Source organism: Streptomyces sp. NPDC050504 (assembly GCF_044458065.1).
In the GTDB taxonomy this organism is placed as follows: domain Bacteria; phylum Actinomycetota; class Actinomycetes; order Streptomycetales; family Streptomycetaceae; genus Streptomyces.
The window spans coordinates 722,618-836,359 of record NZ_JBITHO010000004.1 but is presented as its reverse complement, the minus strand read 5'-3'; the positions used below and the strand labels follow the sequence as shown (position 1 = coordinate 836,359).

Below are 113,742 nucleotides of genomic sequence, written 5' to 3'. Positions count from 1 at the left end.
GTCGTCGGCGACCAGCCGCAGCGCGGACTCGCCGAGCCGCAGCAGCGCGCCGGGGGACAGCCGCACCGCGCGTTCGCCGACCGCGGAGCCGTCCAGCACCGTGCCGTTCGTCGAGCCCAGGTCCTGGACGGTGACCCGGCCGCCCTCCCGTACGGTCACCGCGCAGTGCAGCCGGGAGACGTCCGGGTCGTTCAGCGGGACGTCGGCGTCGGCCGAGCGGCCGATCCTGATCTGTCCGCCGTGCAGCAGGTGGACGCCGCCCGCGTCGGGGCCCGCCACCACGTGCAGCCTGGTCCCCGAGGCGCGCGCGGGCGCCTCCTCGTCGCCGGGCACCTGGAGCGAGAGCACCGCTCCGTCGATCAGCGGGGGCTCGCCGAGCGCGCACCGCTGGGCGTCCAGCCGCTCGCGCCCCGCGTACAGCACCACGGCGCCGGACGAGCCGGTCACCCCCGCCACTCCGGCCGCGCCGCCGATGGAACCGCCGCCCGACGGGCCGCGCCCCTGGCCGGCCGACTGCTCCTGCGCGGCGCCCGTCCCCGCTCCGGCCGCACCCGAGACCGCGGCGGTCAGGCCGGAGGCCACCGCCGCCAGCGCCGTACCGGCAGGCGCGGTGACGAGCACATCACAGGCGCGCGCGGCGGCCTGGCCGCTGCGCGGTGCGAGGACGGTCAGCCGGATCTGCATCGCTGCCAGCGGTCCCTTCTGCGCGGAGTGCCCGGCAGGGAGAGGGGAGGCTCGCCTGCCGTCCCCCCGCCCGCGCACGGACGCGTCACAGCATCCTCGCACCTGCCACTGACAACACGCCCGCGGGTCGCCAATAAATGATCTTGAAGTGATCGTGATTGGTCGGCTGTGGACACAAAAGAGCCGACTTGGCCATCTCGGGAAACATCGGGAACGTGCGTTCGGCGTTGCGGCAACCATCCGTACGACCTGTGCGTCTTCCTGCGGAAGAACCCGCCCGGACCCCCGCGGCGCGCGCGCCGGTGCAACTGCGGAGTAGGTCCGCAAAAGGCCGCGTACGAAGGGATTCGGCGGGGCGGACGACGGGCGGGACGACCGACCGCCGCGGCTCGCGGCGGCACTAGAGTGGGTCGGAAACCCGGGCGAGCCGGGGGACTCGCAAGGACCACGATCAGCAGGGAGCGCATGACGTGCGGCCGGTAGGCAGCAAGTACCTGCTTGAGGAGCCGCTCGGACGCGGCGCCACAGGCACCGTCTGGCGGGCCCGCCAGCGTGAGACCGCGGGCGCCGAGGCGGCCGTCGCGGGTCAGCCGGGAGAGACCGTCGCGATCAAGGTCCTCAAGGAGGAGCTGGCGAACGACGCGGACGTGGTGATGCGCTTCCTCAGGGAGCGCTCCGTCCTCCTGCGGCTCACCCACGAGAACATCGTGCGCACCCGCGACCTCGTCGTCGAGGGCGATCTGCTCGCCCTCGTCATGGACCTGGTCGAGGGCCCTGACCTGCACCACTACATCCGCAGCAACGGCCCGATGACCCCGGTCGCGGCGTCGCTCCTCACCGCCCAGATCGCGGACGCGCTCGCCGCCAGCCACGCCGACGGCGTCGTCCACCGCGACCTCAAGCCCGCCAACGTCCTGTTGGACGAGCGCGACGGCGCGATGAAGCCGATGCTCACCGACTTCGGCATCGCCCGCCTCGCCGACTCCCCGGGCCTGACCCGCACCCACGAGTTCGTCGGCACCCCCGCCTACGTGGCGCCGGAGTCCGCCGAGGGCCGCCCGCAGACCTCCGCCGTCGACATCTACGGCGCGGGCATCCTGCTGTACGAGCTGGTCACGGGCCGTCCGCCGTTCGCGGGCGGCACGGCGCTCGAAGTGCTCCACCGCCACCTCAGCGAGGAGCCCCGCCGCCCCTCCACCGTCCCGGGCCCGCTCTGGACGGTCATCGAGCGCTGCCTGAGCAAGTCCCCCGAGCGCCGCCCCAGCGCGGAGAACCTCGCCCGGGGCCTGCGCGTCGTCGCCGACGGCATCGGCGTGCACTCCACCTCCGCGCAGATCGCCGCGGCCGAGGGCGTCGGCGCGCTGCTGACGCCCGCCCCCTCGCCGGTCCCCGTCCCGGACACCCCGGGCGCCGCCGACCCGACGCAGGTGCTGCCGAGCAACGCGGGCTCCTACGACCCCGCGGCGCCCACCAGCGTCCTGCCGACGAACGCCCCGCGCCCGGACGCCGACCCGACCGCGGTCATGCCGCCCGTACCGCAGGGCCGGCCGGGCCAGCACGGCCAGCAGACCCCCGAGGACCCGCACCCCTGGCAGTCCCAGATGCGCGCCGCCCGGGACCGCAACGAGCAGACCCAGGTCCAGTACCTCGACCCGAGCGAGGACCCGCTGCGCCGCCGCCCCCAGCGCCAGCAGCAGCATCCTCAGCAGCCGCAGCAGCGTCCGCAGCAGCCGCCCCACCAGGGACAGCCACCTCACCAGGGGCAGCAGCCCCACCAGGGACAGCAGCCCCGCCAGGCCCCGCAGCGCCGCCAGCAGCCCCCGCAGCAGCAGTACGCGCCCCAGCAACCGCCGCACATGCAGTACCCCCCGCAGCAGCAGTACGCGCCGCCGCACCAGCAGCAGTACGCACCGCAGCCGCAGGCCCCGCAGCCGCCCGCACCGCAGCCCCCGGCGCCGCGCCAGCCCAGGCAGCGCAGTGCGAACCCGATGCGGATCCCCGGGCTCGGCTGCCTCAAGGGCTGCCTGTTCTCCGTCGTCGTGCTCGTCGTCGCGGCCTGGCTGATCTGGGAGCTGACCCCGCTCCAGGACTGGATCGCCGACGGCAAGAGCTTCTGGCAGGCCATCTCCGACGGCTTCTCGAAGGTGAGCGGCTGGATCTCGGACCTGGGCGGCTCGGACAGCGGCACGGGCGGGGACACGACCGGCAACAAGGGCCAGTAGGCACCGGCCCCGCCACCGCCGGTCCCGCCGCGGCGGGCGCCGGTCCCGCCATTTCCACCTCCGTGCCTCGGATCCCTGCCCGATTACCGGGATCCGAGGCACTGGGGCGCCCGACACCCGGGTAGTTTGAGGGCGCAACGCCAGCCGCTGAGGGAGCAGTCTTGGCACGGAACATCGGCAGCCGGTACACCGCCCACCAGATCCTGGGCCGGGGCAGCGCGGGCACGGTCTGGCTCGGCGAGGGCCCCGAGGGCCCCGTGGCGGTCAAGCTCCTGCGCGAGGACCTGGCGGCGGACCAGGAACTGGTCGGCCGCTTCGTCCAGGAGCGCACCGCCCTGCTCGGCCTGGACCACCCCCGGATCGTCTCCGTCCGCGACCTCGTCGTCGACGGCAACGACCTCGCGCTGGTCATGGACCTCGTCCGGGGCACCGACCTGCGCACCCGCCTGGACCGCGAGCGCCGCCTGGCGCCCGAGGCCGCCGTGGCCATCGCCGCCGACGTGGCTGACGCGCTGTCCGCCGCGCACGCCGCGGGCGTCGTGCACCGCGACGTGAAGCCCGAGAACATCCTCCTGGACATGGAGGGGCCGCTGGGCCCAGGCGGCGCCCACCCCGCGCTCCTCACCGACTTCGGCGTCGCGAAGCTCATCGACACCCCGCGCCGCACCAAGTCGACCCGCATCATCGGGACGCCCGACTACCTCGCGCCCGAGATCGTCGAGGGCCTGCCGCCGCGCGCGTCCGTCGACATCTACGCCCTCGCCACCGTCCTGTACGAGCTTCTGGCGGGCTTCACGCCCTTCGGCGGCGGCCATCCCGGCGCGGTCCTGCGCCGCCACGTCACCGAGACCGTCGTGCCGCTGCCGGGCATCCCCGACGAGCTCTGGCAGCTGATGATCCAGTGCCTGGCGAAGGCGCCCGCGTCCCGACTGCGCGCCTCCGAGCTCTCCGCGCGCCTGCGCGAGCTGCTGCCGATGCTGGCGGGCATGCCGCCGCTCGACGTGGACGAGCCGGACGCCGACGCGGACGCCGACGAAGAGGCGTACGCCGAGCCCACCGCCCCGTACGTCCCCGCCGAGCCCCGGCGCAGCGGCGCGGTGCCGCTGGTCCCGGGCCCCGCCCCGGACTCCAACCGCGAGACGCACACCTCGATGCGCGTACCCGGCCCCGACGAGCTCGCGGGCGGCGCGCGCGGCACGGCACGCGCCCCCCGGTCTCCCGGCAGGCCGCGCCCCGGCTCCGCCCGCAACAAGCCGGGCGCGGTCCGCAAGCGCCGCATCGCGCTGGGCGCCGCCGCTGTGGTGCTGCTCGCGGCGGTGGGCGTGGGCGGCTGGCTCGCGACGAGCGGCGACGGCGAGGACGCGAAGCCGGACGACCCGGGGCACTCGGCACCGGCGGAGCCCTAGCGGAGCCGGGCGGTCCCGGCCGGAGCCCTCTTGGTGACCCCGGCCAGGGAACGCCCGCGGCGCGAGCCGTTACGCTTGTGCTGTGGCAGTCGTCGACGTATCCGAAGAGCTGAAGTCCCTCTCCTCGACCATGGGGTCGATCGAGGCCGTCCTGGACCTCGACAGGCTGAGGGCCGATATCGCCGCGCTTGAGGAGCAGGCGGCGGCGCCGTCCCTCTGGGACGACCCGGAGGCGGCGCAGAAGATCACGAGCCGTCTCTCGCACCTCCAGGCGGAGGTCCGCAAGACCGAGGCCCTGCGCGGCCGGATCGACGACCTCGCGGTGCTCTTCGAGCTCGCCGAGGAGATGGACGACCCGGACACCCGCACCGAGGCGGAGGCCGAGCTGGAGTCCGTCCGCAAGGCGCTGGACGAGATGGAGGTCCGTACGCTCCTCTCCGGCGAGTACGACGAGCGCGAGGCGCTGGTCAACATCCGCGCCGAGGCGGGCGGCGTGGACGCCTCCGACTTCGCCGAGCGGCTCCAGCGCATGTACCTGCGCTGGGCGGAGCGCCACGGCTACCCCTCGGAGGTCTACGAGACCTCGTACGCGGAAGAGGCGGGCATCAAGTCCACCACCTTCGTGATCAAGGCGCCGTACGCCTACGGCACGCTCTCGGTCGAGCAGGGCACGCACCGCCTGGTGCGCATCTCGCCGTTCGACAACCAGGGCCGCCGCCAGACGTCCTTCGCGGGCGTCGAGGTGCTGCCGGTCGTCGAGTCCAGCGACCACGTCGAGATCGACGAGTCCGAGCTGCGCGTGGACGTCTACCGCGCGTCGGGCCCCGGCGGCCAGGGCGTCAACACCACCGACTCGGCGGTGCGCATCACGCACATCCCGACCGGCATCGTGGTCTCCTGCCAGAACGAGCGTTCGCAGATCCAGAACAAGGCGAGCGCGATGAACGTCCTCCAGGCGAAGCTGCTCGAACGCCGCCGCCAGGAGGAGCAGGCCAAGATGGACGCCCTCAAGGGCGACGGCGGCAACTCCTGGGGCAACCAGATGCGCTCGTACGTCCTGCACCCGTACCAGATGGTCAAGGACCTCCGCACGGAGTTCGAGGTCGGCAACCCGCAGTCCGTCCTGGACGGCGAGATCGACGGCTTCCTGGAGGCGGGCATCCGCTGGCGCAAGCAGCAGGAGAAGTAGGCGTTTCCTCGCGCGATCAGCGCGAGAACGACGGGCCCCCACCGGCTTATCGGTGGGGGCCCGTTCGCATGCGGAGCCCCATCGAGATTCCCGACTTTCCGATATCCGAACATAAGCGCCCACGAGGCCATCATTCGCTTTCGCGATGGCTTTCGTTTGCTTCAATATCCATTGACATGCACTCACTGTGATCGACATGATGCGGTGCGCTCGGAGCGAGCGTTCTCTCAGGGGTGGGGGCTGTTTCAGTCATGCTCGAAAAGGTCAGGCGCGGTTCGCGCCGAAGAACCGTGGCAGCTGTCGCGGCGGGGGCGGTCGTCATGGCCGGACTCCCCGTATTCGCGCCTGCACTCGCACACGCGGCGCCGACCGCCGCACCGTCCGCAGGACAGCCCAAGACGGGCGAGTCCGAGGGGCAGCGGGCGATGAAGCGGGCCGCGGAGACGGGCGAGCGGGTCGAGGTCGTGGGGGAGCGGACGGAGTTCGCGACCACGTACGCGAACCCGGACGGCCGCACCATGCGCCTGGAGCAGGCGGTCGCCCCCGTCCGCGTGCGGGACCGCAGCGGCTCGTGGATGAAGCCGGACGCCACGCTGGAGACGCGCCCCGACGGCACGATCGCGCCGAAGGCCGCGGCCGTCGACCTGACCTTCTCGGGCGGGGGCGAAGGGGACGCGCTGGTGAAGGTCGTACGGGAGGGCCGCTCGCTCTCCCTCGGCTGGCCGGACAAGCTGCCCAAGCCCACGCTCGACGGCGACAGCGCCGTGTACGCGAACGTCCTGCCGGACGTCGACCTGCGGATGACCGCCACGGCGGAGGGCTTCAAGGAACTCCTGGTCGTCAAGACGCCCAAGGCCGCGGCGAGCCCCGAGCTGAAGAAGGTCACCTTCTCGCTCAAGGCGGCCCGGCTGAAGGTCGCGCAGACCAAGGGCGGCGGCATGGCCGCGGTCGACGCGAACGCCAACGAGGTGTTCTCCTCGCCTCCGGCGCAGATGTGGGACTCGGCGGGCGACAAGACCCAGGCGGCAGTTGCGGCGAGCCCCGCCGCGCGCTCGGCCGCCTCCCCCTCCGCCTCCGCTTCCGCCGCCGAGGACCCGACCCGAGGCCCCGGCCCCGGCGACGGCTTCGCCGAGCTGCCGATCAAGGTCGGCGCCGACGAGATCAGCGTGGCGCCCGACGCCAAGATGCTGGCGAACACCGACACCAAGGCGTACCCGCTCTACATCGACCCGACGATCGCCTGGGGCGAGTCGGAGCGGACCCTGCTGCGCTCGGACGGCCACCGCGACTACGGTTTCGACAATTCCGACGACGCCGGCGGCACGAACGGCAAGGGCGTCGGCAAGTGCGGCAACTGGAGCGGCTACTACTGCGGCCCCGGCTACGTGCAGCGCCTGTACTACGAGTTCGCCCCGGAAGCGCTGAAGGGCAAGCACGTCCTGGGCGCCACCTTCCGGGTCACCGAGCCGTGGGCCTTCCAGTGCGACCCGCGCTGGGTGGACCTGGTGCGCACGAACAACATCTCGTCCTCCACGTCCTGGTCGACCCGGCCCGCCGAGCTCGACCTGATGGTGGACCGCAACGTCTCCGCAGGCCGGGGCTCGCTCTGCGACCCGGACCAGCCGGACGCGCCGATCGACTTCACCGACAACGCCGCCGAGACGAACGAGAACCTCACGGAGACCGTCCGCGACTTCGCGGTCGGCAAGTTCGCGCGGCTGACGCTCCAGGTCAGGGCCCACGACGAGGGCGACCCGAGTGCGTGGAAGCGGTTCAAGAACGACGCCGAGCTGGTCGTGGACTACGTGGGGATCCCCAACTACCCGAGCCCCTTCGGGCTGACGGCGGGTACGGGGGTCGCCTGTTCTTCCAAGATCGCTGACCCTTCGACCTCCACCAGCCCGACGCCGCAGCTCAAGGCTGTGGCCAGGACGGTTCCCGGAGGGTCCGTCGGGGCGCAGCTGCGGACGCGGTTCGTGGTGGAGGAGCAGACGAGCGAGGGCTGGGTCAAGGTCGCCGACTTCAAGTCCCCGACCTCCGGGTTCGTCACGAACGGCATGACGACGACCGCGTCCGTTCCCGCGACCGCGAAGCTGAAGGAAGGGCCGGTCTACCGGGTCCAGTCGTGGAACTGGGCGTATCCCGGTACCGAGGTGGTCGCCAAGATCTCGACCGGCAGCGTCATGTGCCACTTCAAGGTGGACACGACCGCCCCGAAGCCACCGCAGGTCACTACGAGTACGCCGTACACCCTGTGCACGACCACGTCCTGCCTGCCCGGCGGCGGTCCGGGAAAGAACGGACTGTTCTCGTTCGCACCCTCAGCGGCGGACACGAGCGCCTCCATCGTGAGCTACCAGTACAGGCTGTCCTCGACGGCCCCCTGGACCCCCATGCTCAACGCGGTGGCGGGCAAGCTGAACCAGTACCTCACGCCGGAACAGAGCGGTACGCAGTACCTGGAGGTCCGGGCCTGGGACACGGCCAAGAGGCAGGGTGAGCCCGCCGTGGTGTCCTTCCTCGTCAAGGAGGGCGACGGGCCGGTGGGCCGGTGGCACTTCGACGAGGACAGCGGGGTGGCGGTGGACTCCTCCGCGTCCGATGCGGCGAGCCGGGACGATGCGACGCTGTCGGCCGGTGCGGTGCGGGACGCCCGGGGGCGCCGGGGCGAGATCTGGTTCGACGACGAGGGCAAGGAACTGACTCAGCCGAAGGTCGACAAGGGCCTCAAGCTGAGTGGCGGTCCGCACGCGACCACGGCGGGACCGGTGCTGGAGACACGCTCCGCGTACACCGTCTCGGCCTGGGCGAGGCTGGATTCCAAGGCCGATCACATGGCTCTGGTCTCTCAGGACGGAGTCGTGAGCACCCCCTTCTACTTCGGATACGAAAAAAAGCTGGACCGATGGTATTTCGGGGTGAGGGTCGCCGACGCCGACGACGGCGCGTCGTACTGGGGCAGCAGTTCCAAAGCAGCGCCTCAAATCGGGGTGTGGACGCATGTGGCCGGGACCTACAACCCCAGTTCCAAGGAACTGGCGATCTACGTGAACGGTCAGCTTCAGGCGAAGTCGACACGGACCTCGAACTTGGCATCGCCCGGTCCGATGCGGATCGGGGCCGGAAAGTATCTTGGCTCGCCCAAGAACTTCTTCGACGGCAGCGTCGACGAAGTCGCCGTGTGGCAGCGGGTTCTGACTCCGGCCGAAGTGGCGACCGAGGCACGTACCCTGACGGGTGAGTCCGGACAGCCGAATCTGGAACTCGTGGCCGACTGGAATGCCACCGGTGCCACCGGCACCACCCTCGCGGACGTCCGGTCCGGCTACGGCCGCACGCTGACGCTGGAAGGCGGCGCGGCCCTGGACGGCGATTCCCTCACCCTTGACGGGACGAACGGCGCAGCTTCCGCGTCCAGCCCCATCGTTGACCCGACCGGTTCGTTCACCGTCACCACCAAGGTTCAGTTGGACCGGGCGAAGATCCTCGCCCAGGACATCGGCTACATCGGGCAGATCGCGGGCCAACGCGCGGCCGACGGCTCGTCCTGGGGTCTCTGGTACGAGTTGACGAGCAAGGAGACACGGCACGACGACGACGGCAACGCGTACACCCTTCCCTTGGGCGTATGGCACTTCGGGCGGGTGAACAAGGACGGAACCAAGTCCTGGGTCACCTCCGACGCTGCTGCCGAAACGGGCAGCAGCGTCAGGCTCACCGGAACCTTCGACGCGCTCGCGACGGAAGACGGGTCCACCGTCAGCCTGTACGTGGGCAACGCGATGAACGATGCCGCGACGGCCTACACCGCGGTGAGCGGGGCGGGTGAATTCACCGTCGGCAAGGGCTTCAGCGACGCGGCCTGGAGCCACTTCCTGCCCGGCAAGGTCGAGGAGATCCGGCTCTGGGCAGGAGCGATCTCCGGCTCCGACCAGTTCGAAAAGGTCGTCGGCAACGACTGATGCGGCAGCGTCGGGCCCGCCCGGGAGACCTCGGACGGGCCCGACGGGTCGATCCGGCGGGATCGATCCGCCTGTCCGGTAAGGCAATTCCTCTCTTCTTCTCGTACCGCCCCGACGACCGGGGCGATTTCGCCGCGCGCCCGCGCGGGACCGTGGGGGTCTGAGTCATGAGCACGGGTTCAACAGCACGTACCGGAAAGGGCAGAACGGGCAGAGTGAGAGCCGCCGTGCTCCTCGCGCTCTCCGTCGTCCTCACCGTTCCCGCGACGGGCCTCACGCCCGTGGCGCAGGCGGCCGACGGCGGTCCGGGCCGCCCGACCGTAGCCAAGCCGCGCGTCAGCAAGCTCGCGGCGGCGAACGGCGAGGGCGCGGCCAAGATCCGCGCTCGGCTCCGCACGGCCCAGGCCCGTGACGCGGCGTCCGAGGCACGCGCCGTCCAGGAGCAGCGGACCGCGACCTGGCCGAAGCCCGGCAGGGCCACGGTCCGGCTCACGGCGCCCGGTACCGCCGCCACTGCCGCCGCGCCCATGCGCCGCGCCACGGCGGGCGGCCTCCCCGTCACCGTCGCGCCCGCGAGCGGCAGGGCGCCGGCCCCCGGCAGCATCACGGTCGACGTCCTGGACCGCAGGGCCACCGACGCACTCGGTGTCACGGGCGTGCTGCTCACCGCCGAGCCGGACAAGCCCGGCAGGGCGAAGCTCACCGTCGACTACTCCTCCTTCGCCGCCTCCGTCGGCGGCGGCTGGTCCGGCCGACTGCGCCTCGTCCAGCTCCCCGCCTGCGCGCTGACGACTCCCAAGGCCGCCAAGTGCCAGTCGGCGGTCCCGCTGCCGACCACGAACAACGCCACCGCGCGCACCCTCACCTCGGACGTCTCCCTCGCCGGCGGCGCGACCCTCTTCGCGGTCACCGCCGCGGGCTCCGGCCAGTCCGCCACGGGCACGGGCGACCACTCGGCCACGCCGCTCGCCGCGTCCTCCTCCTGGGAGTCCGGCGGCTCGTCCGGCTCGTTCACCTGGTCGTACCCGATGGATCCGCCGAAGCCCGCCGCGGGCCCTTCCCCTTCGCTCAAGCTGTCGTACGACTCCGGGAGCATCGACGGCCGCACGGCCGCCACGAACAACCAGGGCACGTCCCTTGGCGAGGGCTTCGACTTCTCCGCGGTCTCCTACATCGAGCGGCAGTACGGCTCCTGCGACAAGGACGGCCACGACGACCAGTACGACCTCTGCTGGAAGTACGAGAACGCCTCCCTCGTCCTGAACGGCAGGTCCACCGAGCTGGTCAAGGACGACACGAGCGGCAAGTGGCGCCTCAAGAACGACGACGCCTCCACCGTCACGCTGGAGACCGGTACGGGCAACGGCGACGACAACGGCGAGCGCTGGACCGTCGTCACCGGTGACGGCACGAAGTACGTCTTCGGCATGAACAAGCTGGACGGCGCGCCCGAGGGCGAGCGCACCAACTCCGTCTGGACCGTGCCGGTCTTCGGCGACGACGCGGGCGAGCCGGGGTACGCGAACGGCGACACCTTCGGCGAGCGCGCGGTCGACAAGCAGGCGTGGCGGTGGAACCTCGACTACGTCGAGGACACCCACGACAACGCCATGTCGTACTGGTACATCGCCAACACCAACCACTACCGCAAGAACAAGGCGAGCACCGCCGACACCGCGTACACGAACAGCGGTTACCTGAGCAAGATCCTCTACGGCCAGCGGTCCGGCAGCCTCTTCACCGTCAAGGCCCCGTACCAGGTCACCTTCGGGTACGACGAGCGCTGCACCGTCGGCGGCTGCACCGACCTCACCGAGGACACCGCCAAGAACTGGCCGGACGTGCCCTTCGACGCCATCTGCTCCAAGGACGAGGCCAAGGCCGACTGCCTCGTGGAGAGCCCGGCGTTCTACTCGCGCAAGCGCCTGACCCAGGTCGACACCTACGCCTACAAGGGCGCGGCCTACACCCCGGTCGACTCCTGGGCCCTCACCCAGCGGTTCGACGACGGCCAGGACCGCGACGATCCCTCGGACCAGACGCTCGTCCTGAAGAGCATCCAGCGCACGGGCCGCACGGGCACCCCGATCACGACGGACCCGATCGACTTCACCTACTCCAGGCGCCCCAACCGCGTGGCCGGCGGCACCCAGCCGGGCGGCGGCAACATCGCGCCGCTCACCCGTCCCCGCGTGGAGACGGTCACCTCCGAGACCGGCGCGGTCACCACGGTCACGTACAGCGGCCCCGAGTGCGTCCGCGGCTCGTCGGTGCCGACGGCCGAGGACAACAACGAAACGTCCTGCTACCCGCAGTACTGGCACGTCAACGGCGCCGAGAACGCCACGCTCGACTGGTTCCACAAGTACCGCGTCACCGCCGTGAACGTGGCCGACCCGACCGGTCCCGGCGAGCTGATGGAGTACGCCTACACCTACGAGAACCCCGCCTGGCACTACAACGACAGTCCGCTCGCCCCCGGTGACGAGCGCACCTGGTCGGTCTGGCGCGGCTACCAGAAGGTGACGGTGCGCACCGGCGCGGCCACCGGGCCCCAGTCCCGTACCGTCACCAGCTACTTCCAGGGCATGCACGGCGACAGGCTCAAGTCGGGCGCCGAGCACGACGTGAACGTGCCGGGCATCGACTTCTCCGCGCTCGACGTCCCGGACGCGATCGACTTCGACCACTACGCGGGCTTCACCCGCCAGCAGATCACCTACAACGACACGGTGCCTGTCTCCACCACGGTGAACGACCCCTGGTCCAGGACCACCGCGATCCAGCACAAGTCGTACGCGGACGCCGAGGCCCGCTACGTCCGCACCGCCAGGACCCTCACGCACACCTTCCTCAACGCGTCCAAGAAGTGGCGCACCAACCGCACCGAGACGAAGTACGACGACTACGGGATGGCGTTCAGGGTCGACAACACCGGCGGCACGGAAGAACCGGACGACGACACCTGCACCAGGACCTGGTACGCGCGGAACGACGCCGAGGGCATCAACAGCCTGGTCTCCCGCACCCGGACCGTCGCCCGCCCCTGCGGCACCGCCGAGACGGATCTGAAGCTTCCCGTGTCCACCGGCGACCGGGGCAATGTCCTCGCCGACACCGCCACGGTCTACGACGCGGCCACTGCCTGGTCGGCGGACCAGAAGCCGACCCAGGGCGAGGCGACCTGGACCGGCCGTGCCGCCAAGTACCCGGCTGCGGCGACCGCGGGCGAGCGGCACCCGACCGAGTGGCAGACGACGACGAAGGTGACGTACGACGGCCTGGGCCGTGCCCAGACCGCGACCGACGCGGCGGGCAACACCACCACGACGGCGTACGCGCCGATTGGAGCCGGCGTGCCGAACGGCACGACCGTCACCATGCCCCTGGGAATCAAGACCACCATCACCTTGGACGGCCTGCGCGGCGTCCCGCTGGTGACGCTCGACACCAACTCCAAGAAGACGGAGCAGACGTACGACGGCCTGGGCCGCCTCACGGGCGTGTGGCTGCCCAACCGCGACAAGGCGTTGGGCCAGAGCGCGAGCATGACCTACGCCTACACGCTCGCACGAGGCAAGGCCCCGGCGATCGCGACCTCGACCATCAAGTCGTCCAGCACCGTCGCCACGACGTACGAGATCTTCGACTCCCTCCTGCGCCCCCTCCAGACGCAGAAGCCCACGCCCAACGGCGGCCGTCTGCTCACCGACACCCGCTACGACTCGCGGGGCCTGGCGAAGGAGACGTACGCGGACGCCTTCGACACGACGAAGACCCCGAACGCCGCCTACCAGCGTCTGGAGTACGGCGGCAGCCCCAAGCAGACCAACACGGTGTACGACAGTGCGGGGCGCGCGACGACCAGCACGTTCCTGGCGTACGGCGTCAAGAAGTGGGAGACCGCTTCGAGTTACACCGGTGACTCGACGGCCACCAGCGCCCCGGTCGGCGGTCAGGCGACGCGCGTGATCACGGATGCGCTCGGCAGGACGACTGAGCGTCGGGAGTACGCGGGCCCCAGCCCCGAGGACAAGGAGTACGGCGGCGCGCTCGGCACCTCGTACACCAAGACCTCCCTCTTCTACACGCCGGACGGCAAGCAGTCGAAGATCACCGGCCCGGACGGTTCGAACTGGGAGTACGGATACGACCTCTTCGGCCGCCAGACGTCGGCCAAGGACCCGGACAAGGGCACCACGACCACGGGGTACACGGTGCTCAACCAGGTCGACTGGTCCAAGGACTCCGCAGACAGAAGGCTGGTCTACGGCTACGACGCGCTGGGTCGCAAGACCGACCTGTGGCATACCGAGAGCAAGGACGCCAACAAGCTGGCGTCGTGGACTTTCGACACCCTCGTCAAGGGGCAGCAGACCAGTTCTACCCGGTACGACGGAGGCAAGGCGTACACGAAGAGCGTCACCGAGTTCGACGTCCTTAACCGTGCGACGAAGACGCAGCTATCCATCGACGTGAACGACCCGCTGGTGGTGGCGAAGGCCGCGCAGGCGACGTACGACTTCGCGACGACCTTCAACCTCGACGGCACGGTCAGGACGACCACGGAGCCCGCGGCGGGCGGCCTGTCCGCGGAAACGATCGACTACCGGTACACCGCGACCGGCCAGCCGACGCAGGTCTTCTCGGGAACGTCGGGCTACCTCCAGGCGGCGCGCTACAGCGCCATCGGGCAGCCGCAGATGCTGACCCTGGCGGTCTCGGGTGCGGCGGAGGCGAAGAAGACCGATCTGGTCAACGAGTACGAGGAGGGCACGGACCGGCTGAAGCGCTCGTACGTCACGATGGCGGCGACGGCCCCGTACAAGCCGCAGGACCTCAGCTACACCTATGACGAGGCCGGCAACGTCACCAAGATCGCTGACACTCCGAACCCGGACCCGTCCCTCAAGACGGACGTCCAGTGCTTCACCTACGACGGCCACCGTCGGCTGACCGAGGCGTGGACCCCGTCGGCGAACGACTGCACGAGCAAGACGCTGGGCGGCGCGGCCCCGTACCGCACGCAGTACACGTACACGGCGGGCGGCCAGCGGGCGACGGAGACCGAGACGCCGGTCACCGGCACTCCGACGAAGACGACGTACTGCTATCCCGAGAAGGGCCAGCCCCAGCCCCACACGCTGAAGGCGACGACGAAGGCGGACTGCAAGGTCACCGATCCGGCGCCGACGGCGACCTACACCTACGACGCCACAGGCAACACGACGAGGCGTCCGGGCCCGACGAACGCGGCCCAGACCCTGACGTGGAACGCCGAAGGCAAGCTCGCCACGCTCACGGAGGGCACGAAGGAGACCTCGTACCTCTACGACACCGAGGGCACGCTCCTGATCCGCCGGGCAGCGACGGGCGACGGTGAGAGCGTCCTGTACCTGGGGGCGACGGAGATCCACCACAAGGTCACGGGGACGACGAAGAAGACGTGGGCGACGCGGTCGTACCTGAAGGGGGTGGGCGGCGCCGTCCGCAGCAATGAGTCCGGTGTGTCGCAGTTGTCATTCATCGCTGGCGACAGCCATGGGACCGGGACGTTGAAGATCGACAGCTTGACCCAGGCATTCGCGAAGCGGCAGGTTACGCCGTTTGGTGCCCCACGTGGCCCCAAGCAGACCGCATGGCCCAATGACAAGGCGTTCCTGGGCAAGCCGGCGGACACAACGACAGGCCTGACGCATATCGGCGCACGTGAGTACGATCCAGTGCTGGGCCAGTTCATCAGCGCCGACCCCGCTTTGGTCACGGATCAGCACCAGGCGCTGAACGGATTCGCGTATGCCAACCAGAACCCTGTGACCTACAGTGACCCCACCGGCCTCTGGATTGACGATGGGACCGGGCGGTCTGAGCCGAGAAATGACGGGCATGGGGACCACAACACCTACTCCAAGCCGGACGATTCGGATAAGAGTGACGAGAAGCCGCGTTCATCCGTCGGAGGAGTGGATGATTCGTGCGATGCGGCTTGCCAGCTTTCGCTGAACTCTTGGAAAATGAATCTGAAGGTTGGAGTGGAGGATGTCTCCTCTCAGGCTGTTCTCCATGCATGGGTTCTGGGGGTGGCTCCGAAGCGGTGGATTTTCTCCGAGGGTGATGAATTCACGCAGGAGATCCGGGAGCAGCGATGGCTTGTCAAGGTGAGATCTCTCCTGGGGAAGGACCTGAAGGGAATGAAGGTGGGCAGTTCTCGGCCGTATGACCGAAGGATGAGCGATCTGTCCGAAGTCGGAAAATTGGTTCAGGTGATGGAAGATCTCTTCGGCCTGGCCTCTGGGCAGAGATTCACTCAAGATGAATCCACCTTCAATTTGTCTAGCACTGCGCTCGGTTCCTACTCCCTCTCCGCGCGGCTGGATTCAAGAGACGTGTCGGGCAAGTCGGCGCGAGTCTCTTTTACTTTGAAGGACACGATGACCCGGGAATCCATGATGAGGATGCCAACCGCAAAGGGATACAGCGAGGGTGATTCGTTCCTCCCCATGAAGGTGATCGCGGATGGGCTTAAGAAAATGCATCCGGCAGGGCAGAAGCCGGTTGAGCTCTATGTCTCTTGGAGTGAAACCATTGAGATCAAGTAGACCCAAGAGGGTGATTCTCGCCTTCGCTGCCCTCGCCAGTCTCGTCTCTTGTGAAGGATCAGGAGACGAGTCGGGCGTGGATGAATCTATGATCGTTGGAAGCTGGGTTGCAACTGACCGTCGGAAAGTAGATTTCCTCTCCGATGGGAAAGCGGTTTTCTCCGGGGTTCCTTGCGCGGAAATGTTCGGCAGCGGAGGCGGGTCGGTCTCGGCGTCGGCTGATTGGAAAATCGACACCCCTAGAGCAGGGGGTGACGATTGGGTTTCGCTGGGGTTTCCCGTGAGCGTGTGCGGCCTTTCGGGTGATTCGGAGAGCGGCTTCTATATCTCCCGGCATTCCGGAGATGTTTCCCTGCACCTTCGGGACCCGGATGCCGTGAACCCGGATCTCGCTTTCCGTAAAAGTGTCCGGTGAGGGGCGTGCCCGGCGGGGTGGAGTGGCGGGACGCCGGGGCGCGGTCGAGGGCGTCGGGCGCGGCGAGTTGCCGGGGTGGACGCGAGTGATTCGGTTCCGTCACAGTCGTATTCACATACTCCTGCCAGAGCATAACCAAACGGGGCAATCCTCACTGAACGGGCTTGACGGCAATCTTGGGAGTGGGGAATGGTGGCGCGCGGCATGCGTGTTTCTGGGGCGCGTGTGAACGGGGACTGAGGTGAACCAGTGGCCCCGGTGCCTGTTCGCCCCGAGCGCTGCTCCACTGACGAGAACAGCTACTGGGGGTAGCAGCAGATGACGAAGAAGACGCGGATCCGCGTTGCTCGAATAGCGGCCGGTGCGGTGATCGCCGCGGGTGCGTCGCTGACTGTCGCGGGTGTGGCGTCCGCCGCTGGCGCCGACGTGCAGATCGCCGGCATCGGGGCGAAGGTCACCGCAGACGAGAGCGGCATCGACGCGGGCCTCGGGCTCGACGGCGACGACCCCACGTCTGGTGGGGGCAGCGGGGACAACGTGGGCGCGAGCGGTGTGGACTCGGGGCAGAGCACCGGCACGCCGGGTACGACGGGTGAGACCGGTACCACGGGTGAGACTGGGACTACAGGTACGACCGGTGAGACCGGTACCACGGGTGAGACTGGGACTACGGGTACGACCGGTGAGTCCGGTACGACGGGTGAGACCGGTACCACGGGTGAGACCGGTACCACGGGTACGACGGGTGAGACTGGTACGACGGGTACCACTGGGACTACGGGTACGACCGGTGAGACCGGTACCACGGGTGAGACCAGTACGACTGGGACCACTGGTACCACGGGTGAGACTGGTACGACGGGTACCACTGGGACCACGGGCACGTCCGGTACCACCGGCACGTCTGGCACGTCCGGTAGCTCCAGCTCGTCCAGCAGCTCCGCCGAGGGCCAGCAGACCGGTGGTACCGAGGGCTCCGACGGCGGCAGCTCCGAGGGCTCCGACGGTGGCAGCTCCGAGGGTTCCGACGGCGGTTCCAGCGCCGGCTCCGCCACCACCGGTGGCAACAGCAACACCGACACCGACAGCGTCGGCTCCCAGCCCGTCCAGCAGGGCGAGGCCAAGGACGAGCTCGCCGAGACCGGCGCGGCCGGGACCACGTTCCTCGTGCTCGGTGCCGCGACGATGATCGCGGGCGGCGTCGGCTTCCGCATCCTCCCGCGCCTCGTCGCGAGCCGCGGCGCAGCCGCCTGAGCGGTCGTACGGCCGTGAGCGGCCAGTAGACGGCACGTAGACGGAAGAGGGGCCCGGAGCGGCGCACTGAGCGCCCCCGGGCCCCTCTTCTACGTACTACAGCTGCGTACGGCCCGCGCGCCGTCTCGGCTCACGCGGTCTGGTGCGCCAGCAGGGCCATCGCGGCGATGAGCAGCACCAGCAGCGTCACGAGCGCCACCGGGTTCAGCCCGCCGAAGGGACCCTCCTGCTGGAGCCGCTCCCGGTTCGCCCGGCAGACCGGGCAGCGCCCCTCACTGACGGGCGACGCGCAGTTGGCGCACACCAGTCGGTCATAGGTCATGCGCTCTCCTCCTCCCGCGCGGCGGAGCCGCTACACAGTTCTCTCCGCACAACGCTCCGGGAAACGCAACCGTTCCCCCTACCACTGTGCCAGCTCCGCGGAAATTCGGCGCGGCCCGCCCGTCAAGACCCCATTCGCACCCCTGCGGTTCCCGGACAATCCACCCATCACGGGACCATCCGCGGAGGGCGACTGCGCGGGTCAGTCCGCTTCGCGTATGGTCACGCACACCCATACCCCCGGCCGACGTGGTGTTCCCGTGATCCGATTCGACAACGTCACCAAGACCTACCCGAAGCAGAACCGCCCCGCGCTGCGGGACATCTCGCTCGACATCGAGAAGGGGGAGTTCGTCTTCCTCGTCGGTTCCTCCGGCTCCGGAAAGTCGACCTTCATGCGGTTGATCCTGCGGGAGGAGCGCGCCAGCCACGGCATGGTGCACGTCCTCGGCAAGGACCTCGCGCGACTCTCCAACTGGAAGGTCCCGCACATGCGGCGCCAGCTCGGGACCGTCTTCCAGGACTTCCGCCTCCTCCCCAACAAGACCGTCGCGGAGAACGTCGCCTTCGCCCAGGAGGTCATCGGCAAGCCCAGGGGCGAGATCCGCAAGGCCGTCCCCCAGGTCCTCGACCTCGTCGGGCTCGGCGGCAAGGAGGACCGGATGCCCGGTGAGCTCTCCGGCGGTGAGCAGCAGCGCGTGGCGATCGCGCGGGCCTTCGTCAACCGGCCCCTGCTCCTCATCGCGGACGAGCCGACCGGCAACCTCGACCCGCAGACCTCCGTCGGCATCATGAAGCTGCTCGACCGGATCAATCGCACCGGTACGACGGTGATCATGGCGACGCACGACCAGAACATCGTCGACCAGATGCGCAAGCGCGTCATCGAGCTGGAACAGGGCCGTCTCGTACGTGACCAGGCGCGCGGCGTCTACGGCTACCAGCACTGAGCATCTGAGCACCGCGGCTTCGAAGCACTGAAGGCCGAGAAGCACCGAAAGACTGAAAGGACGCCATGCGCGCCCAGTTCGTCCTGTCGGAGATCGGCGTCGGCCTCCGGCGCAACCTCACGATGACCTTCGCCGTCATCGTCTCCGTCGCCCTCTCGCTGGCCCTCTTCGGCGGCTCGCTGCTCATGCGCGAGCAGGTCAGCACGATGAAGACCTACTGGTACGACAAGGTCAACGTCACCATCTACCTCTGCAACAAGAACGACGCGGCGACCAACCCCACCTGTGCCAAGGGCGCCGTCACCGGTCAGCAGAAGAAGCAGATCGAGACGGACCTCAAGAAGCTCGACGTCGTCGACAAGGTGATGTTCGAGACGGCCGACGAGGCGTACAAGCACTACAAGGAGGAGTTCGGCGACTCGCCGATGGCGAGCACCATCACGCCGGACCAGATGCAGGAGTCCTTCCGCATCAAGCTGCACGACCCGACCAAGTACAAGGTCATCGCGACCGCCTTCGCGGGCCGCGAGGGCGTCCAGTCGGTGCAGGACCAGCGCGAGACGCTGGACACGCTCTTCAAGATGATGGAGGGCATGAACGTGGCGGCCCTCGTCGTCATGGGACTGATGCTGGTCATCGCGCTGATGCTGATCGTGAACACCGTGCGGGTGTCCGCGTTCAGCCGCAGGCGCGAGACGGGCATCATGCGGCTGGTCGGCGCCTCCGGCTTCTACATCCAGATGCCGTTCATCATGGAGGCCGCGTTCGCCGGCCTGATCGGCGGCGCCCTCGCGTGCGGCTTCCTGATCCTCGGCCGCTACTTCATGATCGACCACGGTCTGGAGCTGGCCAAGCAGATGCCGCTGGTCGACTTCATCGGCTGGGACGCCATCGCGACCAAGCTCCCGCTGGTGCTGGCGATCGGGCTCCTGATGCCCGCGGTCGCCGCGCTCTTCGCGTTGCGCAAGTACCTGAAGGTGTGACATGTGCCCCGGGCGCCGCACGGTCGACGGACCGTGCGGCGCCCTTCGCTTGTCCTAGACTCGGCGCCATGCCGGGCCACCTCTTCCGTACCGGGCCCCGCGGATTCGGCCGTGGGGCGGCCCTGACATTGGTCTTCGCGAGCGTCCTCGCGACCGCGGCAGCCACCGACTCCCTCCCGCGCGGGGACGGGGAAGCGGCCCCCATACAGACCCGTGCGGTCTCCGCGGCCGTGGACGGGCGGGGCCCCGTGGACAGCGGCTCGGGCACCGGGTCGGCCGACGGCTCAGGCCCCGGCGACGCCCCCGCCGACGGCCCCGGCAATGGTCCGGGCACCCGTCCCGTCGACCGGGACGCCCTCGCCGACGCCGCCGCCGACGCCGTGGCCGACGGCAAGTCCGGCACGGAGGCCGCCGAGGAGGTCGTCAGCCGCAGCGGCGACCGCTGGGGCGCGGTGTACGACGCGGGGGAGTACGAGGAGTTCGAGGACGCGCTCGACGGCGCGTACACCGGCGTCGGCCTGTGGGCGAGACGCGGCCCCGACGGCCGCGTCGAGGTCGCCCGCGTCCAGCCGGGCGGTCCGGCCGCCCGCGCCGGGCTCAGGGAGGGCGACCGGCTCCGTACGGTCGACGGCCGCCGCGTCGCGGAGAGGTCCGTACCCGAGGTCGTCGCGCTGCTGCGGGGCGACGGGACGGGCCGGGACGGCGCCGCGCGGGCCGGGACGCGGGTCGCGCTCGGCGTGGAGCGCGACGGCCGGCTCTGGACCGAGACGCTGCGCAGGGCCAGGCTCAGCACGGAACCGGTCACCGTGCGGGACCTGCCCGGCGGGGACGTACTGATCAGGATCGCGGCCTTCACCAAGGGCTCGGGCGAGCGGGTGCGCGGCGCGGTCCGCGCGGCCAGACCCGGCGCGGGCATCCTGCTGGACCTGCGCGGCAACTCCGGCGGCCTGGTCACCGAGGCCGTACGGTCCGCGTCCGCGCTCCTCGACGGGGGGCTCGTCGCCACCTACGACGTACGGGGGAAGCAGCGCGCCCTCTACGCCGAGCAGGGCGGGGACACCACCAGACCCGTGGTCGCCCTCGTCGACGGCGGCACCATGAGCGCGGCCGAGCTGCTGACCGGGGCCCTCCAGGACCGCGGCCGCGCGGTCACCGTCGGCTCGCGCACCTTCGGCAAGGGCTCGGTCCAGATGCCCAGCCGCCTCCCCGGCGGCTCGGTCGCCGAGCTGACCGTCGGCCACTACCGCACCCCCGCGGGACACAGCGTCGACGGCCGGGGCATCACCCCCGACCTCACCGTCACCGGCCGTGCCCAGGAGCGGGCCCAGACGGTATTGACTGGCCTCGGGGGCGGGTCCTAGTGCGAAAATGGCCGCACTATGGCAAAGGTTAAGAAGGACAAGGACCCGGGGCGCAAGCTCATCGCGCAGAACAAGAAGGCGCGGCACGACTACCACATCCTCGACACCTACGAGTGCGGTCTGGTGCTGATGGGCACCGAGGTCAAGTCGCTGCGGCTGGGCCGGGCTTCGCTGGTGGACGGCTTCGTGCAGATCGACGGCCACGAGGCGTGGCTGCACAACATCCACGTGCCCGAGTACGTGCAGGGGACCTGGACCAACCACTCGGCGAAGCGCAAGCGCAAGCTGCTGCTGCACCGCGCCGAGATCGACAAGCTGGAGTCCAAGGCCCAGGAGACGGGTCACACGATCGTGCCCCTCGCGCTGTACTTCAAGGACAGTCGGGTGAAGTGCGAGATCGCGCTGGCCAAGGGCAAGAAGGAGTACGACAAGCGGCAGACGCTGCGCGAGAAGCAGGACACCCGCGAGACGAACCGCGCGATCGCGGCGGCCAGGCGGCGGCAGCGCGGCGACTAGCGGCGGCGCGGCGACCAGGGACGGCGCGGCGACCAGCGGCGGTAATACGCTGGCACCCTTGCCCGTTGGTCGCGTACCATGGGCAGCGCACCTCACAGAGGGTGCGCGTTTTGAAAAAACAACATGGGGATGATCGGTTTCGACAGCGGATGTCGAAGCAGGGGAAGCGTGTCGAGGAAGCGGCAATGATCTCGTAAACCATATGTCGCAACCAATAATCGCCAACACCAAGCGCGATTCCTTCGCCCTCGCTGCCTAAGTAGCGACTTGCGAAGTGTCAGCCCGGGGACTGTTCCCGACCCGGATCCTGGCATCAGCTAGGGAACTAAACTTCTAGACCCGGTCACGGGGTCCAGAAGGAAATCAAACAGTGACTGAGCCCGTCGGCGACTTGTTCGCGTGATTGCCGGGGCCGAGAAAATCGCAGCGAACTGCACACGGAGAAGCCCTGGTTCCGCACCGTTGGACGCGGGTTCGATTCCCGCCATCTCCACAATTCCCATGTGAAGCGAAGGCCCCGACTGCTCCGGCAGCCGGGGCCTTCGCCGTTTCCGGGCACGGACCGCGGACCGCTGACCGCGGACTGCGGACCGCGCCGAGGACCGGAAACGGCGCGTCGCGGTCTGTGCACCGTGCCGGTCCTCCGGGATGCTTCTGCGGCATGACGACGAGACGCATGCGCAGAGACGAAGACAGCGGTACGCCGTCGGACGCCGGCGCTCACGGGGACGTCGACGCCCACCCGGGCACGGGCGTCCCCCAGGGCCCTGGTGCCCACCCGCGCCCCGGCGTTCGCCGGGGCGCCGTCGCGCGGCGGTGGGCGCGGCGCGCGGTGTGGCCCGCCGCCCTGGCGCTCGCCCTCACCGCGGGCGCGCTCGGCCTCGGCTCGCCCGCGGGCGCCGACCCCGCGCCCGGCGGCCTGCCCGGGGCCGTCGACGAGATCCTCGCCGACCCCCGCATGGACGGCGGCGGCGCGAGCGTGGTGATCGCCGACGCCGCGACCGGCGAGACCCTGTACGCGCACCGGCCCGACGAGCGCCTGATGCCCGCGTCCAACACCAAGCTCGCGACGTCGGCCGCCGCGATGGAACTGCTCGGCCCCGGCTACACCTTCCGCACGGACGTCCTGTCGACCGGCGTCCGGCGCGGCTCCGTCCTCGTCGGCGACCTCTACCTGCGCGGCACGGGCGACCCCACCGCGCTCGCCGCCGACTACGACCGCCTCGCGGCCGAGGTCGCCGCCGCCGGGATCAAGCGGGTCACCGGGCGGCTCGTCGCCGACGACACCCGGTTCGACGCACAGCGGCTCGGCCGCTCCTGGGCGGGCGACGACGAGTCCTCGTACTACTCCGCGCAGATCTCCGCGCTCACCGTGGCGCCCGACACCGACTACGACGCGGGCACGGTGATCGTCGAGGCCGTGCCCGGCGCGGCGGCGGGGGACCGGCCCAAGGTCACGATCACGCCGCCCACCTCGTACGTGCGCGTCGAGAACCGGGGCACGACCGTCCCCGCGGGGCAGCGCGACACCCTCTCCGTCGAGCGGCGGCACGGCACCAACACCATCGTGGTCAGCGGCCAGATCCCGCTCGGGGCCGCCGCGACCAAGGAGTGGGTGACCGTCTGGGAGCCCACCGGGTACGCCGCCGCGGTCTTCCGCGACGCGCTGCGCGGGCACGGCGTACGGATCGGAGGGCCCGACCTGCTCGGGCGGGCCGTCCCCGAGGGGGCCCGACAGCTCGCCGTGCACCGGTCGATGCCGCTCGGCGAGCTGCTCGTGCCGTTCATGAAGCTCTCCAACAACATGCACGCCGAGGCGCTGACCAAGGCGATGGGCTACGAGACGGCGGGCAGCGGGAGTTGGGGCGCCGGGCTCGACGCGATCGAGGGGTACCTGGCGAAGGCGGGGGTGGACGCCGGGACGATCCGGCAGGTCGACGGCTCGGGGCTGTCGCGCATGGACAACTTCCCGGCCGACCAGCTCGTGAAGCTGCTGCTCGCGGTGCGGGACGCGCCCTGGTACCGGGACTGGCACGCCGCGCTGCCGGTGGCGTGCGCGCCCGGCAGGTTCGAGGGAGGCACGCTGCGCAGCAGGATGTGCGGGACGCCCGCCGCTCTCAACGCCCGTGCCAAGACGGGGTCGCTGACCGGCGCTTCGGCGCTCAGCGGGTACGTGAAGGACGCGGACGGGCGGGAGTTGGTGTACGGGATCGTGCTCAACAACTACCTCGCGTCGTCGGTGAAGCCGCTGGAGGACGCGATCGTGGTGACGCTGGCCCGCTCGCGGAAGGGCGGCGCGGAGGCGGAGGTGGAGACGGTGCGGCCGACGGGTGCGCGGTCGGGGGAGGCGCCGACGGACCTGGAGTGCTCGTGGATCAAGCCGCGGGTCTGTTGAGGTCCTGCTGAGTCAGCGGGTGTTGGCGGGCCGGCTGGTTGGGTCAGCGGGTGTTGGTGGGTCGGCTGGTTGGGTCAACGGGTGTTGGCGGGCCAGAGGGTTGAGTCAACGGGTGTTGGTGGGCCGACTCGTCGGGTCTACGGGTGTTGGTGGGCCGGCTCGTCCGGTCCACGGGCGTTGGTGGGTGGCTCCGCCGGGTCTACGGGCGTCGGCGTGCCGCCCTTGCGAGCGCTCGGGTTCCGGCCGCCGCCGTGAGGAGTGCGGTGGCGGCCGCGGCGACCGGCACCGCGTAGGCGGTGGTCGCCCCCGCGTGCTCCACCGCCCAGCCGCCCGCCGCCGAGCCCGCCGCTATGCCGCCGAGCAGCGCGGTCACCGCGAGCGTCATGCCCTCGTTCAACCGGCCCCGCGGGGTGAGGCGCTGGACCAGGGACATGCCGGTCACCATGGTCGGCGCGGTGGCCATGCCCGCGACCAGGAGCGCCCCGGCCAGCGCGAGCGGCGAGCCCGTGCTCGCGGCGGCCAGGAGCGGCGCGGTCATCAGGGCGGTCATCGCGGCGAGGCAGAGCAGCAGGCGGCGCGGTACGGAGGCGGCGGGCGCCCTGGAGCCGTACAGCAGGCCCGCCGCGCACGAACCCGCCGCCTGGAGCGCGAGGACCGCGCCGCCGACGTGCGCGACGGTGACGACCTCCATGGCGCCGAAGACCGCGCCGGTGGCGAGGAAGACCGTGAGCAGCGCGGGCATGCCGGGGACGCGCAGCGGCGACGCTGACGGCGTCGTGGCGGTGCGCGGGGCGGGCGGGGGTTCGGTGGACCGCTGGGCGGCGAAGAGCAGGATGCCGGCCATCAGGAGCACGGCCCCGACGAGGGTGCCCGCCTCGGGGAAGAGCGCGGCGCACAGGAGCGCGGCGGCGACCGGGCCGAGCATGAAGCAGAGCTCGTCGGCGGCCTGTTCGAAGGAGTTGGCGGCGTGCAGGGCCTTCGGGTCGCCCCGGTGCAGGTGTGCCCAGCGGGCGCGGGACATGCCGCCGGTGTTGGGGGTGGTGGCGGTCGCCGCGTACGCCGCGAAGAGCGTCCAGTCGGGGGCGTCGAAGCGGACGCACAGGACGAGGGCGAGGGAGCCGAGGACGGCGATCGCGGTGGCCGGGACGGCGACGCGGGCCTGGCCGTGGCGGTCGACGAGGCGGGCCGTGAAGGGGGCGACGGCGGCGGTGGCGGCGAGTCCGGTCGCGGTGACGGCGCCCGCGAGGGCGTACGAGCCCCGGGACCCGGCGATCATGATGACCGCGCTGACGCTGAACATGCCCATGGGGAGGCGGGCGACGAGGTTGCCCGCGGTGAAGGCGCGGGCCCCGGGGACGGCGAAGAGCCGGGAGTAGGGGGAGCGGGGGCGGCGTCCGGCCGAGGCGGGGGCGGGCGCGGCATCGGAAGCGGGGTCGGAAGCGGGGGCGGGCGCGGGAACGGGAGCGGGCGTGGAGGAGGGGAGCTGGTTCTCGGTCTGTGGCGGCACGCGGACCAGCCTCAGGCGCGGCGCCGGGCACGGTCCAACACCTGTTGACCACCGATTGACGCACCCTCGTTGTAAATTCCGCCGCATGGACATCGAGCCCCGGCTGCTGCGGGCCTTCCTCGCCGTCGCCGACGAGCTGCACTTCACCCGCGCCGCCGCCCGCCTCTACGTCGCCCAACAGGCGTTGAGCCGGGACGTCGCGCGGCTGGAGCGGGAGCTGGGCGTCGAGCTGTTCGTCCGGACCACCCGCCAGGTGACCCTCACTGCCGACGGGGAGCGGCTCCTGGATCCCGTACGGCGCGTGCTGGACGCCCACGACGACCTCGCCGCCGCCGTCGCGGGCGGCGCGGGCAGGCCGCTGCTCGTCGACCTCAACACGGCGGGGCTGACCTCGCAGCGCGTGCTGGAGCGGGCCCGGCTGCTCGACCCCGGCCAGGAGTTCCTGGCCCGCTTCGAGAGCGGGCTGACGGGTGCGGCGGCCGAGATCGTCGCCGGGCGCGTGGACGTGTCGTTCGGGCGCTTCGCCGGGCTCGACCCGGCCCTGCGCGGGCGCCTCGCGGTACTGCCCGTGCGGTACGAGCCCATGGCCGTGCTGCTCCCGGCCGACCATCCGCTGGCCGCGCGCGACACGGTGGAGGTCGCGGAGCTGGCCGGCGAGCGGGTGTACGCGGGCGCGGGCAACCCGCGGACCCTGGAGTGGACGGACCTGGCTCGGCGGCTCTTCGAGGGGCGCGGGGTCGAACTGGCCCCGCCCGCGCCCGTCGCACTGGGTCCCGAGGATTTCCGGCGGGTGATGGCGAGAACGCGCAACCCGGTGCTGTGCGTCGTGGACTTCCCTGTGATGCCGGACACGGTGCTGCGCCCGCTCACCGCCCCCGTACCCCTTTCGCCGCTCTCCATGATCTGGCGAAAAAGTCTGAATCATCCGGGAATTGAGGTATTGCGTGCAGCTGTTTCGGAGCTCGCCGCCGAGGAGGGATGGCTGGAGGTATCCGAAGGCGGCTGGCTCCCGGATCTCGATTTGTCACTGATGCGTGCCAACAACTGACTCGAACACGCCGCAGTCACTCGCGTGCGCTACATTCGAACTCCGGTTGCGCGTGATAGGGGGCGCTTGGACCAGGGCGGGGGCCCGGTCCGGTGCTGTACGCCATTGGCTTCGCGCACCGTCTCGGCGTTTTTCATGGGATGGGCGTACGGCAGTGGACAATTGGCGAGACCATGCCCAAAACGGGCGGGACGTCCCCGGCGGTTACTCCGGTGGGCACGCACAGGAACCTCCCCGCGACGTCACCATGCAGCTCGACGTGCGGCGGCTCAGACATCCCTGGGCGTCCGCTCCCGTCCCGTCCCCGTCGGCCGCGCAGGACGCCCACGGTGCCCAGGACGGCTCGGACCGCCCGGTGTTCGTGGACGCGACCGGCCGCCGCGGCAAGTCGTTCCGCCGCCTCGGCTGGGTGCTGGCCGCGGGCTGTGCCTGCTTCGCGGTGACGCTCGTCGTCTCCGTCCTCGGCGGCAGCTCGGCCGCGCCCTCGCTGCCCGTCCCCGACCCCGCCGAACGGCAGGACACGGGACAGGTCCTGGACCAGCCCGCGCCGGGTGCGGCCCCGGGCGCCGTACCGCCGTCCGACGGGACGACGGGGTCCCCGTCCCCCTCGGCCACACCCCTGACCGGGCAACCCTCGGGCAGCGCGACCGGGCAACCCTCCGGCAGCCCGGACGGTGCCCCGGCCGACGTGCCGAACGGTGCCCCGGTCGACGCACACACCACCCCGTAACCCGCTCCTTCCCCGTAACCCCACCCCTCCGGGCCCGCCCCCCACAGGGCCCACCCAGCCGTCCCGTCGGCCGGCCGCATCGCCGCTCCCCCCGCCCCGCGCAACTCCCCCCCACAACTCCCCGTGCAACCCCCGTGCAAGAAGGCACTCCGTAGATGACCAATCCCGGCAGACGCCCCCGGAAGGGCCGCGGCAAGCGCGGTGTCAGGCGCGTCAGGCGGCACAGGCTGCCCATGCGTTACCTGCTGCCCTCGCTCTTCCTCGTGGCGCTGCTCGCGATGCTGATGCTCCGCGGCTACGTCCACAGCGAGATCCTGGCCGACCACCGGGTCAGGCCCGCCGTCGACAACAAGACCGTGCCCGCCTCCGTCCGCGCGGGCGGCCCGGTCATCGACGCCAGGACCGAGGGCGCCCCGAAGAACCTCAGCGTTCCCGACCGCAAGCTCGTCCTGACCTTCGACGACGGCCCCGACCCCGAGTGGACGCCGAAGGTCCTCGACAAGCTCAAGGAGTACGACGCCCACGGCGTCTTCTTCGTCACCGGCACCATGGCCTCGCGCCACCCCGACCTGGTCGAACGGATGGTGCGGGAGGGCCACGAGATCGGGCTGCACACCTTCAACCACCCCGACCTCTCGTACCAGTCGGACAAGCGCATCGACTGGGAGCTCTCGCAGAACCAGCTGGCCCTCGCGGGCGCGGCCGGCATCCACACCTCGCTCTTCCGGCCCCCGTACTCCTCGTTCGCGTACGCGATGGACGACGCGTCCTGGCCGGTGGCCGAGCACATAGGCAGCCGCGGCTACCTCACCGTCGTCAACAACACCGACAGCGAGGACTGGAAGCGGCCGGGCGTCGACGCGATCATCGAGCGGGCCACGCCCAAGGGCACCGCGGGCTCCATCGTGCTGATGCACGACTCGGGCGGCGACCGCTCGCAGACCGTCGCCGCGCTCGACCGCTTCCTGCCCGAGATGCAGAAGCGCGGCTACGAGTTCACCAACCTCACCCGGGCGCTCGGCGCCCCCAGCGCGCACACGGAGGTCAGCGGCGCCGAGCTGTGGAAGGGCAAGGCGTTCGTCGGCGCGGTCGCCGTCTCCGAGCACGCCACCGACGTGCTGATCGTCGGTCTCGCCGTCATCGGCGTGCTGGTCATGGGCCGGTTCGGGCTGATGCTGGTGCTCTCCTTCGTGCACGCCCGCCGCGTCAGGCGCAAGGGCTTCGGCTGGGGGCAGCCGGTCACCCGCCCGGTGTCCGTGCTGGTCCCCGCGTACAACGAGAAGGAGTGCATCGAGAACACCGTGCGCTCCCTGGTGGCGAGCGACCACCCCGTCGAGGTGATCGTGATCGACGACGGCTCGACGGACGGCACCGCGGACATCGTCGCCGCGCTGCGGCTGCCGAACGTCCGGGTCGTGCGCCAGCACAACGCGGGCAAGCCCGCTGCGCTCAACAACGGCATCAGGCACGCCCGCCACGACATCGTCGTGATGATGGACGGCGACACCGTCTTCGAGCCGTCCACCGTCCGTGAACTGGTCCAGCCCTTCGGCGACACACGCGTGGGCGCCGTCGCGGGCAACGCCAAGGTCGGCAACCGCGACTCGCTGATCGGCGCGTGGCAGCACATCGAGTACGTGATGGGCTTCAACCTCGACCGGCGCATGTACGACGTCCTGGGCTGCATGCCCACCATCCCCGGCGCGATCGGCGCGTTCCGCCGCAGCGCGCTGGACCGCGTCGGCGGGATGAGCGACGACACCCTCGCCGAGGACACCGACATCACGATGGCCCTGCACCGCGACGGCTGGCGCGTGGTCTACGCGGAGGACGCCCGCGCCTGGACCGAGGCGCCGGAGACCGTCCAACAGCTGTGGTCACAGCGCTACCGCTGGTCGTACGGCACGATGCAGGCGATCTGGAAGCACCGCCGCGCCCTCGTCGAACGCGGCCCGTCCGGCCGCTTCGGCCGCGTCGGACTGCCGTTCGTCTCGCTCTTCATGGTCCTGGCCCCGCTGCTCGCCCCGCTGATCGACGTGTTCCTGCTGTACGGGCTGGTCTTCGGCCCGACGGGCAAGACGGTCACCGCGTGGTTCGGCGTGCTCGCGATCCAGGCGGTCTGCGCGGCGTACGCCTTCCGCCTGGACAAGGAGCGGATGACCCACCTGATCTCGCTGCCGCTCCAACAGGTCCTCTACCGCCAGCTGATGTACGTCGTCCTGCTCCAGTCCTGGATCACCGCGCTGACCGGCGGCCGGCTGCGGTGGCAGAAGCTGCGGCGGACCGGGGTGGTCGGGCTCCCCGGCATCCCGGCCCAGCGCGAGCCCGTGCACAGCGCGGACAGCGACGACCGGAGGCCCGTCGGATGACGACCGGCAGTGCCTGGAACGCCACGACCCGGGACGCCACTGTTCCGCCCCGACCGGCGACCGCCCCTGACGCCACCGCCGTGGACCGGACGGCGGCTCGGGGCCGTGACCGCTACTTCGACCTGCTCCGCGCGCTCGCCCTCTTCCGGGTGGTGCTCTACCACCTGGTGGGCTGGGCCTGGCTGCCGCTGTTCTTCCCCTCCATGGGCGTGATGTTCGCGCTCGCGGGGATCCTGATGGCGCGCTCGCTGAAGCGGCCGGCCGCGCAGGTCGTCCGCAGCCGCGTGCGCCGTCTGCTGCCGCCCTTCTGGCTCCTGGGGGCCGTCGGCGTGACGGGCATGGTCCTCCAGGGCTGGGGCCCGGACTCCGACGGCCACCCCGGCTGGTGGTGGACGCACCTCCTGTTCTGGGTCGTGCCCGTCAGCGACCCGCCCTTCGCCGGTGAACTCCCCGGCATCAGCGGTTTCCTGGGGGAGTCCTGGGCGGAGGAGCTGGCGGGGCCCCTCTGGTACATCCGCGCCTACCTCTGGTATGTACTGCTGTCGCCGCTGATCCTGCGGTGCCTGCGGCGGCTGCCGTGGCCGACGGTGCTCGCCCCGTTGGCGCTCTCGGCCGCGCTGGCCCTCGAAGTGGTCCCGGCGCCGGGGCGGGTGGGGTCGGAGATCACCGACTTCAGCACGTTCGGCGCCTGTTGGGTGCTGGGCATGGCGCACCAGGAAGGAGTCCTGAAACGCCTGCCGGACTACGTGGTGCCGTCGGTGGCGCCCCTCGTGATGGGCGTCGGGCTGTGGTGGGCCGTACGGGGCGGCTTCACCGGATTCGGCGACGAGTACGACCTCGACGGCATTCCGCTCGCGCAGGCGCTCTGGTCCTTCGGGGCCGTGGCGCTGCTGCTGCACATCAGCCCGTCGTGGTCCCGGTGGCCCAGGCGGATCCAGGCCTGGGACGGCGTGATCACCCTGCTGAACTCCCGTGCGGTCACGATCTACCTCTGGCACAACGTCTGCATCCTCGCGGCGGCGACGACGTGGGACCGGCTCTGGGAGGTCGACGTCCTGGGCGAGCGCTTCCCGTGGCTGCTGGAGAGCTGGATACCCGTGCTGTTCTTCGCGTGGGCGCTGATCGCGGTGTGCATCGCGCTGTTCGGCTGGGCGGAGGACGCGGCGGCGAAGCGGCGGCCGAGGCTGTGGCCGGGCGGGGAGCGGCGCGGCGGCCGACGGGGAGCGGCGCGGCGGGCCGGATAAGACGGACCCGCAGGGCCGGGCCGCGCGCTCCCGAAGGCGGGCCGGGCGTCACGCGTCGGGGGCCGCGGGCCTTCCGCGCGTCAACGCGCCCAGGAGGGCGGTCAACGCCGCCGTGCACAGTGCCGCGCGGGCCGCGTTCCACGTCACCCACGTGTCCTCGAACCTCTCCCGTACCGCCGCCGGGTCCGCGATCTTCGTCGGGTCGCCCGCGTCCGCCAGTTCCGTGTTGAGCGGGACGTTCACCACGGAGGTGAGGACGAAGGCCAGCGCGTACAGCGCCAGGGCCGCGAAGACCCAGGGGCGCACCGCGCGGTCGCGGCGGTGCTGCCAGGCGGCCGCCGCCGTCAGCAGCAGCGCTCCGAAGAAGCCCGCGAAGAACACCGGGTTCTCGATCACCTCGTTGATGTGCTGCATGACCTCGATGTAGGTCCGGTCCCCGCTCTTGGCCAACGCGGGCATCACCGCGCACGCGAAGACGTAGAAGGAGCCCGCTATCAGGCCCGTCGCCACCGCCGCCGCGGCGGTCACCCCGTTGTTCCCGCGTCTGTTCCCGCTTCCGTTCGTCATGCGGCCATTCCACCGGGCCGGGGCCGCGCACTCCATGGGCGAGACGCGCAGCCCCATAACCGGGCGTCCAGCCGGGCGTCTACCGTACGGGGATGATCACTGACGTACGTGAGATCGGCGACGGCGTGCTGATGCGGCTCGCCGCGCTCTCCGACGCCCCGGCCGTCGCCGACGCCCTCGTCCGCAACAGGGAGTACATGGCCCCCTGGGAGCCCGTCAGGCCCGAGGAGTTCTACACCGGGGCCGGGCAGCGCGCCCGGCTGAGCATGCTGCTGCGCGGCCTGGAGGCCGGGGTCGGCGCGTCCTGGGTGCTCGTCGACGGGGACCGGGTCGTCGGCGGGTTCACGCTCAGCGGGATCTCCCTGGGGTACTTCCGCAGCGGTCAGCTCGGCTACTGGGTCGACAAGGAGTACGCGGGGCGCGGGCTCGCCACCGCCGCCGTCCGCGCGGTGTGCGAAACCGCCCGCGACGACCTGCTCCTGCACCGCGTCGAGGCCGGGACGCTGCTCGACAACACGGCGAGTCAACGGGTGTTGGCCAAATGCGGGTTCGAGTCGTACGGGGTCGCGCCGAAGTACCTGTACATCGCGGGGGACTGGCGCGACAACCGACTGTTCCAACGACTCCTGCACGACGGCCCGCCCCGGTAGCGGGGTTCCGGCCCGCGCGCCGGGAGGGCACTCTGGGAAGGACCACCCAGCGGTGACCCCGAGGCGGTGACGCGCGCATGGCGGCGGGCATGGGCTCGTACGAATTGCGGTTCGACTCCGGGCGGATGTGCCTGGACCTGGTGGCGACCGGGGTGGGGGCCGCGGAACAGCTCGACGGCGCACACCGGCTGCGGGCCTGGCTGCTCGGCGCCGGACTCGTGCCGCCGGGCGCCCCGCTCGCCGGGATCGACGAGAGCTGGCTCGGCCCCTTCCGCGAACTGCGGGGCTGGGTCGCGCAGCTGATGCGCGGCGAACTGTCCGGGCGGACCGCCGAGAGCGCCCTGGAGCGCATCAACGCGCTGGCGGCGTGCGCCCCGCCAGGGGTGCGCGCGGTGCGCGGCGAGGGCGGCTCGCTGGTGCGCGCGCTGAGCGCCGTACCGGACTGCGGGGCGCTGCTCGCGGCGGTCGCGCGCGACGCCGTCGAGCTGGTGACCGATCCGCTCGCGCGGGCGGGCCTGCGCGAGTGCGAGGGCGACCGCTGCCTGCGGCTCTACCTGGACACCTCGCGGGGGCGCAGGCGCCGCTGGTGCTCCAGCGAGGTGTGCGGAAACCGCGAGCGGGTGGCGCGGCACCGGCGCAGGGCGGCGGCGGTGGCGGCCGGGGCGTGAGGATTTCCGACGGCGCGTTGAGTGAATCCCGGTGCGGGAGCCGTAGTTGAGGGCGACAGCAGCTCGACGCGGGGTATCGACCGGGAGGTTCACGTGCGCGAGGATGCCGCCGTGGCCGATGAACGTCCACGCACGGCCCGCCGCCTACGGGCGTTGGGGCGAGCCAACTCCCCTGAACCGGAGGAGGAGTTGATCCGTGGACTCTACCGGGAGCACGCCGGACCGCTCACCGCGTACGTCCTGCGACTCGTCGCGGGCGACCGGCAGCGGGCCGAGGACGTCGTACAGGAGACGCTCATCCGCGCCTGGAAGAACGCGGGCCGGCTGGGCGGGGCCACCGGCTCCGTGCGTCCCTGGCTGGTGACGGTCGCGCGGCGCATCGTCATCGACAACCACCGCAGCCGGCAGGCCCGGCCGCAGGAGGTCGACCCGGCGCCGCTCGAACTGCTGCCGGCGGAGGACGAGATCGACAAGGCGTTGTGGCTGATGACCCTCTCGGACGCGCTCGACGACCTGACGCCCGCGCACCGCGAGGCGCTCGTCGAGACGTACTTCAAGGGCCGCACGGTCAACGAGGCGGCCGAGGCGCTCGGCGTACCCAGCGGGACCGTCAGGTCCAGGGTGTTCTACGCGCTCCGTTCCATGAAGATCGCTTTGGAGGAGAGGGGGATCACGGCATGAGCACGCAGGACGAGGGGGCTGTGCACGAGGCCGCCGGTGCGTACGCGCTCGGCATCCTGGACGGCGCCGAGGCCGCCGCCTTCGAGGCGCACCTGGCGGACTGCGAGGTGTGCGCCGCCCACCTCGACGAGTTCGCCGGGATGGAGCCGATGCTGGCGCTGCTGAAGGGCGGGCCGGAAACGACGGCACCGGACCGCGCGCCTGGCCCCGGGCCCGGCCGCGCGCCCGGCCCCGCACCGGCGACCGTGCCCACACCCGTTTCGCTGTTCGAACCGGGCGCCCTCGGGGCGGCCGACCGGCTCGACCGGCTCGTGGACGAGGTCGCCGCCCGCCGCGCCCGGCGCCGCAGGCGCACCGCCTACCTGGTCGCGGCGGCCGTCGCCGTGGTGCTCGGCGGCTCGGGCGTCGCGGTCGTGGCGGCGTCCGGCGACGGCGACCGGCGCCCCGCGGTGGCGATCGACCCGCACCCCACCAGTCCGGCGGAGGACGCGTTCCACCACCACATGAAGGAGAAGTGGTCGGCGACCGACCCGGCCACGGGCGTCGGCGCCGTCGTCGGCGTCGAACGCAAGGCCTGGGGCACCCACGCCGTCCTGGAGCTGAAGAACGTCAGGGGCCCGCTGAAGTGCTCCCTGATCGCCGTCTCCAGGAGCGGCGAGGAGGAGACCGTCTCGTCCTGGACGGTGCCGAAGTGGGGGTACGGGATCGAGGACTCGCCGAAGGAGGCCGCCCGCAGCCCCCTCTACGTCCACGGCGGGGCCGCCATGTCCCTCGACGACGTCGCCCGCTTCGAGGTCCGCACCTTCGACGGCAAACGGCTGGTGGAGGTCGCGGCCTGATACCCGAGGCCTGACATAACGGCCCCCTTGGCATATGGTTGACGGCTGCCCAAAGCACGTCAGAAGGGGGCCCCGGTGGCCGCGCAGGATGCCGCTGTCGATACCGCTGTCGATTCCGTGAGGGACCGGGAGATCAGCGTCGAGCAGGACCATCTCGACCAGGTGTACCGACGCCTGGAGGAGAAGATCCACGAGGCCGAGTTCCTCATGGACGACGCGGTCAAGCGGGGCCAGGTCGGCACGCCGGGGGCCCTCGCCGAGCGCGACGCGCAGGTGTTCCGGGCGGGCATCCACCTGAACCGGCTCAACAACGAGTTCGAGGACTTCCTCTTCGGGCGGATCGACCTGCTCCTGGGCAAGGACGGCGAGCGCGGCCCCGACGGCGCGTACACCTCGATCGAGCCCGCCGACGGCGCGGTGCGCGAGGACAACACCGCCGACATCGCCGAGACGCTGCACATCGGCCGCATCGGGGTCCTCGACTCCGACTACGCGCCGCTGGTCATCGACTGGCGCGCGCCGGCCGCCGCGCCCTTCTACCGCTCGACGCCCAAGGACCCGGGCCGGGTCGTGCGCCGCCGGGTCATCCGCTCCAAGGGGCGGCGCGTGCTGGGCGTCGAGGACGACCTGATGCGCCCCGAGGTGACCGCGTCGCTGGACGGCCGCGAGCTGTCCGTCATCGGCGACGGCGCGCTGATGGCCGCGCTCGGCAAGGCCCGCAGCCACACCATGCGCGACATCGTCTCCTCCATCCAGGCCGAGCAGGACCTGGTGATCAGGGCGCCCGCCGCGTCCGTCACCGAGGTCTCGGGCGGCCCCGGCACCGGCAAGACCGCCGTCGCGCTGCACCGCGCCGCGTACCTCCTCTACCAGGACCGCAGGCGGTACTCGGGCGGCATCCTCGTGGTCTCGCCGACGCCGCTCCTGGTCGCCTACACCGAGGGCGTGCTGCCCTCGCTCGGCGAGGAGGGCCAGGTCGCGATCAGGGCCGTGGGCAACCTCGTGGACGGCGCCGAGGCCGACACGTACGACGACCCGGCCGTCGCCCGCGTCAAGGGCTCATCGCGCATGCTCAAGGTCCTGCGCAAGGCCGTGCACGGCGCGCTGGAGCTGGGCGAGACCCCGCAGCGGCTGCGCGTCGTCGCCTTCGGCGCGCGCGTCGAGCTGGAGGCCGACGAGCTCCAGCGCATCCGGCACGCGGCGCTGGGCGGCACGGCCCCGGTCAACCTGCTGCGCCCGCGCGCCCGCAAGCTGGTGCTCGACGCGCTGTGGAACAAGTCCAGCGGGCGCGGCCGCCACACCGACCCCGAGCTGCTCGCCGAGCTGCGCTCCTCCTTCGACGAGGACGTCTCGACGGAGACCGAGTTCCTGGAGTTCATGAACGCCTGGTGGCCGGAGCTGACCCCGCGCCTGGTGCTCGCCGCGATGGCCGACGAGAAGCGGCTGGGCCGGTGGTCGCGGCGCGTGCTGAACCCGGGCGAGACCCGGCGCGTGGCGCGCTCGCTGCGGCGGCTCGACGCGGCGGGCCGCGGCCCGCTGTCGGTGCACGACGTGGCGCTCCTGGACGAGCTCCAGACGCTGCTCGGCACCCCGCACAAGCCGCGCAAGAAGCGCGAGCTCGACCCGCTCGACCAGCTCACGGGCCTCGAAGAGCTGATGCCGCAGCGCGAGGAGACGCAGCGCGAGCGCGCCGAGCGGCTGGCGGCGGAGCGCACCGAGTACGCCCACGTCATCGTCGACGAGGCGCAGGACCTCACGCCCATGCAGTGGCGCATGGTGGGCCGCAGGGGCCGTACCGCCACCTGGACGGTCGTCGGCGACGCGGCGCAGTCCTCCTGGTCCTACCCGGACGAGGCGAACGCGGCCCGTGACGAGGCGCTGGGCAACCGCCCGCGCCGCCGCTTCACGCTCACCGTGAACTACCGCAACCCCGCGGAGATCGCCGAGCTGGCCGCGAGGGTGCTGGCGCTCGCCATGCCGGGCATGGAGTCGCCGCGCGCGGTGCGCTCCACGGGCGTGGAGCCGCGGTTCGCCGTCGTGGCGGACGGGGACCTGGCCGGGACGGTGCGGGACGAGGCGCGGCGCCTGCTGGAGCGGGTGGACGGCACGGTCGGCGTGGTCGTCGCGATGAACCGGCGCGAGCAGGCGCGGCAGTGGCTGGCGGAGCTGGGCGACCGGGTGGTGGCGCTCGGCTCGCTGGAGGCCAAGGGCCTGGAGTACGACGCGACGGTGGTCGTCTCGCCCGCCGAGATCGCCGACGAGTCCCCGGCCGGGCTGCGGGTGCTGTACGTGGCGCTCACCCGTGCGACGCAGCAGCTCACCGTGGTCTCGGGGGCCCGTGACGAGCCCGATGCGGCCGGGGTGCCCGACCTCCTGAGGGATTGATTCGAAGTCAACCCACTGTGGGGGAATCGCTTTCCCGGGTGGTTTGTTAGCCTGGGGGTGGCACCGACTCGATCCAAGCCCCCGGGCCCAACCTTCGTCGCTACGAGCGACCACTTGCCGCGAGGCGAGCATGGCGGGTCGGTGTCACCTAGTTCGTGTACGAGACAGGTCCGCGTCACCTCCCGGTGACGCGGACCTGTTTCATTTGGCCCCCGATCCGGACCTTCGATCTGGGGCTTCCGTCGAACCCTGCTCTCTCGTATGGTGGAAAAAACTTTCCGAAAGCAGAATGAGCATTACCTGCTACCAGCAGGTAGGTGCGACCATCGGAAGGCGCGACGGGGCGACAGGCCCTGCCGCGTATAGCAATGAAGCTAGGGAAAGCAGAGGAACCCGGTCATGGCAACGGCGCCCAGCGTCTCGTACTCGATGACGGTCCGTCTCGAGGTGCCCGCGAGCGGAACCGCGGTCTCGCAGCTCACCACGGCCGTGGAGTCCTCCGGCGGATCGGTGACCGGCCTCGACGTGACCGCGTCCGGCCACGAGAAGCTGCGGATCGACGTCACCATCGCGGCGACCTCCACCGCGCACGCCGACGAGATCGTCGAGAAGCTGCGCGGCATCGAGGGGGTCACCCTCGGCAAGGTCTCCGACCGTACGTTCCTGATGCACCTCGGCGGCAAGATCGAGATGGCGTCCAAGCACCCCATCCGCAACCGCGACGACCTCTCCATGATCTACACGCCGGGCGTGGCCCGCGTCTGCATGGCGATCGCCGAGAACCCCGAGGACGCCCGCCGCCTCACCATCAAGCGCAACTCCGTCGCGGTCGTCACCGACGGCTCCGCCGTGCTCGGCCTGGGCAACATCGGCCCCAAGGCCGCGCTGCCCGTCATGGAGGGCAAGGCCGCCCTCTTCAAGCGCTTCGCCGGCATCGACGCCTGGCCGATCTGCCTGGACACCCAGGACACCGACGCGATCGTGGAGATCGTCAAGGCCATCGCCCCCGGCTTCGCGGGCATCAACCTGGAGGACATCTCCGCGCCCCGCTGCTTCGAGATCGAGGCGCGGCTGCGCGAGGCCCTGGACATCCCCGTCTTCCACGACGACCAGCACGGCACGGCCATCGTCGTGCTCGCCGCCCTGACCAACGCGCTGCGCGTCGTGGGCAAGGGCATCGGCGACGTGCGCGTCGTCATGTCCGGCGCGGGCGCGGCCGGTACGGCCATCCTGAAGCTGCTCCTGGCCGCGGGCGTCAAGCACGCCGTCGTGGCCGACATCCACGGCGTGGTGCACGCGGGCCGCGAGGACCTGGTCGACGCGGCCCCCGAATCCCCGCTGCGCTGGATCGCCGACAACACCAACCCCGAGGGCGTCACCGGCACCCTCAAGGAGGCCGTGGTCGGCGCGGACGTCTTCATCGGCGTCTCGGCCCCCAACGTGCTCGGCGGCGACGACGTGGCCGCGATGGCCGAGGGCGCGATCGTGTTCGCGCTCGCGAATCCGGACCCCGAGGTCGAGCCGGCGGTCGCCCGCCAGACGGCCGCGGTGGTGGCCACGGGCCGCTCGGACTTCCCGAACCAGATCAACAACGTGCTGGTGTTCCCCGGCGTCTTCCGCGGCCTCCTGGACGCGCAGTCCAGGACGGTGAACACCGAGATGATGCTGGCCGCCGCGGGCGCGCTGGCGGACGTCGTCGCCGAGGATGAGCTGAACCCCAACTACATCATCCCGTCGGTCTTCAACGACAAGGTGGCGGGCGCGGTGGCCGGTGCCGTCCGTACGGCGGCCAAGGCGGCGGGCGCGAGTGCGAACGCCTCCGGTGTGACGGGTCCCACGTCCGCCTGACGCCCGGCGCGTCGCGGGACGCGGCGTCCCAAACGCCCCTTTAGGGTGGCGGACCATGAGCCTTGCGGCCCTCCGGGAGGGCACCGGATTGGCTTTCCCGCCGCAGGTGGGGGCAGGATGCGTATTCGGGCGCGAGGGTCTGACGTCAGACCCGGGTCCGGGGACTGTCCAAGGACCCTGGCAGCATCGGCTTCGATCTCACGCCTCAGCAGGCAAGAAGAACACGGGAGTAACAAAATGAACCGCAGTGAGCTGGTGGCCGCCCTGGCCGACCGCGCCGAGGTGACCCGCAAGGACGCCGACGCCGTTCTGGCCGCTCTCGCCGAGACCGTCGGCGAGGTCGTCGCCAAGGGCGACGAGAAGGTCACCATCCCCGGCTTCCTGACCTTCGAGCGCACCCACCGTGCCGCTCGTACCGCTCGTAACCCGCAGACCGGCGACCCGATCAACATCCCGGCCGGCTACAGCGTGAAGGTCTCCGCGGGCTCGAAGCTCAAGGAAGCCGCCAAGGGCAAGTAATTCCGCCTCAGGCAGCACGAAGGGCGGTCACCTCGACCAGGTGACCGCCCTTTGGCGTACGGGGCGCAGGGGGCCGTTCAGGGGCTCCCCGCGCCCGGGTGCGTCGGCTAGACGAGGGCTCCGCCCGGGAGCTCCACCTTCGCGCCGAGCTTCTCCAGCTTCTCCATGAAGTTCTCGTAGCCCCGGTTGATCAGGTCGATCCCGTGCACCCGGGACGTCCCCTGCGCCGCCAGCGCGGCGATCAGGTACGAGAAACCGCCCCGGAGGTCCGGGATGACCAGGTCCGCGCCCTGGAGCTTCGTGGGGCCGCTCACGACCGCCGAGTGCAGGAAGTTGCGCTGGCCGAAGCGGCAGTCGGAGCCGCCCAGGCACTCCCGGTACAGCTGGATGTGCGCGCCCATCTGGTTGAGCGCGGACGTGAAGCCGAGCCGCGACTCGTAGACCGTCTCGTGGACGATGGACAGGCCCGTGGCCTGCGTCAGGGCCACGACCAGCGGCTGCTGCCAGTCGGTCTGGAAACCGGGGTGCACGTCCGTCTCCAGCGCGATGGACTTCAGCGCGCCGCCCGGGTGCCAGAACCGGATGCCCTCGTCGTCGATCTCGAAGGCGCCGCCGACCTTCCGGTACGTGTTGAGGAAGGTCATCATCGAGCGCTGCTGCGCGCCGCGCACGTAGATGTTGCCCTCGGTGGCCAGGGCCGCCGACGCCCAGGACGCCGCCTCCAGGCGGTCCGGGAGGGCGCGGTGGTTGTAGCCGCCGAGCTTGTCGACACCGGTGATCCGGATGGTCCGGTCGGTGTCCATCGAGATGATGGCGCCCATCTTCTGCAGGACGCAGATCAGGTCCTCGATCTCGGGCTCGACCGCCGCGTTGGACAGCTCGGTGACGCCCTCGGCCAGCACCGCGGTCAGCAGCACCTGCTCGGTGGAGCCCACCGACGGGTACGGCAGCCTGATCTTGCAGCCGCGCAGCCGCTGCGGGGCCTCCAGGTACTGCCCGTCCGCCCGCTTCTCGATCGTCGCGCCGAACTGCCGCAGCACGTCGAAGTGGAAGTCGATCGGCCGGCCGCCGATGTCGCAGCCGCCCAGGCCCGGGATGAACGCGTGGCCGAGGCGGTGCAGCAGCGGGCCGCAGAAGAGGATCGGGATGCGAGAGGAGCCCGCGTGCGCGTCGATGTCCGCGACGTTCGCGGACTCCACGTGCGTCGGGTCGAGCACCAGCTCGCCCGGCTCCTCGCCCGGACGGACGGTGACGCCGTGCAGCTGGAGCAGCCCGCGTACGACGCGCACGTCGCGGATGTCGGGCACGTTGCGCAGCCGGCTCGGGCCGCTGCCGAGCAGGGCGGCGACCATGGCCTTCGGCACCAGGTTCTTGGCGCCGCGGACGCGGATCTCGCCCTCCAGCGGGGTGCCGCCGTGGACAAGCAGTACATCGTCAGTGACGGTCATGGATCTCGCGTTCCGGTCGAGGGTCGGACAGGGGCCAAGTGAAAAGGGTAAGGGGCTTCCACCCCTGTCCCGTAAGGCCGAGGGGGGTGTGCAGATGTAATGAATCCGCCACAACACGCTCTGTTCCGACACCCCTGCGGAGGGTCACCGTCCGCTTTCGGTCAATCCCCGTCCTGAGCTGCGGCCCCCACGGAGGGCGAAGATGCGGGATCATCTCTGACATGACCGAGGTGTCCTCGCTCACAGGGCGACTGCTCGTCGCCGCACCCGCCCTCGCCGACCCGAACTTCATCCGCTCGGTGGTGCTCCTCCTCGACCACGACGACGAGGGGGCCCTGGGCGTGATCCTGAACCGCCCCGGTCCGGTCGGCGTCGGCGACATCCTCGGGTCCTGGGCGGCCCTCGCGGGTGAGCCGGGCGTCGTCTTCCAGGGCGGCCCCGTCTCGCTCGACTCGGCGCTCGGGGTCGCGGTGATACCCGGCGACGAGGGGCCGGTCGGCTGGCGGCGGATCCACGGTGCGATCGGGCTCGTCGACCTGGAGGCCCCGCCCGAGCTGCTCGGCGGCGCGCTCGGCGCCCTGCGGATCTTCGCGGGGTACGCGGGGTGGGGCCCGGGGCAGCTGGAGGGCGAGCTGGCCGACGGGGCCTGGTACGTCGTCGAGTCCGAGCCGGGCGACGTGTCCTCGCCGCGCCCCGAGGGGCTGTGGCGGGCGGTGCTGCGGCGGCAGCGCTCGAAGCTCGCGATGTTCGCGACGTACCCGGACGACCCGTCGCTCAACTGACCTTCCGTACGGGCTCCCGCGCGAAGGGGCCGGTCTTCCCGGAGCCGCCCTCCCCGCCGGGGGACCACCCCCACGCCGTGCCCCGCGGCGACCGCTTCCAGCCACTCGTCGAAGTCGTCCGCCGTGCGGGACGGCCTCGGGCGGGCGCCCCCGGGCCACAACTCGGGGCGGGTCGTGCCCGTCACCGTGTTCACCGCCAGCGGAAACCCGGCCGGCTCCGCCCGGTCCAGGACCCTGCGGCGGCCCAGCGGCACTCCTGTGGCCGCCGGCCTCCCGCGCGGTCGCGGGGGTGGCCGCGCTCGGGCTCGTACCGCATCTGCGGACGGTGCGCGCCGCCCGGCGGGCCGGGGCGGGACCTGCCTCCCCGAACGGCCCCGGCCTGGGTACCCTTGGAGCCCATGAGCACTCTTGAGCCCGAGCGCGGGACAGGTACGGGGACCCTCGTGGAGCCGGTACCGCAGGTATCGAACGGCGACGGCGACCACGAGCGCTATGCGCACTACGTCCAGAAGGACAAGATCATGGCGAGCGCCCTGGAGGGCACTCCCGTCGTGGCGCTCTGCGGGAAGGTCTGGGTGCCGGGCCGCGACCCGAAGAAGTACCCCGTCTGTCCCCTGTGCAAGGAGATCTACGAGTCCATGGGCGCCGGTGGCGACAAGGACAAGGGCGGCAAGGACGGCGGCAAGAAGTAACTGCCCCCGCCCGAACCTCCGAACGGCCCCCGGGGCGCGCTGCGATGCGCGCCCCGGGGGCCGTTCGCGTTGCACGGGGTGCTTCTGTCGGTCACGGAAAGGTTGAGACCTCTTGTCGGGCTGGTTACGCGGTCATAGCCTCCTCGTGTTGTGCAGCACGAAACGACCGTTGCGCATGCTGCAACGTCCGACTGGGAGGTATCCCGGATGAAGCTCACTGCCAGAATTGCCGCCCCTGCCACGGCGCTTGTGCTCGCCGGCCTCGCCGCCTGCGCCCCGGGGACCTCCGACAACAGCGCCAAGAAGGACGAGAAGAGCGGCACCCTGCGTGTCTGGCTCTTCCAGGAGGTCGGCAACAAGCCCAAGGAGAAGGTGGTCGACGAGGCGGTCGCCGCCTTCACCAAGTCCCACGAGGGCACCAAGGTCGAGATCGAGTACATCCCGGTCGACACCCGGGCCCAGCGCGTCAAGGCCGCCTTCAACGACCCCAAGAGCGCCCCCGACCTCATCGAGTACGGCAACACCGACACCGCCGGCTACGTCAAGGACGGCGGACTCGCCGACGTCACCGCCGAGTTCGACGCCTGGGCGGACGCCAAGACCACCGACCCGGTCTCCCGGCAGTCCGTCACCGTCGACGGCAAGGTCTACGGCGCCCCGCTCCTGGTCGGCATCCGCGCCCTCTACTACCGCACCGACGTCTTCAAGGACCTCGGCCTGACCCCGCCCAAGAGCCAGGCCGAACTGGTCTCCGCCGCCAAGAAGATCCGCGAGAAGAACCCCGACATGTACGGCCTCGCGGTCGGCGGCGCCTACACCTACGGCGCCATGCCGTTCATCTGGGCGCACGGCGGCGAACTCGCCAAGGGCGGCGGCGCCTCCTACAAGGCCGACATCAACAGCGAGAACGCCCGCAAGGGCATCACCGCCTACACCTCGCTCTTCGGCGACGACAACTGTCCGGCCGCCAAGTGCGCCTCCATGGGCGGCAACGCCACCGTCACCGCCTTCGCATCGGGCAAGGCGGGCATGGCGATCGGCGGCAACTTCAGCCACTCGGCCGTCGAGGCCGGCGCCGTCAAGGGCAAGTACGCGGTGGTTCCGCTGCCCGGCGTCGCACCCGGCTCCATAGCCCCCGCCTTCGCGGGCGGCAACAACATCGGCGTGCTGAAGAGCAGCCCGCACCGCACCCTCGCCGTCGACCTCATGAAGGAACTGGCCGGCAAGAAGAGCCAGCGGGCGCTCTTCGACGCGATGGGCTTCCTGCCGACCTACGAGGACGTGCGCACCGAGGTCGCCAGGAAGGAGCCGTTCGTCGCGCCCTTCGTGGAGACGCTCGGCGCGGGCGCCAAGTTCGTCCCCGCGTCCGCCGGATGGGGCCAGATCGACGCCTCCCTCGTCCTGCCGACGATGTTCCAGTCCATCGTCAGCGGCAAGAAGGACGTCGACGCGGCCTCCGACGACGCCGCCAAGAAGATGGACGCGGCCTTCGCTGCCGCGGGCTGAGCACCATGACCGTACGCACTGAGGAGCGCCCCCGCACGGCGGCGCCGAAGACCGCGGCACCGCCCGGCCGCGGACGCGGCCGGCGCGGCTCGGCCTGGACGCCCTGGCTCTACCTCGCCCCCGCGCTGATCGTGCTGGGCGGACTCCTCGTCTTCCCGATCTACCAACTCGGCCTGATCTCCTTCATGGAGTACACCCAGGCCCAGGTCAGCGGCGGCGAACCGGCCACGATGGTCGGCCTGGCGAACTACCGGGAACTCTTCGCCGACGAACAGTTCTGGCAGGTCCTGCTGGCGACGCTGCTCTTCGCCGCCGCCTGCGTCGTCGCCACGCTCGCGGTCGGCTGCGCGCTGGCCGTGCTGCTCACCCGGATCAGGGCCGTGCCCCGGCTGCTGCTGATGATGGCGGCGCTCGGCGCGTGGGCGACGCCCGCCGTCACCGGCTCGACGGTCTGGGTGTTCCTCTTCGACCCCGACTTCGGCCCGGTCAACCGGGTGCTGGGGCTCGGCGACTTCTCCTGGACGTACGGCCGCTACAGCGCGTTCGCCCTGGTCCTGCTCGAAGTCGTCTGGTGCTCGTTCCCGTTCGTGATGGTGACGGTGTACGCGGGCATCAAGTCGATCCCCGGCGAGGTGCTGGAGGCGGCCTCGCTGGACGGGGCCTCGCAGTGGCGGATCTGGCGGTCCGTCATGGCGCCGATGCTCCGCCCGATCCTGGTGGTCGTCACCATCCAGTCGATCATCTGGGACTTCAAGGTCTTCACCCAGATCTACGTCATGACGAACGGCGGCGGCATCGCGGGCCAGAACCTCGTGCTGAACGTGTACGCCTACCAGAAGGCGTTCGCCTCGTCCCAGTACAGCCTCGGCTCCGCCATCGGCGTGGTGATGCTGTTGATCCTGCTGGCGGTCACGCTGGTCTATCTGCGGCTGCTGCGGCGCCAGGGGGAGGAACTGTGAGCGCGGCGAGTCCTGTGCGCACGGCGGGTGCGGCGGGTGCGGGGCGTTCCGGGGGCGTCCGGTCCGGGAGCTTCCTGGGGGTGCGGCGGCCCTGGCGGCTGGCCGCCGAGGTGACGGCCGTGCTGGTCGCGGTCGTCGTCGCCTTCCCGCTCTACTGGATGGTGCTCTCCGCGTTCAAGCCCGCGGGGGAGATCCAGTCGACCGATCCGAAGCCCTGGACGCTCTCGCCCTCGCTGGACTCCTTCCGGCGGGTCTTCGAGCAGCAGGAGTTCGGCCGCTACTTCCTCAACAGCCTGCTGGTGGCCGGGACGGTGGTGCTGGCGTCCGCGCTCATCGCCTTCCTGGCGGCGACGGCCGTGACGCGGTTCAGGTTCAAGTTCCGCACGACGCTGCTGATCATGTTCCTGGTGGCGCAGATGGTGCCCATCGAGGCGCTGACGATCCCGATGTTCTTCCTGATGCGGGACATGGGGCAGCTGAACACGCTCGGCGCGCTGATCCTGCCGCACATCGCCTTCTCGCTGCCGTTCGCGGTGTGGATGCTGCGGGGGTTCGTGAAGGCGGTGCCGGAGGCGCTGGAGGAGGCGGCCTACCTCGACGGGGCGTCGCGGACCCGGTTCCTGTGGCAGATCCTGTTCCCGCTGGTCTTCCCCGGGCTCGTCGCCACGAGCGTCTTCTCGTTCATCTCCACCTGGAACGACTTCCTGTTCGCGAAGTCCTTCATCATCAGCGACACCTCGCAGTCGACGCTGCCGATGGCGCTGCTGGTCTTCTTCAAGCCCGACGAGAACGACTGGGGCGGGATCATGGCGGGGTCGACGGTCATGACGGTCCCGGTGCTCGTGTTCTTCGTACTGGTGCAGCGGAGGCTGGTGTCGGGGTTGGGTGGTGCGGTGAAGGACTGAGGGGCTGGGGGGAAGGGGCGCTGCGGGGCGGGGACCCGCCCCGCGCGGCGCCCCGTTCCTGCCCGCCCCGCCCCTTTGCACGTGTCCGGCCCTCCTCCACTCCGGCCCTCCACGAAAGGCGTTCCCCCATGAGTGACGGCGACCATTACCCGGCCCCGGCCCTGATCCCCGCCCCCCGCAACACCGACATCAGAAGCGCCACCCCCGGCCACCGCACCCTCGACGCGGCCACCACCCTCGACGCGGGCCCCGGCACGGAGGCCACCGCCCGTTGGCTCCGCGCCGAACTGGGCGCCGCCACCGGCCTCCCGCTCGACCCGGCCCCCGCCGGCCCCGCGGCCGACGCCGTCCCGGACGGCGTCCCCCGTACCGTCCGCCTCCGGATCAACCCCGAACTGGAGCGGACCGCGGGACCGGAGGCGTACCGCCTCACGACCGACGGCTCGGTCGACGAGGACGCCGCCGTCCTCATCGAGGGCGGCGCCGCCCCCGGCGTCTTCTGGGGCGCCCAGACCCTGCGCCAGCTCCTGGGCCCCGACGCGTACCGCAGGGCCCCGCTCGGCGCCCCCGACCGCACCTGGGACGTCCCCGACGTCACGATCGAGGACGCCCCCCGCTTCCGCTGGCGCGGCATGATGCTCGACGTCTCGCGGCACTTCATGCCCAAGCAGGACGTCCTGCGCTACCTCGACCTCCTCGCCGCCCACAAGCTCAACGTCTTCCACTTCCACCTCACCGACGACCAGGGCTGGCGCGTCGAGATCAAGCGCTACCCGCGCCTCACCGAGGTCGGCGCCTGGCGCGCCCGCACTAAGTGGGGCCACCGCGCGTCCGAGCTGTGGAACGACACCCCGCACGGCGGCTTCTACACCCAGGACGACATCCGCGAGATCGTCGCGTACGCCGACGCCCGGCACATCAGCGTCGTCCCGGAGATCGACATCCCCGGCCACTCGCAGGCCGCCATATGCGCCTATCCGGAGCTCGGCAACACCGACGTCGTCGACACGGAACAGCTGACCGTCTGGGACACCTGGGGCATCAACCCCAACGTCCTCGCCCCGACCGAGACGGTGCTGCGCTTCTACGAGGGCGTGCTCGAAGAGGTGCTCGACCTCTTCCCCTCGACCTTCGTCCACATGGGCGGCGACGAGTGTCCCAAGGACCAGTGGAAGCAGTCGCCCACCGCCCAGGCCCGCATCAAGGAACTGGGCGTCGGCGACGAGGAAGGGCTCCAGTCCTGGTTCGTGCGCCACTTCGACACCTGGCTCGCCGAGCGCGGCCGCCGCCTCATCGGCTGGGACGAGATCCTGGAGGGCGGCCTCGCGCCCGGCGCCGCCGTTTCCTCCTGGCGCGGCTACGCGGGCGGGATCGCCGCCGCCGAAGCGGGCCACGACGTCGTCATGTGCCCCGAACAGCAGGTCTACCTCGACCACCGGCAGGCGCCGGGCGAGGACGAGCCGATGCCCATCGGATACGTACGGAGGCTGGAGGACGTCTACCGCTTCGAGCCCGTGCCCCCGTCCCTGACGCCCGAGGCCGCCCGCCACGTCATCGGCACCCAGGCCAACGTGTGGACCGAGTGCATGGAGAACCGCAGCCGCGTCGACTACCAGGTCTTCCCGCGCCTCGCCGCCTTCGCCGAGGTCGCCTGGAGCGACCTGCCCGCCCCCGACGAGCGCGACGTCGAGGGCTTCCTGCGGCGGATGGGCACGCACTACGCGCGGCTGGACGCGCTCGGCGTCGCCTACCGCCCGCCGACCGGACCGCTGCCCTGGCAGCAGCGCCCCGGCGTGCTCGGACGCCCGATCGAGGGCGCGCCCCCGAACGTGTGAGCGGCCCGGGGCCCCGGACGCGCCGCGTCCGGGGCCCCGGCACCGCGGTCACCCGGAAGGGGGACGGACTCCGCATCGGGCCGGTCGGGAAGGTCGGGTGCGGACCACCCTTCGCGGACCCTCGCGCCGACCGTCCCGGAGAATGTGCCAGAGTTGCCACGTCCGGGCTGTGAGCACGTACCGTACGGCGAACAGGCGGCACAGACGGGGCATCGGGAAGGGGCAGCTGGGTTGACCACGCACGCACCGCAGGCGGCGCAGTCCGTGACGCTGCCTGCCTCGCTCGACGAGGCCGTCGCGGCCCTGGCGGCGATGCCCGCCGCCGTGCCCGTGGCGGGCGGCACGGACCTGATGGCGGCCGTCAACAAGGGGCTGCTGCGCCCCTCGGGACTCGTCGGCCTCGGCCGCATCAACGAACTGCGCGGCTGGCACTACCAGGACGACGGCAGCGCGCTGCTCGGCGCGGGCCTCACGCACGCGCGCATGGGGCGGCCCGACTTCGCCGCGCTCATCCCGGCGCTCGCCGCGTCGGCGCGCGCCGCGGGCCCGCCGCAGATCCGCAACGCGGGCACCCTCGGCGGCAACATCGTGACCGCGGCCCCGACCGGCGACTGCCTGCCCGTGCTGGCCGCGCTGGAGGCCGACCTGGTCGTCGCGGGCCCCGGCGGAGCGCGCCGGGAGATCCCCGTGGCCCACCTGCTCGCGGGCCGCGAGATGCTCAGGCCCGCCGAGCTGATCGGCTTCGTACGGGTGCCGCTGCTGCACGCCCCGCAGGTGTTCCTCAAGGCGACCGGCCGCACCGGCCCCGGGCGGGCGACCGCCTCGGTGGCCGTCGTCCTCAACCCGGCCCGGCGCGAGGTGCGCTGCGCGGTCGGCGCGATCGCCGCGATGCCGCTGCGCCCGCTGGACGCGGAGCGCTGGATCGCCTCCCTCATCGACTGGGACGGCGAGCGGGGGCTCGCCCCCGACGCGCTGGCGGCGTTCGGCGAGTACGTCGCCGCCGCGTGCATCCCCGACCCGGCTCCGGCGGCGGACGGCGGGGAGCCGCCCGCGCTGCCGCCTGCCGTACTGCACCTGCGGCGCACGGTCGCCGTGCTGGCCCGACGAGCACTGGGGAGGGCGCTGTCGTGAGCACCGACGAGAGCCGTGAGCGCGAGGGACGCGAGGCGTACGAGGGGCGCGAGGTGTACGAGGGACGCGAAGGATACGAGGGGTACGAGGGAGGCGACGAGTACGGGGAGTACGAGGGCCACTCAGGTCCCTCCGACCACCCGGGCCACTCCAGCCACTTGGACCACTCTGGTCACTCCGGCAATCCTGGTCACTCCGGCAACTCCGGTCACACCAGTCACGCTGCGCATTCCGGATACTCGGGGTACGACGGGCACGGCTGGGAGCCGACCCCGCAGGGCGGGGAGTACGACTCCGACGCCACCGCGTTCGTACACCTGTCGCCCGAGGACCTGGCGGCGGTGCCGCTGGCCGCGCCGGGGCACGGGTTCGTACCGCCGATGATCTATCCGCTGACGCCCGCGGCCGAGCCCGCGCAGTGGCCCGTGCCGCCCGAGGCCGAACCGTCGGGCGCCGCGGTGCCCCCGCCCTTGCCCCTGCCGCCGCACGTGTCTCCGCCCGCGCCCGCTCCCTTGCCCACGCCTGTTGCGGACACGGACCCGCATGCCACCGCGCAGTGGAACTTCCACGACGCCGTCGGCACGCACCCGGCGGAGGACGCCGGGAGCGCGGGCACCGTCTCGGGCGGCGCCGTCGCGGGTGGCACCGCGAGCGCGGACCTCACCGGGCAGTGGACGATCCCCCTCGCGGACGGGGACCTGTCGGACGAGTCGGGCGAGTTCACGACCGCCTCGCTCGGATACGGCTCCGCTCCCGCGACGCTGCCCGGCGGCGCGCCCGCGCCCTGGGCCGCCGCCCTTGATGTCCCGAAGTCCCCGGAGGCCCCTGAGTCCCCCGAGGCCGTTGAGGTGACCCCGGAGGTTCCCGAGGCACCCGAGGCACCGGAGAGCGGCGCCGCGGAGCCGGTCTCCGACGGGCCGACGGCCGAGGTTTCCCCCGCCGGGCCGGAGGGCGATGCGCCCGTGGGCACCGCGGAGGAGGACGGGCCCGCCGCCGCGGAGGACGCGTCCGGCGCTGTTGGCACGGACGTGCCCGGTGCCGAAGCGTCCGTTGCGGTCGTGTCCGATGCGGTCGTGTCCGATGCCGTCGTGCCGGGCGCCGTGGTGCCGGACGCGGACGCGTCCGGTGCCGCCGCCGTCGCGGAGGGCGCGCCCGACGCCGCCGCGCCCGCCGAGGCCCCGGCGGACGGGTCCGGTGCCGTCGGCCTCGTGCCCGAGGCCCGTACCGGGGACGTCCTGCCCGACACCGGCGCGGAGCCGGACGTGCCCACGGACGTTGACCCCGGCCAGGGCGAGCCCGCTCCCGCCGAGCCCGTCCCCGCCGAACCCGCCTTCGTCACCCCCTTCAGCGATCACCCGGGAGCCTCCTACGTCCTGCGGGTGAACGGCACCGACCGGCCCGTCACCGACGCGTGGATCGGGGAGTCCCTGCTCTACGTGCTGCGCGAGCGCCTGGGGCTCGCGGGGGCCAAGGACGGGTGCGCGCAGGGCGAGTGCGGGGCCTGCAACGTGCAGGTCGACGGGCGTCTCGTCGCCTCCTGCCTGGTGCCGGCCGCCACCGCGGCCGGCAGCGAGGTGCGGACCGTCGAGGGGCTCGCCGCCGACGGCGAGCCGTCCGACGTGCAGCGGGCGCTCGCCAAGTGCGGCGCCGTGCAGTGCGGCTTCTGCGTCCCCGGCATGGCGATGACCGTCCACGACCTCCTGGAGGGCAACCACGCCCCCACCGAGCTGGAGACCCGCCAGGCGCTGTGCGGGAACCTCTGCCGCTGCTCCGGCTACCGGGGCGTCCTGGAGGCCGTGCGCGAGGTCGTCGCCGAGCGCGAGGCGCACGCCGGGGCCGCGGCGGAAGAAGCGCGGATTCCGCACCAGGCGGCCCCCGGTGCAGGTAGTGTCCAGCAGCCCCACCCGCATGACGGAGGCATGGCGTGAGCAACGACGCGGCCGCCCACACAGTGGCCGACACAGCTGTTGGCGTACCCGGGCAGGAGCCGCCCGCGCACGGGCTCGGCGCCTCGCTCGCCCCCGCGGACCGGCGTGCCAAGACCGAGGGCACCTTCCCCTACGCGTCGGACCTGTGGGCCGAGGGCCTGCTGTGGGCGGCGATCCTGCGCTCGCCGCACGCCCACGCCCGCATCGTCTCGATCGACACCGGCGCGGCGGCCGCCATGCCGGGCGTACGGGCCGTCGTCACGGGCGCCGACGTGCCGGGCGACCCGGCGTTCGGCCGGGGCGTCGTCGACCGTCCGGTCTTCGCGTCCGAACTGGTCCGCCACCACGGCGAGCCGATCGCCGCGGTCGCCGCCGACCACCCCGACACCGCGCGCCTGGCCGCCGCCGCCATCGCCGTCGAGTACGAGCTGCTCGAACCGGTCACCGACCCCGAGAAGGCGTTCGCCGCCGAGCCGCTGCACCCGGACGGCAACCTGATCCGGCACATCCCGCTGCACTACGGCGACCCCGAAGCGACCGGCGAGGTCGTCGTCGAGGGGCTGTACCGCATCGGCCGCCAGGACCCGGCCCCCATCGGTGCCGAGGCCGGGCTCGCCGTGCCGCGCCCGGACGGCGGCGTCGAGATCTACACCGCCTCCACCGACCCGCACACCGACCGCGACCTGGCCGCCGCCTGTTTCGGCCTGGAGCGCGACCGCGTGAAGGTCGTCGTCACCGGCGTGCCCGGCGCGACCGGCGACCGCGAGGACCCCGGCTTCCAGATCGCGCTCGGCCTGCTCGCGCTGCGCACCGGCTGCCCGGTGAAGCTCACCGCGACCCGCGAGGAGTCCTTCCTCGGCCACGCCCACCGCCACCCGACCCTGCTGCGCTACCGCCACCACGCGGACGCCGACGGCCGTCTGGTGAAGGTCGAGGCGCAGATCCTGCTCGACGCGGGCGCCTACGCCGACGCCTCGTCGGAGTCCCTGGCCGCGGCCGTCGCCTTCGCCTGCGGCCCGTACGTGGTGCCGCACGCCTTCATCGAGGGCTGGGCGGTCCGCACGAACAACCCGCCGTCCGGGCACGTGCGCGGCGAGGGCGCGATGCAGGTCTGCGCCGCGTTCGAGGGCCAGATGGACAAGATCGCGGCGAAGCTCGGCGTCGACCCCGCCGAGATCCGCCTCAGGAACGCCCTGGCCACCGGCGACCTGCTGCCCACGGGCCAGACCGTGACCTGCCCGGCGCCCGTCGCCGAGCTGATCCGCGCCGTACGCGACTTCCCGCTGCCGCCGCTGCCCAAGGACGACCCGGACGCCACCGACTGGCTGCTGCCAGGCGGCCCCGAGGGCGCGGGCGAGCCCGGGGCCGTGCGCAGGGGAGTGGGCTACGGGATCGGCATGGTCCACATGCTCGGCGCGGAGGGCACCGACGAGGTCTCCACGGCCACGGTCAAGGTGCAGGACGGCGTCGCCACCGTGCTCTGCGCGGCCGTCGAGACGGGTCAGGGCTTCACCACGCTCGCCCGGCAGATCGTCCAGGAGACGCTGGGCATCGACGAGGTGCACGTCGCGTCCGTCGACACCGACCAGCCCCCGGCGGGCCCCGCCACGCACGGCCGCCACACCTGGGTGTCGGGCGGCGCCGTGGAACGCGCCGCCAAGATGGTCCGTACGCAGCTGCTCCAGCCGCTCGCCCACAAGTTCGGGATGTCCACGGAGCTGCTCCAGATCGCCGACGGCAAGATCACCTCGTACGACGGAGTGCTGTCCACGACCGTCACCGAGGCGATGGACGGCAAGGAGCTGTGGGCCACCGCGCAGTGCCGCCCGCACCCCACCGAGCCGCTGGACGAGGCGGGACAGGGCGACGCGTTCGTGGGCCTGGCCTTCTGCGCGGTGCGCGCGGTCGTGGACGTGGACGTGGAGATGGGCTCCGTACGGGTCGTGGAGATGGCCGTCGCCCAGGACGTCGGGCGAGTCCTGAACCCGGCGCAGCTCGCGGCGCGCATCGAGGCGGGCGTCGCCCAGGGCATCGGCGCGGCGCTCACCGAGAACCTCCGCACCGCGCGCGGCCTGGTCCGCCGCCCCGACCTGACCGGGTACGCCCTGCCCACGGCGCTGGACGTGCCGGACATCAAGATCGTCAAGCTCGTCGAGGAGAGGGACGTGGTGGCGCCGTTCGGCGCGAAGGCGGCCAGCGCGGCGCCCGTGGTGGCCTCCCCGGCGGCGGTGGCATCGGCGGTCAGGGCGGCGACGGGCCGTCCGGTGAACCGGCTGCCGATCCGTCCGCAGGCGGCCGTGGCGCAGTAGTCCGGTGCGGCGGGGGCCCGTGCGGGTCCCCGCTCCCGGGCGATGCCCACGCCTGTTGGCCGGGCTTCTCGGCGGTGCCAACGCTTGGTGGCCGGGCTTCTCGGCGATGTCAACGCCCGTTGGTCGGGCCCCTCGGTGGTGTCAACGCTCGTTGGCCCGGCTCCTCGCCGAGGTCAACGCGTGTGGGCTCCGCGGCTCAGTGACGCCAACGCGTGTGGGCCCCGTCCGACGGACGGGGCCCACACGCGTTGGCACTGCTTCTTCGGAGGCCGTGACCGGAATTGAACCGGTGTGCTTCGCTTTGCAGGCGAATCCCTAAGCCACTCGGGCACACGGCCGTGTGTTGTGGTGACGTCCATGACCGTAGGCGGTGTCCGGCGGGGGCCTCAAGAGCGCGGGCCGCCCCGCAACGCGACTGCCACACTCCGTTCATGGTCGTACGACCAAGGGACCACCCCCGACCCATCCCGCGACAGGGTTCACCTGCTGATTCGCCCCTTACCCTGGTCGTCATGACCGCCCTGGAGCCACGCGAGGCGAAAGTCGCGAACGACCCCGAGATATCCCCCGCAGCAGCCCCTCGACCCCAGGGCGGGGTCCTCGACCGAGACCATCGCGCGCTCAGCGTCGGCATCATCTCCGTCGTCCTGCTGATCGCCTTCGAGGCAACAGCCGTGGGCACCGCGATGCCGGTCGCGGCACGTGAGCTGAACGGCGTCTCGCTGTACGCCTTCGCCTTCTCCGCGTACTTCACCACCAGCCTCTTCGCCATGGTGCTCTCCGGGCAGTGGGCGGACCGCAGCGGCCCGCTCGCCCCGCTCACGGTCGGCATCAGCGCCTTCGCGGCCGGACTGCTGCTCTCCGGGACCGCGGGCGCGATGTGGCTGTTCATCCTGGGACGCGCGGTGCAGGGCGTCGGCGGCGGGCTGGTGATCGTCGCGTTGTACGTGGTGATCAGCAGGGCGTACGAGGAGGCGCTGCGGCCCGCGATCATGGCGGCGTTCGCGGCGAGCTGGGTGATCCCCTCGGTGGTCGGCCCGCTCGCCTCCGGGACGATCACCGAACACCTGGGCTGGCGCTGGGTCTTCGTCGGCATCCCGGCCCTGGTGGTCTTCCCGCTGGCCCTCGCGCTGCCCGCGATCCGCCGGACCGCGTCGGGGCCCACGGACCCGGGCGCGCCGCCCGCGCCGTTCGACCGGCGGCGCATCCGGCTCGCGCTCGGCATCTCCGTCGGCGCCGGGCTGCTCCAGTACGCGGGACAGGACCTGCGCTGGCTGTCGCTGCTCCCGGCCGCCGCCGGCACGGCGCTGCTGGTGCCCTCCGTGCGCGGCCTGCTGCCGCGCGGCACCTACCGCGCGGCGCGCGGCCTGCCGTCCGTGGTCCTGCTGCGCGGCGTCGCGGCCGGCGCGTTCATCTCGGCGGAGTCGTTCGTGCCGCTGATGCTGGTCACCCAGCGGGGCCTGTCCCCGACGATGGCGGGCCTCTCGCTGGCCGTCGGCGGCGCGACCTGGGCCCTGGGCTCCTTCATCCAGTCGCGGCCCCGCGTGGAGCCGTACAGGGAACGGCTGATGGTGCTCGGGATGGTGCTGGTCGCCGCGGCGATCGCGGCGGTGCCGAGCGTGCTGATCGAGTCGGTTCCCGTGTGGGTCGTCGGGGTCGCCTGGGGCTTCGGCTGCCTCGGCATGGGCATGGTCATCGCCTCCACGAGCGTGATGCTGCTGAAGCTCTCCGCACCGGAGGAGGCGGGGGCGAACAGTGCGGCGCTCCAGATCTCGGACGGACTGTCGAACGTGATCCTGCTGGCGGCGGGGGGTGCGGCGTTCGCCGCGCTCGGCGGGGGCGCGGTGGGGCACGGGGTCGACGCGGCCTCCTCCGCAGGGTCGCACCCGGGGGCGTTCGCCGTGGTGTTCCTGCCGATGGCGGCGGTCGCCCTGGCGGGGGCGTGGGTGGCACGGCGCTTGCGGTAGGGGGTACGGGGGCGGTGGGCGCTCCTGCCGGGGTTCCCGTCGCCCGGGAGCGGGGGCACCTGTGAAGTCGGTCGCAACCGGGCCCGTCCCCGGCCGGATCACGACGGGTTCCGAGCCCGCCCCCGGTAAGGTGGCCCGGTTGTCGTACGGACGACGGCCGTCCCGTGTACCCGAGCCCGTGAACCGGAGACCGTGACTACTACCGCCTCCTCCCACCACCTCTCACCCGCCTTCCCCGGCCGCGCCCCCTGGGGCACCGCCAACAAGCTGCGTGCCTGGCAGCAGGGCGCGATGGACCGGTACATCCAGGAGCAGCCCCGAGACTTCCTTGCCGTCGCCACCCCCGGCGCAGGCAAGACGACCTTCGCCCTTACCCTTGCCTCCTGGCTGCTGCACCACCACGTCGTGCAGCAGGTCACGGTCGTCGCCCCGACCGAGCACCTGAAGAAGCAGTGGGCCGCCGCCGCCGCGCGGATAGGGATCAAGCTGGACCCGGAGTACAGCGCGGGCCCGCTCAGCAAGGAGTACCAGGGCGTCGCGATCACCTACGCGGGCGTCGGCGTGCGCCCCATGCTGCACCGCAACCGCTGCGAACAGCGCAAGACCCTGGTGATCCTCGACGAGATCCACCACGCGGGCGACTCCAAGTCCTGGGGCGAGGCGTGCCTGGAGGCGTTCGACCCGGCGACCCGCCGCCTGGCCCTGACCGGCACGCCCTTCCGCTCGGACACGAACCCGATCCCCTTCGTCACGTACGAGGAGGGCAACGACGGTATCCGGCGTTCGTCGGCCGACTACACCTACGGCTACGGCAACGCGCTCGGCGACGGCGTCGTGCGCCCGGTCATCTTCCTCTCCTACAGCGGCAACATGCGTTGGCGCACCAAGGCGGGCGACGAGATCGCCGCACGCCTGGGCGAGCCCATGACCAAGGACGCGATCTCGCAGGCGTGGCGCACCGCGCTCGACCCGCGCGGCGAGTGGATGCCCAGCGTCCTCAAGGCCGCCGACCAGCGGCTCAGCGAGGTCAGGAAGGCCATCCCGGACGCGGGCGGCCTCGTCATCGCGTCCGACCAGGACTCGGCCCGCGCCTACGCCAAGCTGATCCGCGAGATCACCGGCACCAAGGCGACCGTCGTCCTCTCCGACGAGGCCGCCGCCTCCAAGCGCATCGACGAGTTCAGCGAGAACAACGACCGTTGGATGGTCGCGGTGCGCATGGTGTCCGAGGGCGTCGACGTTCCGCGCCTGGCCGTCGGGGTGTACGCGACGACCATCTCGACCCCGCTGTTCTTCGCGCAGGCCGTCGGCCGTTTCGTACGGTCCCGCAGGCGCGGCGAGACCGCGTCCGTCTTCCTCCCCACCATCCCGAACCTCCTCGGCTTCGCCAACGAGATGGAGGTCGAGCGCGACCACGTCCTCGACAAGCCGAAGAAGGACGGCGAGGAAGACCCGTACGCCGAGTCCGAGAAGGAGATGGACGAGGCGAACAAGCAGGAGGACGAGGACACCGGCGAGCAGGACATGCTGCCCTTCGAGGCGCTGGAGTCCGACGCCGTCTTCGACCGGGTGCTGTACGACGGCGCCGAGTTCGGCATGCAGGCGCACCCCGGCAGCGAGGAGGAGCAGGACTACCTCGGCATCCCCGGCCTCCTGGAGCCCGACCAGGTGCAGTTGCTGCTGCAGAAGCGGCAGGCCAGGCAGATCGCGCACAGCCGCAAGAAGCCCGACAGCGAGGCCGACCTGCTGGAGCTGCCCGCCGAGCGGCGGCCCGTCGTCTCCCACAAGGAACTGCTCGAACTGCGCAAGCAGCTCAACACGATGGTCTCGGCCTACACCCACCAGAGCGGCAAGCCGCACGGCGTGATCCACACCGAGCTGCGCCGGGTGTGCGGCGGGCCGCCGAGCGCGGAGGCCACCGCGCACCAGATCAAGTCGCGGATCTCCAAGGTCCAGGAGTGGGCCACCAAGATGCGGTGACCCCGCCGGGTCAACGCCTGTTGCGCTCACGCTGAGTGATGCCCTACGGGTGTGCAGCAGGGCCCGGGGCTGTGCGCCACCGGGCCCTGCCTCCCGCGGGGACGGGAGTTGCGTCGAGGGGCGGCCCCCACGGTCGCCCCTCGAATGCCCCCAACAGTAATGGGGGAGTAAAGGCGGCGTACGTGCCGTAAGTCACCGTATGGGTGGACCAAAGTCCTGAATCCGGATGAATGATTACGCAACGGCGCCCCAACTTCCTTTCCACGCCCGGATTCTGGACGAGGTCTTCCGCTGAGCGAACCGGCTCGCTAATGTCCCGGCAACGTGAACGCCCCGTGGCAGCGTTGCCGCGGGGCGCAGCCGGTGCCATGGCCTTGTCGGTGGCCTCTGACGTGCGGCGCCGAGGGACCGGCGCCGCGCACCCTTGAGAGCCGCCGCGACTCACCACAGAGGAGTGGGCGTCGTGACCGCGGAGACCTCCCAGACGCTCGACCGGGGACTGAGAGTCCTCAAGCTGCTCGCCGACACCGACCACGGCCTGACGGTCACCGAGTTGTCCAACAAACTCGGCGTGAACCGCACCGTGGTCTACCGTCTGCTCGCCACCCTGGAACAACACGCGTTGGTGCGCAGGGACTTGGGCGGCCGCGCCCGGGTCGGCCTCGGTGTGCTGAGGCTCGGCAGGCAGGTGCACCCGCTCGTGCGGGAGGCCGCGCTGCCCGCACTGCGCTCGCTCGCGGAGGACATAGGGGCCACGGCCCACCTCACGCTCGTGGACGGTGCGGAGGCGCTCGCGGTCGCCGTCGTGGAGCCCACGTGGACCGACTACCACGTCGCCTACCGGGCCGGTTTCCGCCATCCGCTCGACCGGGGGGCCGCCGGGCGGGCGATACTCTCCGCGCGGCAGGGCACGCTGCCCGAGCCGGGCTACACGCTCACGCACGGTGAGCTGGAGGCGGGCGCGAGCGGAGCGGCGGCGCCGCTGCTCGGCGTGACCGGGATAGAGGGGAGCGTGGGGGTGGTCATGCTCTCGGACTCCGTACCGGAGCGGGTGGGGCCCCGCGTGGTCGACGCGGCGCGCGAGGTCGCGGACGCGCTGCGGTAGCCGGTACGGGGGTGCGGGGCGCGCCCGATACATTGGGCGGGTGCTCTCGCGTCTCGCCCGTCTCTCCCGCCCCCGCGCTCTCACCCTCGCCGCGCTCCCCGTCGCCGCCCTCCTCGGCACCGTCGCCTTCGCGCCGCTGCCGTTCTCGCTGGCGCAGCCGGGGTCGACGGCGGACGTGCTCGGCAGCGACAAGGGCACCCCGGTGATCACGGTCACCGGCGCGCCCACCCGCAAGACCAAGGGCGAGCTGCGCATGGTCACGATCCTGGCCACGGGTCCGAAGGTGGACGTGCGGCTCGGGGACGTGGTCGACGCGTGGCTGCGCGGCGACCGCGCGGTGATGCCGCACGACAGCGTCTACCCCAAGGGCAAGTCGGACGCCGAGGTCGAGAAGAAGAACCTCAAGGACATGGCGGACTCGCAGGTCGACGCGGTCGACGCGGCCCTGGGCCACCTCGACCTGGACCCCGCGAAGGTCAAGGTCGAGCTGCACCTCGCCGACATCGGCGGCCCCAGCGCCGGACTGCTCTTCGCGCTCGGCATCATCGACAAGCTGGACGGCGACGGCGCGGGGGGCGACCTGACGGGCGGCCGCAGCATCGCGGGCACGGGCACCATCGCGCCCGACGGCAAGGTCGGCGCGGTCGGCGGCGTGTCCCTGAAGACGCAGGCCGCCGCGCGCGACGGCGCGACGGTCTTCCTGGTGCCGAAGGACGAGTGCGCCCAGGCCGAGGCGGAGCGGCCGAAGGGCCTGCGGATCGTCCCGGTGAGCGACCTGGACGGCGCGGTCAAGGCGCTGCGGGCGCTGGAGACCGGCGGGAAGGTGCCGAGCTGCTGACGTCCATCGCGCGCCAGCAGGGGAAGACCGCAGGGGCGAGCGTCACCAGCAGATAGCCGGCCCCTACCGCGAGCAGCGCGGACGTGAGCCCCGCCGCCTCGACCAGGCCGCCCGCCAGGAGGCCGCCGAGCGGCATCGCCAGCTCGCCCCCCGCGGTGAGCACTCCGGCGACCCGGGTGCGCAGTTCGTCGGGGACCCGCTCGTAGATGACCGTGACCAGGATCGGATTGAGCGTTCCGGCCGCGAGCCCGGCCAGCAGCATCGTCGCGGCGAGCGGCGGCGCGGTGTCGGTCAGCGCGGCCACGGCGTAGCGGGGCGCGCCGCACAGGACGAGCGCGCCGCACAGCACCGCGCGGCGCGGGAAGCGGTGTCCGAACGCCCCGTACAGCAGCGCCCCGACGAGCGCGCCGAGTCCGAACGCCGCGGTGGCGAGCCCGAGGGCGGTCGCGCCGCCCAGCTCGCTCTCGGCGTGCACGGGCAGCAGTACGGCGTTCCAGCCCTGGTCCATGCCGTTGATGCACATGACGACGAGCACGGTCGCCAGGAGCAGCCGCTCGTGCACCAAGTAGCCGAACCCTTCGGCCAGTTCGCGGCGGTACGAGGCCGCGGAGAACGGCGCCGCGGCCTTGACCGGCGCCGCTTCCCGTACGCCGCGCAGTCCTCCGGCGACCAGCAGTGCCGACAGGCAGAAGGTCACGGCGTCGATCAGCAGGACGTTCTGCGCGCCGACGAGTGCCACCAGCAGGCCCGCCAGCGCGGCGCCCGCCATCCTCGCCCCGCGCGTCACCGCGTCGAAGAGGCTGGCGGCGCGGGCGAGGGTGGTTCCGGCGTGTGCCGCGAGGTCGGGGGTGAGGACGAAACGGGCGTTGACCCCGGGGGTGTGGGCGAGTCCGCCGAGCGCCATCAGCGCGCACAGCATCCAGAACTCCAGGGCCCCCGCCCGGTGCAGCAGCGGGATCGCGCCCACGGCCGTCGCACAGACGAGGTCGGACGCGATGGAGACCCTGCGGCGCCCGACCCGGTCGATGAGGGGGCCGCCGATCAGTGCGGAGAGCGCGATGGGCAGGGTCGCGCAGAAGGCGACGACGCCCGCCCGGCCCGCGCTGCCCGTGGTCTCCAGGACGAAGAAGGGGACGCCGATGAGGGTGAGTGAACTGCCCGCAGCCGAGACGGCGTTGGCGCCGAGTACGGCGGCGAGCGGGGTGCGGCTCACACCGTGCGCAGCCCGGAGGGCTGCTGGTCGCGGACCAGCCGCAGGCCCAGCTCGACCATGGTCCAGCCGAGTCGGGCGCGCAGGTCGGGGCGGTGCCCACGGGTGTTGGCAGGCGTGGGCGCGGACGTGAGGGTGGGGGACAGGGGGTGGGGACCGGCGTCGGCGCGGAGTTCGGCGGCGCGGGCCTCGTGCAGTCGGAGGTGGGTGTACGGGTGCATGGCAGGTGCTCCCTGGGGTGTGGGGTGTGGGGTGTGGGGTGTGGGGCGTGGCTCAGCTCGGGTCGGTGTTCGTGGACTGCTCGGGGGAATCCGAGGGGGGCTCGGAAGGGGACTCGGAGGGCTCCGCGCCCTGGGTCGCGCGCGGGAAGGCGTGGACGTGCATGCGGAACTGCGCGGAGCCCTCGGTCTCCGGTGCCACCTCGCGCTCGCGGTAGCTGTCGATCAGGGCGTGCACCTGCTGGTGCAGCTCGGTGGCGAGCTCCGGGGTCAGCCGCAGGGTCCAGTCGCTGAGGTCGTTGGCGCGGTCCCAGTCCCGCCATTGATCCATGGTGCCGATGAAGGTGTTGACCTCCTCGGTGTGCAGGGTCGCGATCTGGTGGAAGTAGAAGTTCGCCGCGCCCCGGACGGCCGGGTCCGCGTCGTGGTGGAGCTTCGGGTCGAAGAGCAGTGACTGGTACGTGGCCTTCCACCAGCGTTCGCGCCCCTTGCCGTGCTCGGGGGCGTCCTCGATGAAGCCGTACGAGGCGAGCTGGCGCAGGTGGTAGCTGGTCGCGCCGCTGGACTCGCCCAGGGACGCGGCGAGTCGGGACGCGGTCGCGGGGCCGTCGGCGCGCAGCTTGTTGAGCAGTTGTACGCGCAAGGGGTGTGCGAGGCCGCGCAGGGTGCGCGGGTCCAGCTCGTGGACCCGCTCCGGAGGAATCTCGGGCATGCCTCAACCGTAGACTTGCAAAGAAGGCGTTGCAAGTACTTCTTTGCATCTACTTCTTTGCAAGGGAACCTTTGCGTGCGGCCCCTCAGGCACCGGCCCAGCCACCGGCTCCGGCCTCTGGCCACCGCCCCCGCTCCGCTATCCCTCCTTGATGAACCCCTCCGCCACCAGCCAGTCCTTCGCCACCTCGTGCGGGTCCTCGCCGTCCACGTCCACCTTGGCGTTCAGCTCCTGCGCCACCGCCGTGGTCAGTTTCGCGCTCACCGGGTCCAGGAGCTCCGTGATCGCCGGCCACTTCTCGACGGTCGCGCTGTGGAGCTCGGGGGCCGCGTTGTAGTTGGGGAAGAAGCGCCTGTCGTCGGCGAGCACGTCCAGGTCCATCGCCTTGATGCGGCCGTCGGTGGTGAACACCTCGCCCAGCAGACACGCGTCGGACTTGGACACCTGGGTGTAGATGATCCCAGCGTCCATCTTCCGGATGTTGGCCGCCGGGACCTTCATCCCGTACGCCTTCTCCATGCCGGGCAGTCCGTCGTCGCGCGAGGCGAACTCGTTCTCCACGCAGATCGTCACGGCCGACGGGTCCTTCTTCGCCAGCGCGGCCACGTCGGAGAGCGTCTTGAGCCCGTACTTCGCGTTGTTCTCCTTGCTGACCGCCAGCGCGTAGGTGTTGTTCAGCGTGGACTGCGGCAGCCACGTCACGCCGTTCTTCAGGTCCGCGTCCCGCACCGCCCGCCACTGCTCCTGCGGGTCGGCGATCGGCTCGGCGTTGCCCTGGTACGTGATCCAGGCCGTGCCCGTGTACTCGTACATCGCGTCCGCGTCGCCGCCCACGATCGCCTCGCGCGCCGAGATCGAGCCCGGCAGGTTGGTGCGGTCCAGCACCTCGGCGCCCGCCGCCTTGAAGAGCAGCCCGACCATCTGGCCGAGGACGATGTTCTCGCTGAAGTTCTTCGACGTGACCGTCAGGGACGCGCCCTTGAGGGGTTCGCCCTGCCCGACCGAGCCGGGCGAGACGTCGTCAACAAGTGGTGACCCGCTCTTGAGGCCGCATCCACAGAGCCCGACGCACAGCGCGAGCGCCGCCACCAGACCCGTACGCGCGTGCTTCATGCGCTCGCCTCCAGTCCGCGCGGGGTCAACGCCAGTTCCGCGAGCGACGCCAGCCAGTCCACGAGCAGGGCCAGCGCCACCGTCAGGATCGAGCCGAGCACCAGCACCGCCATCCGCTGCGTCTGGATGCCCGAGGTGATCAGGTCGCCGAGCCCGCCGCCACCGCCGAACGTCGCCAGGGTCGCCGTGCCCACGTTGAGCACCAGCGCCGTCCGCACGCCCGCCAGGATCAGCGGTACGGCGAGCGGCAGTTCGACCCGCGTCAGCGTGCCCAGCGCCGACATCCCGATGCCCCGCGACGCCTCCACCAGCTGGGGGTCGATCGCCTTGAGCCCGGCCACCGTGTTGGAGAGCACCGGCAGCACCGCGTAGACCACCATGCCGACGATCGCCGTCGAAGGCCCGATGCCCAGCCAGATCACCAGCAGCGCCAGCAGGCCGATCGCGGGCGTCGCCTGCCCGATGTTGGCCAGCGCGGTGAAGACCGGCGCGGCCCTGCTCAGCCCGCGCCTGGTCAGCGCGATGCCCAGCGGGATCGCGATGACCAGCACCCAGAAGGTGGAGATCGCGGTCAACTCGACGTGCTGGCGCAGCCGCAGCCACACGTTGCCGTTGTCGATGGAGTTGCGCGCGATCGAGTCCAGCTCGGCGTTGGTGATCCAGAAGTACGTCAGCACCAGCGCGAGCGCCACGACGGCCGGCAGCACCACCAGTTTGCGCCAGGTGAACCGGCGCGCGGGCGCCCGTCGCGGCGGGCCCGGCTCCTCCTCGGCGTGGGAGCCGTCCGGTGAGCCGTCGTGGGAGCCGTCGGCCAGCTCGTCCCGGAAGGCGTGCCCCTTGACGTCGTGTTCGCCCGGCGGGCGCCCGGCGGGGGCCCTCACCGGTCGCCCTCCAGTTCCTGCTCCGTGTGGTGGGACCGGGACTCCTCCAGCTCGTGCTGGTGCTCGATGGCGGCGAGCCGGTCGGCTTCGAGCAGTTCGTGCACGGAGTTCAGCAGCGTCTGCATGTCGACGACGCCGATGAACTCGCCGCGCCGCCCCGTCACCGCGACGCGCCCGCCGGAGTCGGTGAGCACCGCTTCCAGCGCGTCGTGCAGCGTCGCGTCGCGCGTCACCGTGTCGTGCACCAACTGCCCCGCCCGCGCCAGCGACCCCTTGGCGCGCATCAGGTCGCCGCGCCGCAGCCACTTGTACGGGCGCATCCTGCGGTCCAGCATCAGCAGCTCGTTGTGCGGGCCGCTGCGCAGCTTGTTGAAGATCGACTGGAGCGGGTCCTCCACGGTCACCGTGGGGAACTCGGCGATCTCCACGTCCCGTACGCGCGTCAGGTTGAGCCGCTTCAGGGCGGCGCCCGCGCCCACGAACCCGGAGACGAAGTCGTCCGTCGGGTTGGTGAGGATCGCCTCGGGCGTGTCGAACTGCGCGATGTGCGAGCGCTCGCGCAGCACCGCGATCCGGTCGCCCAGCTTGATCGCCTCGTCGAAGTCGTGGGTGACGAAGACGATCGTCTTGTGCAGCTCGTGCTGGAGCCTGATCAGCTCGTCCTGGAGGTGGTCGCGGGTGATCGGGTCCACCGCGCCGAACGGCTCGTCCATCAGCAGTACGGGCGGGTCGGCGGCGAGCGCCCGCGCCACGCCGACGCGCTGCTGCTGGCCGCCGGAGAGCTGGCGCGGATAGCGGTCGTGGAACTCCTTGGGGTCGAGCCCCACCAGGTCCAGCATCTCCTCGACGCGGTCCTTCACCCGGGCCTTGCCCCAGCCGACCATCTTCGGCACGAGCGCGATGTTCTCCGCGACGGTCATGTGCGGGAAGAGGCCGGACGACTGGATCGCGTACCCCACCTTGCGGCGCAGCTTCACCGGGTCGATGTCGGTGACGTCCTCGTCGTTGATCCTGATCCGGCCGGACGTCGGCTCGATCAGCCGGTTGATCATCTTCATCGTCGTGGTCTTGCCGCAGCCGGACGGGCCGACGAAGACGATCAGCTCGCCCGCCTTGATGTCCATGGAGACGTCGTCCACGGCGGGGTTGGGGTTGCCGGGGTAGCGCTTGGTGAGGTTCTCCAGTCGGATGCTGGCGCCCGACGTGGCGGCACCGGCGGTCGCGGACGGCTCAGACACGGATCCCCCTCGGGATGGTCACTCGGCCGAGCAGGACGTAGGCGGCATCGAACAGCAGGGCGAGCACGACGATGCCGAGGGTGCCGGCGAGCACTTGGTTGATGGCGTTGGCACTGCCCAGCGAGGCGATGCCGCGGAAGATCTCGTTGCCCAGGCCGGGCCCCGACGCGTAGGCGGCGATGGCGGCGATGCCCATCAGCATCTGGGTGGAGACCCGGATGCCGGTGAGGATCGGCGGCCAGGCCAACGGCAGTTCCACCCGGCACAGCCGGGCGACGCGCGACATCCCGATGCCCTTGGCCGCGTCCACCAGCGCGGGATCGACCCCGCGCAGCCCGACGATGGCGTTGCGCACGACGGGCAGCAGCCCGTACAGCGTCAGCGCGATCACCGTCGGTGCGACGCCCAGGCCCACCAGCGGGATCAGCAGACCGATCAGGGCCAGTGACGGCATGGTCAGGATGGTGGACGTGGTGGTGATCGCGAGCCCGCCCGCCCAGCCGGAGCGGTAGGTCAGCACCCCGATGAGGATGCCGAGCACGGTCGCGATCACCATGCACTGGAACACCGCGCTGGCGTGCTGGAAGGCGTCGGTGAGGAGTTGCTCGTGCCGGGTGGTCAGGTAGTCCCAGAAGTTCAACCCGCCGCTCCCCTCGCTAGCTCCGGTCGCTGTCCTCCGCGGCCTGCTTCACGAGCGGGATGATGCGCAGGGGAACAGGGTTCTCCATCACGATCGCCGTGGAGGCACGGACGATCCCATCAAAACCGACAACCCGGTCGATCACCCGTTGGAGGTCGGCGTTGGAGCGCGCCACGAGCCGGCAGAGCATGTCGCCGTGCCCGGTCGTGGTGTGCAGCTCCAGCACCTCGGGAACGCCCGCCAAGTGCGCCCGTACGTCGACGCCTTGCCCCTGTTTGATCTCCAGCGTGGCGAAGGCGGTGACGGGGTAGCCCAGGGCCGCCGGGTCGACCTGCGGGCCGAATCCCCGAATGGCTCCATTCGACTGAAGCCGGTCGAGCCGCGCCTGGACCGTGCCGCGCGCGACGCCGAGCCTGCGCGACGCCTCCAGCACCCCGATGCGGGGCTCCTGCGCCAGGAGGGTGATGAGCCGCCCGTCCAAATGATCGATCGCCATGAGAGCCTCCCGATGGTCACCGTGTACAGATGAGCCATTCATACTGACCATCTGCTGCACAATCTGACCAGCAAAAACGCAAACTATTGCGCAGCTTGCGGAGCGGGGAGAACCTGCCCACATGACTGAGACGCTGCACACCAGCCCCGAAACCGCGCGTGAGGCCGACCCCTTCCCGGTCAAGGGAATGGACGCGGTCGAGTTCGCCGTCGGCAACGCCAAGCAGGCCGCGCACTACTACTCGACCGCCTTCGGCATGAAGCTGGTCGCCTACTCCGGACCGGAGAACGGCAGCCGCGAGACCGCCTCCTACGTCCTCACCAACGGCGCCGCCCGCTTCGTCCTCACCTCCGTCATCAAGGCGACCACGGACCGCGGCCGGTTCCTCGCCGAGCACGTCGCCGAGCACGGCGACGGCGTCGTGGACCTCGCCATCGAGGTCCCGGACGCCCGCGCCGCCTACGCCTACGCCGTCGAGCACGGCGCGCGCGGCATCGACGAGCCGTACGAGGTCAAGGACGAGCACGGCACCGTCGTCCTCGCCGCCATCGCCACGTACGGCAAGACCCGCCACACCCTCGTCGAGCGCAAGGACTACACGGGCCCCTACCTGCCCGGCTTCGTCACCGCCGGGCCGATCGTCGAGCCCCCGGCCAAGCGCACCTTCCAGGCCATCGACCACTGCGTGGGCAACGTCGAGCTCGGCAGGATGAACGAGTGGGTCGGCTTCTACAACCAGGTCATGGGCTTCACGAACATGAAGGAGTTCGTGGGCGACGACATCGCGACCGAGTACTCGGCGCTGATGTCGAAGGTCGTCGCGGACGGCACCCTCAAGGTGAAGTTCCCGATCAACGAGCCCGCGATCGCCAAGAAGAAGTCGCAGATCGACGAGTACCTGGAGTTCTACGGCGGCGCGGGCGTCCAGCACATCGCGCTGGCCACCAACGACATCGTCGCGACGGTACGGGCGATGCGCGCGGCGGGCGTCGAGTTCCTGAACACCCCCGACACGTACTACGACACCCTCGGCGAGTGGGCCGGCGAGACCCGCGTGCCCGTCGAGACGCTGCGCGAGCTGAAGATCCTCGTCGACCGCGACGAGGACGGCTACCTGCTGCAGATCTTCACCAAGCCGGTCCAGGACCGCCCGACCGTCTTCTTCGAGATGATCGAGCGCCACGGCTCGATGGGCTTCGGCAAGGGCAACTTCAAGGCGCTCTTCGAGGCGATCGAGCGCGAGCAGGAGCGCCGCGGCAACCTCTAGCCGCCCCGGGCCCGCCCTGGCCCGCTCCGCTCCGCACCGCGGCCCCACGGAACCTGCCCCCGTGGGGCCGCCGCGCGTTATCGTCGCGGACATGGCGAGGATCAATGACGTCGGCGGCATGCAGGGGTTCGGCGCGATCGACACGAGCGGGGGCCCCGAGGCGTTCCACGCGGACTGGGAGGCGCGGGTCTTCGCGCTCAACCGGGCGCTGATCGCCCAAGGGGTGTACAACCTCGACGAGTTCAGGGACGCCATCGAGTCGATGGAGCCGGGGGAGTACCTGGCCGCCTCGTACTACGAGCGTTGGTTCCACGCGATGCGGGTGCTCCTGGACCGCAAGGGCGTGGTCGCGGCGGGCGAGCTCGATGACTGAGGCGGCCGGTCGGCCCGGGGGCCTGTTCCGGGCCGGGGACCGGTTCCGGCCCGGGGACCTGGTGGTGACCGCCGACCACGACCCGCCGCACCACACGCGCCTGCCGCGCTACGCCCGGGGCAAGCGGGGCACGGTCGTGGAACCGGAGGGGCGGGCGCTCCTCGCCGACGTCAACGCCCGTGGGCAGGGCGACGCGCCGCTGGAACAGGTGTACGCGGTGCGGTTCGCCGCGCGGGACCTGTGGGGCGAGGGCGCCCACGAGGCCGACCACGACGTCGTACTGGACCTGTTCGAGAGCTACTTGGAGGCGGTCGCGCCATGAGCGGTACGCACGAGGACGCGGCGGTCTCCCGACGGGTGCGCCGCCTGGAGACGCTCCTCGAAGAGCGCGGGGTCGTGGTGGGCGCGGAGCTCGACGAGGCGCTGGACGCGTTCCTCGCGGGGGCGTCGCCCGCGAACGGGGCGCGGGTGGCGGCGCGCGCCTGGACCGATCCCGGCTATCGGGAACGGCTGTTGGCGGACGGCACGGCGGCGGTGGCCGAGCTCGGGTTCGTCTCGGGCGGGGTGCGGCCGCAGCGGCTGCGGGTGGTCGAGAACACGGAGGACGTGCACAACGTGGTGGTGTGCACGCTGTGCTCCTGCTACCCGATCGGGCTGCTGGGGCCGTCGCCGGGCTGGTACAAGAGCGAGGCGTACCGCTCGCGCGTGGTGCGGGAGCCCCGAGCGGTTCTTGCGGAGTTCGGGGTGCGGCTGGGGGAGGGGGTGCGGGTGGTGGTGTGGGACTCCACGTCGGAGACGCGGTACATGGTGCTGCCGCGGCGCCCCGAGGGGGCGGCGCGAGCCGGTTCGGAGGAGGAACTCGCGGGGCTCGTGACGCGGAACGGTCTGATCGGTACGGCGCTCCTCTAGGGGGCGGTGGGGTGGGGTGCCGTTGCCCGGGGGCGCCGTCTTCCGCCTGCGGCGGGCAGCACCCCACCCCGCCCCTTCCCGAAACCCTGACGGGGCTGGGCAGTGCCCTGCGGGCCGGTGGACGGCTGGTCGCGCAGTTCCCCGCGCCCCTGACGGGGCGCCCCTCAGCGCCGCGTGGAGCGCCTCGCCCCGTACACGTCCCTCGGTCCGCCCCCGGGCGGCTCGCCCAACTCCTCCAGCGCCTCCCGCGCCCGCCCAGCCCCCAACGGGGAGAACTCCGGATGCACCCGCAGCGCCTCCTCCAAGTGCCGCCGCGCCGCCCCGTACATCCCCAACTCGCGCTCGATCGCGCCCCGGTGGTACAGGAACTCCGCCCTCCGCACCCCCGCGTCCGTCGCCCTGCGCGCGTACGGCAGTGCCTCCCCGGCGTCCCCCGACCGGTACAGCGCCCACCCCAGCGCATCCGCCACCTCCGGGCTCTTGCGGCCCCGCTTCCACTCCGCCCGCAACCGCTCCACCGCGTCCGCCACGGCCTCCGCGTCCCCGTGGTCCGCCGCGTAACGCCCCAGAACGAGCACCTCGTTCACCCCGCCGGCCCCGACCCCGCCCTCCGGCGCCCCCGGTGACCCTGGCGTCCCCAGTGCCCCTGACGCCCCCGGCGCCCCCGGCGCACCCCGCATCCGTGCGTACTGCGTCCGCGCGTCCCCGTCCAGCCCCTGGGACTCGTACAGTTCGCCCAGTTCCAGCATCCACTCCGGGCGCGGCGCACGCCCCACCGCCGCCGTGTAGTCGCGTACCGCCTCGTCCGTGCGCCCCAGGGCCGCCAGCGCGCGGGCGCGGCCCGCCAGGGCCGCCGGGAGGGGCGAGGACGGGTGGGCCAGGAGCGCCGCGTCGTAGTACCCCCGCGCCTCCTCCGCCTCGCCCCGCTCCCACGCCAGCTCCCCCTGCCGGGCCAGGCACTCCGCCTTCTGCGCCGGGACCACTGCCCGCGCGGTCGCCTCCGCCGCCGTCGCCGCCGCGTCCTCCCGCCAGCCCCGGTCCCGGTACAGCCGGGCGGCCCGCCCCAGCCCCGCCGCGCCCGCCCGCAGCGACTGGAACTTCTCGACCGCCCGCCCGGCCGCCTTGAGGTCGCCCAGGCCGCCGTACGCGTCGATGAGCACCGGGTACACCGCCCAGCGCCCCGGCTGCCGCGCGCGCACCGCCTCGGCGGTCCGCCGCGCCGCCCCGTACTCGTGGCGCGCGTTGGCCAGCGCCGCGATGCCGATGAGCGCGTCGGTGTTGCCCTTGGCCCCCGGCCGCACGGCCAGCGAGCGCCGCAGCGCCTGTTCGGCGCGCGGGTAGTACGCGGGCTGCCCGGTCCGCGCGCCGCGCTCCACGTACGCGGAGCCCAGCGCCGCCCACGCGGGCGCGTCCGAAGGGTGGGCCGCCACCCAGGCGCGACGGTCGGCGATCAGCGCGTTCAGGTCGCCGAGGGCCGCCGGTGCCCCCGCCGCGCCCGCCGTCAGCGCCCGCTCCACGGGACTCGGCTCCCGCGCCGCCTCCCCGCCCGTGATCCACGGCGTGACGACCAGCACCCCGGACACCAGCACCGCCGCGCCCGCGAGCCCGGCCAGCGCAGTCTTCTTCGCGACATCCATGCCGCTCACTGTGCGTCACACAGGGGTCCGGTACGACGAGCACACCGGCGAGGCCCGCCGTACCGCAGAAGGGTTCACACCAATAGCCCCGGCTGACAGGCTGGGACCATGGACGATCTTCATGAGGATCAGGGGCGCACCGCACCGCCCGCCGACCGGCTGATCGACCGGCTGATCGACCGGCTCCGTGAGGGCCTCCCCGCCGAAGCGCTGCTCACCGACCCCGACGTGACCGCCTCCTACGCCCACGACATGGCGAGCTTCTGCGAGGCGGGCGACCCGGCCGTCGTGGTGCTCCCGCGCACCGTCGAGCAGGTCCAGCACGTCATGCGCACCGCGACGGAGCTGCGCGTCCCCGTCGTCCCGCAGGGCGCCCGCACCGGCCTCTCGGGCGCGGCCAACGCGTCCGACGGCTGCATCGTCCTGTCGCTGGTCAAGATGGACCGCATCCTGGAGATCAGCCCGGTCGACCGCATCGCCGTCGTCGAGCCGGGCGTCGTCAACGCCACGCTCTCGCGGGCCGTCGCCGAACAGGGCCTCTACTATCCGCCGGACCCCTCCAGCTGGGAGATGTGCACCATCGGCGGGAACATCGGCACCGCGTCGGGCGGACTGTGCTGCGTGAAGTACGGGGTGACGGCGGAGTACGTGCTCGGCCTCGACGTCGTCCTCGCCGACGGACGGCTGCTCACCACGGGGCGCCGCACCGCCAAGGGCGTCGCGGGCTACGACCTGACCCGGCTCTTCGTCGGCTCCGAGGGCAGCCTGGGAGTCGTCGTACGGGCCGTCCTCGCGCTCAAGCCGCAGCCGCCCGCACAGCTCGTCCTCGCCGCCGAGTTCGCCTCGGCGGCGGCCGCCTGCGACGCGGTCTGCGCGATCATGGAGCGGGGCCACACCCCGTCCCTCCTCGAACTGATGGACCGCACGACCATCCAGGCCGTCAACCGCATGGCCCACATGGGGCTGCCCGAGAGCACGGAGGCGCTGCTCCTCGCGGCCTTCGACACGCCCGACCCCGCGGCCGACCTCGCGGCCGTCGGCGAGCTGTGCACGGCCGCGGGGGCCACCCAGGTCGTGCCCGCCGAGGACGCGGCCGAGTCCGAACTGCTCCTCCAGGCGCGCCGCCTCTCGCTCACCGCGCTGGAGACCGTCAAGTCCGCCACGATGATCGACGACGTCTGCGTGCCCCGCTCGCGGCTCGCCGCGATGCTCGAAGGCACCGCCCGCATCGCCGAGAAGTACGGCCTCACGATCGGCGTCTGCGCCCACGCGGGCGACGGCAACACCCACCCCGTCGTCTGCTTCGACCACGCCGACGCGGACGAGTCGCGGCGCGCCCGCGAGTCCTTCGACGAGATCATGGCGCTCGGCCTCGAACTCGGCGGGACCATCACCGGCGAGCACGGCGTCGGAGTGCTCAAGAAGGAATGGCTGGCCCGTGAACTGGGCCCGGTGGGAGTGGAGTTGCAGCGCGACATCAAGCGGGCCTTCGACCCGCTGGGCATCCTCAACCCCGGCAAGCTCTTCTGACGGGTACGGGTACGGGTGCCCGTACGGGGCCGGAGTCGTACAACCACCGTGGACCGCAGGGGACTCGGGGCGTACGTCGCAGGCCCGATGTGCGGGACGTCTCCTCCGCATAGCGTGAACGGCACGCAGGCACGCGGAGCGAAACAGGAGGAGACATGACCGTCAGGCTCGACCACACCATCGTCCACAGCCGCGACCACTTCGCCGGAGCGCGCTTCCTCACCGGCCTCGTCGACGCGCCCGAGCCCACCGCGTTCGGACCGTTCGCCAGCGTCCCGCTCGGCAACGGCGTCACCCTCGACTACCTCCGGGTGCCCGCGGAGGGCATCGTCCCGCAGCACTACGCCTTCCTCGTCACCGACGAGGAGTTCGACGGGATCTTCGGCCGCATCGAGGCGCGGTCCATTCCGTACTGGGCCGATCCGCACCACGACAAGCCGCAGCAGATCAACCACCACTACGGGGGCCGCGGGGTCTATCTGGACGACCCCGACGGCCACTCCATCGAATTCATCACTCACACATACGTCGCCGAATAGCGTCACCCCCGGTACCCGTCTCAGCCCTCGCCGTCCTTGGACTCGTCAGAGGGCCACGGGTCGCGCAGCCACAGGTCGTCGGCCGGGGTGGGGGCCAGCAGCTCGGCCAGGGCCTCGTCGATGCCGAGCTGCTCCGACTCCGCGCCCGGCGGCACCACCCGCAGCGTCCGCTCCAGCCACGCGGAGACCGCCACGGCCGGCGCCTCCAGCAGGGCGTCCCCGTCGGGCGACGAGAGCGCCATGCAGACCACGCTGCGCGCGTCGACCTTGGTCGGCCAGATCCGCACGTCGCCGTGGCCGCACGGTCGGAAGACGCCCTCGACCAGCAGTTCCCTGGCGAAGGTCCAGTTGACGGGGGAGTCGGAGCCGACGTGGAAGGTGATGTGCACGGCGTACGGGTCGTCGGTGCGGTAGCTGAGCCGCGCGGGCACGGGGATGCTCCGCTCGGGCGACAGCACCAGGTTGAGTTCCAGCTCGCGTTCCACGACGGTGTTGGTGTTCATGGTGCGGTTCCTCTCCTCGATGTCGAGATGTCGCGATGTCGATGTCGATGTCGCGACGCACTGCGTTCTCACGACCCGTCTTCGGGCCACGAAGGGGAGAGAGGGGGGTGGCCCCCGGTTATGACGCGACTTCTGGAAAAAATTTCTGAGCGCCCGTGAAACACCCCGGACGGCTCCGTACCGTGACCGTTCCGTGACTGAAAAGGAGTGCTTAGGGCGGGAGGGGCCCTAGGGGATACGGCCGTCTGGTAGATGTGGTGCCTTGAACGGCGGCCCTCTAACAGATACGGGACCACGGTGATGAGCGCCCCAACCCCGGCACCCGGTGACGACACAGCCCGCGAAGGGTATTACCCGGATCCCTCCATTCCCGGATACATCCGGTACTGGAACGGGGCCGCATGGGTGCCCGGTACGAGCCGCCCGGCGCCGCAGCAGGGCGAGGCCGCCCCCGCGCCCCCCGCGGGTGCGCGCCGCCCCGTGCCGCCGCCGTCCGTGGAGGAGACGGGTCCCGTCTTCTTCGACGAGGAACCGATGGAGGAGGCCCCGCAGGAGCCGTCGACCGCCTGGCAGGCGGACGCGTCCCGGCAGTCCGGCTTCGGCGGCGAACAGGACCGCAGGGTCTCCTGGGGCGGTGCGCCCGCCGGGGGAGTTCCCGAACAGGCGCCGGGGACGGGACCGGACAGCGCGGTGGTTCCCTTCGGACAGTCCGGCGGTACGGGAACGGGTACCGGTACGGGTACGGCGGGCCCGGTCGGCGGCACCGCAGACCCCCGGGTGCCCGCCGACCGGAACCTGACGCCCGCACTGCCCCAGGCCCCTTCGCCGCGCGCGCTCCCCGCCGCGCCGGACGTGCCGTCCGAGGGGACGGTCACGATCAGGGCGACGGGCCCCGTGCGCCCCGCCCCGACCGGCCAGGGCGAGGGCACCATGACGTTCCGCGCCCCAGGCCCCGGCGCGGCGCCCCTCCCCGCGCCGTACCAGCAGCCCACGAACCCCGTCGTACCGCAGCGGACGCCGCCCCAGCAGCAGTCCCTGCCCCAGGCCCAGCCCCCGCAGCAGCAGCCCCCGCAGCAGCAGGCCCCACAGCTCCAGCAGCCGCAGCTCCAGCCGCAGCCCCAGCCCTACGCCCTGCCCCCGGCGCAGCCGCAGGCCCAGGCGGCACAGGCCCAGCCCCTGCCCCCGGCCCAGGCGCTGCCCCAGCCGCAGCAGGCCCAGCCCCAGCCCGTGCCCACCCCCTGGCAGCAGCAGGTCCAGCAACTCGCGCAATCCGCGCCCGCACCCGCCCCTGCCCCCGCGCCCGCCCCCGCACAGACCCCCGCTCCCGCTCCCGCGCCCGCAGCGCAGGCCCAGGCATCTGCCCCGGCCCCGGCCCCGGCCCCCGCCCAGACGCCCGCCCCCGCCCAGGCGTCCGCCCCCGCTCCCGCGGCTTCCGGGGAGCAGCCGCCCGTCACGCCCTGGAAGCCGCCCGTCAGCGACCCCTTCCAGCAGATGGCGCAGGCCCAGGCCGCCGCCCGCCCGGCGGGGCTCGGCAGGCGGCTGGCCGCCCGGCTCGTCGACACCCTCGTCCTGGGCGGCGCCACGGCCGCCGTCGGCATCCCGCTGGTGGGCGCGGCGCTCACGCACATCGACGAGAAGCTGGACGCGGCCAAGCAGTCCGGCGAGACGGTCACGGTCTGGCTCGTCGACGGCACGACCGCGGGCCTCTTCGGCGCGGTGCTCGGCACCTTCCTCGTCCTCGGCCTGCTCTACGAGGCGCTGCCGACCGCCAAGTGGGGCAAGACGCTCGGCAAGCGGCTGTGCCGGGTCGAGGTGCGGGACATCGAGTCGCACCAGCCGCCGTCGTTCGGCGCCGCGCTGCGCCGCTGGCTGGTGTACGGGGTGCTGGGCGTGCTGGTGATCGGCGTGTTCAACGTGCTGTGGTGCCTCTTCGACCGGCCCTGGCGCCAGTGCTGGCACGACAAGGCGGCGCGCACCTTCGTCGCGGGGAGCTGACGCACGGGGAGCTGACGCGCGGGCAGTCGGAGGGCGCCCTGCGGCACCCGCCCCGGGGGCACCCGTACGGCCGTCCCTCGAACGGCTCGTGAGCCGTTGCGGGGCCCCGTCCGCCGGGGTGCACTGCCCCCATGAGCAACGACCAGCCGCCCCCCGGTTTCCCGTCCCCCGAGGACGACCCGTTCCAGAAGCGGCCCCCGGACCCGCAGCCGCCGCCGGGAGGCGGGTCACCGTACGGACAGCCCCCGCCCGGAAACGGGTCACCGTACGGATCGCAGCCCCCCGGAAACGGGTCACCGTACGGACCGCCGCCCGGTGACGTGCCGCCCTACGGATCGGCGCCGCCCCCTCCGTACGACCCGAACGCCTACGGCGGGGGCGGCGGGGGCTACGGTGGTGATCCGCTCGCCGGGATGCCGCCGCTCGCCGACTCGGGCAAGCGGATCCTGGCCCGGATCATCGACTGGTTCATCATCTTCGTGCCGCTGGCGATCATCGGCATTCCGCTGGGTTCCTACGACAAGATCACGTCGAACACCGACGACTTCGGTGACGTGGTCGACCAGATGAACTCGGGCGGTCAGTGGGTACTCCAGATCATCTCGATCGTGGCGTACGTCGGCTACGACTGGTACATGACCAAGCAGTCGGGTCAGACCGTCGGCAAGCGCGTGATGAACATCCGCGTCGCGATGCTCAACGACGGCCGGGTGCCGGACAGCAGTGCGTCGATGCTGCGCGCCGTCGTGCTGTGGCTGCCCGGACTGATCTGCTGCCCGTGCGTGTGGCCGCTGGTCCTGCTCGTCCTGATCCTGGTCGACAAGCCCTACAAGCAGGGCCTGCACGACAAGGCGGGCAAGACGGTGGTGGTCTCCGTACGGTGACCGCTCACCCGCGCGCCGCGCAGTGAGTGTTCACCCACGCAGTGAGTGTTCACCCACGCGCTCGGTGCGCCGGGCGCCGGGGCGGGGCGCGGGCAACCGGGCTTCGACGGTGGCGGCGACCTGGTCCGTGCCGGCCTGTGAACTGGCCGTCGCGCAGACCGTGGTCGCCGCCTTCGCGCGGGCGCGCTTCGGCAGGGGCACGGTCACGGCGACCAGCAGCCCGATCCCCAGCGCACAGAGGCCGATGATGCCGACGCCGACCCCGGAGGTCGTCCGGGACAGGAGCAGCATGGCGAGTGTCGAGAAGACGACGGTGACCGAACCGTAGGTGAGCTGAGCTGCACTGGGACGCGTCATGGCGGGTTCCGTCCTCGCGACGTGGACTCTGGGGGGAGGCTTTCGAGGGGCCTTCGGGGGGCCTTCGGGGGGCCTTCGGGGGGCCTTCGGGGGGCCTCAGGGGGGTGTGGAGCCGTTTTCTGCTCGAATCAGTCGCACTGCCTAGCGACTCTATGACGGTGGATGCCCGAGCGGAACCGGTAGTAAGCGTGACCTAACCCACGGTGCCGAGGCACGGGGGGCGCACGGGCGCACCCGTCTCACCAACTGGTCGGGGGTAAGCGCCGGTTGAGATGTACGGTGCAATAGCGCGCCTGCACCTTGCAAGTCAAGGTCTGTCTTTTCCCTCGCAACTCCGGTCGAATGTCGTCACTTGTGACGCGTAGCACGCTGCGGACCTTCCAAACGTGGTCTCGGCGGCGGCCGCGCAGGGGAGGAAGAAAGATCAAGTGACCACTAAGAGACGCGCGTTGAGAACCACCGCCGTACTCGTCACGCTCGCGGCGACCGCCGCGACGGGGGGTGTCTTCGCCTCGGCCCAGGCCGACACGAAGGCGGATCCGAAGAGCGGCGCCCTGACCGCGGCCCAGGCGAAGAGCCTCGCCGAGAAGAACCGCCGTGACCCGGCGCTCTCCGAGGGCAAGGGCGGAACCGGCCACGTCTTCGAGGGCCCGCGCGGCAAGGAGCAGGCGAAGCTCCGCCAGGCTGCCCTCGAACAGCGCATGGCGGGCACCGCGAAGATCGAGCGCCGCGGCGGCTCCCAGGTCGTGAAGCTCGGCGACAAGAAGTACGTCGAGCTGGGCCGCGAGGCGACCGACAAGATCTTCACGATCCTGGTCGAGTTCGGGAACAAGGTCGACAACGAGACCATGTACGACCCGGACGGCGACGGACCGCAGCCGCCCATCAAGAAGTACGGCGGCACGCCGGGCCCGCTGCACAACCAGATCACCGAGCCGAACCGGGCGACGAACAACTCGACGGCCTGGAAGAAGGACTACAACAGGCAGCACTTCCAGGACCTGTACTTCGGTTCCGGCAAGGGCAAGGAATCGCTCAAGACCTACTACGAGAAGACCTCTTCGGGTCGCTACTCGGTCGAGGGCGAGGTCACCGACTGGGTCAAGGTCGACTACAACGAGGCCCGGTACGGCTCCAACTACTGCGGCGGCAACAACTGCCCCAACGTCGAGGACCTGGTCCGCGACGGCGTCACCGCCTGGGTCGCGGCCGAGAAGGCCAAGGGCCGTACGGACGCCCAGATCAAGGCCGACATCGTCAAGTACGACCAGTGGGACCGCACGGACCACGACGGCGACGGCGTCTTCAACGAGCCCGACGGCTACATCGACCACTTCCAGATCGTCCACGCGGGCGAGGACGGTTCGGCCGGCGGCGGCGCCCAGGGCACCGACGCGCTGTGGGCGCACCGCGGCTACGCCTACTCGCGCGACGACGGCGACACCGGCCCCTCGGGCTTCAAGGCGGGCGGCGTCGCGGTCGGCGACACCGGCATCTGGGTCGGCGACTACACGATGCAGCCGGAGAACGGCGGCCTCGGCGTCTTCGCCCACGAGTACGGCCACGACCTGGGCCTGCCCGACCTGTACGACACCACCAACTCCGCCGAGAACTCGGTCGGTTTCTGGTCCCTGATGTCGGCGGGCTCCTGGCTCGGCACCGGCAAGAACGAGATCGGCGACCTGCCGGGCGACATGACCGCCTGGGACAAGCTCCAGCTCGGCTGGCTGAAGTTCGACAAGGTCCGGCACGACGACACCAACGTCCGCACGCTGGGCGTCTCCGCGTACAACACCCAGCGCCTCCAGGCGCTCCTGGTCGAGCTGCCCAAGAAGCGCGCCACCACCCAGATCGTGAAGCCCGTCCAGGGCTCGAAGCAGTGGTGGAGCGACTACGGCGACGACCTCTCCAACACCCTCCAGCGCGACGTCGACCTCACCGGCAAGTCGAAGGCCAGCCTCGAACTGGACGGCTGGTGGAACATCGAGGCCGACTACGACTACCTGTACACCCAGGTGTCCACGGACGGCGGCGCGAGCTGGAAGTCGATCGACGGTACGGCCGACGGCCGGACGATCACCCGTGACGGCGGCGACAAGCCGGCCCTGACCGGCGACTCCGGCACCTTCAAGAAGCTGGTCTTCCCGCTGGACGCGTACGCGGGCAAGAAGATCGGCATCCGCTTCCGCTACAAGACGGACGGCGGCGCGGGCGGCAAGGGCTTCACCGCCGACAACCTCACGGTCAAGGCGGACGGCACCGCGCTGTTCACCGACGACGCCGAGGGCGACGACAACGGCTGGACCGCGCGCGGCTTCTCGCGGGCGGGCGAGTCGATCGTCGGCGACTACGAGAACTACTACATCCTGGAGAACCGCCAGCACGTCTCGTACGACAAGACCCTCAAGGTCGGCCCGTACAACTTCGGCTGGCGCGTGAAGGACGACCCGAAGTACAACTGGGTCGAGCACTACCAGTACGCGCCCGGTCTGATGATCTGGCAGTGGGACGGCTCGCAGCGCAACAACAACGTCAGCGAGCACCCGGGCGAGGGCCTGATCCTTCCGATCGACGCCCACCCCAAGCCGCTGAAGTGGGCGGACGGCAAGAACATCTCCAACAAGGCGCAGCCGTTCGACGCCGCGTTCAGCAAGTACGGGACGAAGGCGTTCACCCTGCACAAGGCGGGCGTTCCCACCCGTATCCCCGCGCAGAAGGGCGTCTCGGTCTTCGACGACCGTCTGTACACCTACTGGTACGCGGACAACCCGACCGGCAGCGTGAAGGTGCGCGACACCAACACCCGCATCTCGATCCTGAGCCAGCCCAAGAGCGGCTCGACGATCACGGTCAAGGTCAGCCCCTCCAAGCGCCGCTGAGCCGCTGAGCCCGGAGCTGAGCACCGGCCGTCGCCCCACCGGGGCGGCGGCCGGTTCCCTTTTCGGCCACTTTGAGTGTCCGTATACCGGAACCGGAATCCCACATACTGCACTGGTCGTGTTCAAGTCAAGATCTGTCTTTTCTTCTGCTGTTCCGGTCAAATTGCGGCACTCGTAAGGCGCAGAGACTTCGCGTGGCGGTGCGGGCGCGGGGGAGGACAGGGCAAGTGACCAGCAGACGACGGACGTTCAGGGCGAGTGCGGTGCTCGTGGCGATGGCCGCGACCAGCGCGACGGCGGGGGCGCTCAGCTTCGCCCAGGCGACGGACAACCACTCCTCGGCTCCGGCCGCGATCGAGCGCCAGGACCCGGCGCCGGACGGGGTGAACAAGCGCGCGGTCGACCACGACCTCGAAGGCCCCTACAGCAAGCAGCAGGAGGTCCAGCGCAAGGCCGCCGTCGAGCAGCTCATATCCGGCGAGGCCAAGGCGGAGCAGCGCGGCGGCTCCAAGGTCGTCAAGCTCGACGACAAGAAGTACGTCGAGCTGAGCCGGCAGAAGACGGACAAGATCTTTACGATCCTGGTCGAGTTCGGCGACAAGGTCGACAACGAGACCATGCACGACCCGGACGGCGCCGGTCCCAAGCCGCCGGTCAAGAAGTACGCCGGCACCCCCGGACCGCTGCACAACAAGATCGCGAAGCCCGATCGCAAGACGGACAACTCGACCGAGTGGCAGCAGGACTACAACCAGAAGCACTTCCAGGACCTCTACTTCGGCACCGGCAAGAACAAGGACGGCTCGCCGAAGCACTCCCTGAAGACCTACTACGAGAAGACCTCCTCGGGCCGTTACTCGGTCGAGGGCACGGTCTCCGACTGGGTCAAGGTCGAGTACAACGAGGCCCGTTACGGCTCGAACTTCTGCGGCCAGAACAACTGCAACAACTCCTGGGACGCGGTCCGCGACGGCGTGAACGCCTGGACGGCCGACCAGAAGGCCAAGGGCCGTACGAACGCGCAAATCAAGGCCGACCTTGCGCAGTACGACAAGTGGGACCGCTACGACTTCGACGGCGACGGCAACTTCAACGAGCCCGACGGGTACATCGACCACTTCCAGATCGTCCACGCGGGCGAGGACGCCTCCGCGGGCGGCGGCGCCCAGGGCGACGACGCGCTGTGGGCGCACCGCTGGTACGCGTACGGCACGGATGCGGGCAAGACCGGTCCTGCCAACAACCGTTCCGGCGGCACGCAGATCGGCGACACGGGCATCTGGGTCGGCGACTACACGATGCAGCCGGAGAACGGCGGCCTCGGCGTCTTCGCCCACGAGTACGGCCACGACCTCGGCCTGCCCGACCTGTACGACACCACCAACCAGGGCGAGAACTCGGTCGGCTTCTGGTCCCTGATGTCGGCGGGCTCCTGGCTCGGCGAGGGCAAGGACGCGATCGGCGACATGCCGGGCGACATGACCGCCTGGGACAAGCTCCAGCTCGGCTGGCTGGACTTCGCGGAGGCCAAGGCCGCCACGAAGTCGGTGCACAAGCTCGGCGTCGCCGAGTACAACACCAAGCGCCCGCAGGCCCTGCTGGTCCACCTGCCCGCCAAGACGGTCCCCACCGCTGTCGTGAAGCCCGCCGAGGGCGCCAAGCAGTGGTGGAGCGGGATGGGCGACAACCTCAAGAACACCCTGACCCGCTCGGTCGACCTGACCGGCAAGGCCAAGGCGTCCCTGGAGCTCTCCGGCTGGTGGGAGATCGAGCAGGACTACGACTACCTGTACGCCGAGGTCTCCACCGACGGCGGCGCCAACTGGACGCCGCTCGAGGGCACCGCCAACGGCAAGGCGATCACCCGCGACGCGAGCGACAAGCCCGCGCTGACCGGCCACTCCGAGGCGTACCAGAAGCTGGTCTACGGCCTGGACGCCTACGCGGGCAAGAAGGTCGACCTGCGCTTCCGCTACCAGACGGACGGCGGCGCGGCCGAGAAGGGCTTCGCCGCGGACGAGCTGAAGGTCGTCGCGGACGGCGCCGCGCTGTTCTCGGACAACGCCGAGGGCGACGACAACGGCTGGGCCGCGAAGGGCTTCTCACGCATCGGCGAGTCCTTCACCAAGGAGTACCCGCAGTACTACCTGGCCGAGAACCGCCAGTACGTGTCGTACGACAAGACCCTGAAGACCGGCCCGTACAACTTCGGCTTCGGCAACACGCGGGAGAACTGGGTCGAGCACTTCCCGTACCAGAACGGTCTGCTGGTCTGGTTCTGGGACGAGTCCCAGAAGGACAACAACACCAGCCAGCACCCGGGCAAGGGCCTGATCCTGCCGGTCGACGCGCACGCCAAGCCGCTGAAGTGGAACGGCACGGGCGAGCTCGTCCGGAACAAGATCCAGGCGTACGACGCGACGTTCAGCCGCTACCGCACCGACGCGTTCTCGCTGCACAAGAACGGCGTGGAGACCCGCTTCGGCGCCCGCGCCGCGGTGCCGGCCTTCGACGACCGCGAGGGCACGTACTGGTACGCCGAGAACCCCACGGGCAGCGTGAACGTTCCTGACACCAACACCCGGATCTCGATCCTGAGCGAGCCGAAGAACGGCGAGTCGATCACCGTGAAGGTCGACCGCTCGGAGAAGTAATTTCTGTTTCCGCAGGTCAAAGCATGATCGGCCGTCGCCCTCTAGCGGGCGGCGGCCGATCGTGTTTAGGTGCGTCCTGTTGGTTTCTTGTTGACGCGATGTCTCACGGGGGAGTGACGCACATGGCAGGCGGAGGTTTCGCGAGGCTTCCCAACGGAAGCGTGGTGGTGGCCCTGACGCTGCCCAGACCGGTGCTGGACGCGAGCGCCGGAGGGCCCGCGGGGGCCGCCGACGCGGGCGGCTCGTCCGTCCGGGTGCTGGTGTACGCCAGGAACCGGGCGCGGGCGCTGACGCGGTTGCGGAACCTGGGGCTGCGGGCGGTGTATCTGCGGGGCAACACGGCTCCGCCGTCGCCGGACGAGATCACGGCGGTGCTGCACCACCCGGACGGGCTGCTGTGGCGGGCCGCGCCGCACGGCAGCGAGGAGCTGTGGCACCCGATCCGCGCGCTGCTGCGGTAGGGCGCGGATTCCCGGGGTGCGGGTTCGCCCGCGGCGGGCGCTCTCCCACCCCGCGCAGCGGCCCACGCGTCCGCGGTGGCCCGCCCGGCCCCCGGAGGGGTTACGCCACCACCGGCTTGCCGGTGAGTTCGATGCCCGCGGCGCGCATCTCCTCGATCGCCGCCTCCGTGCTCGCGCCCGCCACCCCCGCCGTGAGGTCGAGCAGGACCTGCGTCACGAACCCCTCGTGCGCCGCGTCCAGCGCGGTCGCCCGCACGCAGTGGTCCGTGGCGATGCCCACCACGTCGACCTCCGTCACGTCCCGCGCCCGCAGCCACTGGGCCAGCGGCGTCCCGTTCTCGTCGGAGCCCTCGAAGCCGCTGTACGCCGCCGAGTGCGAGCCCTTGTCGAAGACCGCGTCCACCGCCCCGGACGCCACCGCGGGCGCGAAGTTCGGGTGGAAGCCGACGCCCTCCGTGCCCGCCACGCAGTGCGGCGGCCAGGAGTCGACGTAGTCGGGGGCGTCGGAGAAGTGCGCACCGGGGTTCACGTGGCGGTCGCGGGTCGCGACGACGTGCCGGTACCCCGCGGTCGAGGCGCCCACCAGATCGGTGATCGCGGCCGCGACGTCCGCGCCGCCGGTCACGGCGAGGCTGCCGCCCTCGCAGAAGTCGTTCTGCACGTCCACGACGATGAGCGCGCGGTGCATGGCGTGGTCCTAACGGTTGCGTGGGGGATGACGTTACCGAGCGTAGAGAATCCGGCCGGGTTGCGGGAGGGGGCCGCAGGGCCCCGCCGCCTCACACGTGCTCGGTCGGGATGACCTGCTCGCCCCGCGACAGCTGGATCGCCGACATCGGCAGCCCGGCCCGCGCCGCGATGTGCCGCTCGCGCGCCGCGTCCAGCGGCTCGCGCGCGATCACCTCGCCGCCCTTGACCAGCTGCACCAGCAGCTGCCGGTCGGCCAGCTCGGCCGGTACGGGCCCGGTGCCGACGACCTCCGCCTCGGCCACCCCGTCCCGGTCGAGCCGCCGCGCGGCCCACTTGCGGCCGCCCACGGACGCCTTCGCGCCCAGCGACTTCTTGGCGACCGGGTGCAGCGGCGCCTTCGGGTCGGCGGACTCCGCGCGGGCGACCAGCTTGTAGACCATGGAGCACGTCGGGTGCCCGCTGCCCGTGACCAGCTGGGTGCCGACCCCGTAGGCGTCGACCGGCGCCGCGGCCAGCGAGGCGATCGCGTACTCGTCCAGGTCGGAGGTGACCACGATCTTGGTGTTCACCGCCCCCAGCTCGTCCAGCTGCTGGCGCACCCGGTGCGCGACGAGCAGCAGGTCGCCGGAGTCGATGCGGACGGCACCCAGTTCGGGGCCCGCGACCTCCACCGCCGTACGGACGGCCTCCGTCACGTCGTAGGTGTCGACCAGCAGCGTCGTGCCCCGGCCGAGCGAGGCCACCTGCGCCCGGAAGGCGTCCCGCTCGCTGTCGTGCAGCAGCGTGAAGGCGTGCGCGGACGTGCCGACCGTGGGGATGCCGTAGCGGAAGCCCGCGGCCAGGTCGGAGGTCGAGTCGAAGCCCGCCACGTACGCGGCGCGCGCCGACGCGACCGCGGACAGCTCGTGGGTGCGCCGCGCGCCCATCTCGATGAGCCGCCGCCCGCCCGCCGCCGCCGACATCCGCGAGGCCGCGGCGGCGATGGCCGAGTCGTGGTTGAGGATGGAGAGGATCACGGTCTCCAGGAGCACGCACTCGGCGAAGGAGCCCTCGACGCGCAGGATCGGCGAGCCGGGGAAGTACACCTCGCCCTCGGGGTAGCCCCAGACGTCGCCGCCGAAGCGGTAGGAGGCCAGCCACTGGAGCGTCGGCTCGTCGACGATGCCGTTCTCCCGGAGGAAGCCCAGCACGCTCGCGTCGAAGCGGAAGTTCTCGACGGCGTCCAGGACCCGCCCGGTGCCCGCCACCACGCCGTACCGCCGCCCCTCGGGCAGTCGGCGCGTGAAGACCTCGAAGACCGAGTGCCGGTCGGCGGTCCCGGCCCGCAGCGCGGCCTGCAGCATCGTGAACTCGTACTGGTCGGTGAAGAGTGCCGTGGAAGGGACGTCCACGGGCAGCCCGAGGTCCGCAGTGTTCATGTTCAGGGATGCTAGCAACAATTTCGTCAGATTGACGAGATGTGGGGTCCGTTTGTGCGATGGGCACCTCTCAGTGGCAGCATGGGACGGGTGAGCGTCGCGCCCGTAGAGATCGAACGTCCCGAGTCGGCCGAAGAGGCCTTCGCCGTCCCCGAGCCCGACGTCCCCTGGGTGACGCTGGTCCACAACGACCCGGTCAACCTCATGAGCTACGTGACCTACGTCTTCCAGAGCTACTTCGGCTACTCCAAGGAGAAGGCCAACAAGCTCATGCTCGACGTCCACAACAAGGGGCGTGCCGTGGTCTCCAGCGGCAGCCGCGAAGAGATGGAGCGCGACGTGCAGGCGATGCACGGCTACGGCCTGTGGGCGACCCTCACCCAGGACCGCAACTGATGGCCGGGCAGTTCGAGGCGGTCCCCGGCGGCGGCGCGGCCGTCGCGCTCGACGAGATCGAGGTCTCGATCCTGCGCTCCCTGGCCGTGCAGCTCCTGGAGCTCATCGGTCCGGGCGACGAGCCCGCGGCCGACGCGGACCCGCTGGCCGCGCTCTTCGCCGAGGGCCCCAGCGAGCCGCCCTCCGACCCGGCGCTCGCCCGGCTCTTCCCCGACGCCTACGGCGGCCCCGACGCCAAGGGCGACGACGCCGGGCTGCGCGACGCGTCCGCGGAGTTTCGCCGGTTCACCGAGAACGACCTGCGGGGCCGCAAGCGGGCGGACGCCCTGGCCGTCGTGCGCACCCTGGACTCGCTCGCCGTGGCGGGCGAGGACGGGGCGGTGCTCAAGCTCTCGCCCGACGAGTCGCGCAGCTGGCTCGGCGCGCTCAACGACCTGAGGCTGACCATCGGGACCCGCCTGGAGGTCTCCGACGACGACGGCGACGAGCTGTACCACCTGCCGGACGAGGACCCGCGCAAGCCGATGGTCATGGCGTACCTCTGGCTCGGCGCGCTCCAGGAGACGCTCGTCGGGACGCTGCTGCCCTGAGGACCGGTGTCTGGACCCGGGTCGGATCCGACCGGGCCGTCCACCAGGTGAGCGTTCGCTCAGCGGACGCTCAAATCCGGATAACGATCACGTTAACGCGCGGGGCCGCTATGGCCCTGCGTGTTCTTTTTGTCCACTTCTGACCGTGCGATGTGCCACATTCGTCCCAGTCGATCACTGTCGCGGCCGTGATACATCTTCACGACCGCTCGCGGGACGCCACCCATGTCCCCCGAGGGCGCTTTGGCCGGCAGACCGCCGGTGGCACTCCAGTCACATCCGGGGGGATCAGGACCTGATCCGCAGCCTTCTTCGCGAAGGGCGCGGATCGGACGTGGAGAAAGGCGCACCAACATGACCTCAGTGCAGGTCGACACGCAGCACGACGGCAAGGATGCCGAAGGCGGCGGCGAGGGCGAGGGCTACCAGCGGGGGCTCGGCGCCCGGCAGATCCAGATGATCGCCATCGGCGGAGCCATCGGCACCGGACTCTTCCTCGGTGCGGGCAAGGGAATCTCCAAGGCGGGCCCCAGTCTCATCCTGGCGTACGCCATCGCGGGCCTCGTGATCTTCTTCATCATGCGCGCCCTGGGCGAACTGCTCATGTACCGCCCGGTGTCCGGCTCCTTCTCGGAGTACGCCCGGGAGTTCGTCGGACCCTTCGCGGGCTTCGTCACCGGCTGGACGTACTGGCTGTTCTGGGTCGTCACCGGCATCACCGAAGTGACCGCCGCGTCCTCGTACATGCAGTACTGGACCAAGGACGCGAGCGGCGTCCTCGACCAGCCCCAGTGGGTCTTCGCGCTGATCTTCACGGTCGTGCTGTTCCTCGCGAACCTGATCTCCGTCAAGCTCTTCGGCGAGCTGGAGTTCTGGTTCTCGATGGTCAAGGTCACCGCGATCATCGGCATGATCCTCATCTGTGCCGGCATCCTCACCCTCGGCTTCTCCGACGCGGGCGACTCCGCCTCCGTGACGCTGCTGTGGTCCGAGGGCGGGTTCTTCCCCAAGGGCGTCGGCTCCACCCTGATGACCCTCCAGATGGTCATGTTCGCCTTCCTCGCCGTCGAGCTGGTCGGCGTGACCGCGGGCGAGTCCAAGGACCCCAAGACCGTGCTGCCGAAGGCCATCAACACCGTGCCGTGGCGCATCGCCGTCTTCTACGTCGGCGCGCTGATCATGATCCTGTCGGTCGTTCCGTGGACCCACTTCCAGCCCGGCATCTCCCCGTTCGTGGCCGCCTTCGAGAAGATGGGCCTCAGCGCGGGCGCCGCGATCGTGAACTTCGTGGTGCTCACCGCGGCGCTCTCCTCCTGCAACTCCGGCATGTACTCCACCGGCCGCATGCTGCGCGACCTCGCGCTGAACGGGCAGGGCCCGAAGTTCTTCACGAAGCTGACCAAGAACGGCCTGCCGCTGGTCGGCACCAGCTTCTCGGCCGCGCTGATGCTCGTCGGCGTCTGGATCAACTACGAGTACCCCGGCAAGGCCTTCGACTACGTCGTCTCCTTCGCCACGATCTCCGGCATGTGGGCCTGGATCATGATCCTGGTCAGCCAGCTCCGCTACCGGGCCAAGGCGGACCGCGGCGAGCTGCCCGAGTCCACGTTCAAGGCGCCGGGCGCGCCGTGGACCAGCTGGTTCGCGCTGGCCTTCATCGGCATGGTCATCGTGCTGATGGGCATCGACGAGGACGCGCGCGTCTCGCTGTACTGCGCCCCGCTGTGGGCCGCGGTCCTCGGCGTCGCGTACCTGGTGCTCAAGTCGCGCAACCCGCAGGGCGCGGGCTTCGCCCGCAAGCGGGTCTGACCAGCGTCTTCTCAGCAGACGGGCGGGGGGGGGGCCCCCCCCGGGGGGGCCCCCCCCCCCGGGGGCGGGGGGGGCGCCCCGGGCGCGGGCGCCCCCCCCCCGCCCCCGCGGGGGGGGGGTGGCCCCCCCCCCCCCCCCCGGGGGGGGGGGGGGCCGCCCGGGGGGGGGGGGGCCCCGGGGCCCGGCCCCGGGGGGGGGGGGGGCCCCCCCCGGGGGGCCCCCCCCCCCGCCCGTCTGCTTATCCTTGCCGTCATGCTGACCATCACCCAGGCCCTGTACGACCAGATCGTCGCGCACGCCCGAGCCGACCACCCCGACGAGGCGTGCGGCATGGTCGCGGGTCCCGAGGGGTCCGGGCGGCCCGAGCGCTTCATCCCGATGCTCAACGCCGCCCGCTCGCCCACGTTCTACGAGTTCGACTCGTCGGACCTGCTCAAGCTCTACCGCGAGCTGGACGACCGCGACGAGGAGCCGGTGATCGTCTACCACTCGCACACCGCGACCGAGGCGTACCCCTCGCGCACCGACGTCACCTACGCCAACGAGCCGGGCGCGCACTACGTCCTCGTGTCGACCGCCGACAAGGACGACGCCGGGCCCTTCCAGTTCCGCTCGTACCGCATCGTGGACGGCGTGATCACGGAGGAAGACATCAAGGTCGTCGAGGCGTACTAGTCGAGGCGTACTGGGGGACGTACCGCGAGGTGCGGAACCGCGCCGCGTACTCGCTCGGCGTGACCCCCAGGTGCCGCGCGAACACCCGCCGCAGGCTCTCGTCGCTGCCGAGCCCGCTGCGCGCCGCCGCGCCGGTCACGCTCGCGCCACCCTCCAGGAGCATGCGCGCCGCCTCCACCCGCACCCGCTCCACGTACCCCGCCGGCGTCTGGCCCGTCTGCTCGCGGAAGAGCCGGGCCAGATGCCGGACGCTCACCCCCGCCCGGCCCGCCAGCGCCGCCGCGCCGTGATCGGCGGCCGGATCGGCGGCCACCGCGTCCAGCAGCGGCCGTACGAGCGGATGGCGCGTGGGGGCGGTGCGGGACGCCGCCGAGAACTGCGACTGGCCCCCGGGCCGCTGGAGGAACACCACCAGGTCCCGCGCGACCCGCCGCGCCACCGCGGGCCCCCGGTCCTGCTCCACCATCGCCAGGCACACGTCGATCCCGGCCGTCACCCCCGCCGACGTGAACACCTCGCCGTCCTGGACGTAGATCGCGTCCGGCTCGACCCGCACCCCGGGCCAGCGCGCGGCCAGCGCGTCCGCGTGCTCCCAGTGCGTGGTGGCCCGCCGCCCGTCCAGCAGCCCGGCCGCCGCCAGCGCGAACGCCCCCGTGCACACCGCCGCCACCCGCCCTGAACGCCCGGCCGCCGCCGTGACCTGGGCGATCAGCTCGGGCGCCGTGAGCAGCCCGGCCACGTCGACCGCGCCCGGCACCACCAGCGTGTCCGCCCGCCCCGCGTCCGCGACGGCCAGGCCCCCGCCGATGCGCAGCCCCGAAGCGGTCGTGACGTCGCCGCCGTCCGGGGTGCAGACGGTCACGGTGTAGCCGGGCGCGGTGCCGAACACCTCCAGCGGCGCCGAGACGTCGAGGAGGCGCACGCCGTCGTAGGCGAAGACGATCACATCGTGGGAGCCCATGCGCGCGAGCGTAGGCCGTGTCCGGATCTGTGGGAACCCTGTCCCGTACGGACATGGCCCGCCCGCCCCTCCTCCCGGCAGGCTGTGGCCATGACGAAGAACACGATCGAGAACATCACCGAGGCCCCCGACACCGAGCTCGCCCGCGCCGCCACCGAACTCGTCCGCGACACCGCGAGCGAACTGGTCTACCACCACTCGCGCCGCGTCTACTTCTTCGGCGCCGCCCGGGGCCGCGACCGCGGCCTCTCCTTCGACCCCGAACTCCTCTACGTCGGCGCCATGTTCCACGACCTCGGCCTGGGCGAGGCGCACCGCACCAGCGGCCGCCGCTTCGAGGTCGACGGCGCCGACGCGGCCCGCCGCTTCCTCCAGGCGCACGGCGTTCCCGAGGACTCCGTACGCCGCGTGTGGACCGCCATCGCCCTGCACACCACCCCCGGCATCCCAGAGTTCATGGAGCCCGAGGTCGCGCTCGTCACGGCGGGCGTGGAGTACGACGTCCTGGGCATCGGCTACCACGACCTCGCCCCCGAGCACCGCGACGCGATCACCGCACTGCACCCCCGCCCCGACTTCAAGCGCCGCATCCTGGAGTCGTTCACCGAGGGCATCGCGCCCAAGCCGGACACGACCTTCGGCAACATCAAGGCCGACGTGCTGCGCCACTTCGTGCCCGGCTTCGTCCCCGGCGACTTCGTCGAGACGGTCCAGAACTCCGCCTGGCCCGAGTGACCCCGGCGAAGACGCAGAAGACGCAGGTGACACACTGTGCGCGACCCGGGCGGCAGGACCCAGGAAGCCGGTGCGAAACCGGCGCGGTCCCGCCACTGTGACCGGACGACCCCCTCGTCCGGCAGCCAGGAACTGACCTGCCGCCTCACGCACACCGATCGGGGACGAGGAAATCCCCGTCAGGAGGCACAGCCATGTCCAGGCGCAGCACAGTCACGGTCGCGGTGTCCGCCGCCCTGCTCACCCTCACCACCGCCTGCGGAGGGGGTACCGACAGCAAGGACGACGCCGACGCGAAGGCCGCGCCCGGCTTCCCGTACACCGTCACCAACTGCGGGGTGCAGACCACCTACAAGGCGCCCCCCAAGCGCGTCGTCACCATGAACCAGCACGTCACCGAGGTGATGCTGGAGCTCGGCCTGGAGAAGTCCCTGATCGGCACGGCCTACCTCGACGACAAGGTCCTGCCCAAGTACGCCAAGGCCTACGACGCGGTCCCCGTCCTCGCCAAGGAGTACCCCTCCAAGGAGAAGCTCCTCGCCGCCAACCCCGACTTCGTGTACGGCGGTTACGCCACCGCCTTCGACGCGAAGGAGGGCCGCAGCCGCGACGACCTCAAGCAGTCCGGCATCACGTCCCGGCTCAACGTCGAGTACTGCGCGGACCGGAAGACCGCGCTGGACGACCTCTACCAGGAGATCGGCGAGGTCGGGCAGACCTTCGGCGCCAAGGACCGCGCCGACGCGTGGATCGCGGGAGCCAAGAAGACCGTCGCCACGACCGCCGGGCAGCTCAAGGGCGTGAAGCCGGTCTCCGTCTTCGTCTACGACGGCGGCGACAAGACCGCGTCCACGGCGGGCGGCAAGGGCATAGGCAACGAGATGATCACCCTCGCGGGCGGCCGCAACGTCTTCGCCGACCTCGACAAGCCCTTCGGCGACGCCACCTGGGAACAGGTCGTCGCCCGCAAGCCCGAGACGATCGTGATCTACGACTACGGCTCGGTCACCGTCGAACAGAAGAAGAAGCGCCTCCTGGCCGACCCGGCGCTGCGCGACGTACCCGCGATCAAGAACAAGCGGTTCGCGGTGATGCCCCTCTCCGACGTCGTACTCGGCGTCCGCGCCCCCGCCGCGATCGCCAAGCTCGCGGCCCAGCTCCACCCGGGGACCACCGGCCCCGCCACCACCGGCTGAGGCCCGGCCCATGACCTGCCGCACGGACCGCGAGCCCCGGGGGCCCCTGCGCTACGCCCTGGTGCTCGCGGTCCTGACCGCCGCCCTCGCCGCCGCCGTGGTCGCCGGACTCGCCTTCGGCCAGGTGCACATACCGCCCGGCCAGGTGCTCGACATCCTCTTCGGGAACGCCGAGCCCAGCCCCCTGCGCACCATCGTCCTGGACGTACGGCTGCCGCGCGTCCTGCTCGGCGCCGTCGTCGGCGCCGGGCTCGCCGTCGTCGGCACCGTCCTCCAGGCCCTGGTCCGCAACCCGCTCGCCGACCCCTACCTGCTGGGCGTCTCGTCGGGCGCCTCCACCGGCGTCGTCCTGGTGATCGTCACCGGCATCGGCAGCGGCATCGGCCTCGCCACCAACGTGACGATGCCCGCGGGGGCGTTCACCGGCGCCCTGCTCGCCACGGTCCTGGTGTACGCGCTGGCGCGGCGCGGCGGCCAGCTCACCGGACCGCGCCTGGTCCTGGCCGGCGTCGCCGTCGCGTACATCCTCACCGCCCTCACCAGCCTGATGCTGGTGATGTCGCCGCGCTCCGAGCACTTCAAGGAGGCCATGTACTGGTCGCTCGGCGGCCTCGGCTCGGCCCGCTGGGACATGCTGCTCCTGCCCGCCGCCGTCCTCGCCGTCGGCACCGCGCTGCTGATCGCGGTCGCCAGACCGCTGGACCTGATGCTCGTGGGGGAGGAGGGCGCCACCGTGCTCGGCCTGGACACCTCCCGCTTCCGCGCCGCGATCTTCCTGCTCACCTCGCTGGTCACCGGCGTGCTGGTCGCCGTCAGCGGGGCCATCGGCTTCATCGGCCTGATGGTGCCGCACGCCGCGCGCATGGTCGTCGGCGCCTCGCACCGCACCCTGCTGCCGGTCGTCGCGCTCGCGGGCGCCGCCTTCCTGGTCGCCGCCGACCTCGCCGCCCGTACGGTCGCCACCCCGCAGGACGTGCCCGTGGGCATCCTCACCGCGCTCACCGGCGGCCCGTTCTTCCTGTGGATGCTGCGCCGCCGCCCCGAAGGAGCCCCCGCATGAGGGCTTACGGCACTCCGCCCGAAGGAGCCCCCGCATGAGGGCTTACGGCACTCCGCCCGAAGGAGTCCCCGCATGACCACCCTGACGACCGAGGGACTCTCCTACGGCCCAGGCGACGGCCGCCACCTCGTCGACGGCGTCGACCTCACCGTCGGCCCCGGCGAGACCGTCGGCGTCGTCGGCCCCAACGGCAGCGGCAAGACCACCCTGCTGCGCTGCGTCTACGGCACCCTGCGCCCCACCCACGGCCGCGCCCTCCTCGACGGCGCCGACCTGCACACCATGGGCGCCAAGGCCCGCGCCCGCCGTCTCGCGACCGTCCCGCAGGACGGCCAGGCCGTCTTCGAGCTGACCGTCCACGAAGTGGTCGCCATGGGCCGCTCCCCGCACAAGCGCTTCTGGGAGGCCGACACGGCGGCCGACGCCGAGCTGGTGCGCGCGGCCCTGGAACGCGTCGGCATCGCGGAGTTCGCGGCCCGCCCCTTCCCCTCGCTCTCCGGCGGCGAACGCCAGCGCACCCTCGTCGCCCGCGCCCTGGTCCAGCAGCCCGACCTGGTGGTCCTGGACGAGCCGACCAACCACCTCGACATCCGCTACCAGCTGGAAGTCCTCTCCCTCGTACGGGAGCTGGGCACCAGCAACCTCATCGCGCTGCACGACCTGAACCTGGCCGCGTACTACTGCGACCGGATCTACGTCCTCCAGGGCGGCAGGATCGCCGCCTCCGGCACGCCGGGGGACGTGCTCACGCCCGAGCTGCTCGCGACGGTCTACGGAGTGAAGGCCGAGGTCAGCGTGCATCCGACGACCGGAGCCCCGACCGTCGTCTACCTTCCGAAGGCACTCTGAAGTCCACATGCTGAGCGTTCCCGGTCCAACATCCAAGATCACATTCCGATTCGGGGACCGGGAATCGATACGATGACCGCATGGTTTCGAACGACGTGAGCATTCAGACGCCGGGCACAGTGCTGCTCGTCGCGCGGCTGCACGTCGACCTGTGCAGGACCACCAGCGCGATGTGTCCGCGCGGCGCCGCCTGACCCGGCGGCCGGGCCCGACCCCGCGCGCGGCGGGCACCCCGCCCGCGCCCCAGCACGTCAGCCAGCCGTGACGTCGCACGACGCCACACACGCCACACCCTTCCGACAGGAGCCGCAAGCCATGGCCATCGAGGTCCGCATCCCCACCATCCTCCGCACCTACACCGACGGCGCCAAGGCGGTGGAGGGCAGCGGGGCGACCCTCGCCGACCTCTTCGCCGACCTCGACACCCGCCACGCGGGCATCGCCGAGCGCATCGTCGACGGCGCCAAGGGCGGCGAACTGCGCCGCTTCGTGAACGTGTACCTCAACGACGAGGACGTCCGCTTCCTCGACGGCATCTCCACCAAGCTCACCGACGGCGACAGCGTCACGATCCTCCCGGCCGTGGCCGGCGGCATGAGCTGAGACCCCTGATGCGATACGACTCCCCGCTCGCCGCGGTCGGCAACACGCCGCTCGTCCGGCTGCCGCGCCTCTCGCCCTCGGACTCCGTCCGGATCTGGGCCAAGCTGGAGGACCGCAACCCGACGGGCTCGGTCAAGGACCGCCCCGCGCTCCACATGATCGAGCAGGCCGAGAAGGACGGCCGGCTCACCCCCGGCTGCACCATCCTGGAGCCGACCAGCGGCAACACCGGCATCTCCCTGGCGATGGCGGCCAAGCTCAAGGGCTACCGCATCGTCTGCGTCATGCCGGAGAACACCTCGCAGGAGCGCCGGGACCTCCTCGCGATGTGGGGCGCGGAGATCGTGTCGTCCCCCGCGGCCGGCGGCTCCAACACGGCCGTACGGGTCGCCAAGGAGCTGTCCGCGGAGAACCCGTCCTGGGTGATGCTCTACCAGTACGGCAACCCGGACAACGCGGGCGCGCACTACGCGACCACGGGCCCGGAGATCCTCGCCGACCTCCCCTCGATCACCCACTTCGTGGCGGGCCTCGGCACGACCGGCACGCTCATGGGCGTCGGGCGCTACCTCCGCGAGAACGTCCCCGGGGTCCGGATCGTCGCGGCCGAGCCGCGCTACGACGACCTCGTGTACGGGCTGCGGAACCTCGACGAGGGGTTCGTGCCCGAGCTGTACGACGCGTCCGTCCTGACCACCCGCTTCTCGGTCGGCTCCGCCGACGCGGTCACCCGCACCCGCGAACTCCTCCAGCAGGAGGGGATCTTCGCGGGCGTCTCCACGGGGGCGGCGCTGCACGCGGCCATCGGAGTGGGGAAGAAGGCGGTGCAGGCGGGGGAGTCCGCGGACATCGTGTTCGTCGTGGCCGACGGGGGCTGGAAGTACCTGTCCACGGGGGTGTACACGGCGCCCACCACGGAAGCCGCGATCGAAACCCTCCACGGCCAACTCTGGGCGTAGCCCCTCCGAGGAGCGCCACGCAACGGGGTGCGCCGTTTCGCCTGCGGCGAGCCCCACCCCACCCCGCCCCTTCCCCGCGCCCCTTTTAGGGGCGCGGGGAACTGCGCGAGGGTGGGGCACACGCCGCGCGTGCCCTCCCGCCCCGCAAGGCCCCCGGAGGGTTTCGGGAAGGGGCGGGGTGGGGGAACGCCCCGCGCAGCGGAACTCGCACCCGGCCGCACCGAGCCCCGCAGCCGCCGGGCCCCCGCCTCACCGGGCCAGGTGCCTCACCTGGTCCCAGACCACGGGATCCGCGACCCCCACCCGCCGCCGGAACTCCCACACCCGCACGTCCCGCAACTCGTCCGTCTCCAGGAAGCTCGGCCGCCCCTGCGCGTCCCCCACCGACCCCGGCGGCAGCGCGATGACCCCGGGCCGCTCGTCGTGGTACTTGCTGGTGATCTTCGCGACGAGCGCCGTCTCCCCGTGCACCGAGAGCACCAGGCACGGCCGGTCCTTGGACCCGGGCCCGTCCTCGTAGGGGACGTCCGCCCACCAGATCTCGCCCGCCCTGGGCACCCGCCCGGTGCGCCGGGGGCCGGAAGGCCGCCCCGGACCTCCGCCGGACGCCCGCCCCGGAGGCCGCGTCCGACCGGGGGGCCGCCCGCCCCGAGCCGTACCCCTGCCCCGCGCACCGGGACCACCGCGCCCGCGCCCGTCCGCCACCGCCACGACGAGCGCGATCGCCACGACGGCGAGCAGCCCGAGCCACCAGGACGTGTCCATACCCCGACCGTACCGGCGCCCCGCCCACCCCGCGCGCCACCCGAACCGGTGACTGCCCAGGTGAGTTCCCCCACAACGGCCCGCCCCAGAGGAGCGACGGGCCGTTTCCCGCCTTACGCTCGATGAACCGCTTGTCACTGCGCGCACCGCCCGCGCACGCCGCGTCCCTCCGCAGCACCGCACGAAACCCCCCGCACCCGCACGAAGCACCCGCTCACCCGCACGAACCCTCCCCGTCCTTGAAGCCCCGGAGGTTCACGCTCCATGAAGCTCACCGTCGTCGGCTGTTCAGGCTCGTTCCCCTCCGCGGAGTCCGCCTGCTCCAGCTACCTCGTAGAGGCCGACGGCTTCCGGCTGCTCCTCGACCTGGGCAACGGCGCCCTCGGCGCGGTGCAGCGACACATCGACCTGTACGACATCGACGCCGTCTTCCTCAGCCACCTCCACCCGGACCACTGCATCGACATGTGCGCGTTCTTCGTCGCGCGCTACTACCGGCACGACGGCGGCCGCTGCGCCCCGATCCCCGTGTACGGCCCCGAAGGCACCGAGGAACGGCTCTGCGACGCGTACGCCGACGTGCCGTCCGAGCGCGCGATGAGCGAGGTCTTCGACTTCCACACGCTCAAGGCGGGCTCCTTCGACATCGGCCCCTTCGCGGTGCGCACCGAGAAGGTGCGCCACCCGGTCGACACCTTCGGCATCCGCGTCGAGCACGGCGGCAGGTCGCTCGCGTACTCCGGCGACACCGGGGTCTGCGACGCGCTGCACGAACTGGCCGAAGGCGCCGACCTGTTCCTCTGCGAGGCCGCGTTCACGCACGGCAAGGAGGACATCCCCGAGCTGCACCTCAACGGCCGCCAGGCGGGCGAGCACGCGCGGCGCGCCGGGGTGGGCCGCCTGGTGCTCACGCACATCCCGCCGTGGACGGACGCGGAGCGCAACCTGGCCGACGCCCGCGCGGTCTTCGAAGGCCCGACCGAACTGGCCGTCCCGCACGCGGTGTACGAGCTCTGACGCGGAAACGAGAAAAGGGGCCCCGGAACCTATGCGGTTCCGGGGCCCCTTTCGCGTACGGGGGGAAGGACTACGCCTTCGTCAGGTCCTCGATCTCCTCCTCGGGCTCACGGCCCGGGGTGGTGAGGTTGAACTTGACGATCGCGAAGCGGAAGACGAAGTAGTACAGCGCGCCGAAGGCCAGACCGATCGGGATGATCAGCCACGGCTTGGTCGCCAGGCTCCAGTTGAGCGCGTAGTCGATGAAGCCCGCCGAGAAGTTGAATCCGGCGTGCACGCCCAGCCCCCAGGTGACGGCCATCGAGATGGCGGTCAGCACGATGTGGAGGACGTACAGCAGCGGGGCGATGAACATGAAGGTGAACTCGATCGGCTCGGTCACACCGGTGACGAACGAGGTCAGGGCCAGCGAACCCATCATGCCGAGGACGGCCTTGCGGCGCTCGGGGCGGGCGCAGTGCGCGATGGCGATGGCGGCGGCCGGGAGGCCGAACATCATGATCGGGAAGAAGCCCGACTGGTACATGCCGGCGGAGGGGTCGCCGGCCAGGAAGCGGGTGATGTCGCCGTGCACGACGGTGCCGTCGGGCTGGGTGAAGTCACCGAGCTGGAACCAGGCGACGGTGTTCACGAACTGGTGCATGCCGATCGGGATCAGCGCGCGGTTGATGCCGCCGAAGAGCGCGGCGCCACCGGCACCCAGGCCGGTCATCCACTCGGCGAAGCTGGAGATGCCCTCGCCGATCGGCTCCCAGACCAGGCCGAAGAAGACGCCGACGACGATGCCGACGAAGGCCATCATGATCGGGACGAGCCTGCGGCCGTTGAAGAAGCCCAGCCAGTCCACCAGCTTGGTGCGGTGGTACTTCTGCCAGAACACCGCGGCCAGCAGACCCATGATGATGCCGCCGAGCACACCGGGGTTGTTGTAGACCGCCGGATCGTCCTTGCCCGCCTTGACGACGGCCTCGGAGACCGGGAACGCCTCCAGCACCTTGCTGTAGACCAGGAAGCCGACCACGGCGGCGAGCGCCGTCGAGCCGTCCGCCTTCTTGGCGAAGCCGATGGCGACGCCGATGCAGAACAGGATCGGGAGCGCGCCGGTGATGGCGCCGCCCGCGTTGTCGAAGACGGCGGCTACCTTGTCCCAGCCGAGCCCGTCCTTGCCGAAGACGTCGTCCTTGCCGAGGCGGACCATGATGCCCGCGGCGGGCAGCACGGCGATGGGCAGCTGAAGGCTGCGGCCGACCTTCTGGAGACCCTGGAAAACGCCAGAGCCCCGCTTCTTCGCCGGCGCCGCTTTGGCGGCGGTGTCCGTACTCATCAACTTCCTCCAGTGGGCAAGGCGCCGCCAGGGGACAGTTAACGGGGGACGGCGGCGTCTCAAGGGGGTACGCGGGGGGCCGCGTGGTCTACACCAATGAGTGGTGTAGACCAGTTTTAGCACGGTGAGGGTTAGATAAGGAACCTGCGATTTCCAATCGATATCCACGGGGTGTCCGGGAGGGGCATAAGCCCTGGTCAGGGCATGCGCAAGGCCCCTGGACCGTTAAGTCCAAGGGCCTTGCGTAAGTCCCGCCGGGTGGGTCTGACCGTGACGTCGGCGTACGCCTACTTCACGTTGTCGCGCTCCAGCTCCTCCGCCAGCTCCTCGGGCTCGCGGCCCGGCGTCGGCAGGTTGAACTTGATGATCGCGAACCGGAAGATCGCGTAGTAGACCGCGGCGAACGCCAGACCGATCGGGATGATCATCCAGGGCTTCGTGGCGAGCCCCCAGTTGATGACGTAGTCGATCAGGCCCGCCGAGAAGCTGAAGCCGTCCTTCACGCCGAGTGCCCAGGTCACGGCCATGGACACGCCCGTGAGTACCGCGTGGATGCCGTACAGCACCGGGGCGATGAACAGGAACGAGTACTCGATCGGCTCGGTCACGCCCGTGACGAAGGACGTCAGGCCGACCGAGAGCATCATGCCGCCGACCTCCTTGCGGCGGTGCGGCTTGGCGCAGTGCGCGATCGCCAGGGCCGCGGCCGGCAGGGCGAACATCATGATCGGGAAGAAGCCGGTGGTGAACTGGCCCGCCGTCGGGTCGCCCGCCAGGAACCGGTTGATGTCGCCGTGGACGACCGTCCCGTCCGCCTTGGTGTAGTCGCCGAACTGGAACCACATGAAGGTGTTCAGGAACTGGTGCATGCCGATCACCAGCAGCGCGCGGTTCGCGACGCCGAAGATGCCAGCGCCCCCCGAACCGAGGTCCGTCATCCACTTCGAGAAGCTGACCAGCGCGTCACCGATCGGCGGCCACACCCACAGGCAGACCACCGCGAAGGCCAGCGCCACGAACGACATCAGGATCGGCACCAGGCGCCGGCCGTTGAAGAAGCCCAGCCAGTCGACCAGCTTCACGCGGTGGTAGCGCTGCCAGAACCACGCGCTCAGCAGGCCGATGACGATGCCGCCGAAGACCCCGGGATTCTGGTACGTGGCGTTGGACGCCGCCTGCGTCGCGAAGTCCACGCACTGGTTGCCCTTGAGCACCGCGCCCGCGGCGCAGTCCTCGGGGAACTGGCGCAGCACGTTGTAGTAGACGAGGAAGCCGACCACGGCGGCGAGCGCCGTCGAGCCGTCCGCCTTCTTCGCCATGCCGATCGCGACGCCGACGCAGAAGAGCAGCGGAAGTCCGAGCGAGGAGTCGAGCAGCGCGCCGCCCGCGCCCCCGAAGACCTTCGCCACGTCGTTCCAGCCGAGCCCGTCCTTGCCGAAGACGTCGTCCTGGCCGAGGCGGTTGAGGATGCCGGCCGCGGGGAGCACGGCGATGGGCAGCTGGAGCGAGCGGCCCATCTTCTGGAGTCCGCTGAACAGCCCCTGGTACCAGGGGGTCTGTACGGCGGAGGCGTTCGAGCTCATCGGCGTCCTCCTGGCGCTGACCGGATCGTCCGGCACCCGCCGTACACTGGTGTAGACCACTCATCCCGTGCGCACGGAGCCGGTGATCGTCATCCTGCGATCCAACGGCCCATAACGCTCGCATAAGTGGTCCAAACGTGCGTTACCTTGATGAAACGGACCGGAGCGCCGGTGCCGAGACACTCAGGAGTCAGACATGGCCACCAAGGCTGAGAAGATCGTCGCCGGGCTCGGCGGTATCGACAACATCGAAGAGGTCGAAGGCTGCATCACCCGCCTCCGCACCGAGGTCCACGACCCGAGCCTCGTCGACGAGGCCGCCCTCAAGGCCGCCGGCGCCCACGGCGTCGTGAAGATGGGCACCGCCATCCAGGTCGTCATCGGCACCGACGCCGACCCCATCGCCGCCGACATCGAAGACATGATGTGAGCGACTGACGCTTCGAAAGGGCCCCCTCCCCGAGGGGGCCCTTTCGCGTGCCGTGTGCCCCCATTCGGCCGGATAGGCTCAGCCCATGTCTCGAACCGACGGCCGTACCGCCGAACAGCTCCGCCCCGTCACCATCGAACGCGGCTGGAGCAAGCACGCAGAAGGCTCCGTCCTCGTCTCCTTCGGCGACACGAAGGTCTTCTGCACGGCCTCCGTCACCGAAGGCGTGCCCCGCTGGCGCAAGGGCAGCGGCGAAGGCTGGGTCACCGCCGAGTACTCCATGCTCCCGCGCGCCACCAACACCCGCGGCGACCGCGAAGCCGTACGCGGCAAGATCGGCGGCCGCACCCACGAGATCAGCCGCCTCATCGGCCGCTCCCTGCGCGCCGTCATCGACTTCAAGCAGCTCGGCGAGAACACCGTCGTCCTGGACTGCGACGTCCTCCAGGCCGACGGCGGCACCCGCACCGCCGCCATCACCGGCGCCTACGTCGCCCTCGCCGACGCCATCACCTGGTCCCGCGAGAACAAGCTCATCCGCGCCACCCGCAAGCCCCTCACCGGCACCGTCGCCGCCGTCTCCGTCGGCATCGTCGACGGCGTCCCCCTCCTCGACCTCTGCTACGAGGAGGACGTCCGCGCCGACACCGACATGAACGTCGTCTGCACCGGCGACGGCCGCTTCGTCGAGGTCCAGGGCACCGCCGAGGCCGAGCCCTTCGACCGCAAGGAGCTGAACGCCCTCCTCGACCTCGCGGCGGGCGGCTGCGCCGAACTCACCGCGATCCAGGAGCGGGTGCTCGCCGAGCAGCGCGACGCGTAGCCGGGCCCCCGAAGCGACCGCCCGAAGCGACTGCCCGAAGCAACTGGGGGAGCGCTTCCCGCGTCCGTACGGATACGGACACACGGGCCTGACCGTGCGCCCGTATCCGTACACCCGGGGAGGACCAGTTCCATGCGTCGTATCACCCTTGCCCTGGCCGCCGCGGCCCTGGCCCTGACGGCCGCGGTCGGCTGCAGCGCGATCGAGAAGGCCGTGGACTGCGTCCAGACCGCCGACGCCATCTCGAACAGCGTCGACAACCTCCAACGCGCGGCGAAGAACGCGGCGCTGGAGCCGAGCACCGCGGACAAGGAACTGGACGAGATCAAGAACGAGCTCGACCGCCTCGGCGACCGGACGGACGACGCCGACCTCGAAAAGGCGGTCGACGACCTCAAGAACGGCGTCGCCAGCGTCCGCGACGCCGTCGAAAAGGGCGACAGGACCCCCGACCTCAGCCCGATCACGGACGCGACCAAGGAGATCGGCAAGATCTGCACCCCCTGACACCCCGTACCGTAACGGGCATGACCCGCCTGATCCTCGCCACCCGCAACGCCGGGAAGATCACCGAACTCCGCTCGATCCTCGCCGACGCCGGACTGCCCCACGAACTCGTCGGCACCGACGCCTACCCCGAGATCCCCGACGTCAAGGAGACCGGCGTCACCTTCGCCGAGAACGCGCTGCTCAAGGCGCACGCGATGGCGCAGGCCACCGGTCTCCCCGCCGTCGCCGACGACTCAGGCCTGTGCGTCGACGTCCTCGGCGGCGCGCCCGGCATCTTCTCCGCGCGCTGGGCCGGCCGGCACGGCGACGACACGGCGAACCTGGACCTCCTCCTGGCCCAGCTCTCCGACATCGACGCCCCGCACCGCGCCGCCCACTTCAGGTGCGCCGCGGCCCTGGCCCTGCCCGACGGCACGGAACGCGTCGTCGAGGGCCGCCTCCCCGGCACCCTGCGCCTCTCGCCGTCCGGCGAGGGCGGCTTCGGCTACGACCCGATCCTCCAGCCGGACGGCGAGACGCGCACGTGCGCGGAGCTGACGGCCGAGGAGAAGAACGCGATCTCCCACCGCGGCAAGGCGTTCCGGGCACTGGTGCCGGTGGTGCGGGAGCTGTTGGGCTGACGCGAAACGGCCTGTGAATCGAACCTTTGATTCACAGGCCGTTCTTGGTGCGGCGGAAGGGATTCGAACCCTCAAGCCGTTTCACGGGCCACAGATCCTAAGTCTGCTGCGTCGCCTGTTGCGCCACCGCCGCTCGCCGCCTGCCATCGTACCGGGCGGGCGGCGAGGCCGGTGCGGGGATTCCCCGGCGGTGGCGACCGCGCCTGCCGCCCCTGCACCAGGTGCTGGTGACCGCATGACAGTTGGGGCAGAGCAGCCGGAGGTTCTCCCGGCGGTTGTCGCGCCAGTCGCCGTTGACGTGGTCGACCTCAAGGGGCAGCGGGTGGCCCTGCCAGAAGGGTTCGATGCCGCACAGGGCGCAGCGGGAATCGACGCCGATCTCGCGCAGTGCTCGCTTGAGCTGGCTGCCGGGCGTGCGCTTGGCGTGCGGGGACCGGTTGTCCACCAGCATTTCCTCGGCCGTCCGACGACGGTGGTTGTTCCGCATCCTTCCGGTGCGTATGTGCGCACGGAAGTGGGAGGTGTCGATGCCGTACGCCTTGATGCGGCGGCTGATGTTGGTGTAGTGGCCGCCCACTTCTTCGAGCCCGAGCCGCCGCAGGACTTCGTACACGCTGCTCGAAGCGGCGACCACCGGCTCCAGTACCGCTCTGGTCCAGCGAGTGCCCTCGCGTTCGAAGTGAAAGGTGTCGACGCCCAGCTTCCTCATCCGTTCGCGCAGGTAATGCCGCGTCGGGCTCCTCGGATCCACCCCCAACCGCGTCAGCGCCTCGGACAGCGTCCGCGACGCGCCCGCCGCCGCGGCCAGGCGTTCGTGGGTGTACGGGCTCGCAGGCATCGTTCCCCTCCGCATCCGGCCACGCGTTCGCGGCCTCGTACGGATCAACGAACCGCTCATCGGACCGTCACGTCCGGAATGCGGAACGACCCGCCCCGTTTCCCGTGGGGCGGGCCGGTGGAAGGGGGGCCCTCAGATGCCGGGCCCTCAGATGCCGAGGTCTCGGATGATCTTGGCGACGTGGCCCGTCGCCTTCACGTTGTAGAAGGCGCGCTCGACCTTCCCCTCCTCGTCCACCACCACCGTCGACCGGATGACGCCCGTCACCGTCTTGCCGTACAGCTTCTTCTCGCCGAACGCGCCGTACGCCTCCAGGACCTCCTTCGACGGGTCGCCCACCAGCGTGACCTTCAGGTTCTCCTTCTCCCTGAACTTCGCCAGCTTCTCCGGCTTGTCCGGCGAGACGCCGATCACGTCGTACCCCGCGCCCGCCAGCACGTCGAGGTTGTCGGTGAAGTCGCACGCCTGCTTGGTGCAGCCGGGGGTGAGGGCCGCCGGGTAGAAGTAGACGATGACCTTGCGGCCCTTGTGGTCCGCCAGGGAGATCTCGTTGCCGTCCGCGTCGGGCAGGGTGAAGGCCGGTGCGGTGTCGCCGGGCTGAAGTCGCTCGCTCATGCCTTGAGCGTAATAGGGGTGCCGTGGGGTGCGCGGGCCGGTGAGCTGACAGACTGTCGACGTCGGATAACGGACCGGACCACGGAGGCGGCGCAGTGTCGGAAGCAAGGACCCCTGCGCAGATCGAGGCGGACATCAAGACGCGACGGGACCAGCTCGCCGTCACGCTCGACGAGATCGGGGTGCGGCTGCACCCCTCGACGATCGTCGGTGACGTGAAGGCGAAGGTGGCGTCGTCGGTCGACCAGACGGCCGGCCGCGCCTTCGAGGCTGTGAACCGCGCCGTCTCGGACGTGCGCGCACAGTTCGTCGACGAGGACGGGGCGCCCAGGGTCGAGCGGATCGTGCCGGTCGCGCTGCTGACCGTCGGGGTCGTGGGGCTGCTCACGCTCTCGGTGCGCCGTCGGCGTGCGTGAAGCGGGCAGGTAGGTTCGGGGGCGTGAACGAGAAGACGACCGAGTCGAAGGCCCACGGGGAGCACGACAAGCTGCCCATCCGGATGCTGCACGACCGCGTGCTGGTCCGGTCCGACACCCCGGAGGGCGAGCGGCGCTCGGGCGGCGGCATCCTGATTCCGGCGACCGCTGCCGTGGGCAAGCGCCTGGCCTGGGCCGAGGTGGTGGCCGTGGGGCAGAACGTACGGACCGTGGAGCCCGGCGACCGCGTGCTGTACGACCCCGAGGACCGCGCCGAGGTCGAGGTGCGGGGCATCGCGTACGTCCTGATGCGCGAGCGCGACCTGCACGCCGTGGCGTCCGAGCGGGTCTCCGAGGACTCGACCGGGCTGTACTTGTAGCCGGTCCGGCCGGTCCGTTCGGACCGGCCGTTCGGGCCGTTCCAGCTGCTCCGGCCGTTCGGCCGAGGGGCCCCGTGACCGTGGTCACGGGGCCCCTTTGCCGATTCTTTGCTACGGTCGAGGGACCCCGACGAGACGCGCCGTACCGGGCTCCGCAAAGACGACGCACCCCGTTCATTCACGCGTTGTCGGAGGTGCCGTCATGGCCTGGGTCCTGCTTGCCGTCGCTGGTCTGCTGGAAGTCGGCTGGTCGATCGGGATGAAGTACACCGAGGGGTTCACCCGCCTGTGGCCCAGTGTGTTCACCGGTATCGGAATCGTCGCGAGCATGGTGCTGCTGGCACAGGCCGCCAAGACCCTGCCGATCGGCACGGCGTACGGCGTGTGGGTCGGCATCGGCGCGGCCGGTGCGGCGGTGCTCGGCATGATGCTGCTCGGTGAGCCCGCGACCGCCGCCCGGATCTTCTTCATCTGCCTGCTGCTGGTCGCCGTGGTGGGCCTGAAGCTGACCTCGGGGCACTAGGAGCACTCGGGGGAGCCGGCCCCCGGGCCGTACGGACGTCAGCCGTACGGCCCAGGGGCGGGGCGCCGTTCCTCCTGGAGGGCCTCAGGCGGTCACTCGCCGCCCCCGCCGTCCCCGCCGCCCGGCCCCTCGTTCCCGCCGTCGCCGCCCCCGGGTCCGCCCCCGCCCCCGTCGTTCCCGCCGCCGCCCTGGTCCTGGCCGCCCTGCGCCTGACCCCCTTGCGCCTGGCCGCCCTGTACCTGGCCGCCCTGCGCCTGGCCCCCTTGGTCCTGGCCGCCCTGCGCCTGGCCGCCCTGTGCCTGGCCCCCTTGGTTCTGGCCGCCCTGGTTCTGGCCCCCCTGCGCCTGCCCGCCCTGGTTCTGGCCTCCCTGCGCCTGGCCGCCCTGGTTCTGGCCGCCCTGGTCCTGACCCCCTTGCGCCTGACCCCCCTGGTCCTGGCCGCCCTGCGCCTGGCCCTGCTGGTCGCCGGGCTCCTCGGTCTCCGCCGGGTTCTGCGGCTCGACGGGCGCCTCCACCTCGCCCGCGCCCTCCTCCAGTTCGAGGTCGAACTCCTGGACCTCGGTCCCTTCGAGCGCCGCCTTCGTGTACTGCGCCCACACCCGCGCGGGCGGCCCGCTGCCGTTGATGCGCGACAGGCCCAGCGCCCCGTACAGCGGCTTCTGCACCGCCGTGTCCGGGTCCTGGCCCATCACCGCGACGACCGTCGCCAGCTCCGGGGTGTACGCGGCGAACCACGCCGCCTTGTCCTCCTCGGCCGTGCCGGTCTTGCCCGCGGCCGGGCGGCCCGCCTCCTGCGCGGGGCGGCCGGTGCCGCTCTCGACGACGCTGCGCAGGACGGCCGTCGTGGTGTCGGCGGCCTCCCGGCTCACCGCCTGCTCGACCTTCCGCTCGGGCAGCTGGACCTCTTCGCCGTCCTTGGTGACCTTCACGACCAGGGAGTACGCGCCGTGCTTGCCGTGGTTGGCGAGCGTCGCGTACGCCTCGGTGATGTCGAGGACGCTCGCGGTGGCCGGGCCGAGCGCGATGGAGGGCGACGCGGTGAGGTCGGGGGTGCTCTCGGGGATGCCGAGGTCGATCGCGGTCCGCTTGACCTTGGCGGGGCCCACGTCCTGGGCCATCTGCGCGTACACGGAGTTGACGGACTTGTCGGTCGCGGTGCGGACGGAGATCATCCCGTACGAGACGTTGTCCTCGTTCTCCGGCGCGTAGTCGGTCGGGCCCTCGGGGCCCTGGACCGTGCGCTTGTTGGTGCCGTCGTAGACGGTGTTCGGGGTGATCCTGCGGCCGTCCTGGGTGGTCGACTCGTTGGCGACGGCCGAGGTGAAGACGAACGGCTTGAAGGTGGAGCCCACCTGGTAGTCGCGGCGGGTCGCGTTGTTCACGTACTGCTTGATGTAGTCGACGCCGCCGTACATCGCGACGACCCTGCCGGTCCCGGGGTCGATGGAGGCGCCGCCGACGCGGACGTTGCGGTCCTCCTCGCGGTCGGCGTCGAGCTTGTCGAGGACCTGCTCCTCGGCGGCCTTCACGAACGCGGTCTGCTTGTCCCGGTCGAGCGTGGTGGTGATCCGGAAGCCGCCGGCCGCCAGGGTGTTCTCGTCGATGATCTTGTTGCTGGTGAGGTACTCCTCGACGGCCTGCACCACGTAGCCGCGCTGGCCGCTCATCCCGGTCGCGGGCTTGGCCTTGCCCGGCACGGGGAACTTCATCGACGCGCGGGCGGGCGGGGCGAGCCAGTCCTCCTTGACCATGCCGTCGAGCACGTAGTTCCAGCGGGCCGTGGCCCGCCCGGTGTTCTCCGGGTGCACCACGACGTCGTACGCGCTGGGGGCGTTGAGCAGCGAGGCGAGGTAGGCGCCCTCGGCGGTGCCGAGCTCCTCGACGTCCTTGCCGTAGTACGCCTGGGCAGCGGCCTGGATGCCGTAGGCGTTGCGTCCGAAGTAGCTGGTGTTGAGGTACCCCTCGAAGATCTGGTCCTTGCTCTGCTCGCGGTTGAGCTTGATCGCGATGAAGAACTCCTTGCCCTTGCGGACGAGGGTCTGCTCCTGGCCCAGGTAGTAGTTCTTGACGTACTGCTGGGTGATGGTGGAGCCGCCCTGCTTGCCCTTGCCGGTCAGGGTGTTCCAGCCCGCGCGGACCATGGCCTTCACGTCGACGGCGCGCTCGGAGTAGAAGTCGCGGTCCTCGGCGGCGAGCACGGCGTGCCGGACGTTGAGGGGGACCTGGGAGAGCTTGATGTTCTCCCGGTTGACCTCGCCGTCGCGGGCGAGCTGCGAGCCGTCCTTGTAGAGGTAGACGTTGGACTGGGCGGTGGCGCTCGCGTTCGCCGGGGGGATGCTGACCAGCATGTAGCCGGCGACGAAGCCGCCCGCCAGCAGCAGGACGACGAGCAGGAAGGCGCCGAGCAGCATGCGCCAGGTGGGGATCAGCCGTCGCCAGCCGGTGCGCTTGGGCCGCTTCTTCTTCGGCTTCCTGCCCTTTTGGCCCTGCTCGCCGGGGGCCGTCGGCCCGCCCCCGTCCTGTCCCGGCGGCTGGGGCTGCCCGCCCTCGGGGCCGCTGCCCTGCGGCGTGCCGTCCCGGGGTGCCCAGCCCTGCTGCGGCTCGTCGCTCATGTCAGCCATGTCACCCATACTGCACTTTTCGGATGCGGAAAAGCGTTCGCGGCGCGTGCGGCGGCTGGGCTACGATCCTGCGCTTTGGTGTCCGGAGCCTGAGGGGAGGTCAGCCATGCGGCTCTACGGGGTCGTTGCCGCCGGGGGCTTCAGGCGCTACGCGACCTATCGGGTGGCCACCGCCGCCGGGGTGTTCACCAACACGGTGTTCGGCTTCATCATGGCGTACACCTACATCGCCCTGTGGGACGAGCGGCCGCAGCTCGGGGGCTACGACCTGAGCCAGGCGCTCACCTACGTGTGGCTCGGCCAGGCGCTGCTGATGACCTGCGCGATGATGGGCGGCGGCTTCGAGGACGAGTTGATCGAGCGCATCCGTACGGGTGACATCGCGATCGACCTGTACCGCCCCGCCGACCTCCAGCTGTGGTGGCTGGCGGGTGACGTCGGCAGGGCCGCGTTCCACCTGCTGGGGCGGGGGATCGCGCCGATGGCGGTGGGGGCGCTCGCCTTCGACCTGGTGTTCCCGGCGAACCCGCTGGTCTGGGCGGCCTTCCTGCTGTCGGTGCTGCTGGGCGTGGTCGTGAGCTTCGCGGTCCGCTACCTGGTGGCGCTCTCCGCGTTCTGGCTGCTGGACGGGGCGGGCGCGGCGCAGGTCTGCGGGCTCGCCGCGCTCTTCTTCTCGGGGATGCTGCTGCCGCTGAACCTCTTCCCCGGGGCGCTGGGCGAGGTCGCGCGGGCGCTGCCGTGGTCGTCGATGCTCCAGGTCCCGGCGGACGTCTTCCTCGGTACGTACTCGGGGTGGGGGCTGCTGGGGGCGTACGCCTTCCAGGGCGGCTGGGCGCTCGCGCTGCTGTTCGCGGGGCGGCTGCTGCAAGGGGTCGCGACGCGCAGGGTGGTGGTCCAGGGTGGCTGAGTCCCAGGCGTCCCAGCGGAAGCCGGAGGCGTACGGGCCGAAGCCGGGCGCGTCCGGGCCGAGGCGGGGGACGTCCGAGTTGACGTACGGGGTGCGGCACGGGCTGCGCTGCTACGTGCTGATCGCCGCGATGTGGATCCGCTCCACGATGGCCTACCGCATGTCGTTCGCGATGACCCTGTTCGGGAACCTCTCGGTGACCGCGTTCGACTTCGTGACGATCCTGCTGATGTTCAGCCACGTGGACGCGCTCGGCGGGTACTCGCTCCCCGAGATCGCCTTCCTGTACGGGGCGGCGAGCACCGCGTTCGGCCTCACCGACCTGCTGCTGGGCTCGATGGACCGCCTCGGGCGGCGGGTGCGGGACGGGACGCTGGACACGCTGCTGGTGCGGCCCGTGCCGGTGCTGGTGCAGATCGCGGCGGACCGGTACGCGCTGCGCAGGCTCGGGCGGATCCTCCAGGGGTCGCTGGTCCTCGCGTACGGGCTGGTGAACGTCGACGTCGACTGGACGGCGGACAAGGTGCTGCTGGTGCCGCTGATGCTGCTCAGCGGGGCGGCGATCTTCGCCGCGGTGTTCGTGGCGGGCGCGGCCTTCCAGTTCCTGGCGCTGGACGCGGCGGAGGTGCAGAGCGCCTTCACGTACGGCGGGAACACCCTGTTGCAGTATCCGCCGACGGTCTTCGCCAAGGACCTGGTGCGCGCGGTGACCTTCGTGGTCCCGCTGGCCTTCGTCAACTGGCTGCCCGCGCTGTACGTGCTGGGCCGCCCCTATCCGCTGGACCTGCCCGGGTGGGTGGCGTTCACGCCGCCGCTGGTCGCGGTGGCGTGCTGCGCGCTGGCGTCGCTCGCGTGGCGGATGGGCATCCGTTCGTACCGATCCACGGGGAGCTGAGGCGTTTTCATGGGTGACACGGCCGTCGACGACACGGAGTTCATCGAGCTGGACGGGGTCGAGAAGGTCTTCGACGTCACGCGGAAGGCCGGGCTGCTGCGGCGCGAGAAGACGCGGGTGCGGGCGGTCGACGGGATCAGCTTCCGGGTGCCGCGCGGCGAGATGGTCGGCTACATCGGCCCCAACGGCGCGGGCAAGTCGACCACGATCAAGATGCTGACGGGCATCCTCACGCCGAGCGGCGGGCGGCTGCGGGTCGCGGGCATCGACCCCGCGCGCGAGCGCACGCGCCTGGCGCAGCGGATCGGGGTGGTGTTCGGGCAGCGCACGACGCTCTGGTGGGACCTGCCGCTGAAGGACTCGTACCGGCTGATGCACCGCATGTACCGGGTCCCCGACGCCCGCTTCCGGGAGAACCTGGAGCGGTGCGTGGAACTGCTCGACCTGGCCGAGCTGTTGGACGTGCCGGTCCGGCAGCTGTCGCTGGGGCAGCGGATGCGCGGCGACATCGCGGCGGCGCTGCTGCACGACCCCGAGGTGCTGTACCTGGACGAGCCGACGATCGGCCTGGACGTGATCAGCAAGGCGAAGGTGCGGGAGTTCCTGCGCGACCTGAACGCGGAGCGCGGCACGACGGTCCTGCTCACCACGCACGACCTCCAGGACATCGAGCAGCTCTGCAAGCGCGTGATGGTGATCGACCACGGCAGGCTGATGTACGACGGGGCGCTGTCGGGGCTGCACGAGGTCGGCGAGAGCGAGCGGACGCTGGTGGTCGACCTGGAGCGGGAGGTCGCGCCGATCGAGCTGGACGGGGTGCGGGTGGTGAGGGTGGAGGGGCCCAGGCAGTGGCTCGCCTTCCCCTCGTCGGCTTCGGCGGCGCCGCTGGTGGCGGGGATCGCGGCGCGGTACCCGCTCGTCGACCTGTCGGTGCGGGAGCCGGACATCGAGGCCGTGATCGCGAAGATGTACGCGTCGGCTTCGGGGTCGGCTCCGGCGGCTTGAGCGGCGCTGGCGGTTTGAGCGGCACTGGTGGCTTCGGCGGCTTGAGTGGCTTGAGTGGCTTGAGCGGGTGTCGGGGGAGCGGCCGGGGCGTGCTCGTGAAGATGCGCACGTCCGCCTCGGTCGCTCGGGCCGGTCCTCATTAGGCTGTCCGTATGACGAGTGAACTTCCGGAGATGCGCGCGTCCGACGCGGAGCGCGAGCGGATCGCCGATGCGCTGCGCGATGCGGTGGCCGAGGGCCGGCTGGACATGACGGAGTTCGAGCAGCGGCTGGAGGCGGCGTACAAGGCGCGTACGCACGGGGAGTTGGAACCGCTCGTCCGTGACCTCCCCGCGCCGGGCACGGCGTCCGTGACGGGAGCGGTCGCGGTGCCGCGGGGCGAGGGCTGGGCGGCCCGGGTGGGGCATCCGCCCACGTCCAAGGGCGGGTTCGCGTTCTGGAGCGGTTTCGCGCGCAAGGGGAACTGGACGGTGGCCAGGCGGTTCACCGGGGTGGTGTTCCAGGCGGGCGGCGAGATCGACCTGCGCGAGGCGCGGTTCGAGGACCGGGAGACGGTGATCCGCTGCTTCGCGGTGATGGGCGGGATCGACGTGGTGGTCCCGACGGACCTGAACGTCCAGGTGTCGGGCTTCGGGCTCATGGGCGGGTTCGGCGAGGACCGGGGGCACGACTACGACGAGCTGGCGGTGCCGCCGGACGCGCCCCGGGTGCGGATCACGGGGTTCGCGCTGATGGGCGGGGTCGGGGTGCGGAGGAAGCTGCGCAAGGCGGAGAAGGCGCGGCTGCGGGAGGAGCGGCGGCGCAAGGAGCTCTGAGGGCCTGCGCCTGAGGGGGGCGCGCTTGGGGGTCGGCTGCGCGGGGTGGTGAGCTGCGGCGCGCGCCCCGCTCCCGCGCGGTTCCCGGCGGGGTTTCGGGGAGGGGCGGGGAGGGGAACGCTCCGCGCAGCGGCTCCCGCCGCACCCCCGCCCCCCGCCTCCACGTTCCAACTCCCCCGAAACCCGCCGTACTTCGCCCGTCCAGCGCAGCTATAGCTCGAATACAGGAACCCTCCCCACACTGGTCGCGCTCCCCGTCGCCACCCCCCGACGCGCATCCCCACCGTCCCCACCCGGAGGTCCCGATGAACCGTCAGCTCACGCAAGTATTTGTCGTGTCCGCGACATCCATCGCCGCCGTCGCGGCCCTCGCCTCCCCCTCGTCCGCCGCCCCCGCCGACAAGCCGCAGGTCCTCTCCTCCTGGACCCAGACCAGCGCGTCCAGCTACAACTCCTTCATCTCCGCCCGCAACAACCAGGGCGCCTGGTCGGCGTACGGCTTCGACTGGTCCACCGACTACTGTTCCTCCTCCCCGGACAACCCGCTCGGCTTCAAGTTCGAGCTCTCCTGCGCCCGCCACGACTTCGGCTACCGCAACTACAAGAAGATGGGCACCTTCTCCGCCAACAAGGCCCGCCTCGACAGCGCGTTCTACGAGGACCTGAAGCGGGTCTGCGCGCCGCTGAGCACCATCCCGAGAGGCGCGTGCAACAGCCTCGCCTGGACGTACTACCAGGCGGTCAAGGCCCTCGGCTGAGCGAGCCCCGCCGCTGCCCCGCCGCCCCTCTCTCCGTCGCCCGGCCCTCCGCCCACCCCGCCTGACCTGCTGCTCCCGCCCGGCCGCTCCCCCGGCCCCGACGCCCGGCCCCGGCACCCGGCCCCGACACCCCGAACCCGATCTCAGGGTCCGGTCGGGGTCGGGGCCGGGAACTCGCCGCGAGTGCCGGGAGTAGCACAGGTAGGGACAATGCGTACGGGTGCCGAACCGCAGGGGTCGGCACCGCGCGGACAGGCGGGAGCGGATGGAACGCGAAAGCAGCGGGAGCGAAGGGCCGGGGTCGGGGTCGGGACGTGGGGCGCGCGGCGCCCGGCCGTCCCCCCTGGCCTCCTTCTCGTACACGGAGGCCGACGAGGAGAAGCAGCGCGGCGTGCGCCGCATGAAGCTGACCGCGACGGCGCTCCTGGTCCTCGTCGCCGTCGTCTACACCCTCGCGACCTGGGCGAAGAACTCCGGGATCAGCGGCTGGCCCGGCTACGTCGCGGCCGCGGCCGAGGCCGGCATGGTCGGCGCCCTGGCCGACTGGTTCGCGGTCACCGCGCTCTTCCGGCGCCCGCTCGGCCTGCCGATTCCGCACACGGCGATCATCCCGACCAAGAAGGACCAGCTGGGCGCGTCCCTCGGCTCCTTCGTGGGCGAGAACTTCCTCTCCTCCGAGGTCGTACGGGGCCGGATACACGCCCTGGGCATCGGCGGCAGGCTCGGTGCCTGGCTGGCCGAGCCCGCCCACGTCGACCGGGTCACCGCCGAGCTGGCCACCGCCCTGCGCGGCGCGCTCACGGTCCTGCGCGACTCGGACGTCCAGGCGGTGGTGGGCGAGGCCATCACCCGCAGGGCGGACGCCGCGGAGATCGCGCCCGGCGTCGGCAAGACGCTGGAGAAGGTCGTCGCCGACGGCGCGCACCACAGGGCCGTGGACCTGATCTGCGTACGCGCCCACGACTGGCTGGTCGACCACTCCGACTCGGTCATGGACGCGGTGGAGGGCGGCGCTCCCGGCTGGACGCCGCGCTTCGTCGACAAGCGGATCGGCGAGAAGGTCTACAAGGAGCTGCTGCGCTTCGTCACGGAGATACGCGACATGCCGGGCCACCCCGCGCGCGGCGCGATCGACCGCTTCCTCACGGACTTCGCGGGCGAGCTCCAGTCGGACACGGAGACGCGGGCGCGCCTGGAGCGCATGAAGTCGGAGCTGCTGGCCCGACCCGAGGTGCAGGACGTCATCGCCTCGGCCTGGTCCGCCGTGCGCAACATGATCATCTCGGCGGCCGAGGACGAGCAGAGCGAGCTGCGGCTGCGGGCGCGGGCGTCGCTGATGGCGCTGGGCGCGCGGCTCGCGACGGACGGCAGGCTCCAGGCGAAGCTGGAGGGCTGGCTGGAGGACGCGGCGGTGTACGTGGTGACGCAGTACCGCTCGGAGATCACCTCGCTGATCAGCGACACGGTGGCGAGCTGGGACGCCGACCAGACCTCGAAGAAGATCGAGGCGCACATCGGCCGCGACCTTCAGTTCATCCGGATCAACGGCACGGTGGTCGGCGCGCTCGCGGGCCTGCTGATCTACACGGTGTCGCACGCGCTGAGCGGCTGACGGGCTCGCGGTGCCCGCAGGCTCGCGGGTCCGCAGGCTCGCGGTGCCCGGTCCGCGCGGACCGGGCACCGCGCTCCGCCCCGGACGGGCCCTAGCCCTGCTTGCGGGTGACCGCCCAGGACGCCGCGGCGACCGTGCCCGCGACGGCGAAGACCGAAGGCCAGGCGCCGATCTTCTTGGCGAGCGGGTGCGAGCCCGCGAAGGCGGCCACGTAGGCCGTGCCGAGCCCGACGGCGGCCTTCGTGCCCGCCGCCTGCTGCCACTCCCGGGCCGCGACCGCCCCCGCGGCGGCGAGGGCGACCCCGCCGAGCGGCCGCTTCTTGGTCCAACGGGCCACCGCGTACCCGCCGACGAGCCCGCCCGCCGCGACCGCCGCTGCCGGAATCCGCGCCATGTCCGTACCGCCCTCTGTTCCGTTGGGATGTTTCGTCGTCACGGTACGCGGGAAGAGAGGTCGCCCGTACGGGACCCCTTGCGGATCCCGTACGGAGATCCCGTACGGTCCCTGGAATGGCGAGCACCCCTGCACCCGACGTACCCACTCCCACTCGGTGGACCCTGGCCACCGCCGACGGAGCGGAGCTGAGCTGCCGCGACTACGGCGACGGCGACGGCGGTACGGACACAGGCAGCAGCTCCGGTACGGCCCCCGGGTGCTTCGCCACAGCCTCCGTCACGGCCTCCGCTACGGCCTCCGGGCGCACCGGCGCCGACCGTCCGCCGATCCTGTTGCTGCACGGTCTGGCGGGCCACGCGGCGGAGTGGGACGCCCTGGCCGCCCTGCTCCCGCCGGGCCACCGCGCGGTCGCGTACGACGCGAGGGGGCACGGCGCGAGCACCCGGCGCCCGCCGTCGGTGACCCGCGCCGCGCACGTCGCCGACGCGGCGGCGGTGGTCCGCGCGCTGGGCGGGGGCCCCGCCGTCCTGGTGGGCCAGTCGTTGGGCGGGCACACGGCGATGCTGACGGCGGCGGCCCACCCCGAACTGGTGCGCGCGCTGGTCCTGGTGGAGGCGGGCCCCGCGGGCCCGGCCCCCGGGCTGCCGGGCGACATCCGCGGGTGGCTCGCGGGCTGGCCCGTGCCGTTCCCCGACCGCGCGGCCGCCGCGGAGTTCTTCGGCGGGGGCGCGGCGGGCCGGGCCTGGGCGGCGGGTCTGGAGGAGCACCCCGACGGACTGCGTCCGGCCTTCGACCCGGAGGTGCTGGTCGACTCGCTCGCGGAGAACGCGGCGCGCGACTTCTGGGACGAGTGGCGGCGGGTCACGTGCCCGACGCTGGTCGTCAGGGGCGATCGGGGCACCATGCCGGAGCGGGAGGCGGTCCGGATGCGGGAGCTCGCCCCGGCGACCGTGCTGTGCGTCGTGCCCGGCGCCGCGCACGACGTACACCTGGACGCCCCGTCCCAACTCCGTGGCGCGGTGACGGAGTTCATCGCTCAGGCAGTACTGTCGCGCACATGAGCGAATTCACGGTGCGTTATGTGGGAGGGCCGACCGCGATCCTGGAGATCGGCGGCGTACGCCTGCTCACCGACCCGACCTTCGACGGGCCGGGCGACTACCCCATCGGAGACCGGAAGCTGGTGAAGACGGCGGGCCCGGCGCTCGCGGCGGAAGAGGTCGGCGCGGTGGACGCCGTGCTCCTCTCGCACGACCAACACCCCGACAACCTCGACCAGTCGGGGCGCTCCTACCTGGACGGCGTCCCGCTGGTCCTCTCGACGCGGTCCGCGCGCGAGCGCCTGGGCGAGCGCGTGACCGCCCTCCCGACCTGGACCGAACACCACGTGGCGGGCACGCCCCTGCGGATCACCGCGCTGCCCGCCGAGCACGGCCCGAAGGGCACGGAGCACATCACCGGCGAGGTGACCGGCTTCATGCTGCACGGCGAAGGACTGCCGAGGGTGTACGTCAGCGGGGACAACGCGTCCCTCGACGTCGTACGCGGACTCGCCGACCGCTACGGGGCGTTCGACGTCGCGGTGCTCTTCGCGGGCGGCGCGCAGACCCCGCTGCTCGGCGACGCGTACCTGACGCTGTCGAGCGAGGGGGCGGCCGAGGCGGCGAAGATCCTGGAGGCCAGGGAGGTCGTACCGCTGCACTTCGAGCACTGGGGACACTTCAGCCAGGGCCCGCAGACGCTGGTGGACGCGT

At 71.5% G+C, this 113,742-nt stretch carries 99 protein-coding genes, 2 tRNA genes, 1 other RNA gene and 2 riboswitches (2 of these 104 only partly in view); of the genes, 74 read left to right on the top strand and 28 right to left on the bottom strand.

The genetic code is table 11. From position 1 onward, the window contains the following. Positions 1-684: the 5' end (the start) of an FHA domain-containing protein gene (locus ACIBNE_RS18975; RefSeq protein WP_399272861.1), read on the bottom strand. The gene continues 3,045 nt to the left of window position 1, outside the view; 684 of the gene's 3,729 nt are visible here — the first part of the coding sequence; it begins with the start codon at positions 682-684; the stop codon falls past the left edge of the window. Between the two features lie 470 nt (positions 685-1,154). Here ACIBNE_RS18975 and ACIBNE_RS18970 point away from each other — a divergent pair, with 470 nt between their 5' ends. The 6 genes from ACIBNE_RS18970 (at position 1,155) to ACIBNE_RS18945 (ending at position 17,731) form a co-directional block, all read left to right on the top strand. Then, positions 1,155-2,906: a protein kinase gene (locus tag ACIBNE_RS18970; RefSeq protein WP_399272859.1), complete on the top strand. Its 1,752-nt coding sequence runs from the start codon at positions 1,155-1,157 to the stop codon at positions 2,904-2,906. A gap of 161 nt (positions 2,907-3,067) precedes the next feature. Then, a complete protein-coding gene (locus ACIBNE_RS18965; protein ID WP_399272857.1) occupies positions 3,068-4,312 on the top strand; it encodes a serine/threonine-protein kinase in 1,245 nt (414 codons plus the stop codon). A gap of 82 nt (positions 4,313-4,394) precedes the next feature. Further along, the gene (prfB, locus tag ACIBNE_RS18960; RefSeq protein ID WP_399272855.1) at positions 4,395-5,501 is read left to right on the top strand and encodes a peptide chain release factor 2; all 1,107 of its coding nucleotides are present in this window, start codon (positions 4,395-4,397) and stop codon (positions 5,499-5,501) included. 290 nt (positions 5,502-5,791) lie between these two features. Further along, on the top strand, positions 5,792-9,463 hold the full coding sequence (locus ACIBNE_RS18955) for a LamG-like jellyroll fold domain-containing protein (protein WP_399272853.1): 3,672 nt from the start codon (positions 5,792-5,794) through the stop codon (positions 9,461-9,463). A 215-nt stretch (positions 9,464-9,678) separates the two neighbouring features. Continuing rightward, on the top strand, positions 9,679-16,062 hold the full coding sequence (locus ACIBNE_RS18950; protein ID WP_399272851.1) for an RHS repeat-associated core domain-containing protein: 6,384 nt from the start codon (positions 9,679-9,681) through the stop codon (positions 16,060-16,062). A 733-nt stretch (positions 16,063-16,795) separates the two neighbouring features. After that, the gene (locus ACIBNE_RS18945) at positions 16,796-17,731 is read left to right on the top strand and encodes a hypothetical protein (RefSeq protein WP_399272849.1); all 936 of its coding nucleotides are present in this window, start codon (positions 16,796-16,798) and stop codon (positions 17,729-17,731) included. A 130-nt stretch (positions 17,732-17,861) separates the two neighbouring features. On the opposite strand, the gene ACIBNE_RS18940 is transcribed toward ACIBNE_RS18945, so the two are convergent. Next, on the bottom strand, positions 17,862-18,053 hold the full coding sequence (locus ACIBNE_RS18940; RefSeq protein ID WP_399272847.1) for a hypothetical protein: 192 nt from the start codon (positions 18,051-18,053) through the stop codon (positions 17,862-17,864). A 259-nt stretch (positions 18,054-18,312) separates the two neighbouring features. Here ACIBNE_RS18940 and ftsE point away from each other — a divergent pair, with 259 nt between their 5' ends. The 6 genes from ftsE (at position 18,313) to dacB (ending at position 24,257) form a co-directional block, all read left to right on the top strand. After that, complete coding sequence (gene ftsE / locus ACIBNE_RS18935; protein WP_399272845.1) at positions 18,313-19,002, top strand: cell division ATP-binding protein FtsE; 690 nt, start codon at positions 18,313-18,315, stop codon at positions 19,000-19,002. A gap of 65 nt (positions 19,003-19,067) precedes the next feature. Next, a complete protein-coding gene (gene ftsX, locus ACIBNE_RS18930; protein ID WP_399272843.1) occupies positions 19,068-19,985 on the top strand; it encodes a permease-like cell division protein FtsX in 918 nt (305 codons plus the stop codon). A gap of 68 nt (positions 19,986-20,053) precedes the next feature. Next, positions 20,054-21,346 carry a S41 family peptidase gene (locus tag ACIBNE_RS18925; protein WP_399272842.1) on the top strand — a complete coding sequence of 431 codons (1,293 nt, stop codon included), beginning with the start codon at positions 20,054-20,056 and terminating at the stop codon, positions 21,344-21,346. 18 nt (positions 21,347-21,364) lie between these two features. After that, entirely contained in the window at positions 21,365-21,862 is a 498-nt protein-coding gene (gene smpB, locus ACIBNE_RS18920; RefSeq protein WP_399272841.1) for an SsrA-binding protein SmpB, read from the top strand. A 125-nt stretch (positions 21,863-21,987) separates the two neighbouring features. Further along, positions 21,988-22,358: a transfer-messenger RNA gene (gene ssrA, locus ACIBNE_RS18915) on the top strand. A gap of 180 nt (positions 22,359-22,538) precedes the next feature. Beyond that, on the top strand, positions 22,539-24,257 hold the full coding sequence (gene dacB / locus ACIBNE_RS18910; protein ID WP_399272839.1) for a D-alanyl-D-alanine carboxypeptidase/D-alanyl-D-alanine-endopeptidase: 1,719 nt from the start codon (positions 22,539-22,541) through the stop codon (positions 24,255-24,257). A gap of 199 nt (positions 24,258-24,456) precedes the next feature. On the opposite strand, the gene ACIBNE_RS18905 is transcribed toward dacB, so the two are convergent. After that, complete coding sequence (locus ACIBNE_RS18905; RefSeq protein WP_399272837.1) at positions 24,457-25,764, bottom strand: MFS transporter; 1,308 nt, start codon at positions 25,762-25,764, stop codon at positions 24,457-24,459. An 85-nt stretch (positions 25,765-25,849) separates the two neighbouring features. On the opposite strand from ACIBNE_RS18905, the gene ACIBNE_RS18900 reads away from it, so the two are divergent. From ACIBNE_RS18900 to ACIBNE_RS18885, 4 genes are all read left to right on the top strand, one after another. Continuing rightward, positions 25,850-26,812, top strand: coding sequence for a LysR family transcriptional regulator (locus ACIBNE_RS18900; RefSeq protein ID WP_399272836.1), 963 nt, complete (start codon positions 25,850-25,852; stop codon positions 26,810-26,812). Between the two features lie 247 nt (positions 26,813-27,059). After that, the gene (locus ACIBNE_RS18895; protein WP_399272835.1) at positions 27,060-27,542 is read left to right on the top strand and encodes a hypothetical protein; all 483 of its coding nucleotides are present in this window, start codon (positions 27,060-27,062) and stop codon (positions 27,540-27,542) included. A gap of 233 nt (positions 27,543-27,775) precedes the next feature. Next, positions 27,776-29,911: a glycosyltransferase gene (locus ACIBNE_RS18890; protein WP_399272833.1), complete on the top strand. Its 2,136-nt coding sequence runs from the start codon at positions 27,776-27,778 to the stop codon at positions 29,909-29,911. Beyond that, positions 29,908-31,155 carry an acyltransferase gene (locus ACIBNE_RS18885; protein WP_399272832.1) on the top strand — a complete coding sequence of 416 codons (1,248 nt, stop codon included), beginning with the start codon at positions 29,908-29,910 and terminating at the stop codon, positions 31,153-31,155. Before ACIBNE_RS18890 ends, ACIBNE_RS18885 begins: the two co-directional genes overlap by 4 nt. A gap of 48 nt (positions 31,156-31,203) precedes the next feature. Here ACIBNE_RS18885 and ACIBNE_RS18880 read toward each other — a convergent pair whose 3' ends face one another. After that, on the bottom strand, positions 31,204-31,722 hold the full coding sequence (locus tag ACIBNE_RS18880) for a DUF1772 domain-containing protein (RefSeq protein ID WP_399272830.1): 519 nt from the start codon (positions 31,720-31,722) through the stop codon (positions 31,204-31,206). A 92-nt stretch (positions 31,723-31,814) separates the two neighbouring features. On the opposite strand from ACIBNE_RS18880, the gene ACIBNE_RS18875 reads away from it, so the two are divergent. From ACIBNE_RS18875 to ACIBNE_RS18845, 7 genes are all read left to right on the top strand, one after another. Further along, positions 31,815-32,372, top strand: coding sequence for a GNAT family N-acetyltransferase (locus ACIBNE_RS18875; RefSeq protein WP_399272828.1), 558 nt, complete (start codon positions 31,815-31,817; stop codon positions 32,370-32,372). Between the two features lie 77 nt (positions 32,373-32,449). Further along, entirely contained in the window at positions 32,450-33,040 is a 591-nt protein-coding gene (locus tag ACIBNE_RS18870) for a CGNR zinc finger domain-containing protein (RefSeq protein ID WP_399272826.1), read from the top strand. Positions 33,041-33,133: 93 nt separating this feature from the next. After that, on the top strand, positions 33,134-33,721 hold the full coding sequence (locus tag ACIBNE_RS18865; RefSeq protein ID WP_399272824.1) for a sigma-70 family RNA polymerase sigma factor: 588 nt from the start codon (positions 33,134-33,136) through the stop codon (positions 33,719-33,721). Then, the gene (locus ACIBNE_RS18860) at positions 33,718-34,560 is read left to right on the top strand and encodes a zf-HC2 domain-containing protein (RefSeq protein ID WP_399272822.1); all 843 of its coding nucleotides are present in this window, start codon (positions 33,718-33,720) and stop codon (positions 34,558-34,560) included. The genes ACIBNE_RS18865 and ACIBNE_RS18860 overlap by 4 nt, the downstream gene beginning before the upstream one ends. A gap of 117 nt (positions 34,561-34,677) precedes the next feature. Further along, entirely contained in the window at positions 34,678-36,945 is a 2,268-nt protein-coding gene (locus tag ACIBNE_RS18855; RefSeq protein WP_399272820.1) for a HelD family protein, read from the top strand. A 399-nt stretch (positions 36,946-37,344) separates the two neighbouring features. Continuing rightward, the gene (locus tag ACIBNE_RS18850; protein WP_399272818.1) at positions 37,345-38,793 is read left to right on the top strand and encodes an NAD-dependent malic enzyme; all 1,449 of its coding nucleotides are present in this window, start codon (positions 37,345-37,347) and stop codon (positions 38,791-38,793) included. A 237-nt stretch (positions 38,794-39,030) separates the two neighbouring features. Next, positions 39,031-39,312, top strand: a complete 282-nt coding sequence (locus tag ACIBNE_RS18845) for an HU family DNA-binding protein (protein WP_017237029.1) — start codon at positions 39,031-39,033, stop codon at positions 39,310-39,312. Between the two features lie 107 nt (positions 39,313-39,419). Here ACIBNE_RS18845 and murA read toward each other — a convergent pair whose 3' ends face one another. Further along, a complete protein-coding gene (gene murA / locus ACIBNE_RS18840; RefSeq protein ID WP_399272816.1) occupies positions 39,420-40,760 on the bottom strand; it encodes a UDP-N-acetylglucosamine 1-carboxyvinyltransferase in 1,341 nt (446 codons plus the stop codon). A gap of 221 nt (positions 40,761-40,981) precedes the next feature. Between murA and ACIBNE_RS18835 the strand changes: the two genes are divergently transcribed. From ACIBNE_RS18835 to ACIBNE_RS18795, 9 genes are all read left to right on the top strand, one after another. Next, positions 40,982-41,542, top strand: a complete 561-nt coding sequence (locus ACIBNE_RS18835) for a YqgE/AlgH family protein (RefSeq protein WP_399272814.1) — start codon at positions 40,982-40,984, stop codon at positions 41,540-41,542. Between the two features lie 398 nt (positions 41,543-41,940). Then, the gene (locus tag ACIBNE_RS18830; protein WP_399272812.1) at positions 41,941-42,234 is read left to right on the top strand and encodes a DUF3039 domain-containing protein; all 294 of its coding nucleotides are present in this window, start codon (positions 41,941-41,943) and stop codon (positions 42,232-42,234) included. 207 nt (positions 42,235-42,441) lie between these two features. Beyond that, positions 42,442-43,740 carry an extracellular solute-binding protein gene (locus ACIBNE_RS18825; RefSeq protein WP_399272810.1) on the top strand — a complete coding sequence of 433 codons (1,299 nt, stop codon included), beginning with the start codon at positions 42,442-42,444 and terminating at the stop codon, positions 43,738-43,740. 5 nt (positions 43,741-43,745) lie between these two features. After that, on the top strand, positions 43,746-44,699 hold the full coding sequence (locus tag ACIBNE_RS18820) for a carbohydrate ABC transporter permease (protein WP_399272808.1): 954 nt from the start codon (positions 43,746-43,748) through the stop codon (positions 44,697-44,699). Further along, on the top strand, positions 44,696-45,604 hold the full coding sequence (locus ACIBNE_RS18815) for a carbohydrate ABC transporter permease (RefSeq protein ID WP_399272806.1): 909 nt from the start codon (positions 44,696-44,698) through the stop codon (positions 45,602-45,604). Before ACIBNE_RS18820 ends, ACIBNE_RS18815 begins: the two co-directional genes overlap by 4 nt. 128 nt (positions 45,605-45,732) lie before the next feature. Further along, positions 45,733-47,439: a beta-N-acetylhexosaminidase gene (locus tag ACIBNE_RS18810; protein WP_399272804.1), complete on the top strand. Its 1,707-nt coding sequence runs from the start codon at positions 45,733-45,735 to the stop codon at positions 47,437-47,439. A 231-nt stretch (positions 47,440-47,670) separates the two neighbouring features. Then, positions 47,671-48,570 carry an FAD binding domain-containing protein gene (locus tag ACIBNE_RS18805; protein WP_399272802.1) on the top strand — a complete coding sequence of 300 codons (900 nt, stop codon included), beginning with the start codon at positions 47,671-47,673 and terminating at the stop codon, positions 48,568-48,570. Between the two features lie 158 nt (positions 48,571-48,728). Beyond that, positions 48,729-50,498: a 2Fe-2S iron-sulfur cluster-binding protein gene (locus ACIBNE_RS18800; RefSeq protein ID WP_399272800.1), complete on the top strand. Its 1,770-nt coding sequence runs from the start codon at positions 48,729-48,731 to the stop codon at positions 50,496-50,498. Beyond that, positions 50,495-52,807, top strand: a complete 2,313-nt coding sequence (locus ACIBNE_RS18795; protein ID WP_399272798.1) for a xanthine dehydrogenase family protein molybdopterin-binding subunit — start codon at positions 50,495-50,497, stop codon at positions 52,805-52,807. Before ACIBNE_RS18800 ends, ACIBNE_RS18795 begins: the two co-directional genes overlap by 4 nt. Before the next feature lie 266 nt (positions 52,808-53,073). Here the strand turns inward: ACIBNE_RS18795 and ACIBNE_RS18790 are convergent. Further along, positions 53,074-53,145, bottom strand: a tRNA-Cys gene (locus ACIBNE_RS18790). Between the two features lie 174 nt (positions 53,146-53,319). On the opposite strand from ACIBNE_RS18790, the gene ACIBNE_RS18785 reads away from it, so the two are divergent. The 4 genes from ACIBNE_RS18785 to ACIBNE_RS18770 all read left to right on the top strand — a co-directional run bounded on the left by ACIBNE_RS18785 (position 53,320) and on the right by ACIBNE_RS18770 (position 58,697). Continuing rightward, on the top strand, positions 53,320-54,774 hold the full coding sequence (locus tag ACIBNE_RS18785) for an MFS transporter (RefSeq protein ID WP_399272796.1): 1,455 nt from the start codon (positions 53,320-53,322) through the stop codon (positions 54,772-54,774). A gap of 192 nt (positions 54,775-54,966) precedes the next feature. Continuing rightward, positions 54,967-56,754, top strand: coding sequence for a DEAD/DEAH box helicase (locus ACIBNE_RS18780; protein WP_399272794.1), 1,788 nt, complete (start codon positions 54,967-54,969; stop codon positions 56,752-56,754). A gap of 463 nt (positions 56,755-57,217) precedes the next feature. Further along, positions 57,218-57,859 carry an IclR family transcriptional regulator gene (locus tag ACIBNE_RS18775; RefSeq protein ID WP_399272792.1) on the top strand — a complete coding sequence of 214 codons (642 nt, stop codon included), beginning with the start codon at positions 57,218-57,220 and terminating at the stop codon, positions 57,857-57,859. 40 nt (positions 57,860-57,899) lie between these two features. Continuing rightward, positions 57,900-58,697: a S16 family serine protease gene (locus tag ACIBNE_RS18770; RefSeq protein ID WP_399272790.1), complete on the top strand. Its 798-nt coding sequence runs from the start codon at positions 57,900-57,902 to the stop codon at positions 58,695-58,697. Here the strand turns inward: ACIBNE_RS18770 and ACIBNE_RS18765 are convergent. The 8 genes from ACIBNE_RS18765 to ACIBNE_RS18730 all read right to left on the bottom strand — a co-directional run bounded on the left by ACIBNE_RS18765 (position 58,648) and on the right by ACIBNE_RS18730 (position 65,205). After that, positions 58,648-59,910, bottom strand: a complete 1,263-nt coding sequence (locus tag ACIBNE_RS18765; RefSeq protein WP_399272788.1) for an MFS transporter — start codon at positions 59,908-59,910, stop codon at positions 58,648-58,650. The genes ACIBNE_RS18770 and ACIBNE_RS18765 overlap by 50 nt on opposite strands. After that, positions 59,907-60,128: a hypothetical protein gene (locus tag ACIBNE_RS18760; protein ID WP_399272786.1), complete on the bottom strand. Its 222-nt coding sequence runs from the start codon at positions 60,126-60,128 to the stop codon at positions 59,907-59,909. The genes ACIBNE_RS18765 and ACIBNE_RS18760 overlap by 4 nt, the downstream gene beginning before the upstream one ends. Positions 60,129-60,180: 52 nt before the next feature. Next, positions 60,181-60,837, bottom strand: a complete 657-nt coding sequence (locus ACIBNE_RS18755) for an ArsR/SmtB family transcription factor (protein WP_399272784.1) — start codon at positions 60,835-60,837, stop codon at positions 60,181-60,183. A gap of 138 nt (positions 60,838-60,975) precedes the next feature. After that, on the bottom strand, positions 60,976-61,950 hold the full coding sequence (locus ACIBNE_RS18750; RefSeq protein ID WP_399272783.1) for a glycine betaine ABC transporter substrate-binding protein: 975 nt from the start codon (positions 61,948-61,950) through the stop codon (positions 60,976-60,978). Further along, on the bottom strand, positions 61,947-62,831 hold the full coding sequence (locus tag ACIBNE_RS18745) for an ABC transporter permease (RefSeq protein ID WP_399272781.1): 885 nt from the start codon (positions 62,829-62,831) through the stop codon (positions 61,947-61,949). Before ACIBNE_RS18745 ends, ACIBNE_RS18750 begins: the two co-directional genes overlap by 4 nt. Next, a complete protein-coding gene (locus ACIBNE_RS18740; RefSeq protein WP_399272779.1) occupies positions 62,828-64,069 on the bottom strand; it encodes an ABC transporter ATP-binding protein in 1,242 nt (413 codons plus the stop codon). The genes ACIBNE_RS18745 and ACIBNE_RS18740 overlap by 4 nt, the downstream gene beginning before the upstream one ends. Then, entirely contained in the window at positions 64,062-64,709 is a 648-nt protein-coding gene (locus tag ACIBNE_RS18735; RefSeq protein ID WP_399272777.1) for an ABC transporter permease, read from the bottom strand. Before ACIBNE_RS18735 ends, ACIBNE_RS18740 begins: the two co-directional genes overlap by 8 nt. Positions 64,710-64,725: 16 nt before the next feature. Continuing rightward, positions 64,726-65,205 carry an Lrp/AsnC family transcriptional regulator gene (locus ACIBNE_RS18730; protein WP_399272775.1) on the bottom strand — a complete coding sequence of 160 codons (480 nt, stop codon included), beginning with the start codon at positions 65,203-65,205 and terminating at the stop codon, positions 64,726-64,728. Positions 65,206-65,326: 121 nt separating this feature from the next. Here ACIBNE_RS18730 and hppD point away from each other — a divergent pair, with 121 nt between their 5' ends. The 4 genes from hppD (at position 65,327) to ACIBNE_RS18710 (ending at position 67,754) form a co-directional block, all read left to right on the top strand. Beyond that, positions 65,327-66,472 (top strand): 4-hydroxyphenylpyruvate dioxygenase, encoded by a 1,146-nt coding sequence (gene hppD / locus ACIBNE_RS18725; RefSeq protein WP_399272773.1) that lies wholly within the window; start codon positions 65,327-65,329, stop codon positions 66,470-66,472. A gap of 91 nt (positions 66,473-66,563) precedes the next feature. Continuing rightward, positions 66,564-66,845 (top strand): hypothetical protein, encoded by a 282-nt coding sequence (locus tag ACIBNE_RS18720; RefSeq protein ID WP_399272771.1) that lies wholly within the window; start codon positions 66,564-66,566, stop codon positions 66,843-66,845. After that, complete coding sequence (locus ACIBNE_RS18715; RefSeq protein WP_399272769.1) at positions 66,838-67,167, top strand: SH3-like domain-containing protein; 330 nt, start codon at positions 66,838-66,840, stop codon at positions 67,165-67,167. Before ACIBNE_RS18720 ends, ACIBNE_RS18715 begins: the two co-directional genes overlap by 8 nt. Beyond that, positions 67,164-67,754 (top strand): nitrile hydratase subunit alpha, encoded by a 591-nt coding sequence (locus ACIBNE_RS18710; protein WP_399272767.1) that lies wholly within the window; start codon positions 67,164-67,166, stop codon positions 67,752-67,754. The genes ACIBNE_RS18715 and ACIBNE_RS18710 overlap by 4 nt, the downstream gene beginning before the upstream one ends. A 164-nt stretch (positions 67,755-67,918) precedes the next feature. Here ACIBNE_RS18710 and ACIBNE_RS18705 read toward each other — a convergent pair whose 3' ends face one another. Beyond that, entirely contained in the window at positions 67,919-69,391 is a 1,473-nt protein-coding gene (locus tag ACIBNE_RS18705; protein ID WP_399272765.1) for a tetratricopeptide repeat protein, read from the bottom strand. Positions 69,392-69,499: 108 nt separating this feature from the next. Between ACIBNE_RS18705 and ACIBNE_RS18700 the strand changes: the two genes are divergently transcribed. Further along, entirely contained in the window at positions 69,500-70,921 is a 1,422-nt protein-coding gene (locus ACIBNE_RS18700; RefSeq protein WP_399272763.1) for an FAD-binding oxidoreductase, read from the top strand. A gap of 155 nt (positions 70,922-71,076) precedes the next feature. Further along, complete coding sequence (locus tag ACIBNE_RS18695) at positions 71,077-71,460, top strand: VOC family protein (protein WP_399272761.1); 384 nt, start codon at positions 71,077-71,079, stop codon at positions 71,458-71,460. Positions 71,461-71,480: 20 nt separating this feature from the next. Here the strand turns inward: ACIBNE_RS18695 and ACIBNE_RS18690 are convergent, their stop codons facing one another. Then, positions 71,481-71,963, bottom strand: coding sequence for an SsgA family sporulation/cell division regulator (locus tag ACIBNE_RS18690; protein ID WP_399272759.1), 483 nt, complete (start codon positions 71,961-71,963; stop codon positions 71,481-71,483). 252 nt (positions 71,964-72,215) lie between these two features. On the opposite strand from ACIBNE_RS18690, the gene ACIBNE_RS18685 reads away from it, so the two are divergent. Both ACIBNE_RS18685 and ACIBNE_RS18680 read left to right on the top strand, forming a co-directional pair. Further along, on the top strand, positions 72,216-73,958 hold the full coding sequence (locus ACIBNE_RS18685) for an RDD family protein (RefSeq protein WP_399272758.1): 1,743 nt from the start codon (positions 72,216-72,218) through the stop codon (positions 73,956-73,958). A gap of 320 nt (positions 73,959-74,278) precedes the next feature. Beyond that, on the top strand, positions 74,279-74,842 hold the full coding sequence (locus ACIBNE_RS18680; RefSeq protein WP_399272756.1) for an RDD family protein: 564 nt from the start codon (positions 74,279-74,281) through the stop codon (positions 74,840-74,842). Positions 74,843-74,872: 30 nt separating this feature from the next. Here the strand turns inward: ACIBNE_RS18680 and ACIBNE_RS18675 are convergent, their stop codons facing one another. Next, positions 74,873-75,199, bottom strand: a complete 327-nt coding sequence (locus ACIBNE_RS18675) for a hypothetical protein (RefSeq protein WP_399272754.1) — start codon at positions 75,197-75,199, stop codon at positions 74,873-74,875. Positions 75,200-75,627: 428 nt separating this feature from the next. Here ACIBNE_RS18675 and ACIBNE_RS18670 point away from each other — a divergent pair, with 428 nt between their 5' ends. The 3 genes from ACIBNE_RS18670 to ACIBNE_RS18660 all read left to right on the top strand — a co-directional run bounded on the left by ACIBNE_RS18670 (position 75,628) and on the right by ACIBNE_RS18660 (position 81,193). Next, positions 75,628-78,078 carry an immune inhibitor A domain-containing protein gene (locus ACIBNE_RS18670; RefSeq protein ID WP_399272752.1) on the top strand — a complete coding sequence of 817 codons (2,451 nt, stop codon included), beginning with the start codon at positions 75,628-75,630 and terminating at the stop codon, positions 78,076-78,078. A 227-nt stretch (positions 78,079-78,305) separates the two neighbouring features. Further along, a complete protein-coding gene (locus tag ACIBNE_RS18665; RefSeq protein ID WP_399272750.1) occupies positions 78,306-80,732 on the top strand; it encodes an immune inhibitor A domain-containing protein in 2,427 nt (808 codons plus the stop codon). A 122-nt stretch (positions 80,733-80,854) separates the two neighbouring features. After that, positions 80,855-81,193, top strand: a complete 339-nt coding sequence (locus tag ACIBNE_RS18660) for a hypothetical protein (protein ID WP_399272748.1) — start codon at positions 80,855-80,857, stop codon at positions 81,191-81,193. 100 nt (positions 81,194-81,293) lie between these two features. Here the strand turns inward: ACIBNE_RS18660 and ACIBNE_RS18655 are convergent, their stop codons facing one another. Further along, a complete protein-coding gene (locus ACIBNE_RS18655; protein ID WP_399272747.1) occupies positions 81,294-81,881 on the bottom strand; it encodes an isochorismatase family protein in 588 nt (195 codons plus the stop codon). Positions 81,882-81,972: 91 nt separating this feature from the next. Beyond that, complete coding sequence (locus tag ACIBNE_RS18650) at positions 81,973-83,301, bottom strand: nicotinate phosphoribosyltransferase (RefSeq protein ID WP_399272746.1); 1,329 nt, start codon at positions 83,299-83,301, stop codon at positions 81,973-81,975. 81 nt (positions 83,302-83,382) lie between these two features. Here ACIBNE_RS18650 and clpS point away from each other — a divergent pair, with 81 nt between their 5' ends. From clpS to ACIBNE_RS18630, 4 genes are all read left to right on the top strand, one after another. Further along, entirely contained in the window at positions 83,383-83,697 is a 315-nt protein-coding gene (clpS, locus tag ACIBNE_RS18645) for an ATP-dependent Clp protease adapter ClpS (RefSeq protein WP_399272744.1), read from the top strand. Beyond that, on the top strand, positions 83,697-84,287 hold the full coding sequence (locus ACIBNE_RS18640) for a DUF2017 domain-containing protein (protein WP_399272742.1): 591 nt from the start codon (positions 83,697-83,699) through the stop codon (positions 84,285-84,287). Before clpS ends, ACIBNE_RS18640 begins: the two co-directional genes overlap by 1 nt. Positions 84,288-84,641: 354 nt before the next feature. Next, entirely contained in the window at positions 84,642-86,096 is a 1,455-nt protein-coding gene (locus ACIBNE_RS18635) for an amino acid permease (protein ID WP_399272740.1), read from the top strand. 252 nt (positions 86,097-86,348) lie between these two features. Beyond that, on the top strand, positions 86,349-86,771 hold the full coding sequence (locus ACIBNE_RS18630; RefSeq protein ID WP_399272738.1) for a Mov34/MPN/PAD-1 family protein: 423 nt from the start codon (positions 86,349-86,351) through the stop codon (positions 86,769-86,771). On the opposite strand, the gene ACIBNE_RS18625 is transcribed toward ACIBNE_RS18630, so the two are convergent. Continuing rightward, entirely contained in the window at positions 86,749-87,732 is a 984-nt protein-coding gene (locus ACIBNE_RS18625) for a GlxA family transcriptional regulator (protein WP_399272735.1), read from the bottom strand. The two genes, ACIBNE_RS18630 and ACIBNE_RS18625, sit on opposite strands and share 23 nt — an antisense overlap. Before the next feature lie 90 nt (positions 87,733-87,822). Between ACIBNE_RS18625 and ACIBNE_RS18620 the strand changes: the two genes are divergently transcribed. The 7 genes from ACIBNE_RS18620 to ACIBNE_RS18590 all read left to right on the top strand — a co-directional run bounded on the left by ACIBNE_RS18620 (position 87,823) and on the right by ACIBNE_RS18590 (position 93,134). Then, positions 87,823-88,467, top strand: coding sequence for an HD domain-containing protein (locus ACIBNE_RS18620; RefSeq protein ID WP_399272733.1), 645 nt, complete (start codon positions 87,823-87,825; stop codon positions 88,465-88,467). A gap of 7 nt (positions 88,468-88,474) precedes the next feature. After that, positions 88,475-88,623, top strand: a riboswitch (cobalamin riboswitch). A gap of 38 nt (positions 88,624-88,661) precedes the next feature. Beyond that, a complete protein-coding gene (locus ACIBNE_RS18615) occupies positions 88,662-89,663 on the top strand; it encodes an ABC transporter substrate-binding protein (RefSeq protein ID WP_399272731.1) in 1,002 nt (333 codons plus the stop codon). Between the two features lie 10 nt (positions 89,664-89,673). After that, entirely contained in the window at positions 89,674-90,723 is a 1,050-nt protein-coding gene (locus ACIBNE_RS18610; RefSeq protein ID WP_399272729.1) for a FecCD family ABC transporter permease, read from the top strand. Between the two features lie 72 nt (positions 90,724-90,795). After that, positions 90,796-91,572 (top strand): ABC transporter ATP-binding protein, encoded by a 777-nt coding sequence (locus ACIBNE_RS18605; protein WP_399272727.1) that lies wholly within the window; start codon positions 90,796-90,798, stop codon positions 91,570-91,572. A gap of 80 nt (positions 91,573-91,652) precedes the next feature. Beyond that, the gene (locus ACIBNE_RS18600; protein ID WP_399272725.1) at positions 91,653-91,766 is read left to right on the top strand and encodes a putative leader peptide; all 114 of its coding nucleotides are present in this window, start codon (positions 91,653-91,655) and stop codon (positions 91,764-91,766) included. A gap of 121 nt (positions 91,767-91,887) precedes the next feature. Continuing rightward, positions 91,888-92,175, top strand: coding sequence for a MoaD/ThiS family protein (locus ACIBNE_RS18595; protein ID WP_399272723.1), 288 nt, complete (start codon positions 91,888-91,890; stop codon positions 92,173-92,175). 8 nt (positions 92,176-92,183) lie between these two features. After that, positions 92,184-93,134 carry a PLP-dependent cysteine synthase family protein gene (locus ACIBNE_RS18590; RefSeq protein ID WP_399272721.1) on the top strand — a complete coding sequence of 317 codons (951 nt, stop codon included), beginning with the start codon at positions 92,184-92,186 and terminating at the stop codon, positions 93,132-93,134. A 249-nt stretch (positions 93,135-93,383) separates the two neighbouring features. Here ACIBNE_RS18590 and ACIBNE_RS18585 read toward each other — a convergent pair whose 3' ends face one another. Continuing rightward, positions 93,384-93,899, bottom strand: a complete 516-nt coding sequence (locus ACIBNE_RS18585; protein ID WP_399272719.1) for a type II toxin-antitoxin system PemK/MazF family toxin — start codon at positions 93,897-93,899, stop codon at positions 93,384-93,386. A gap of 264 nt (positions 93,900-94,163) precedes the next feature. On the opposite strand from ACIBNE_RS18585, the gene ACIBNE_RS18580 reads away from it, so the two are divergent. After that, the gene (locus ACIBNE_RS18580) at positions 94,164-94,916 is read left to right on the top strand and encodes an MBL fold metallo-hydrolase (protein WP_399272717.1); all 753 of its coding nucleotides are present in this window, start codon (positions 94,164-94,166) and stop codon (positions 94,914-94,916) included. A 70-nt stretch (positions 94,917-94,986) separates the two neighbouring features. Here the strand turns inward: ACIBNE_RS18580 and ACIBNE_RS18575 are convergent, their stop codons facing one another. Together ACIBNE_RS18575 and ACIBNE_RS18570 are read right to left on the bottom strand one after the other, a co-directional pair. After that, positions 94,987-96,240 (bottom strand): PTS transporter subunit EIIC, encoded by a 1,254-nt coding sequence (locus tag ACIBNE_RS18575; protein WP_399272715.1) that lies wholly within the window; start codon positions 96,238-96,240, stop codon positions 94,987-94,989. A 287-nt stretch (positions 96,241-96,527) separates the two neighbouring features. Further along, entirely contained in the window at positions 96,528-97,823 is a 1,296-nt protein-coding gene (locus tag ACIBNE_RS18570; protein WP_399272713.1) for a PTS transporter subunit EIIC, read from the bottom strand. Between the two features lie 196 nt (positions 97,824-98,019). Between ACIBNE_RS18570 and ACIBNE_RS18565 the strand changes: the two genes are divergently transcribed. The 4 genes from ACIBNE_RS18565 to rdgB all read left to right on the top strand — a co-directional run bounded on the left by ACIBNE_RS18565 (position 98,020) and on the right by rdgB (position 100,206). Continuing rightward, positions 98,020-98,253 (top strand): glucose PTS transporter subunit EIIB, encoded by a 234-nt coding sequence (locus ACIBNE_RS18565; RefSeq protein WP_042385714.1) that lies wholly within the window; start codon positions 98,020-98,022, stop codon positions 98,251-98,253. Positions 98,254-98,338: 85 nt separating this feature from the next. Continuing rightward, on the top strand, positions 98,339-99,076 hold the full coding sequence (gene rph, locus ACIBNE_RS18560) for a ribonuclease PH (RefSeq protein WP_399272711.1): 738 nt from the start codon (positions 98,339-98,341) through the stop codon (positions 99,074-99,076). A gap of 132 nt (positions 99,077-99,208) precedes the next feature. Next, positions 99,209-99,583, top strand: a complete 375-nt coding sequence (locus tag ACIBNE_RS18555; protein ID WP_399272709.1) for a hypothetical protein — start codon at positions 99,209-99,211, stop codon at positions 99,581-99,583. A 20-nt stretch (positions 99,584-99,603) separates the two neighbouring features. Further along, complete coding sequence (gene rdgB / locus ACIBNE_RS18550) at positions 99,604-100,206, top strand: RdgB/HAM1 family non-canonical purine NTP pyrophosphatase (RefSeq protein WP_399272707.1); 603 nt, start codon at positions 99,604-99,606, stop codon at positions 100,204-100,206. Between the two features lie 45 nt (positions 100,207-100,251). On the opposite strand, the gene ACIBNE_RS18545 is transcribed toward rdgB, so the two are convergent. From ACIBNE_RS18545 to bcp, 3 genes are all read right to left on the bottom strand, one after another. Beyond that, positions 100,252-100,339 (bottom strand) — tRNA-Leu (locus ACIBNE_RS18545). Continuing rightward, positions 100,304-101,044 (bottom strand): HNH endonuclease, encoded by a 741-nt coding sequence (locus ACIBNE_RS18540; RefSeq protein ID WP_399272705.1) that lies wholly within the window; start codon positions 101,042-101,044, stop codon positions 100,304-100,306. The genes ACIBNE_RS18545 and ACIBNE_RS18540 overlap by 36 nt, the downstream gene beginning before the upstream one ends. Before the next feature lie 147 nt (positions 101,045-101,191). Continuing rightward, entirely contained in the window at positions 101,192-101,659 is a 468-nt protein-coding gene (bcp, locus tag ACIBNE_RS18535; protein ID WP_399272703.1) for a thioredoxin-dependent thiol peroxidase, read from the bottom strand. A gap of 95 nt (positions 101,660-101,754) precedes the next feature. On the opposite strand from bcp, the gene ACIBNE_RS18530 reads away from it, so the two are divergent. The 3 genes from ACIBNE_RS18530 to ACIBNE_RS18520 all read left to right on the top strand — a co-directional run bounded on the left by ACIBNE_RS18530 (position 101,755) and on the right by ACIBNE_RS18520 (position 102,978). Then, positions 101,755-102,075 carry a DUF3618 domain-containing protein gene (locus ACIBNE_RS18530; RefSeq protein WP_399272701.1) on the top strand — a complete coding sequence of 107 codons (321 nt, stop codon included), beginning with the start codon at positions 101,755-101,757 and terminating at the stop codon, positions 102,073-102,075. A gap of 83 nt (positions 102,076-102,158) precedes the next feature. Then, complete coding sequence (locus tag ACIBNE_RS18525; RefSeq protein ID WP_223185971.1) at positions 102,159-102,455, top strand: co-chaperone GroES; 297 nt, start codon at positions 102,159-102,161, stop codon at positions 102,453-102,455. Positions 102,456-102,556: 101 nt separating this feature from the next. Continuing rightward, positions 102,557-102,625: riboswitch (guanidine-III (ykkC-III) riboswitch) on the top strand. 32 nt (positions 102,626-102,657) lie between these two features. Then, on the top strand, positions 102,658-102,978 hold the full coding sequence (locus tag ACIBNE_RS18520; RefSeq protein ID WP_399272699.1) for a DMT family transporter: 321 nt from the start codon (positions 102,658-102,660) through the stop codon (positions 102,976-102,978). A gap of 92 nt (positions 102,979-103,070) precedes the next feature. On the opposite strand, the gene ACIBNE_RS18515 is transcribed toward ACIBNE_RS18520, so the two are convergent. Then, positions 103,071-105,590: a transglycosylase domain-containing protein gene (locus tag ACIBNE_RS18515; RefSeq protein ID WP_399272978.1), complete on the bottom strand. Its 2,520-nt coding sequence runs from the start codon at positions 105,588-105,590 to the stop codon at positions 103,071-103,073. Positions 105,591-105,705: 115 nt separating this feature from the next. On the opposite strand from ACIBNE_RS18515, the gene ACIBNE_RS18510 reads away from it, so the two are divergent. The 6 genes from ACIBNE_RS18510 to ACIBNE_RS18485 all read left to right on the top strand — a co-directional run bounded on the left by ACIBNE_RS18510 (position 105,706) and on the right by ACIBNE_RS18485 (position 111,591). Next, positions 105,706-106,506 (top strand): ABC transporter permease, encoded by an 801-nt coding sequence (locus tag ACIBNE_RS18510; RefSeq protein WP_399272697.1) that lies wholly within the window; start codon positions 105,706-105,708, stop codon positions 106,504-106,506. Continuing rightward, on the top strand, positions 106,499-107,401 hold the full coding sequence (locus ACIBNE_RS18505; protein ID WP_399272695.1) for an ABC transporter permease: 903 nt from the start codon (positions 106,499-106,501) through the stop codon (positions 107,399-107,401). The genes ACIBNE_RS18510 and ACIBNE_RS18505 overlap by 8 nt, the downstream gene beginning before the upstream one ends. A 9-nt stretch (positions 107,402-107,410) precedes the next feature. After that, the gene (locus ACIBNE_RS18500; RefSeq protein WP_399272694.1) at positions 107,411-108,406 is read left to right on the top strand and encodes an ATP-binding cassette domain-containing protein; all 996 of its coding nucleotides are present in this window, start codon (positions 107,411-107,413) and stop codon (positions 108,404-108,406) included. A gap of 152 nt (positions 108,407-108,558) precedes the next feature. Continuing rightward, positions 108,559-109,221: a DUF1707 domain-containing protein gene (locus ACIBNE_RS18495; RefSeq protein ID WP_399272692.1), complete on the top strand. Its 663-nt coding sequence runs from the start codon at positions 108,559-108,561 to the stop codon at positions 109,219-109,221. A gap of 305 nt (positions 109,222-109,526) precedes the next feature. Continuing rightward, positions 109,527-109,979: a phospholipase gene (locus ACIBNE_RS18490; RefSeq protein WP_399272691.1), complete on the top strand. Its 453-nt coding sequence runs from the start codon at positions 109,527-109,529 to the stop codon at positions 109,977-109,979. A 265-nt stretch (positions 109,980-110,244) separates the two neighbouring features. Next, on the top strand, positions 110,245-111,591 hold the full coding sequence (locus tag ACIBNE_RS18485) for a DUF445 domain-containing protein (protein ID WP_399272689.1): 1,347 nt from the start codon (positions 110,245-110,247) through the stop codon (positions 111,589-111,591). A 91-nt stretch (positions 111,592-111,682) separates the two neighbouring features. Here the strand turns inward: ACIBNE_RS18485 and ACIBNE_RS18480 are convergent, their stop codons facing one another. Continuing rightward, the gene (locus tag ACIBNE_RS18480; protein WP_399272976.1) at positions 111,683-111,985 is read right to left on the bottom strand and encodes a hypothetical protein; all 303 of its coding nucleotides are present in this window, start codon (positions 111,983-111,985) and stop codon (positions 111,683-111,685) included. 116 nt (positions 111,986-112,101) lie between these two features. Between ACIBNE_RS18480 and ACIBNE_RS18475 the strand changes: the two genes are divergently transcribed. After that, entirely contained in the window at positions 112,102-113,049 is a 948-nt protein-coding gene (locus tag ACIBNE_RS18475) for an alpha/beta fold hydrolase (RefSeq protein ID WP_399272687.1), read from the top strand. Next, a protein-coding gene (locus ACIBNE_RS18470) for an MBL fold metallo-hydrolase (protein WP_399272685.1) crosses the window boundary here: on the top strand, positions 113,046-113,742 show its 5' portion. The gene runs 65 nt beyond the window's last position; 697 of the gene's 762 nt are visible here — the first part of the coding sequence; the start codon lies at positions 113,046-113,048; the stop codon falls past the right edge of the window. The genes ACIBNE_RS18475 and ACIBNE_RS18470 overlap by 4 nt, the downstream gene beginning before the upstream one ends.

Bases quoted from the DNA above. Each gene is read 5' to 3' on its own strand.
- ACIBNE_RS18580 (WP_399272717.1), top strand. From the start codon at position 94,164: ATGAAGCTCACCGTCGTCGGCTGTTCAGGCTCGTTCCCCTCCGCGGAG.
- bcp (WP_399272703.1), bottom strand. From the start codon at position 101,659: ATGAGCGAGCGACTTCAGCCCGGCGACACCGCACCGGCCTTCACCCTG.
- ACIBNE_RS18785 (WP_399272796.1), top strand. From the start codon at position 53,320: ATGACCGCCCTGGAGCCACGCGAGGCGAAAGTCGCGAACGACCCCGAG.
- ACIBNE_RS18490 (WP_399272691.1), top strand. From the start codon at position 109,527: ATGAACCGTCAGCTCACGCAAGTATTTGTCGTGTCCGCGACATCCATC.
- clpS (WP_399272744.1), top strand. From the start codon at position 83,383: ATGGGACGGGTGAGCGTCGCGCCCGTAGAGATCGAACGTCCCGAGTCG.
- hppD (WP_399272773.1), top strand. From the start codon at position 65,327: ATGACTGAGACGCTGCACACCAGCCCCGAAACCGCGCGTGAGGCCGAC.
- ACIBNE_RS18650 (WP_399272746.1), bottom strand. From the start codon at position 83,301: ATGAACACTGCGGACCTCGGGCTGCCCGTGGACGTCCCTTCCACGGCA.
- ACIBNE_RS18810 (WP_399272804.1), top strand. From the start codon at position 45,733: ATGAGTGACGGCGACCATTACCCGGCCCCGGCCCTGATCCCCGCCCCC.
- ftsX (WP_399272843.1), top strand. From the start codon at position 19,068: ATGCGCGCCCAGTTCGTCCTGTCGGAGATCGGCGTCGGCCTCCGGCGC.
- ACIBNE_RS18925 (WP_399272842.1), top strand. From the start codon at position 20,054: ATGCCGGGCCACCTCTTCCGTACCGGGCCCCGCGGATTCGGCCGTGGG.
- ACIBNE_RS18880 (WP_399272830.1), bottom strand. From the start codon at position 31,722: ATGACGAACGGAAGCGGGAACAGACGCGGGAACAACGGGGTGACCGCC.
- rdgB (WP_399272707.1), top strand. From the start codon at position 99,604: ATGACCCGCCTGATCCTCGCCACCCGCAACGCCGGGAAGATCACCGAA.
- ACIBNE_RS18730 (WP_399272775.1), bottom strand. From the start codon at position 65,205: ATGGCGATCGATCATTTGGACGGGCGGCTCATCACCCTCCTGGCGCAG.
- murA (WP_399272816.1), bottom strand. From the start codon at position 40,760: ATGACCGTCACTGACGATGTACTGCTTGTCCACGGCGGCACCCCGCTG.
- ACIBNE_RS18660 (WP_399272748.1), top strand. From the start codon at position 80,855: ATGGCAGGCGGAGGTTTCGCGAGGCTTCCCAACGGAAGCGTGGTGGTG.
- ACIBNE_RS18825 (WP_399272810.1), top strand. From the start codon at position 42,442: ATGAAGCTCACTGCCAGAATTGCCGCCCCTGCCACGGCGCTTGTGCTC.
- ACIBNE_RS18615 (WP_399272731.1), top strand. From the start codon at position 88,662: ATGTCCAGGCGCAGCACAGTCACGGTCGCGGTGTCCGCCGCCCTGCTC.
- ACIBNE_RS18850 (WP_399272818.1), top strand. From the start codon at position 37,345: ATGGCAACGGCGCCCAGCGTCTCGTACTCGATGACGGTCCGTCTCGAG.
- ACIBNE_RS18945 (WP_399272849.1), top strand. From the start codon at position 16,796: ATGACGAAGAAGACGCGGATCCGCGTTGCTCGAATAGCGGCCGGTGCG.
- ACIBNE_RS18710 (WP_399272767.1), top strand. From the start codon at position 67,164: ATGAGCGGTACGCACGAGGACGCGGCGGTCTCCCGACGGGTGCGCCGC.
- ACIBNE_RS18485 (WP_399272689.1), top strand. From the start codon at position 110,245: ATGGAACGCGAAAGCAGCGGGAGCGAAGGGCCGGGGTCGGGGTCGGGA.
- ACIBNE_RS18695 (WP_399272761.1), top strand. From the start codon at position 71,077: ATGACCGTCAGGCTCGACCACACCATCGTCCACAGCCGCGACCACTTC.
- ACIBNE_RS18625 (WP_399272735.1), bottom strand. From the start codon at position 87,732: ATGGGCTCCCACGATGTGATCGTCTTCGCCTACGACGGCGTGCGCCTC.
- ACIBNE_RS18700 (WP_399272763.1), top strand. From the start codon at position 69,500: ATGGACGATCTTCATGAGGATCAGGGGCGCACCGCACCGCCCGCCGAC.
- ACIBNE_RS18830 (WP_399272812.1), top strand. From the start codon at position 41,941: ATGAGCACTCTTGAGCCCGAGCGCGGGACAGGTACGGGGACCCTCGTG.
- ACIBNE_RS18715 (WP_399272769.1), top strand. From the start codon at position 66,838: ATGACTGAGGCGGCCGGTCGGCCCGGGGGCCTGTTCCGGGCCGGGGAC.
- ACIBNE_RS18635 (WP_399272740.1), top strand. From the start codon at position 84,642: ATGACCTCAGTGCAGGTCGACACGCAGCACGACGGCAAGGATGCCGAA.
- ACIBNE_RS18870 (WP_399272826.1), top strand. From the start codon at position 32,450: ATGGCGGCGGGCATGGGCTCGTACGAATTGCGGTTCGACTCCGGGCGG.
- ACIBNE_RS18630 (WP_399272738.1), top strand. From the start codon at position 86,349: ATGCTGACCATCACCCAGGCCCTGTACGACCAGATCGTCGCGCACGCC.
- rph (WP_399272711.1), top strand. From the start codon at position 98,339: ATGTCTCGAACCGACGGCCGTACCGCCGAACAGCTCCGCCCCGTCACC.
- ACIBNE_RS18525 (WP_223185971.1), top strand. From the start codon at position 102,159: ATGCTGCACGACCGCGTGCTGGTCCGGTCCGACACCCCGGAGGGCGAG.
- ACIBNE_RS18605 (WP_399272727.1), top strand. From the start codon at position 90,796: ATGACCACCCTGACGACCGAGGGACTCTCCTACGGCCCAGGCGACGGC.
- ACIBNE_RS18885 (WP_399272832.1), top strand. From the start codon at position 29,908: ATGACGACCGGCAGTGCCTGGAACGCCACGACCCGGGACGCCACTGTT.
- ACIBNE_RS18540 (WP_399272705.1), bottom strand. From the start codon at position 101,044: ATGCCTGCGAGCCCGTACACCCACGAACGCCTGGCCGCGGCGGCGGGC.
- ACIBNE_RS18760 (WP_399272786.1), bottom strand. From the start codon at position 60,128: ATGCACCCGTACACCCACCTCCGACTGCACGAGGCCCGCGCCGCCGAA.
- ACIBNE_RS18495 (WP_399272692.1), top strand. From the start codon at position 108,559: ATGACGAGTGAACTTCCGGAGATGCGCGCGTCCGACGCGGAGCGCGAG.
- ACIBNE_RS18820 (WP_399272808.1), top strand. From the start codon at position 43,746: ATGACCGTACGCACTGAGGAGCGCCCCCGCACGGCGGCGCCGAAGACC.
- ACIBNE_RS18585 (WP_399272719.1), bottom strand. From the start codon at position 93,899: ATGGACACGTCCTGGTGGCTCGGGCTGCTCGCCGTCGTGGCGATCGCG.
- smpB (WP_399272841.1), top strand. From the start codon at position 21,365: ATGGCAAAGGTTAAGAAGGACAAGGACCCGGGGCGCAAGCTCATCGCG.
- ACIBNE_RS18755 (WP_399272784.1), bottom strand. From the start codon at position 60,837: ATGCCCGAGATTCCTCCGGAGCGGGTCCACGAGCTGGACCCGCGCACC.
- ACIBNE_RS18835 (WP_399272814.1), top strand. From the start codon at position 40,982: ATGACCGAGGTGTCCTCGCTCACAGGGCGACTGCTCGTCGCCGCACCC.
- ACIBNE_RS18900 (WP_399272836.1), top strand. From the start codon at position 25,850: ATGGACATCGAGCCCCGGCTGCTGCGGGCCTTCCTCGCCGTCGCCGAC.
- ACIBNE_RS18895 (WP_399272835.1), top strand. From the start codon at position 27,060: ATGCAGCTCGACGTGCGGCGGCTCAGACATCCCTGGGCGTCCGCTCCC.
- ACIBNE_RS18720 (WP_399272771.1), top strand. From the start codon at position 66,564: ATGGCGAGGATCAATGACGTCGGCGGCATGCAGGGGTTCGGCGCGATC.
- ACIBNE_RS18685 (WP_399272758.1), top strand. From the start codon at position 72,216: ATGTGGTGCCTTGAACGGCGGCCCTCTAACAGATACGGGACCACGGTG.
- ACIBNE_RS18620 (WP_399272733.1), top strand. From the start codon at position 87,823: ATGACGAAGAACACGATCGAGAACATCACCGAGGCCCCCGACACCGAG.
- ACIBNE_RS18655 (WP_399272747.1), bottom strand. From the start codon at position 81,881: ATGCACCGCGCGCTCATCGTCGTGGACGTGCAGAACGACTTCTGCGAG.
- ACIBNE_RS18845 (WP_017237029.1), top strand. From the start codon at position 39,031: ATGAACCGCAGTGAGCTGGTGGCCGCCCTGGCCGACCGCGCCGAGGTG.
- ACIBNE_RS18520 (WP_399272699.1), top strand. From the start codon at position 102,658: ATGGCCTGGGTCCTGCTTGCCGTCGCTGGTCTGCTGGAAGTCGGCTGG.
- ACIBNE_RS18890 (WP_399272833.1), top strand. From the start codon at position 27,776: ATGCGTTACCTGCTGCCCTCGCTCTTCCTCGTGGCGCTGCTCGCGATG.
- ACIBNE_RS18875 (WP_399272828.1), top strand. From the start codon at position 31,815: ATGATCACTGACGTACGTGAGATCGGCGACGGCGTGCTGATGCGGCTC.
- ACIBNE_RS18610 (WP_399272729.1), top strand. From the start codon at position 89,674: ATGACCTGCCGCACGGACCGCGAGCCCCGGGGGCCCCTGCGCTACGCC.
- ACIBNE_RS18595 (WP_399272723.1), top strand. From the start codon at position 91,888: ATGGCCATCGAGGTCCGCATCCCCACCATCCTCCGCACCTACACCGAC.
- ACIBNE_RS18690 (WP_399272759.1), bottom strand. From the start codon at position 71,963: ATGAACACCAACACCGTCGTGGAACGCGAGCTGGAACTCAACCTGGTG.
- ACIBNE_RS18600 (WP_399272725.1), top strand. From the start codon at position 91,653: ATGGTTTCGAACGACGTGAGCATTCAGACGCCGGGCACAGTGCTGCTC.
- ACIBNE_RS18705 (WP_399272765.1), bottom strand. From the start codon at position 69,391: ATGGATGTCGCGAAGAAGACTGCGCTGGCCGGGCTCGCGGGCGCGGCG.
- ACIBNE_RS18590 (WP_399272721.1), top strand. From the start codon at position 92,184: ATGCGATACGACTCCCCGCTCGCCGCGGTCGGCAACACGCCGCTCGTC.
- ACIBNE_RS18555 (WP_399272709.1), top strand. From the start codon at position 99,209: ATGCGTCGTATCACCCTTGCCCTGGCCGCCGCGGCCCTGGCCCTGACG.
- ACIBNE_RS18565 (WP_042385714.1), top strand. From the start codon at position 98,020: ATGGCCACCAAGGCTGAGAAGATCGTCGCCGGGCTCGGCGGTATCGAC.
- ACIBNE_RS18510 (WP_399272697.1), top strand. From the start codon at position 105,706: ATGCGGCTCTACGGGGTCGTTGCCGCCGGGGGCTTCAGGCGCTACGCG.
- dacB (WP_399272839.1), top strand. From the start codon at position 22,539: ATGCGCAGAGACGAAGACAGCGGTACGCCGTCGGACGCCGGCGCTCAC.
- ACIBNE_RS18570 (WP_399272713.1), bottom strand. From the start codon at position 97,823: ATGAGCTCGAACGCCTCCGCCGTACAGACCCCCTGGTACCAGGGGCTG.
- ACIBNE_RS18640 (WP_399272742.1), top strand. From the start codon at position 83,697: ATGGCCGGGCAGTTCGAGGCGGTCCCCGGCGGCGGCGCGGCCGTCGCG.
- ACIBNE_RS18500 (WP_399272694.1), top strand. From the start codon at position 107,411: ATGGGTGACACGGCCGTCGACGACACGGAGTTCATCGAGCTGGACGGG.
- ACIBNE_RS18515 (WP_399272978.1), bottom strand. From the start codon at position 105,590: ATGAGCGACGAGCCGCAGCAGGGCTGGGCACCCCGGGACGGCACGCCG.
- ACIBNE_RS18860 (WP_399272822.1), top strand. From the start codon at position 33,718: ATGAGCACGCAGGACGAGGGGGCTGTGCACGAGGCCGCCGGTGCGTAC.
- ACIBNE_RS18575 (WP_399272715.1), bottom strand. From the start codon at position 96,240: ATGAGTACGGACACCGCCGCCAAAGCGGCGCCGGCGAAGAAGCGGGGC.
- ACIBNE_RS18675 (WP_399272754.1), bottom strand. From the start codon at position 75,199: ATGACGCGTCCCAGTGCAGCTCAGCTCACCTACGGTTCGGTCACCGTC.
- ACIBNE_RS18480 (WP_399272976.1), bottom strand. From the start codon at position 111,985: ATGGCGCGGATTCCGGCAGCGGCGGTCGCGGCGGGCGGGCTCGTCGGC.
- ACIBNE_RS18475 (WP_399272687.1), top strand. From the start codon at position 112,102: ATGGCGAGCACCCCTGCACCCGACGTACCCACTCCCACTCGGTGGACC.
- ACIBNE_RS18940 (WP_399272847.1), bottom strand. From the start codon at position 18,053: ATGACCTATGACCGACTGGTGTGCGCCAACTGCGCGTCGCCCGTCAGT.
- ACIBNE_RS18750 (WP_399272783.1), bottom strand. From the start codon at position 61,950: ATGAAGCACGCGCGTACGGGTCTGGTGGCGGCGCTCGCGCTGTGCGTC.